At 65.8% G+C, this 114,386-nt stretch carries 103 protein-coding genes and 2 other RNA genes (2 of these 105 only partly in view); 67 read left to right on the top strand and 38 right to left on the bottom strand.

Features of this window, described 5'->3' with window-relative positions; all coding sequences use genetic code 11:
- Positions 1–51, top strand: the final stretch of a protein-coding gene (locus tag BBTA_RS29005; protein ID WP_041750958.1) for an extensin family protein. Its footprint begins 1,143 nt before the window's first position; only the last 51 of its 1,194 coding nucleotides appear in the window; the start codon falls outside the window, past its left edge; it ends in the stop codon at positions 49–51.
- A 302-nt stretch (positions 52–353) separates the two neighbouring features.
- The gene (locus BBTA_RS29000; RefSeq protein WP_012046066.1) at positions 354–620 is read left to right on the top strand and encodes a hypothetical protein; all 267 of its coding nucleotides are present in this window, start codon (positions 354–356) and stop codon (positions 618–620) included.
- On the opposite strand, the gene BBTA_RS28995 is transcribed toward BBTA_RS29000, so the two are convergent.
- Both BBTA_RS28995 and BBTA_RS28990 read right to left on the bottom strand, forming a co-directional pair.
- Positions 621–1,235 (bottom strand): trans-aconitate 2-methyltransferase, encoded by a 615-nt coding sequence (locus BBTA_RS28995; RefSeq protein WP_012046065.1) that lies wholly within the window; start codon positions 1,233–1,235, stop codon positions 621–623.
- Between the two features lie 133 nt (positions 1,236–1,368).
- On the bottom strand, positions 1,369–3,690 hold the full coding sequence (locus tag BBTA_RS28990; RefSeq protein WP_041750957.1) for a TonB-dependent receptor domain-containing protein: 2,322 nt from the start codon (positions 3,688–3,690) through the stop codon (positions 1,369–1,371).
- 189 nt (positions 3,691–3,879) lie between these two features.
- Between BBTA_RS28990 and nikR the strand changes: the two genes are divergently transcribed.
- Complete coding sequence (nikR, locus tag BBTA_RS28985; RefSeq protein WP_012046063.1) at positions 3,880–4,383, top strand: nickel-responsive transcriptional regulator NikR; 504 nt, start codon at positions 3,880–3,882, stop codon at positions 4,381–4,383.
- Positions 4,384–4,394: 11 nt separating this feature from the next.
- Complete coding sequence (locus BBTA_RS40940; protein WP_041750956.1) at positions 4,395–4,745, top strand: hypothetical protein; 351 nt, start codon at positions 4,395–4,397, stop codon at positions 4,743–4,745.
- 725 nt (positions 4,746–5,470) lie between these two features.
- Here BBTA_RS40940 and BBTA_RS28975 read toward each other — a convergent pair.
- Positions 5,471–6,103, bottom strand: coding sequence for a TetR/AcrR family transcriptional regulator (locus BBTA_RS28975; protein WP_012046062.1), 633 nt, complete (start codon positions 6,101–6,103; stop codon positions 5,471–5,473).
- A 187-nt stretch (positions 6,104–6,290) separates the two neighbouring features.
- Between BBTA_RS28975 and BBTA_RS28970 the strand changes: the two genes are divergently transcribed.
- The 3 genes from BBTA_RS28970 to BBTA_RS28960 all read left to right on the top strand — a co-directional run bounded on the left by BBTA_RS28970 (position 6,291) and on the right by BBTA_RS28960 (position 11,601).
- Complete coding sequence (locus tag BBTA_RS28970) at positions 6,291–7,661, top strand: HlyD family secretion protein (protein ID WP_012046061.1); 1,371 nt, start codon at positions 6,291–6,293, stop codon at positions 7,659–7,661.
- 204 nt (positions 7,662–7,865) lie between these two features.
- Positions 7,866–9,455: a DHA2 family efflux MFS transporter permease subunit gene (locus BBTA_RS28965; protein WP_012046060.1), complete on the top strand. Its 1,590-nt coding sequence runs from the start codon at positions 7,866–7,868 to the stop codon at positions 9,453–9,455.
- A gap of 328 nt (positions 9,456–9,783) precedes the next feature.
- Positions 9,784–11,601: an ABC transporter ATP-binding protein gene (locus tag BBTA_RS28960; RefSeq protein ID WP_012046059.1), complete on the top strand. Its 1,818-nt coding sequence runs from the start codon at positions 9,784–9,786 to the stop codon at positions 11,599–11,601.
- A 47-nt stretch (positions 11,602–11,648) separates the two neighbouring features.
- On the opposite strand, the gene rnpB is transcribed toward BBTA_RS28960, so the two are convergent.
- Positions 11,649–12,076, bottom strand: an RNA gene (rnpB, locus tag BBTA_RS38425) — RNase P RNA component class A.
- Between the two features lie 136 nt (positions 12,077–12,212).
- Between rnpB and BBTA_RS28955 the strand changes: the two genes are divergently transcribed.
- Both BBTA_RS28955 and BBTA_RS28950 read left to right on the top strand, forming a co-directional pair.
- A complete protein-coding gene (locus tag BBTA_RS28955) occupies positions 12,213–12,566 on the top strand; it encodes a YciI family protein (RefSeq protein ID WP_012046058.1) in 354 nt (117 codons plus the stop codon).
- Positions 12,567–12,597: 31 nt separating this feature from the next.
- On the top strand, positions 12,598–13,845 hold the full coding sequence (locus tag BBTA_RS28950) for an RNA polymerase sigma factor (RefSeq protein ID WP_041750955.1): 1,248 nt from the start codon (positions 12,598–12,600) through the stop codon (positions 13,843–13,845).
- A 4-nt stretch (positions 13,846–13,849) separates the two neighbouring features.
- Here BBTA_RS28950 and BBTA_RS28945 read toward each other — a convergent pair whose 3' ends face one another.
- Positions 13,850–14,701, bottom strand: a complete 852-nt coding sequence (locus BBTA_RS28945) for an N-acetylmuramoyl-L-alanine amidase (RefSeq protein WP_012046056.1) — start codon at positions 14,699–14,701, stop codon at positions 13,850–13,852.
- A 523-nt stretch (positions 14,702–15,224) separates the two neighbouring features.
- Between BBTA_RS28945 and rsmH the strand changes: the two genes are divergently transcribed.
- The 10 genes from rsmH (at position 15,225) to BBTA_RS28895 (ending at position 27,341) form a co-directional block, all read left to right on the top strand.
- Positions 15,225–16,220, top strand: a complete 996-nt coding sequence (gene rsmH, locus BBTA_RS28940; protein ID WP_012046055.1) for a 16S rRNA (cytosine(1402)-N(4))-methyltransferase RsmH — start codon at positions 15,225–15,227, stop codon at positions 16,218–16,220.
- A 3-nt stretch (positions 16,221–16,223) separates the two neighbouring features.
- Positions 16,224–16,616 carry a hypothetical protein gene (locus BBTA_RS28935; protein WP_012046054.1) on the top strand — a complete coding sequence of 131 codons (393 nt, stop codon included), beginning with the start codon at positions 16,224–16,226 and terminating at the stop codon, positions 16,614–16,616.
- Positions 16,613–18,361: a penicillin-binding protein 2 gene (locus BBTA_RS28930; protein ID WP_012046053.1), complete on the top strand. Its 1,749-nt coding sequence runs from the start codon at positions 16,613–16,615 to the stop codon at positions 18,359–18,361. Before BBTA_RS28935 ends, BBTA_RS28930 begins: the two co-directional genes overlap by 4 nt.
- A gap of 70 nt (positions 18,362–18,431) precedes the next feature.
- Positions 18,432–19,892, top strand: a complete 1,461-nt coding sequence (locus tag BBTA_RS28925) for a UDP-N-acetylmuramoyl-L-alanyl-D-glutamate--2,6-diaminopimelate ligase (protein ID WP_012046052.1) — start codon at positions 18,432–18,434, stop codon at positions 19,890–19,892.
- A complete protein-coding gene (murF, locus tag BBTA_RS28920) occupies positions 19,889–21,265 on the top strand; it encodes a UDP-N-acetylmuramoyl-tripeptide--D-alanyl-D-alanine ligase (RefSeq protein WP_012046051.1) in 1,377 nt (458 codons plus the stop codon). Before BBTA_RS28925 ends, murF begins: the two co-directional genes overlap by 4 nt.
- Before the next feature lie 199 nt (positions 21,266–21,464).
- Positions 21,465–22,571, top strand: a complete 1,107-nt coding sequence (gene mraY / locus BBTA_RS28915) for a phospho-N-acetylmuramoyl-pentapeptide-transferase (protein WP_012046050.1) — start codon at positions 21,465–21,467, stop codon at positions 22,569–22,571.
- A gap of 1 nt (position 22,572) precedes the next feature.
- On the top strand, positions 22,573–23,973 hold the full coding sequence (gene murD, locus BBTA_RS28910) for a UDP-N-acetylmuramoyl-L-alanine--D-glutamate ligase (protein WP_012046049.1): 1,401 nt from the start codon (positions 22,573–22,575) through the stop codon (positions 23,971–23,973).
- Positions 23,974–24,155: 182 nt separating this feature from the next.
- The gene (gene ftsW, locus BBTA_RS28905; protein WP_012046048.1) at positions 24,156–25,307 is read left to right on the top strand and encodes a putative lipid II flippase FtsW; all 1,152 of its coding nucleotides are present in this window, start codon (positions 24,156–24,158) and stop codon (positions 25,305–25,307) included.
- A gap of 46 nt (positions 25,308–25,353) precedes the next feature.
- Positions 25,354–26,457 carry an undecaprenyldiphospho-muramoylpentapeptide beta-N-acetylglucosaminyltransferase gene (gene murG / locus BBTA_RS28900; RefSeq protein ID WP_012046047.1) on the top strand — a complete coding sequence of 368 codons (1,104 nt, stop codon included), beginning with the start codon at positions 25,354–25,356 and terminating at the stop codon, positions 26,455–26,457.
- Between the two features lie 23 nt (positions 26,458–26,480).
- Positions 26,481–27,341: a helix-turn-helix domain-containing protein gene (locus tag BBTA_RS28895; RefSeq protein ID WP_244424183.1), complete on the top strand. Its 861-nt coding sequence runs from the start codon at positions 26,481–26,483 to the stop codon at positions 27,339–27,341.
- 4 nt (positions 27,342–27,345) lie between these two features.
- Here BBTA_RS28895 and BBTA_RS28890 read toward each other — a convergent pair whose 3' ends face one another.
- Positions 27,346–28,086: a carbonic anhydrase gene (locus tag BBTA_RS28890; protein ID WP_012046045.1), complete on the bottom strand. Its 741-nt coding sequence runs from the start codon at positions 28,084–28,086 to the stop codon at positions 27,346–27,348.
- A 345-nt stretch (positions 28,087–28,431) separates the two neighbouring features.
- Here BBTA_RS28890 and murC point away from each other — a divergent pair, with 345 nt between their 5' ends.
- The 10 genes from murC (at position 28,432) to ligA (ending at position 43,146) form a co-directional block, all read left to right on the top strand.
- Positions 28,432–29,835 carry a UDP-N-acetylmuramate--L-alanine ligase gene (gene murC, locus BBTA_RS28880; RefSeq protein WP_012046044.1) on the top strand — a complete coding sequence of 468 codons (1,404 nt, stop codon included), beginning with the start codon at positions 28,432–28,434 and terminating at the stop codon, positions 29,833–29,835.
- Positions 29,836–29,840: 5 nt separating this feature from the next.
- Positions 29,841–30,764: a UDP-N-acetylmuramate dehydrogenase gene (murB, locus tag BBTA_RS28875; RefSeq protein WP_012046043.1), complete on the top strand. Its 924-nt coding sequence runs from the start codon at positions 29,841–29,843 to the stop codon at positions 30,762–30,764.
- Between the two features lie 71 nt (positions 30,765–30,835).
- On the top strand, positions 30,836–31,825 hold the full coding sequence (locus tag BBTA_RS28870; protein ID WP_012046042.1) for a D-alanine--D-alanine ligase: 990 nt from the start codon (positions 30,836–30,838) through the stop codon (positions 31,823–31,825).
- 312 nt (positions 31,826–32,137) lie between these two features.
- Positions 32,138–33,187 carry a cell division protein FtsQ/DivIB gene (locus tag BBTA_RS28865; protein ID WP_012046041.1) on the top strand — a complete coding sequence of 350 codons (1,050 nt, stop codon included), beginning with the start codon at positions 32,138–32,140 and terminating at the stop codon, positions 33,185–33,187.
- Positions 33,184–34,503, top strand: coding sequence for a cell division protein FtsA (gene ftsA, locus BBTA_RS28860; RefSeq protein WP_012046040.1), 1,320 nt, complete (start codon positions 33,184–33,186; stop codon positions 34,501–34,503). The genes BBTA_RS28865 and ftsA overlap by 4 nt, the downstream gene beginning before the upstream one ends.
- Positions 34,504–34,593: 90 nt before the next feature.
- On the top strand, positions 34,594–36,426 hold the full coding sequence (gene ftsZ, locus BBTA_RS28855) for a cell division protein FtsZ (protein WP_012046039.1): 1,833 nt from the start codon (positions 34,594–34,596) through the stop codon (positions 36,424–36,426).
- Between the two features lie 345 nt (positions 36,427–36,771).
- On the top strand, positions 36,772–37,731 hold the full coding sequence (gene lpxC, locus BBTA_RS28850; protein WP_012046038.1) for a UDP-3-O-acyl-N-acetylglucosamine deacetylase: 960 nt from the start codon (positions 36,772–36,774) through the stop codon (positions 37,729–37,731).
- Positions 37,732–38,104: 373 nt separating this feature from the next.
- Positions 38,105–38,998, top strand: a complete 894-nt coding sequence (locus tag BBTA_RS28845) for an outer membrane protein assembly factor BamD (RefSeq protein ID WP_012046037.1) — start codon at positions 38,105–38,107, stop codon at positions 38,996–38,998.
- Positions 38,999–39,123: 125 nt separating this feature from the next.
- Positions 39,124–40,797 carry a DNA repair protein RecN gene (recN, locus tag BBTA_RS28840; protein ID WP_012046036.1) on the top strand — a complete coding sequence of 558 codons (1,674 nt, stop codon included), beginning with the start codon at positions 39,124–39,126 and terminating at the stop codon, positions 40,795–40,797.
- A 198-nt stretch (positions 40,798–40,995) separates the two neighbouring features.
- On the top strand, positions 40,996–43,146 hold the full coding sequence (gene ligA / locus BBTA_RS28835) for an NAD-dependent DNA ligase LigA (protein ID WP_012046035.1): 2,151 nt from the start codon (positions 40,996–40,998) through the stop codon (positions 43,144–43,146).
- A gap of 188 nt (positions 43,147–43,334) precedes the next feature.
- Here the strand turns inward: ligA and BBTA_RS28830 are convergent, their stop codons facing one another.
- Both BBTA_RS28830 and BBTA_RS28825 read right to left on the bottom strand, forming a co-directional pair.
- Positions 43,335–44,612, bottom strand: a complete 1,278-nt coding sequence (locus BBTA_RS28830) for a multidrug effflux MFS transporter (RefSeq protein WP_041750953.1) — start codon at positions 44,610–44,612, stop codon at positions 43,335–43,337.
- Between the two features lie 214 nt (positions 44,613–44,826).
- Positions 44,827–46,650 carry an aminopeptidase P family protein gene (locus BBTA_RS28825; RefSeq protein ID WP_012046033.1) on the bottom strand — a complete coding sequence of 608 codons (1,824 nt, stop codon included), beginning with the start codon at positions 46,648–46,650 and terminating at the stop codon, positions 44,827–44,829.
- 447 nt (positions 46,651–47,097) lie between these two features.
- On the opposite strand from BBTA_RS28825, the gene BBTA_RS41900 reads away from it, so the two are divergent.
- Positions 47,098–47,286 carry a pentapeptide repeat-containing protein gene (locus tag BBTA_RS41900; protein ID WP_148221646.1) on the top strand — a complete coding sequence of 63 codons (189 nt, stop codon included), beginning with the start codon at positions 47,098–47,100 and terminating at the stop codon, positions 47,284–47,286.
- Here BBTA_RS41900 and BBTA_RS28820 read toward each other — a convergent pair.
- Positions 47,205–48,101: a 50S ribosomal protein L11 methyltransferase gene (locus BBTA_RS28820; RefSeq protein WP_012046032.1), complete on the bottom strand. Its 897-nt coding sequence runs from the start codon at positions 48,099–48,101 to the stop codon at positions 47,205–47,207. The genes BBTA_RS41900 and BBTA_RS28820 overlap by 82 nt on opposite strands.
- 264 nt (positions 48,102–48,365) lie before the next feature.
- Between BBTA_RS28820 and BBTA_RS28815 the strand changes: the two genes are divergently transcribed.
- Positions 48,366–48,530 (top strand): Flp family type IVb pilin, encoded by a 165-nt coding sequence (locus BBTA_RS28815; RefSeq protein ID WP_041750952.1) that lies wholly within the window; start codon positions 48,366–48,368, stop codon positions 48,528–48,530.
- Here the strand turns inward: BBTA_RS28815 and BBTA_RS40935 are convergent.
- Entirely contained in the window at positions 48,511–48,684 is a 174-nt protein-coding gene (locus BBTA_RS40935) for a hypothetical protein (RefSeq protein WP_168167924.1), read from the bottom strand. The genes BBTA_RS28815 and BBTA_RS40935 overlap by 20 nt on opposite strands.
- Before the next feature lie 56 nt (positions 48,685–48,740).
- Positions 48,741–50,342, bottom strand: a complete 1,602-nt coding sequence (locus BBTA_RS28810; protein WP_012046031.1) for an NAD(P)/FAD-dependent oxidoreductase — start codon at positions 50,340–50,342, stop codon at positions 48,741–48,743.
- 205 nt (positions 50,343–50,547) lie between these two features.
- Between BBTA_RS28810 and BBTA_RS28805 the strand changes: the two genes are divergently transcribed.
- The 4 genes from BBTA_RS28805 (at position 50,548) to BBTA_RS28790 (ending at position 56,834) form a co-directional block, all read left to right on the top strand.
- Positions 50,548–52,827, top strand: a complete 2,280-nt coding sequence (locus BBTA_RS28805; RefSeq protein WP_012046030.1) for a spermidine synthase — start codon at positions 50,548–50,550, stop codon at positions 52,825–52,827.
- Positions 52,828–53,327: 500 nt separating this feature from the next.
- The gene (locus BBTA_RS28800) at positions 53,328–54,281 is read left to right on the top strand and encodes a sugar-binding protein (protein WP_012046029.1); all 954 of its coding nucleotides are present in this window, start codon (positions 53,328–53,330) and stop codon (positions 54,279–54,281) included.
- 13 nt (positions 54,282–54,294) lie between these two features.
- Positions 54,295–55,797: a sugar ABC transporter ATP-binding protein gene (locus BBTA_RS28795; protein WP_012046028.1), complete on the top strand. Its 1,503-nt coding sequence runs from the start codon at positions 54,295–54,297 to the stop codon at positions 55,795–55,797.
- 11 nt (positions 55,798–55,808) lie between these two features.
- The gene (locus BBTA_RS28790; protein WP_012046027.1) at positions 55,809–56,834 is read left to right on the top strand and encodes an ABC transporter permease; all 1,026 of its coding nucleotides are present in this window, start codon (positions 55,809–55,811) and stop codon (positions 56,832–56,834) included.
- Between the two features lie 62 nt (positions 56,835–56,896).
- Here BBTA_RS28790 and BBTA_RS28785 read toward each other — a convergent pair whose 3' ends face one another.
- Positions 56,897–57,691 carry a L,D-transpeptidase gene (locus BBTA_RS28785; RefSeq protein ID WP_012046026.1) on the bottom strand — a complete coding sequence of 265 codons (795 nt, stop codon included), beginning with the start codon at positions 57,689–57,691 and terminating at the stop codon, positions 56,897–56,899.
- A 309-nt stretch (positions 57,692–58,000) separates the two neighbouring features.
- On the opposite strand from BBTA_RS28785, the gene BBTA_RS28780 reads away from it, so the two are divergent.
- Complete coding sequence (locus tag BBTA_RS28780) at positions 58,001–58,351, top strand: hypothetical protein (RefSeq protein WP_012046025.1); 351 nt, start codon at positions 58,001–58,003, stop codon at positions 58,349–58,351.
- Positions 58,352–58,393: 42 nt separating this feature from the next.
- Here BBTA_RS28780 and BBTA_RS28775 read toward each other — a convergent pair whose 3' ends face one another.
- Positions 58,394–59,155: an ABC transporter permease gene (locus BBTA_RS28775; RefSeq protein WP_012046024.1), complete on the bottom strand. Its 762-nt coding sequence runs from the start codon at positions 59,153–59,155 to the stop codon at positions 58,394–58,396.
- Positions 59,152–60,072, bottom strand: coding sequence for an ABC transporter ATP-binding protein (locus BBTA_RS28770; RefSeq protein WP_012046023.1), 921 nt, complete (start codon positions 60,070–60,072; stop codon positions 59,152–59,154). The genes BBTA_RS28775 and BBTA_RS28770 overlap by 4 nt, the downstream gene beginning before the upstream one ends.
- Positions 60,073–60,346: 274 nt before the next feature.
- On the opposite strand from BBTA_RS28770, the gene BBTA_RS28765 reads away from it, so the two are divergent.
- Together BBTA_RS28765 and BBTA_RS28760 are read left to right on the top strand one after the other, a co-directional pair.
- Positions 60,347–61,093 (top strand): hypothetical protein, encoded by a 747-nt coding sequence (locus BBTA_RS28765; protein ID WP_012046022.1) that lies wholly within the window; start codon positions 60,347–60,349, stop codon positions 61,091–61,093.
- 116 nt (positions 61,094–61,209) lie between these two features.
- Entirely contained in the window at positions 61,210–62,244 is a 1,035-nt protein-coding gene (locus BBTA_RS28760; RefSeq protein WP_012046021.1) for a LysM domain-containing protein, read from the top strand.
- A gap of 31 nt (positions 62,245–62,275) precedes the next feature.
- On the opposite strand, the gene BBTA_RS28755 is transcribed toward BBTA_RS28760, so the two are convergent.
- From BBTA_RS28755 to BBTA_RS28745, 3 genes are read right to left on the bottom strand one after another with little or no spacing between them, the layout of a single operon-like run.
- Positions 62,276–62,899 (bottom strand): isoprenylcysteine carboxylmethyltransferase family protein, encoded by a 624-nt coding sequence (locus BBTA_RS28755; RefSeq protein ID WP_012046020.1) that lies wholly within the window; start codon positions 62,897–62,899, stop codon positions 62,276–62,278.
- Between the two features lie 41 nt (positions 62,900–62,940).
- Positions 62,941–63,966: an NAD-dependent epimerase/dehydratase family protein gene (locus tag BBTA_RS28750; RefSeq protein ID WP_012046019.1), complete on the bottom strand. Its 1,026-nt coding sequence runs from the start codon at positions 63,964–63,966 to the stop codon at positions 62,941–62,943.
- On the bottom strand, positions 63,966–64,517 hold the full coding sequence (locus BBTA_RS28745; protein ID WP_012046018.1) for a DUF962 domain-containing protein: 552 nt from the start codon (positions 64,515–64,517) through the stop codon (positions 63,966–63,968). Before BBTA_RS28745 ends, BBTA_RS28750 begins: the two co-directional genes overlap by 1 nt.
- Between BBTA_RS28745 and BBTA_RS40930 the strand changes: the two genes are divergently transcribed.
- Positions 64,507–64,659 carry a hypothetical protein gene (locus BBTA_RS40930; protein ID WP_168167923.1) on the top strand — a complete coding sequence of 51 codons (153 nt, stop codon included), beginning with the start codon at positions 64,507–64,509 and terminating at the stop codon, positions 64,657–64,659. The two genes, BBTA_RS28745 and BBTA_RS40930, sit on opposite strands and share 11 nt — an antisense overlap.
- A 110-nt stretch (positions 64,660–64,769) precedes the next feature.
- Here the strand turns inward: BBTA_RS40930 and BBTA_RS28740 are convergent, their stop codons facing one another.
- From BBTA_RS28740 to BBTA_RS28730, 3 genes are all read right to left on the bottom strand, one after another.
- Complete coding sequence (locus BBTA_RS28740) at positions 64,770–65,438, bottom strand: OmpA family protein (RefSeq protein ID WP_012046017.1); 669 nt, start codon at positions 65,436–65,438, stop codon at positions 64,770–64,772.
- Positions 65,438–65,854: a hypothetical protein gene (locus BBTA_RS28735; protein ID WP_012046016.1), complete on the bottom strand. Its 417-nt coding sequence runs from the start codon at positions 65,852–65,854 to the stop codon at positions 65,438–65,440. Before BBTA_RS28735 ends, BBTA_RS28740 begins: the two co-directional genes overlap by 1 nt.
- A 118-nt stretch (positions 65,855–65,972) precedes the next feature.
- Positions 65,973–68,540, bottom strand: a complete 2,568-nt coding sequence (locus BBTA_RS28730) for an ATP-dependent helicase (RefSeq protein ID WP_012046015.1) — start codon at positions 68,538–68,540, stop codon at positions 65,973–65,975.
- 272 nt (positions 68,541–68,812) lie between these two features.
- Here BBTA_RS28730 and BBTA_RS39195 point away from each other — a divergent pair, with 272 nt between their 5' ends.
- Positions 68,813–68,986, top strand: a complete 174-nt coding sequence (locus tag BBTA_RS39195; RefSeq protein WP_008964634.1) for a DUF1328 domain-containing protein — start codon at positions 68,813–68,815, stop codon at positions 68,984–68,986.
- A gap of 83 nt (positions 68,987–69,069) precedes the next feature.
- Here BBTA_RS39195 and BBTA_RS28720 read toward each other — a convergent pair whose 3' ends face one another.
- The 4 genes from BBTA_RS28720 to BBTA_RS28705 are packed head-to-tail and all read right to left on the bottom strand — an operon-like array spanning position 69,070 to position 72,174.
- A complete protein-coding gene (locus BBTA_RS28720) occupies positions 69,070–69,714 on the bottom strand; it encodes a hypothetical protein (protein ID WP_012046014.1) in 645 nt (214 codons plus the stop codon).
- A complete protein-coding gene (locus BBTA_RS28715; RefSeq protein ID WP_012046013.1) occupies positions 69,711–70,517 on the bottom strand; it encodes an OmpA family protein in 807 nt (268 codons plus the stop codon). Before BBTA_RS28715 ends, BBTA_RS28720 begins: the two co-directional genes overlap by 4 nt.
- Before the next feature lies 1 nt (position 70,518).
- Entirely contained in the window at positions 70,519–71,280 is a 762-nt protein-coding gene (locus BBTA_RS28710; protein WP_012046012.1) for an MBL fold metallo-hydrolase, read from the bottom strand.
- Between the two features lie 60 nt (positions 71,281–71,340).
- Positions 71,341–72,174 (bottom strand): roadblock/LC7 domain-containing protein, encoded by an 834-nt coding sequence (locus tag BBTA_RS28705; RefSeq protein ID WP_012046011.1) that lies wholly within the window; start codon positions 72,172–72,174, stop codon positions 71,341–71,343.
- Between the two features lie 263 nt (positions 72,175–72,437).
- Here BBTA_RS28705 and BBTA_RS28700 point away from each other — a divergent pair, with 263 nt between their 5' ends.
- Positions 72,438–73,937, top strand: coding sequence for an amidase (locus BBTA_RS28700; protein WP_012046010.1), 1,500 nt, complete (start codon positions 72,438–72,440; stop codon positions 73,935–73,937).
- A gap of 2 nt (positions 73,938–73,939) precedes the next feature.
- On the opposite strand, the gene BBTA_RS28695 is transcribed toward BBTA_RS28700, so the two are convergent.
- The gene (locus BBTA_RS28695; protein ID WP_012046009.1) at positions 73,940–74,446 is read right to left on the bottom strand and encodes a thioesterase family protein; all 507 of its coding nucleotides are present in this window, start codon (positions 74,444–74,446) and stop codon (positions 73,940–73,942) included.
- Between the two features lie 72 nt (positions 74,447–74,518).
- On the opposite strand from BBTA_RS28695, the gene BBTA_RS28690 reads away from it, so the two are divergent.
- Positions 74,519–75,940: an FAD-binding oxidoreductase gene (locus BBTA_RS28690; protein WP_012046008.1), complete on the top strand. Its 1,422-nt coding sequence runs from the start codon at positions 74,519–74,521 to the stop codon at positions 75,938–75,940.
- 175 nt (positions 75,941–76,115) lie between these two features.
- Here the strand turns inward: BBTA_RS28690 and BBTA_RS28685 are convergent, their stop codons facing one another.
- The 4 genes from BBTA_RS28685 to BBTA_RS28670 all read right to left on the bottom strand — a co-directional run bounded on the left by BBTA_RS28685 (position 76,116) and on the right by BBTA_RS28670 (position 79,650).
- The gene (locus BBTA_RS28685; RefSeq protein ID WP_012046007.1) at positions 76,116–76,379 is read right to left on the bottom strand and encodes a GCG_CRPN prefix-to-repeats domain-containing protein; all 264 of its coding nucleotides are present in this window, start codon (positions 76,377–76,379) and stop codon (positions 76,116–76,118) included.
- 271 nt (positions 76,380–76,650) lie between these two features.
- The gene (locus BBTA_RS28680; RefSeq protein ID WP_012046006.1) at positions 76,651–76,881 is read right to left on the bottom strand and encodes a hypothetical protein; all 231 of its coding nucleotides are present in this window, start codon (positions 76,879–76,881) and stop codon (positions 76,651–76,653) included.
- Positions 76,882–76,998: 117 nt separating this feature from the next.
- The gene (locus BBTA_RS28675) at positions 76,999–78,690 is read right to left on the bottom strand and encodes a SulP family inorganic anion transporter (protein ID WP_012046005.1); all 1,692 of its coding nucleotides are present in this window, start codon (positions 78,688–78,690) and stop codon (positions 76,999–77,001) included.
- A gap of 42 nt (positions 78,691–78,732) precedes the next feature.
- Positions 78,733–79,650, bottom strand: coding sequence for a LysR family transcriptional regulator (locus BBTA_RS28670; protein ID WP_012046004.1), 918 nt, complete (start codon positions 79,648–79,650; stop codon positions 78,733–78,735).
- Between the two features lie 103 nt (positions 79,651–79,753).
- Here BBTA_RS28670 and BBTA_RS28665 point away from each other — a divergent pair, with 103 nt between their 5' ends.
- Both BBTA_RS28665 and BBTA_RS28660 read left to right on the top strand, forming a co-directional pair.
- The gene (locus tag BBTA_RS28665) at positions 79,754–80,188 is read left to right on the top strand and encodes a DoxX family protein (protein ID WP_012046003.1); all 435 of its coding nucleotides are present in this window, start codon (positions 79,754–79,756) and stop codon (positions 80,186–80,188) included.
- Between the two features lie 252 nt (positions 80,189–80,440).
- A complete protein-coding gene (locus BBTA_RS28660) occupies positions 80,441–81,253 on the top strand; it encodes a class III extradiol ring-cleavage dioxygenase (protein WP_012046002.1) in 813 nt (270 codons plus the stop codon).
- A gap of 50 nt (positions 81,254–81,303) precedes the next feature.
- On the opposite strand, the gene BBTA_RS28655 is transcribed toward BBTA_RS28660, so the two are convergent.
- On the bottom strand, positions 81,304–81,921 hold the full coding sequence (locus tag BBTA_RS28655) for a hypothetical protein (RefSeq protein ID WP_244424181.1): 618 nt from the start codon (positions 81,919–81,921) through the stop codon (positions 81,304–81,306).
- Between the two features lie 893 nt (positions 81,922–82,814).
- Here BBTA_RS28655 and BBTA_RS28650 point away from each other — a divergent pair.
- The 11 genes from BBTA_RS28650 (at position 82,815) to BBTA_RS28600 (ending at position 97,869) form a co-directional block, all read left to right on the top strand.
- Entirely contained in the window at positions 82,815–84,119 is a 1,305-nt protein-coding gene (locus BBTA_RS28650; protein WP_012046000.1) for an MFS transporter, read from the top strand.
- A gap of 71 nt (positions 84,120–84,190) precedes the next feature.
- The gene (locus BBTA_RS28645; RefSeq protein ID WP_012045999.1) at positions 84,191–85,423 is read left to right on the top strand and encodes a cytochrome P450; all 1,233 of its coding nucleotides are present in this window, start codon (positions 84,191–84,193) and stop codon (positions 85,421–85,423) included.
- 170 nt (positions 85,424–85,593) lie between these two features.
- Positions 85,594–89,370: an AsmA family protein gene (locus BBTA_RS28640; RefSeq protein WP_012045998.1), complete on the top strand. Its 3,777-nt coding sequence runs from the start codon at positions 85,594–85,596 to the stop codon at positions 89,368–89,370.
- A 31-nt stretch (positions 89,371–89,401) separates the two neighbouring features.
- Entirely contained in the window at positions 89,402–90,343 is a 942-nt protein-coding gene (locus BBTA_RS28635; protein WP_012045997.1) for a LysR family transcriptional regulator, read from the top strand.
- Positions 90,344–90,466: 123 nt separating this feature from the next.
- Positions 90,467–91,348, top strand: coding sequence for a shikimate dehydrogenase (locus tag BBTA_RS28630; RefSeq protein WP_012045996.1), 882 nt, complete (start codon positions 90,467–90,469; stop codon positions 91,346–91,348).
- Positions 91,349–91,426: 78 nt separating this feature from the next.
- Positions 91,427–92,566, top strand: coding sequence for an ABC transporter substrate-binding protein (locus tag BBTA_RS28625; protein WP_012045995.1), 1,140 nt, complete (start codon positions 91,427–91,429; stop codon positions 92,564–92,566).
- A gap of 75 nt (positions 92,567–92,641) precedes the next feature.
- Positions 92,642–93,517, top strand: coding sequence for a branched-chain amino acid ABC transporter permease (locus BBTA_RS28620; RefSeq protein ID WP_012045994.1), 876 nt, complete (start codon positions 92,642–92,644; stop codon positions 93,515–93,517).
- Entirely contained in the window at positions 93,514–94,512 is a 999-nt protein-coding gene (locus BBTA_RS28615; RefSeq protein WP_012045993.1) for a branched-chain amino acid ABC transporter permease, read from the top strand. Before BBTA_RS28620 ends, BBTA_RS28615 begins: the two co-directional genes overlap by 4 nt.
- Positions 94,509–95,252, top strand: coding sequence for an ABC transporter ATP-binding protein (locus BBTA_RS28610; protein ID WP_012045992.1), 744 nt, complete (start codon positions 94,509–94,511; stop codon positions 95,250–95,252). Before BBTA_RS28615 ends, BBTA_RS28610 begins: the two co-directional genes overlap by 4 nt.
- 11 nt (positions 95,253–95,263) lie before the next feature.
- Positions 95,264–96,001, top strand: coding sequence for an ABC transporter ATP-binding protein (locus tag BBTA_RS28605; RefSeq protein ID WP_012045991.1), 738 nt, complete (start codon positions 95,264–95,266; stop codon positions 95,999–96,001).
- Complete coding sequence (locus tag BBTA_RS28600) at positions 95,998–97,869, top strand: bifunctional sugar phosphate isomerase/epimerase/4-hydroxyphenylpyruvate dioxygenase family protein (protein ID WP_012045990.1); 1,872 nt, start codon at positions 95,998–96,000, stop codon at positions 97,867–97,869. Before BBTA_RS28605 ends, BBTA_RS28600 begins: the two co-directional genes overlap by 4 nt.
- Position 97,870: 1 nt before the next feature.
- Here the strand turns inward: BBTA_RS28600 and BBTA_RS28595 are convergent, their stop codons facing one another.
- Positions 97,871–98,794: a LysR family transcriptional regulator gene (locus tag BBTA_RS28595; RefSeq protein ID WP_012045989.1), complete on the bottom strand. Its 924-nt coding sequence runs from the start codon at positions 98,792–98,794 to the stop codon at positions 97,871–97,873.
- 89 nt (positions 98,795–98,883) lie between these two features.
- Here BBTA_RS28595 and BBTA_RS28590 point away from each other — a divergent pair, with 89 nt between their 5' ends.
- A complete protein-coding gene (locus BBTA_RS28590; protein ID WP_012045988.1) occupies positions 98,884–99,672 on the top strand; it encodes an NAD(P)H-dependent oxidoreductase in 789 nt (262 codons plus the stop codon).
- Between the two features lie 22 nt (positions 99,673–99,694).
- On the opposite strand, the gene BBTA_RS28585 is transcribed toward BBTA_RS28590, so the two are convergent.
- The 7 genes from BBTA_RS28585 to ssrA form a co-directional block, all read right to left on the bottom strand.
- Entirely contained in the window at positions 99,695–101,572 is a 1,878-nt protein-coding gene (locus tag BBTA_RS28585; protein ID WP_012045987.1) for a ferrous iron transporter B, read from the bottom strand.
- Positions 101,573–101,596: 24 nt separating this feature from the next.
- The gene (locus tag BBTA_RS28580; protein WP_012045986.1) at positions 101,597–101,872 is read right to left on the bottom strand and encodes a FeoA domain-containing protein; all 276 of its coding nucleotides are present in this window, start codon (positions 101,870–101,872) and stop codon (positions 101,597–101,599) included.
- Positions 101,873–101,979: 107 nt separating this feature from the next.
- A complete protein-coding gene (locus BBTA_RS28575) occupies positions 101,980–102,267 on the bottom strand; it encodes a ribbon-helix-helix domain-containing protein (protein WP_012045985.1) in 288 nt (95 codons plus the stop codon).
- A complete protein-coding gene (locus tag BBTA_RS28570) occupies positions 102,267–102,452 on the bottom strand; it encodes a DUF4169 family protein (RefSeq protein WP_012045984.1) in 186 nt (61 codons plus the stop codon). The genes BBTA_RS28575 and BBTA_RS28570 overlap by 1 nt, the downstream gene beginning before the upstream one ends.
- Positions 102,453–102,687: 235 nt before the next feature.
- A complete protein-coding gene (fumC, locus tag BBTA_RS28565) occupies positions 102,688–104,112 on the bottom strand; it encodes a class II fumarate hydratase (protein WP_012045983.1) in 1,425 nt (474 codons plus the stop codon).
- A gap of 96 nt (positions 104,113–104,208) precedes the next feature.
- The gene (locus BBTA_RS28560; protein ID WP_012045982.1) at positions 104,209–104,736 is read right to left on the bottom strand and encodes an SspB family protein; all 528 of its coding nucleotides are present in this window, start codon (positions 104,734–104,736) and stop codon (positions 104,209–104,211) included.
- Positions 104,737–105,009: 273 nt separating this feature from the next.
- Positions 105,010–105,377, bottom strand: a transfer-messenger RNA (tmRNA) gene (ssrA, locus tag BBTA_RS38500).
- 94 nt (positions 105,378–105,471) lie between these two features.
- Here ssrA and BBTA_RS28555 point away from each other — a divergent pair.
- From BBTA_RS28555 to BBTA_RS28505, 11 genes are all read left to right on the top strand, one after another.
- On the top strand, positions 105,472–106,068 hold the full coding sequence (locus BBTA_RS28555) for a chromate transporter (RefSeq protein ID WP_012045981.1): 597 nt from the start codon (positions 105,472–105,474) through the stop codon (positions 106,066–106,068).
- Positions 106,065–106,598: a chromate transporter gene (locus tag BBTA_RS28550; RefSeq protein WP_012045980.1), complete on the top strand. Its 534-nt coding sequence runs from the start codon at positions 106,065–106,067 to the stop codon at positions 106,596–106,598. The genes BBTA_RS28555 and BBTA_RS28550 overlap by 4 nt, the downstream gene beginning before the upstream one ends.
- 96 nt (positions 106,599–106,694) lie before the next feature.
- A complete protein-coding gene (locus tag BBTA_RS28545) occupies positions 106,695–107,474 on the top strand; it encodes a tripartite tricarboxylate transporter TctB family protein (protein WP_012045979.1) in 780 nt (259 codons plus the stop codon).
- A 7-nt stretch (positions 107,475–107,481) separates the two neighbouring features.
- Positions 107,482–108,993: a tripartite tricarboxylate transporter permease gene (locus tag BBTA_RS28540; RefSeq protein WP_012045978.1), complete on the top strand. Its 1,512-nt coding sequence runs from the start codon at positions 107,482–107,484 to the stop codon at positions 108,991–108,993.
- Between the two features lie 147 nt (positions 108,994–109,140).
- Entirely contained in the window at positions 109,141–109,935 is a 795-nt protein-coding gene (locus tag BBTA_RS28535; RefSeq protein WP_012045977.1) for a thymidylate synthase, read from the top strand.
- Positions 109,936–109,938: 3 nt separating this feature from the next.
- Positions 109,939–110,424 carry a GNAT family N-acetyltransferase gene (locus tag BBTA_RS28530; RefSeq protein ID WP_012045976.1) on the top strand — a complete coding sequence of 162 codons (486 nt, stop codon included), beginning with the start codon at positions 109,939–109,941 and terminating at the stop codon, positions 110,422–110,424.
- The gene (locus BBTA_RS28525; protein ID WP_012045975.1) at positions 110,421–110,933 is read left to right on the top strand and encodes a dihydrofolate reductase; all 513 of its coding nucleotides are present in this window, start codon (positions 110,421–110,423) and stop codon (positions 110,931–110,933) included. The genes BBTA_RS28530 and BBTA_RS28525 overlap by 4 nt, the downstream gene beginning before the upstream one ends.
- A gap of 250 nt (positions 110,934–111,183) precedes the next feature.
- On the top strand, positions 111,184–112,323 hold the full coding sequence (gene hflK / locus BBTA_RS28520; RefSeq protein WP_012045974.1) for an FtsH protease activity modulator HflK: 1,140 nt from the start codon (positions 111,184–111,186) through the stop codon (positions 112,321–112,323).
- Positions 112,320–113,255, top strand: coding sequence for a protease modulator HflC (gene hflC, locus BBTA_RS28515; protein WP_012045973.1), 936 nt, complete (start codon positions 112,320–112,322; stop codon positions 113,253–113,255). The genes hflK and hflC overlap by 4 nt, the downstream gene beginning before the upstream one ends.
- A 107-nt stretch (positions 113,256–113,362) precedes the next feature.
- A complete protein-coding gene (locus tag BBTA_RS28510; RefSeq protein WP_008960820.1) occupies positions 113,363–113,569 on the top strand; it encodes a DUF2065 domain-containing protein in 207 nt (68 codons plus the stop codon).
- Positions 113,570–113,814: 245 nt separating this feature from the next.
- Positions 113,815–114,386, top strand: partial view of a Do family serine endopeptidase gene (locus BBTA_RS28505; protein WP_012045972.1) — the 5' end (the start) only. It continues 925 nt past the right edge of the window; 572 of the gene's 1,497 nt are visible here — the first part of the coding sequence; the start codon lies at positions 113,815–113,817; its stop codon lies beyond the right edge, outside the window.

Genomic DNA, 114,386 nt, shown 5'->3' with positions numbered 1-114,386 from the left:
CGCAGCATCGGCCAGCTGATCAACGAGGAAGACGAGCTCCGCGATTATTGAGGGGCGAGTGGCGAATAGGAAGTCGCGAGCAGGGCGCAACTCGCTGAGCAATTTTGCCACTCCCGATTCGCTCTTCGCCCCTCCCCATCCGCCGCTGTGCGTGCCTGTGGATTTCTCCAAGCGCTGGGCGCCCCTTCCGCCGGTTTGTGCCGGACCGGCACGCAAACGCGATCAGCGCGGATGGCGCGTTAAGACATCGTTGACCATCCCGGCCGTCCGCCAATGGCCGACACTAGACCTGCCACAGTCCCAAGGAACAAGGCGCGCGGGGTTTGGTTGCTGGCGGGTTGGGAGAGGCGAAGATGGCATCGTATCGCATCAGGGCGATTGGCTCAGGCTTCGAGGTCGGCACCGACGCGGAGGCCGTGCTGGTCTGCCGCTCACTGAAAGTTGCGCGCCGCGCCGTCGCTGATGCAAAGCGGCTGGAGCAGATGCCGCCGAAGCCGATTCCCTGGCGGACGCCGCCACATCAGGAGATGGGGGCCGCTGGAGCCGAGGACATCGCCTGCGAGGATGCCGCTGATCTCGACATCGTCGTGGTGGCGGACGGTCCGCCTCTGTGCTGCTGACTAACCGGCGCGGAAGCGGCAGAATCGGAACTGCTGCACCGAGCCCCACGGCGTGCGATGCGCTTCGCTGCAGCTGTCCTCCAGCGTGAAGCCGGAGCCCAGCGTCGCAGCAAGACTCTGCGCATCATAGCGAACCACCGGCAGCCCGCTGCATTTGTCCGGGCCATCGAGTGCAAAGGTCCCGATGATGACGGCGCCGCCCGGTACAACGCCCCTGCGCACGCGCTCGACATAGGCGGCACGGTCGCGCGCCTCGGTGAGGAAATGAAACACCGCGCGATCATGCCAGAGGTCATAGGTCGCGTCCGGCATCCAGGTGGTGACGTCTTCCCTGATCCAGGTCACATCGTCCGCCGCAGCGCCAAGCCGGTGGCGGGTGGTCGCGAGCGCCGCTTCGGAAATGTCGAGCACGGTGAGCGCCCGGTAGCCGGCGGCCAGCAGCGCATCGACCAGCCGCGAGGTGCCTCCGCCGATCTCGATGATCCGCGCAGCCGGCGCCGCGACCGCATCGCGGATCAGCCGCAGCGACGTCGCCGGATCGGCCTGGTACCAGCTGACCTCGGTTTCAGCCTTGGTGGTGTAGACGGTCTGCCAATGGGCGGCGCGATCGGACATTGCGGCGTCGTTCGGTAGGTTGAGGGCTCATCCTATCATGCGGCCGAACGATCGGCGCAAGCTTCGTTGCGCTGCCAGCAAAAGCGTCATGGTCTGAGACCGATCATCTCAGATCCGCATCGCGACGCACCCGCTAGAACGTCCCGGCCACCGTCACCCGGAACGTCAGCGGTTCGACTGGATGCAGCACGCGGTCCATCACGCCGGCCTGGCAGACCTGCGCCGGCACCCCCTTCGGCGTCCTGCCGTAGCAATCCTGGTAGAGCTGGTCTGTCGGCAGCAGCGAGCCGTAGCCGTAGGAGATCTGGTTGGCCTTGGTGTTGAGCAGGTTCAGCACGTCGAGCTGGATACGCCAGCCATTGGCGTCGCGGAAGCCGATGCGGCCGTTGAACATGCTGGTGGCGGTTGAACGGAAATAATTGTCCTCGGTCAGCGGCGTCGATCCCAGATAGCGCCAGCGCAGGCCGCCGAACCAGCCGGTCTTCTCGCCGAGCGTGATGCCGGCTGAGGCGATCATCGACGGCGCATTGGGGATGTAGTTGCCCGGCGCATTGCCGCGCAGCACCTCGGCGGGCGCGCCCAACCCGACCAGCTGGGCATAGGTTGCGGCCTGGTCGCTGTCGGTGCCGACGAAGCGCGCATGCGTCATCGCGAGGTCGGCATCGATGTCGATCCAGGACGCCGGCCGGTAGTGATTGGTCAGCTCGAAGCCATAGCGCCGGCTCGGCCGGCTGGCCGCGGTGTCGCCGGCGTCGCCCGAGAACAGGATTTCGGAGTCCTGATTGAGCATGAAGACGCTCAGCGACGAATCGAGCCCCGGAATGATGCGCGTGCGCATGCCGACTTCCGCGCCCTTGGTGCGCACCAGCAGCGGCGAGGAGGCGAGCTTGTTGGTCGGATCCGCCGGGTCCTCGGTGGTGGTCGCGCCGCGCGCGTCGTTGCTGTGCATGCCATAGCCGGCGCCGAGGAAGAATTCGGTCTTGTTGAACGGACCGATCACCATGCGGAACTTCGGGCTGCCGAGGCTGGCCGCGGCATCGCCGGTGTTGTTGCCGTTGTACAGCGAATAGACATGGGTCTGGTAGTAGTCGCCGCGATAGCCGACCGTGGTGCGCAGCCAGTCGGTCCAGCTCACGCTGTTTTCGACATAAAGGCCGACGCTGCCTTCGCCGACCTTGTCGTTGCGGACCGCGCGCAGGAAGCTGCGCTGGTTCGTATAGCTCAAGGCCAATGCGATGTCGTCATAGCGCGTCTGGAGGCCGATCGTCGTCTCCATCGGGCGTCCGGCAAAGCTGCCGTTGAAGGTCCGCGACGCATTGGCGCCGAGCATCAGCCGGTCGTCGTGCTGGTGAAACTGGTCGCCATTGACCGGATCACGCAGCGCATAAGTGAAGTTGTTGTAGAGATCGAGCTGGCTCTTCACCACATAGGCGTTGGCCTTCCAGGAGCCGGCATCATCCGTGCCGGCGACGCGGCCGGACAGCGCGAAACGGTTGGTCTTGCCGCCATCGGTCGGATCGAACGCATCGAAGCGGCCGAGATCGCCTGAGGTGATGGCGCGCTCCGGCACCTGGTCGGTCGAGGTCCAGCGGTTCGCATAGGCCATGCCGGTGATCGAGAAGCCGTCGGTGGCCGTGCCCTGCGAGTAGCGCATCAGGCCGTTCAGCTTCTTGGCGTCATCGGGCGTGGTCCACGGCCCGTCATAGCGGCCGGCCTCGCCTGCGATCAGGAGGTGGCCGTCGCCGACATGTACGGAATCCATGCCGAAGAAGCGGCGATAGCCGAAGCTGCCGGCGGTCATCTGCGCGATCGCCTTGGGCACGCTGTCGACCAGTCCAATATGCACGCTGCCGGCCGAGGCGAAATCGCCTTCGTCGGCAAAATAAGGACCCTTGCGCACGTCGACGCGGCCGATCGTCTCTGGCATCAACCAGTTGAGATCGGCATAGCCCTGGCCATGGGCGTGCGTGCGCATATTGACCGGCACGTCGTCGACAGAGAGCGCGAGGTCGGTGCCGTGGTCGAGATTATAGCCGCGCAGGAAATACTGGTTGGCTTTGCCTTCACCGGAGTGCTGGGTGACGATGAGGCCGGGTACGGCCTCGAGCACTTCGCCCGGGCGCGTGGCCGGACGGGCGTTGATCTCCTCGCCGGTGATCACGACCTCGCTCGCCATGCCCTGCGGGCGCGCCGGCCCGGAGCCGACAGCGGGAGCGCCGGACGGTGCCGCTGGAGCTGCGGCCGTGTCCGCTGGCGTCGCCGGAGCAGGCGAGCGCGGCGCGCCAGGCTTCGGCCGTTGCGCCTCGTGCCTGACCTGTGGCTTGGGCTTGGCTGTCCGTTTGGGGGCGTCGACATCGACGGTCGGCAACTCCGCCGGGGGACGCTCGGGATGCGCTTGCGCCTGCTGGACGAATGCTGCCATCAGCACCAAAGCACTTGCCCCACGCCACCACATTGCCGTCACGCCCTCGATCTCGCAACCGGGGCACGCGTCATCATCTGCCGCAAGCCGTCATTGGCCTGAGACACGCTCGCTTGGATCGCCCCACTGTCGAGTGTTAAAGAACGCTAAGATGACGCCAGTATGATGTCAACGCGCAAACATCATACTGGTGTCGACACTGTTGCCGCCGGGAGACGATCTATGCAGCGCCTGACGATCACGATCGACGACGATCTGCTCGCGGAGGTCGACGACTTCATGGCCCGACGCGGCTACGACAACCGCTCCGAGGCGTTCCGCGATCTGCTGCGCAGCGGCCTGGAGAGCGCCGACAATACGGGTACCGACAGCCGCCAGTGCATCGCGACCTTGAGCTATGTCTATGACCACGCCGCACGGGAACTGCCGAAGCGGCTGACCCAGGAGGCGCATGATCATTCCGGCCTCGCGCAAGCGACCCTGCACGTCCACATCGACCAGGAGAGCTGCCTCGAGGTCACCGTGCTCAAGGGGGAGCGGCGCGAGGTCAAGGCGTTCGCCGACCACGTCATCGCCGAACGTGGCGTCCGCCACGGCCACGTCGCGCTGATGCCGATCGATGCGGCGGCCGACCACGGGCACGCGCATACGCAGAGCCATTCGCATAGTCACAGCAGCAGCCACAGCCATTCGCATTCCCACGCGACGAAGAGCGGGAAGAAGTAGCCTGGTGGACGATGAGGGGCAGCCTGCCGGCCACACCCTCCGCCGTCGTGCAAGCACAGGCGGGCATCCAGTACACCGCAGGGCAATCGTACAAGAACATTCGGCCTCGTGTGCCCCTTTGCTTCCACATCGTCGTGGCCGGGCTTGTTCCGGCCATCCACGTCGTCCGGCGTCCCGGGTATGACGTGGATGCCCGGGACAAGCCCGGGCATGACGGAATAACTCATTGGCAGTGTTCTCGCCGCTCGTACGATCTCATCGATGTGATCGCCCTGCACAAGCCGCGGCCCAACGATGTCGTCACGACCGTCTCGGACGACTGGATCGCCCGGTCGAACCGGGCGATGACAATGGAGGCGTGACGCAGGGCTGCCCATTCTCCGTCATTGCGAGGAGCGGAGCGACGAAGCAATCCAGAGCTTTCGCTCCGCCCCTGGATCGCGTCGCTTCGCTCGCGATGACGGCTGGGGCCGTGCCTGCGCACCATAGAAACCCGCTGCGCGCAGAAACTGATTTCGCTTGTCCGACCAAGCTGATTTGCCCTGTCCAGTCCTTCGCGCCAAAATATTCGACTTCCAATTTTCAGAAATTGATGGTTGTCTAACGCCATCCCGCCTCGATCGAAGAGGGACGTTTCGCGGTCGTCACGAGCGTTGGGGGCGGGAAGCGGTGGCCTGTCGGCGCGCAGCGCGCTGCAATCGCGCGCGGACGAACGTGATCGGCAGGACGGTGAAGTCGCAGGGTCCTGACGTCCCGATGCTGGCGTCAAGTTCGCGGGCAGGTGCTCGGCATCTGCCGCGGGCGACGGTGGCTAAAAGCCCGGACACCGGGGAGACTGCGTATAAATCGTAAGCCCATCGCGCGGGGAGGCCGGGTGATCTCGGCCGGACCTGTGGTACCTGCCGCCTGCATTTTTTGTCCGCAGGCGGGCCACGGGCGCGGTCAGCGCCCGGCCTTCCCTGCACCCTCCGGATGATCAGAGGGTGATCCGATCGCAAAGCTCGGACGTCAACCGTCGCGAGAAGGAAAGTGCATGTCCGACGCGAGCGATGTCATTGCCCCATTCAGGTGTTCACGCGCCGCGCCGTCAGCCTTTGACGCCATAATTGGCGAGGAACATCCGAACCGCGCTCGCCACCACCTTGCTGATGCGTTCGGGCGAGGGGGCCGGCTCGGCCTGGAAGATGAAGGGCAGGAACAAGGTCGCCTGGCACATCAGGTGGAATTGCGATGCCGCGAGCTGGCAATCGTCGATGGCCAGTTGCCCTGCCTCGACCCGGCCGCGCAAATAGGTGGTCAGGCAATTGATGGTGCCTTCGAGCACGCGGTCATAGTAGCGGCGTCCGACATCCGGCATGCGCTCGGCGATCGCCATCACGGTGCGGATCGCGGATCCGCCGCCCGGCCGGCACACCAGCGCGATATAGGCTTCGCCGAAGCCGGTCAGATTGGTCGCTATATCGCGATCGGGATCGAATCTGAACAGCACAGCGGTGCGCGTCTCTTCTTCGACGATCGCTTCGAACAAGGCGGTCTTGTCGGTGAAGTAGACATACAGGGTGCCCTTGGAGACACCCGCCGCGCGGGCGATCTCACCCATGCTGGCGCCATCGAAGCCCAGCTCCATGAAGACCTCGCGCGCCCCATCCAGGATCTGCCGCCGTTTCGACGTGTCCTCGTCCTGTGGCGCATGGGTGGTATTCTGATCGACCTCAATCATTGGTTTAGGCTGTTCCCGAAGAATCCGAGTTCGGCAACCTCACAAAAGGGGCTGAGCGGATATGTTGCGGTCGCGAAGATATAAATTGACCGAACGGTTCGGTCAATGATAGATGTCGAATGACCGAACGGTTCGGTCGGAATTCTATGGGGCCGATTGGCTCCGCTGTGACGGGTGGGAGTCGCTGATGGCTGCTGCGAGAGAACAGGCGGTGCGGGCACGCCGTCCGGATGCTGAGGAAGCGCCGGACCAGGGACAGCCTGCCACAGCCCGTCCCCAGGCCAGCGAGCCGGCGCAGCACAAGGCTGCTGAAACGCGGACAAATGACGTCAAGGCTGGCGAGGCCGGTACCAAGGAGGCTGATATCAAGGCCGACTCCGTCGCCGAGGCGCCGCTCGAACGGCCGCCGGCCGCGCCGGCCGGGGCGCCCGCCGGGCAGAAGCCGCCGGCCAGCACCGCAGCGCCGAAATCCGGCAAGCGCAAGCGCGTGCTCACAGGCGTCGGCCTGCTGTTGGCGCTCGCCGCCGCCGGCTATGCCACGCATTATTTCATTGTCGGCCGCTTCATGGTCTCGACCGATGATTCCTATGTCCGCGCCAACAACACGATGCTTGGCGCCCGCGTGTCCGGTCATATCCAGGAGATCGTGCCGCGCGACAATTCGGTGGTCCGCAAGGGCGACGTGATCTTCCGCATCGATGACGGCGACTACAAGATCGCGGTCGACGCAGCGCGCAGCAAGATCGCGACCCAGGAGGCGACGATCGCGCGCATCGGCCGGCAGGTCGCCGCGCAGCAGAGCGCCGTCGAGCAGGCGCAGGCCAATCTGACCTCGTCCGAAGCCGCAATGAAGCGCGCCGGTCTCGACTATGAGCGCCAGCAGGCGCTGAGCAGCAAGGGTTTTGCCTCGCATGCGACGTTCGAACAGTCGGAAGCCGCGCGCGACCAGGGCATGGCCGCAGTCCGCGCCGCGCGCGCCGCGTTCGACGCCGCGCGCGACAATGTCGAGGTGACCAAGGCGCAGCAGGTCGAGGCCCAGGCGCAGCTTGCCGAGCTGAAGACGTCGCTGGCCAAGGCCGAGCGCGACCTCGAATTTGCCACCGTGCGTGCACCGGTCGACGGCACGTTTTCCAACCGCCTCGTCAACACCGGCGACTTCGTCGCGGTGGGCCAGCGGCTCGGCAACGTGGTGCCGCTCGACGACGTCTTCATCGATGCCAATTTCAAAGAAACCCAGCTCAAGCGGATCCGTCCGGGCCAGCCGGTGACGATCAAGGTCGACGCCTATGGCGCTCGCGGCTTCAAGGGCGTTGTCGACAGCATCTCGCCGGCCGCGGGCTCGGTGTTTACCCTGCTGCCGCCGGACAACGCGACCGGCAACTTCACCAAGATCGTGCAGCGGTTGCCGGTGCGCATCCGTGTGCCGAAGGAGGTGGCGCGGCAGAACCTGCTGCGCGCCGGCATGTCGGTCTACGTCACCGTCGACACGACCGACGGCGCCAAGGATGCCGACACCGACGCCGACCTCGACGCGCCGGCGACGGTGCAGGGGAAGTAGTTCGATCGATCTGACGATGAGATTGGTAATCCTGCCCCGAGCTGAGTTCACCTCTCCCCACCGGGGAGAGGTCGGATTGCATCGAAGATGCAATCCGGGTGAGGGGACTCTCTCCTATCTTGACACCGTACCCCCTCACCCCAGCCCTCTCCCCATGGGAGAGGGAGCAGACTGCCGCTGGGGTTAGCAGGATCGAACACAGCCATGGCCACCGCAACGACAGCCGATCCCACCATGAGCGCGCCGGCGGCTGCGTCGGACCGCATCGCGCCGCGGCGGCTGATTGCGTTCCTGATCATGGTGTTCGGCATGTTCATGTCGATCCTGGACATCCAGATCGTGTCGGCCTCGCTCAGCGAGATCCAGGCCGGATTGTCGGCGAGCTCGAGCGAAGTGTCCTGGGTCCAGACCGCTTATCTGATCGCCGAGGTGATCGCGATTCCGTTGTCGGGCTTCCTGTCGCGCGCGCTCGGCACGCGGCTGTTGTTTGCGATCTCGGCCGCCGGCTTCACCATCTCCAGCTTCCTGTGCGGCTTCGCCTCGTCGATCGAGCAGATGATCCTGTGGCGCGCGATCCAGGGCTTTCTCGGCGCCGGCATGATCCCGACCGTGTTCGCCTCGGCCTACACGGTGTTTCCGCGCTCCAAGTTCCACATCGTCGGTCCGATCATCGGCCTGGTCGCGACGCTCGCGCCGACCATCGGCCCGACCGTCGGCGGCTACATCACCGATGCGATGTCGTGGCACTGGCTGTTCTTCATCAATATCCCGCCGGGCGTCATGATCACGATCGGCGTGCTGGCACTGGTCGATTTCGACGAGCCGCATTTCGAGCTGCTCGAACGCTTCGACTGGTGGGGCCTGCTGTTCATGGCCGGCTTCCTCGGTTCACTGGAATATGTGCTGGAGGAGGGGCCGCAACATGAATGGCTGCAGGAGACCTCGGTGGCGGTCTTCGCCGTGGTCTGTGCGGTGTCGGCGGTGTGCTTCTTCTGGCGCGTGCTGACGGTGGATGAGCCGATCGTCGATCTCGGCGCGTTCACCGACCGCAATTTCGCGGTCGGCTGCCTGTTGCAGTTCTGCGTCGGCATCGGCCTCTACGGCCTGACCTACATCTATCCGCGCTATCTCGCCGAGGTGCGCGGCTACAGCGCGCTGATGATCGGCGAGACCATGTTCGTCTCCGGCGTCACCATGTTCCTGATGGCGCCAGTGGTCGGCCGTCTGATGGTGAAGATCGACATGCGGCTGATCATCGCGTTCGGCCTGATCATTTTCGCGATCGGCTCCTATCAGATGACCGGGATCACCCGTGACTATGATTTCTGGGAGCTGTTTCTGCCGCAGGTGCTGCGCGGCGTCGGCATGATGTGCGCGATGGTGCCGACCAACAACATTGCACTTGGTACGCTTGCGCCCGATCGCGTCAAAAACGCTTCCGGCCTGTTCAACCTGATGCGCAATCTCGGCGGCGCCGTCGGCCTCGCCGTGATCAACCAGGTGCTGAACGACCGTACCGATCTGCATATTTCCCGCCTGCATGAGCGGGTGAACTGGGGCAATGCGACCGCCGTCGAGACGCTGAACATGCTGCAGCAGAAGCTGCAGGGCATGGGCGACTCGGCGCTGATGGCCATGAAGCAGCTGTCGCAGATCGTGCATCGCCAGGCCGTGGTGATGGGCTATGGCGACGCCTTCTTCATGCTGACCTGCTTCTATATCGCGCTCAGCTTCATGGTGCTGCTGCTCAACAAGCCGAGCTCGCCGATGGCCGCAGGCGGCGACGCGCACTGACCTCGCGCTCGCGCGCTGCGCGCGGGTTGCCAAATCATACCGTCGGTGGTAAGAAATAAGAATTGTCGCTCGAACCGGGGAGATTTGCATGACAACATCGCATCTGCAGATCGCATGCACCCGGTCGATGCTCGCGCTTTCGACGCCTGTGCTCACAACGTCTGTGCTGACGATGCCAGCGCGTTCGATGCCCGTGCTGATGTTCCGCCGCTCGATTTGAGCGCCGCCGTCCTTCTCTCAACCTGATTCATCATTCGCAGACCGCGCGCGTTGCCGCGTCTGCTTCATTTGGAGCCGGCTGGCGCTGCGGGCGCGGCCGGATGAAGCCATGACCATCCAAGTCTCCGGCCTGAAGGCCGACAAGCGCCCCGCCGCGATCCGCGTCGTGATCCCGTTCGTGACCCGCCATTGGCTGCAGCAGCCGCGCATGACCTTGGGCATCGCCGTGGCGCTGCTCGGCGCCACCGCCGCCGACCTGTTCATGCCGCTGTTCTCGGGCCAGTTGGTCGATGCGCTGACCCTGGGTCCAGGCAATGCCGACGCGCGGCACAGTGCGCTGGTCTCGTTCGGCGCCATCGTCGCGCTCGGCTTCGCCTCGATCGTGCTGCGGCTGTCCGGGCTGCAGCTGATCGTGCCGTTCACATTGCGCATCATGTCGGACGTGGCGCGCGACGCCTTCGTGCGCGTGCAGCGCTTCTCGACCGACTGGCACGCCAACAGCTTCGCCGGCTCCACGGTGCGCAAGATCACCAGGGGCATGTGGGCGCTCGACCTCTACAACGACACCATCCTGCTGGCATTGCTGCCGTCCCTGTCGGTGCTGCTGGGCTCGATGGTGCTGCTCGGCCTGCATTGGGGGGCGCTGGGCGGGGTCATTGCGCTGGGCGCGGTGGTCTATGTGGCGATGACGGTCGCGTTCTCGACCCGCTACATCGCGCCGGCCGCGCGCATTTCCAATGCCTGGGACACCAAGGTCGGCGGCACCCTGGCGGACGCACTGAGCTGCAACGCCGTGGTCAAGTCGTTCGGCGCCGAGGCGCGGGAAGACGGCCGGCTGATGCGCGTCGTCAGCCGCTGGCGGCGGCGCGTCAACCGCACCTGGCTGCGCTACAACACGACGGCGGCCGTGCAGCTCGGCGTGCTGTTGTGCCTGCGCTCCGCGGTGATCGGCGGCGCCGTGCTGCTGTGGATGGCGGGCAAGGCGTCGCCCGGCGACGTCACCTATGTGCTGACGAGCTACTACGTCATCCATGCTTACTTGCGTGACGTCGGCATGCACATCAACAACCTGCAGCGCGCGGTCAACGACATGGACGAGCTGGTGGCCATCCATGGCGAGCCGATCGGCATCGTCGATGCCGCGGATGCCAAGCCGATCGCGGTGACCGGCGGGCACATCGTGTTCGACGCGGTGACGTTCCACTATGGCGGCCATCGTATCGCGCTTTACGACCGGCTGTCGGTGGACATCCGGCCGGGCGAGCGGATTGGCCTCGTCGGGCGCTCCGGCTCCGGCAAGACGACCTTCGTCAAGCTGGTGCAGCGGCTGTACGACGTCAGCGGCGGCCGGATCCTGATCGACGGGCAGGACATCGCCCATGCCAAGCAGGATTCGCTGCGCAGCCAGATTGCGATCGTGCAGCAGGAGCCGATCCTGTTCCACCGCTCGCTGGCCGAGAACATCGCTTATGGCCGGCCCGGCGCCAGCCTGGCCGAGATCGAACAGGCGGCGCGGCTTGCGAACGCGCATGAGTTCATCATGCGCCTGCCGAAGGGCTATGGCACGCTGGTCGGCGAGCGCGGTGTCAAGCTGTCGGGCGGCGAGCGGCAGCGGGTGGCGCTGGCGCGGGCGTTCCTGGCCGATGCGCGGGTGCTGATCCTGGACGAGGCGACCTCGAGCCTCGATTCGGAGTCCGAGGCGCTGATCCAGGAGGCGATGGAACGGCTGATGAAAGGCAGGACCGCGATCGTGATCGCGCATCGTCTGGCGACGGTGCGCAGCCTCGACCGCATCCTGGTGTTCGACCGCGGCCGCATCGTCGAGCAGGGCAATCATGCCACGCTCGTCGGCAAGCCTGGCGGACTCTATCGCAGCCTGTTCGAGCGCCAGGCCACCGAATTCGGCCAGCTCTCGGCTGCGGGTTAGCGGAAATGGTGAGGGGCCCGGCGCTGGTGCGCCGAGCCCCTCATGAACATATCAGCCGGCCTGTAAGCCGGGTTCTGTAGGGCACCGTGATGCTTGCGCATGACGATACGTGACGGCCATTCCTCTGGGATCGCGCTTGCGCGAGACCTCGGGCAACCTACCCGGACGGCGAGCCTGACATCGCTCCCGCGGACGTCATCGCCAAAGGCGATTGTCTCCGCGTGGCCGTCCCTATTCGGTTTTGCTCCCGGTGGGGTTTACCATGCCGGTTCCGTTGCCGGCCCCGCGGTGCGCTCTTACCGCACCTTTTCACCCTTACTCGCCTCCCTTTCGGGAGGAAGCGGTTCGTTCTCTGTGGCACTGTCCCTGGGGTCGCCCCCGCCGGACGTTATCCGGCACCGCATGTCGATGGAGCCCGGACTTTCCTCCCCGGCGGCCTTTCGGCACCTGCCGGAGCGGCCGTCCGGCCGACTGACGCGGCCTGAATGGAGCTTCCCGGCCAGTACGTCAAGCCATCGCCGCGCAGGAAAAATATTATCCTCGGGGTGTCGTTCCGTGTCCGAGCCGTTCGACTGGATGTCGGCAGTCCAGCCGAACAAGGGAGCAAGTCGATGCAATATCTGCTGATGATCTATTTGAACGAGGTCGAATACGCGAAGATGGAGAAGGAGGCCGAGGGCAAGATGCTGGCGGAATATCAGACCTTCACGCAGTCGATCATCGCGAGCGGCAACTACAAGGGCGGCGACCGGCTGCAGCCGACGACGACATCGACGACGGTGCGGGTGCGCGACGGCAAGATCCTGACGACGGATGGGCCGTTCGCCGAGACCCGCGAGCAACTCGGCGGTTACTACATGATCGAAGCCAATAATCTGGACGAGGCGATCGGGATCGCGGCCCGCATTCCGGGTGCCAGGCTGGGGTCGATCGAGGTCCGGCCGGTCTGGCAGTACAATCATTGATGCCAGCGTGCGGCCGGCGCGAGTGTCAGCGATGACGCCTGAGGCGATCGACCAGGTGTTCCGCGACGAGGCCGGCCGCGCGCTCGCGACCTTGATCAGGCTGGTCGGTGACTTCGAACTGGCCGAGGACGCGTTGCAGGATGCGTTCGCGGCGGCGCTGCTCAATTGGCGAGGGGCAGGGGCCCCTGCCAATCCGCGCGCGTGGCTGGTCAATGTGGCGCGCAACAAGGCGATCGATCGGATCCGGCGCCAGCGCAACTTTCGCGCCAAGGAAGCCGAGATCGTCCATGCAATCGAGCGCGACGCCGTCAGCGACGAGGCGGCCGCCACGCCAAACGATCTCGACGACGACATGCTGCGGCTGATCTTCACCTGTTGCCATCCGTCCTTCGCGCCGGAGGTGCAGGTGGCGCTCACGTTGCGCACGGTCTGCGGACTGACCACGGCCGAGGTCGCACGTGCCTTCCTCGCCAGCGAGGAAGCGATGGCGCAGCGCCTGCTGCGTGCCAAACAGAAGATCCGCCTCGCCGGCATTCCCTACGAGGTGCCCGGACGCCACGCCCTGGAAGAGCGTCTGCGCGGCGTGCTGACCGTGATCTATCTGGTGTTCACGGAAGGCTACCTGGCGACCTCCGGACCGGAACTGATCCGCCATGATCTTGCGCGCGAGGCGATCCGGCTTGGCCGGCTCGTTCTCGGCCTGATGCCGGAGGCGCCCGACATCAAAGGCCTGCTGGCCTTGATGCTGCTCCACGATGCGCGCCGTGCCGGACGGACCGATGCGTCCGGAGACATCGTCCTCCTGGAGGAGCAGGATCGGTCGCTGTGGAACAGCGAGCAGATCGCCGAAGGTCTTGACCTTGTCGAACAGGCGCTTGGTGTCAGGGGACGGCCGCAGCCTTATACGGTCCAGGCCGCGATCGCCGCGCTCCACGCCCAGGCGCAGAGCTATCACGACACGGATTGGCGCCAGATCGTCGGCCTCTATGAGGTCCTGCTGCGGATTGCGCCGTCGCCGGTGATCGAACTCAATCACGCGGCCGCAGTCTCGATGGTCGACGGCCCCGCGCGGGCACTCGCGCTGGTCGAGTCGCTCGCCGCTCGGGGCGGCTTGCGGCAGTACGACCTGTTGCCGGCCGTGCGCGCGGACCTGTTGCGGCGACTCGATCGGCGCGAGGAGGCCCGTTCAGCCTACCGCGCGGCGCGGGATTCGACGCAGCTGGAGCCGCTCAAGCGGCTTTATGCCCGCCGCCTTGTCGAACTGGATGCGGGCGCCTGATCACTCAGACGCGCGTTGCCGGTTCCTCTGCCGGCAAGCTCGTCAGCAGCGCATGCAGGGTCCACAGAGTCGAGCGGTCGGCGATGCCGTCGATCCGCTCGGGGCGGAAATGACGTTGGAACGCGGTGACGACGTCCATGGTGATGCCGTCAAACTTGCCGGTGATCGGCACGCCATAGCCATATTTGGCGAGCGCCTTCTGCAGGCCCCTGACGTCATCGCCGATGCTGCCGAGCTTCAGCGTCTCGCCCTTGGTGATCGCCGCCGGCTGCACCCAATGGCCGACCCCCGAATTGGCCAGCGAGTGCCAAGGGAATTTCTCGCCCGGATCTTTCTTGCGCGACGGCGCGACGTCGGAATGACCGAGAATGCGATGCGCCGGGACGTTGCGGCGGAGCATGATGCCCCGGCACAGCGCAATCACCGCCGCGATCTGCCGCGGCGGAAAGTCCGGGTAGCCCCAATCATGGCCGCGATTGACAATCTCGACGCCGATCGAGCAGGAGTTGATGTCCTCGTCTCCGCCCCAGGACGAGAGACCGGCATGCCAGGCGCGCATCGCCTCCGGGACGCACTGCACGATTCGCCCGTCCTCCAGCACGATGTAATGCGCGGAGACCTCGCTGCCGGCGGTGCACAGCTTGGTGATCGCGCCCTCCACGTCCGGCATCCCGGTATAATGGAGGATGACCATGTCCGGCTGTCGGCCACCTTTGCGCTCACCGAAATTTGCGGAGGGGATGACGTCGGATGCAATCGACGAGTCCGGGGTGAAGAGCGGCAGCTCAGCACAGCCCTTGGGGATCGGCAGCGCGCGTGGACGATTCGATTCGGGCTTGTCGGTTGAATTCGGCATGACGCACTCGAAGCGGCTGGCGACGGCAAATGGCTCAAATCGAATATGGGCACGCACTACTCTTTTGCATCTCCCAACCGCAATCGAAATCGCATCTACCCGATTGCTGCGAGCAACCTCATGCATTGCCGGAGGTCGCCCATGAGCTGGTCGCGTCCGAGGAGAAGTGCCTAATATCCGCCACAGACCATCAACGGTTTGTTAACGCTGAACGCCGTTACTGAGCGGTGAAGAGCCAAGCCGGCTTTCGGGACGGCCAGCCGCCACGATGCAAGGTCCTGCACGGCAGATCACGATGGAAAGCGGTTCCTGGCCCAGCCAGCGCCGCGTGATCGCCGCCGGGCCGAGGCCCCGGTCCCCGGCACAGCTGCGTTGTGTCGGCGATACCGAGCCGTCGCGGTGGATGGCTGACCAACCCGAGAGATGGCTTGGCGAGTTGAAGGGGCGCGAGGATCGAAGGCGCGATGGGCTCGCAGCCGACCAAAGCCAATCTGACCCAGCGGCACCCTCGCGGAGCGTCCGCGTGAGCACGGCTGACCCGCGACACGTCCCGGTGCTTGGTCCGGAGGCGGTGGCCATGCTCGCTCCGCGCGAGGGCGGAACCTATATCGATGCGACCTTCGGCGCGGGCGGATACACCCGGTTGATTCTGCAGTCCCCGGGAACGCGGGTGATCGGGATTGACCGCGACAGCACGGCGATCGCCGGCGGCGCCGCGCTCGTCGCGGAGGCCGGCGCTCGCCTCACGCTGGTCGAGAACCGCTTCTCGGCGATCGCCGACATCTGTGCATCGCTCGGGTTGTCCCAAGTTGACGGCATTGTGATGGATGTCGGCGTCTCGTCGATGCAGCTCGATTCCGCCGCGCGGGGCTTCTCCTTCCGCTTCGATGGCCCGCTCGACATGCGGATGGGGGAGACCGGACCGACCGCTGCTGACGTCGTGGCGCAGGCCGCCGAACGCGATCTGGCGGACATCATCTATATCTTCGGCGAAGAGCGCCACTCGCGTGCTGTGGCTCGCGCCATCGTCGCTGCGCGCAAGGAGCAGCCGATCACGACCACGCGGCAACTGGCCGATATCGTCGCGCGCGTGGTGAGATCGAAGCCGGGCGATATTCATCCGGCGACACGGACGTTCCAGGGCCTGCGCATTCTCGTCAATGAAGAGCTCGACGAACTGGAGCAGGCCTTGTCGGCGGCCGAGCAGGTGTTGGCTCCGGGCGGCCGGCTGGCTGTCGTCTCGTTCCATTCGCTCGAAGATCGGATCGTCAAGACCTTCCTGGCTGAACGGAGCAAGACCGGTGGCGGCTCGCGCCATCTGCCCGAGATCGCCCAGGAGACGCCGACCTTTCAACTGCTCAACCGCAAGCCGGTCGTGGCCGATCAGAGCGAAATCGAGGCCAATCCGCGTGCACGCTCGGCCAAGCTGCGCGGCGCCGAGCGCACCGCAGCGCCGGCCCGCCTCCCGCCTGCTTCGTCATCTTGGCCGCGCTTGGCCGACGTCCTGCGAGGAGGGTAACGCATGCGCCTCCTCCATCTGGTCGTGATCTGCTCGCTGATCTTCGCCGCCGCCTATGTCTATCGCATCAAGATGGAATCGACTGCGCGTGTCGAGCGCGTGCTGCAACTGCGGGCCGAGATCCGCGAGCAGCGCGAGGCCATCGCGATCCTGCGCTCGGAATGGGCCAAGCTCGACGCTCCCCTGCGGCTGCAAGGATTGGTCGAGCGCCACCTGCCGTTGAAGCCGCTCAACGCCACGCAATATGACAGCCTCAAGAACCTGCCGGAGCGGCCGCCCCGGTTCGCCCGTTCCGACAATCCCGATCCGATCGGATCCATGATCGATACGATCGACGCGATCAACGATGAGCCCCCTGTGACCGGGTCGGTGCGTCCTCCGGAGGATCAGCAATGACCGATCAGCTTCGGCCTCACGTCAAGCCGCAGGAGCCCTGGCGGCAGCGATTGATCCGCACGCTGCTGTATGGGCGCGATGTCGATCGCACCGCCAAGGCGCGTGCGCGAATTGGTCTCGCGATCATCGCCTTTGCCGCCGTCTATGCGATCATCGGCGGACGGCTGGTGATGTTCGCGGTTGGTGCCGATGGTCCGACCGCGCGGCGGGCCGCGCAGCAGGACGCCATCGCCACCGCACGGCCCGATATCGTCGATCGCAACGGCGCCGTGCTCGCCACCGACGTGAAGACGCCGAGCCTGTTCGCCGAGCCGCGCCGCCTCATCGACAAGGACGAGGCGATCGAGCTTCTGACCGCGACATTGCCGGACCTCGATACAAGCGAGGTGCGCGAGCGCTTGATGTCACGCAAGGGCTTCGTCTGGCTGAAGCGCGAGATGTCGCCGAAGCAGCAGCAGGACATTCACCGCCTTGGCCTGCCGGGCGTCGGTTTCCTGCGCGAGAACAAGCGCGTTTATCCAACCGGCAACGAGGTTGCGCATCTGATCGGCCTGGTGAACATCGACAACCAGGGCATCGCCGGTATGGAGAAGTGGCTCGACAATCAGGGCCTCGCCGACCTGCACCGCGCTGGCTTTGCTACCGATCGGCTGCAACGCCCGATCGAGCTGTCGGTCGATCTGCGCGTCGAGCATGCGCTGCGCGACGAACTGCTCAAAGCCAAGGAGAAGTTTAAGACCAAGGCGGCTTCCGGCCTCGTCGTCAATGTCAGGACCGGCGAGATCGTTGCCATGGTGTCGCTGCCGGATTTTGATCCGAACAGCCCGAAGGAAGCGCATGATCCAGATCGGATCAACCGCCTGACCACTGGCGTGTATGAGATGGGATCGACCTTCAAGGCCTTCACTCTGGCGATGGCGCTCGACACCGGCAAATATGATCTCAACTCGCTCTGGGATGCACGCGGGCCGCTGCATTACGGCAAGTTCGCGATCCATGACGATGAGCCCAAGGGCCGCTTTCTCAGCATGAAGGAAGTGTTCTACTTCTCGTCCAATGTCGGCGCTGCCAGGATCGCGTTGACGCAGGGCGTGGAGGCGCACAAGGCGTTCCTGCGCAAGATGGGTCAGTTCGACCGGCTGCGCACCGAACTGCCGGAGAGCGCCTCGCCGATCCTGCCGAAGCGCTGGGCTGAGTTGAACACGGTCACGATCGCGTTCGGTCACGGCATGGCGGTGGCGCCGTTGCAGGGCGTGATGGGCGTCAGCGCGCTGGTCAATGGTGGCCTCTTGATCCCGCCGACCTTCATGAAGCGCACGGAAGAGGAGGCGATGGCGCTGGCCAAGCGCGTCATCAAGCCGGAAACCTCCGAGAAGATGCGCTATCTGATGCGCCTCAATGCCGAGGTCGGCACCGCGCGAAAGGCCGACGTCAAGGGCTATTATATCGGCGGCAAGACCGGCACGGCCGAGAAGGTGATCAATGGTCGCTACGCCAAAAAGAAGGTGCTGACCCTGTTCACCGCGGTGATCCCGGCGGACAAGCCGCGGTACCAGCTTCTGATCATGCTGGACGAGCCCCAGCCGCTGAAGGAAACCTACGGCTTCATCACCTCCGGCTGGAACGCGGTGCCGACCGCCGGCAACGTGATCGCCCGGATCGGGCCGCTGCTCGGTATCGAGCCCCGCTTCGACCTGCCGCCGTCCGACCGCCAAATTCTTGCGGCATCGCGCCTGACACAGTAAGCCGTCGTCGAATTGCTGGCTTTGACGCCGCCGCCCGCAGGGGGCGGGGCGGAACTGGTGCGGGACCAGGATGAAACTCCACGATCTTCTCGGCGATGCGGCTGGGCGCGACCCGGAGATCGCCGCCGTCGACGTCTCCGGCTTGGCCGTTGACAGCCGCGCGGTCCGGCCCGGCGATCTGTTCTTCGCGCTGTCCGGAGCGAAGACCGATGGCGCCCGCTTCATCGCTGCGGCCATTGCGGCCGGCGCGATCGCCGTGGCCGGCGGGTCTCCGCCTGGCACGGCGCTGTCCGTACCTTATGTTGAGCTGCCTAACCCGCGGCTGGCGCTGGCGATGGCCGCAGCGCGGTTCTATCCGCGCCAGCCGGCGACGATCGCCGCCGTGACTGGGACCAGCGGCAAGACCTCGGTCGCGGCCTTCACGCGGCAGATCTGGCAGAAGCTCGGTCACAGCTCGGCCAGCATCGGTACGGTCGGCCTGGTGTCGGACAAGCGCACGGTCTACGGCTCGCTGACCACGCCCGATCCGATCGCGCTGCACCGGCAGATCGATGAGATCACGCAGGACGGCGTCACCCATCTGGCCTTCGAGGCGTCGTCGCACGGGCTCGACCAATATCGCCTCGACGGTGTTCGGGTCTCGGCCGGCGGGTTCACCAATCTCTCGCGCGATCACATGGATTATCACCCCGACCTCGCGCATTATCTCAACGCCAAGCTGAGGCTGTTTCGCGATCTCGTGCCCCCCGGCGGTGCTGCGGTGATCTCGGCCGATCATGAATGCTCGGCGGATGTCATGGCCGCGGCACAAGCGCGCGATCTTCGCCTGATGACCGTTGGCACGCATGGCGATGGCGCGGGGGCGGGCATCCGGCTCGTCGCCGCAGCCATCGATGGCTTCGCCCAGCAGCTCCAGCTCCAGCATTGCGGTCGCATGTACACGATCCGCCTGCCGCTGGTCGGCGCGTTCCAGGTCGAAAATGCGCTGGTCGCGGCGGGACTCGCGATCGGCACCGGCAGCGATCCGCAGGCCGTGTTCGAGGCGCTGGAGACGCTTGAAGGCGCCAAGGGCCGGCTCGAACTGGTCGGCGAGCACAATGGCGCGCCCATCTTCATCGACTACGCGCACAAGCCGGATGCGCTGGCCAAGGCGTTGCAGGCGCTGCGGCCCTATGCCGCGCGACAGCTCGTTGTCGTGTTTGGCGCCGGCGGCGACCGTGATACCGGCAAGCGGCCTTTGATGGGCGCTATCGCTGCCGCCGAGGCCGATCGCGTGATCGTCACCGACGACAATCCGCGCAGCGAGGATCCGGCAGCGATCCGGGCCGCGATCTTGGCTGCCGCGCCCGGTGCGCGCGAGATCGGCGACCGCGCCGAGGCGATCAAGGTCGCGATCGGCGAATTGCAGCCTGGCGACGCCCTCGTAATTGCCGGCAAGGGGCATGAGGTCGGGCAGATCATCGGCGGCACCACCCTGCATTTCAGCGATCATGAAGCGGTCGCGGACGCATTGGCAGCGAGGGCATCATGACGAAGGCGCTGTGGACGGTGGCCGAGGTGGCGCGCGCGCTCGGCCTTGCCGGCGATTATCCGGAGACGCCGATCGATCTCGTGACGCAGGACAGCCGCGCGGTGAAGCCCGGCAGCCTGTTCGTTGCGCTGAGCGGCACGCCGAGCGGGGGGTTCGTCTCGAGCTTCGCCTCCAGCCGCGACGGCTGGGAATTTGCGGCCAATGCCGAGCAGGCCGGTGCGGTCGCGATGATCGTTCCGCACCGAATCGACGGCATCAGCGTTCCGCAATTGGTGGTGCCGGACACGTTGATCGACGGGCTATGGGCGCTCGCCCGCGCGGCGCGGGCCCGCTTCCACGGCCCGGTCATCGGTCTTACTGGCAGCGCCGGCAAGACCTCGACCAAGGAGTTCATCGCCGCCTATCCCGGAGCGTCCGCGAGCCCGTCGAGTTTCAACAATTTCTGGGGGGTGCCGCTGACGCTGTGCAACGCCGATCCGAGCGCCTCGGTGTGGGTGGTCGAGATGGGCATGAACCAGCAAGGAGAAATTGCGCGGTTGACTGAGCTGTCGCAGCCGACGGTGGCGCTGGTCGTCAATGTGCAGCCGGTGCACCTGGAGAAGCTCGGCAGCCTTGAGGCGATCCGCAAGGAGAAGGTCTCGATCGCGCGTGGGTTGCCGTCGGACGGCATCCTGGTGCTGCCGGTTGATCTTGCCGCGCCCGAATGGCCCGGCAGGGTGCTGCGATTCGGCGCTGGCGCCGACGTTCATGCCATGTCGCAGGTTCCTGCCGGCGAGAGCTGGGACGTCACGGCTGACATTGCCGGCCGTCATCTGGCGTTCTCGCTGACCCCGGGGGCACCGCATCGCCTGCATAACGCCTTGGCGGCACTCGCCTCCGTCGCCGCGGCCGGGCTTGATCCGGTGCTGCTGGCGCGCGAACTGGGCGAGGTCGGCATTATGACCGGGCGGGGCGTCGAGCAGCGCATTGGCGAGATCGTTCTGATCGATGACAGCTTCAACGGCAATCCCGCGAGCATGGCGGCGGCGCTCGACAGTCTGCAGGCGCGGCCGGTGCGCGGGCGGCGGATCGCGGTGATCGGCGACATGCTGGAGCTGGGGGACGAGGCGCCGGCCTATCATGCCGACATGGTCGGGCATGTCACAGGGATCGACGGGGTGTACTGCGTCGGTCCGCTGATGCGTCATCTGTTCGAGAAGCTGCCGCCGGAGAAGCGACTCGGCTGGCACGAGGACCCGGCGACACTGGACGCCAGCCAGGTGGCCGCGCTGCTTGCACCGGACGACGTCGTCGTCATCAAGGGCAGCAAGAAGATCTTCTGGGTGAACAAGTTCGTGCAGAAGCTCGCCGCTGCGCTGCAGGCCTCGAATTGAAATCGGGCGATATCGCGGCGCGGTGGAACAAAATCTGGCTATCGGCAGCGGGGCAGCCATGCCGGAGGGATCATGCCCTCGCAGGCAACGATTCGCACCCGGCTCCGATCGTGGTTAAAAGAGGCTGGATCGGATTCGCGCCCGCGAATCCATTGAGATCACGTGGCTCGGTCTCGGCGAAGCGGCATAGGCGGGTTGGATGTTTTACTGGTTGATCGAGCTGACGAATACGTTTCCGAGCCTGGCGATGTTTCGCGGCCTGCTCAACGTGTTCCGCTACATCACGTTCCGCACCGGCGGCGCCGTGGTGACCGGCGCATTGTTCGTATTCCTGTTCGGTCCCTGGATCATCGATCATCTGCGCCTGCGCCAGGGCAAGGGACAGCCGATCCGCGCCGACGGCCCGCAATCGCATATCATCAGCAAGAAGGGCACGCCGACGATGGGCGGCCTGATGATCCTGTCGGGCCTCGTCGTCTCGACCGTGCTGTGGGCCAATCCGCTCAATCCTTACGTCTGGATCGTGCTGGCGGTGACGCTCGGCTTCGGCTTCGTCGGCTTCTATGACGATTACCTGAAGGTCACCAAGCAGTCGCATTCGGGCTTTGCCGGGCGTGCGCGGATCCTGATCGAGGCCGGCATCGCACTGGTCGCCTGCTATGCGCTGGTCCGGCTCGGACGCGACCCGTCCTCGACCGGCCTTGCGATTCCCTTCTTCAAGGATCTCGTGATCAAGTTCGGTTGGATGTACGTCATCTTCGGCGCCTTCGTCATCGTCGGCGCCGGAAACGCGGTGAATCTCACCGATGGTCTCGACGGCCTCGCGATCGTTCCGGTGATGATCGCCTCGGCGAGCTTCGGCCTGATCGCCTACCTCGCCGGCAACGCCGTGTTCTCGGATTATCTCCAGATCCACTATGTGGCGGGCACCGGCGAGCTCGCCGTGCTGTGCGGCGCGGTGCTCGGGGCCGGGCTCGGCTTTCTCTGGTTCAACGCCCCGCCGGCCTCGATCTTCATGGGCGACACCGGCTCGCTGGCGCTCGGCGGCATGCTCGGCTCGATCGCCGTGGCGGTGAAGCACGAGATCGTGCTGGCGGTGATCGGCGGCCTGTTCGTGCTCGAAGCCGTGTCTGTGATCGTGCAGGTGGCCTCGTTCAAGCTGACCGGCAAGCGCATCTTCAAGATGGCGCCGATCCATCACCATTTCGAACAACTCGGCTGGACCGAGCCGCAGATCGTGATCCGCTTCTGGATCATCTCCGTGATGCTGGCGCTGGTCGGCCTGTCGACCCTGAAGCTGCGCTGACATGATCCCCGTTACCTCATTCGCCGGAAAGACCGTCGCCGTGTTCGGCCTTGGCGGGTCCGGGCTCGCCAGTTGCCACGCCCTTCGCGCGGGCGGTGCGGACGTCGTGGCCGGCGACGATGGCGCCGAGCGGCTGGCCGAGGCTGCCAAAGCCGGCTTCGTCACCGCGGATCTGCGCACCGTGTCGTGGTCGGATTTCGCGGCGCTGGTGCTGGCGCCCGGCGTGCCGCTGACTCATCCGGTGCCGCATTGGAGCGTGCTCAAGGCGCGCGAGGCCGGCATCGAGGTGATCGGCGACATCGAGCTGTTCTGCCGCGAGCGCAGGCGGCACGCACCGGATGCGCCGTTCGTCGCCATCACCGGCACCAACGGAAAATCGACGACGACGGCGCTGATCGCGCATCTGATGCAGACCGCCGGCTACGACACCCAGCTGGGCGGCAATATCGGCACCGCGATCCTGTCGCTGGAGCCGCCGCGGATGGGCCGGGTTCACGTCATCGAGATGTCGTCCTATCAGATCGACCTGACGCCGTCGCTCGATCCGACCGTGGGCATCCTGCTCAATGTCAGCGAGGATCACATCGACCGCCACGGCACGATCGAAAACTACGCCGCGGTCAAGGAGCGCCTGGTTGCCGGCGTCAAGCCGGAGGGGACCGCGATCATCGGCGTGGACGATGGCTTTTCGCGCGCGATCGCCGATCGGCTCGACCAGGCCGGCAAGCGCGTGGTGCGCGTTTCGGTGAAGAACCCGCTGGCTGACGGTCTCTATGTCGAGCACGAGACCATCCTGCGCAGCGCAAGTGGCGCGCGCAGCGAGGTCGCGCGGCTCGGCGGCATCGGCTCGCTGCGCGGCCAGCACAATGCGCAGAACGCCGCCTGCGCCGCCGCCGCTACCCTCGCGATCGGCGTGAAGCAGGATGTGCTGCAGCAGGGGCTGCGCAGCTTCCCGGGGCTGGTGCATCGCATGGAGCAGGTCGGCCGCCGCGGCCATGTCCTGTTTGTCAACGACTCCAAGGGCACCAACGCGGATGCGACGGCGCATGCGCTGTCGTCTTTCGCCGACATCTTCTGGATCGCCGGCGGCAAACCCAAGGCCGGTGGCATCACCAGCCTCGAAGGTTTCTTTCCGCGCATCCGCAAGGCCTATCTGATCGGCGAGGCCGCGGCGGAGTTCGCCGGAACGCTCGGCAACAAGGTTCCGCACGCGATGTCCGGCACGCTCGAGGTCGCGGTGGCGCAGGCCGCTGCCGATGCCGAAGCTTCCGGGCTGACGGACGCCGTGGTCCTGCTGTCGCCGGCCTGCGCCTCGTTCGACCAATTCCGCAATTTCGAGATCCGCGGCGCCCGCTTCCGCGATCTGGTGCAGGCGCTGCCGGGTGTGGAGCGGGTGGTTTAGCTCACCATCGTCGACCACACGCTTGTTTCACCCGCGAAGGCGGGTGGCCAAGGATGCCGAGGTCCACGTCGTTCATCGTGACGCGACGGCACACAGCGCTGTCGCAGCGGACAGGTCTTAAGCCTTCGATAACCATCCTGGGCGCCAATGGGCTGCTTCCCTAAGGCTCAGGTGAACGTCCGATGCTCTCCCGTGAAGAACGCAATCCGCTGTCCGATTGGTGGTGGACGGTCGACAAGCCGCTGCTCGGCGCGATCCTGGCGCTGATGCTTTGCGGGGTGATCCTGTCGCTGGCGGCGAGCCCGCCGGTCGCGACGCGCATCGGGCTCGACGCGTTCCACTTCTTCAACCGCCACGTCCTGTTCCTGCTGCCGTCCTTCATCGTGCTGATCGGCGTGTCCTTCCTGTCGCCGCGGCAGATCCGGCGCAGCGCGCTGGTGGTGTTCGCGATCGCCATCGTGCTGATCGTGCTGACGCTCGCCGTCGGCCCGGAGGTGAAGGGCTCGCGGCGCTGGATCACGCTGGTCGGCGTCAACATCCAGGCCTCGGAAGCGGCCAAGCCGGCCTTCGTCGTCGTCGCCGCCTGGCTGTTCTCGGAATCTGCGCGGCGGCCGGACATGCCGGCGACCACGATGGCGCTGGTGCTGCTGTTGATGCTGGTGTCGCTCCTGGTGATGGAGCCGGATTTCGGTCAGACCATGCTGATCCTGATGGTCTGGGGCTCGCTGTTCTTCATCGCCGGCATGCGCATGATCTGGGTCGCCGGCCTCGCCGGGGCCGCGGCCGCCGGTCTGTTCGGCGCCTATCTGCTGGTCCCGCACGTCGCCGGCCGCATCAAGCGCTTCATGAACCCGGCGTCCGGTGACACCTTCCAGGTCGACACGGCCATGGAGGCGTTCTCCAATGGCGGCTGGTTCGGCCTCGGGCCGGGCGAGGGCATCGCCAAGCGCAGTCTGCCGGACAGCCACACCGATTTCGTGTTCGCGGTCGCGGCAGAGGAGTTCGGCATCATCCTGTGCCTGGCGCTGGTTGCATTGTTCGGCTTCATCGTGATCCGCACCTTGTCGCGCGCCTATGCCAGCGAGGACGGCTTCTCGCGCTTTGCGGCGTCGGGCCTCGCGATCCTGTTCGGCATCCAGGCGGCGATCAACATCTCGGTCAACCTGCAGCTGATCCCGGCCAAGGGCATGACCTTGCCCTTCATCTCCTATGGCGGCTCCTCGATCGTGTCGCTCGCCTATGGTGTCGGCATGATGCTGGCCTTGACGCGGCAGCGGCCACGGATCGAAGCCGAGGCCACCGACGCTGCGGGGACGCTGCGCAATTATGCGTAAGCCGCCTCGCTCGCAATGACGACATATTGGCTGTAAACAAGCGCGCATGACCTCTTCTGCGCCCCTCATTCTGCTGGCCGCCGGCGGCACCGGCGGTCATCTGTTTCCGGCCGAAGCGCTCGGTGTCGAGCTGATCAAGCGCGGCTACCGGGTCCGTCTCGTCACCGATGCGCGCGCGCTGCGCTACAGCGGCCTGTTCACCAAGGACATGATCGATGTGGTGCCGAGCGAGACGGTACGCAGCCGTTCGCCGGTGGCGCTCGCCCGCACGGCGCTGCTGCTCGGCACCGGCACGCTGGCCGCCTTCAACCTGATGCGGCGGCTCAAGCCGGCCGCCGTGATCGGCTTTGGCGGCTATCCGACGGTGCCACCGCTGCTGGCGGCGCGGCTCGCCGGCGTGCCCAGCCTGATCCACGATGCCAATGCCGTGCTCGGCCGTGCCAACCGTTTCCTGTCGGCCCATGTGAAGGCGATCGCCACCTCGTTGCCGGGCGTGCTCGACCGCGATCCGGCGCTCTCTGGAAAGACTACCACCGTCGGCACGCCGATGCGTCCCGCCATTCTCGAAGCGGCCGCGGTGCCCTATGCCGCGCCTGAGACCGCAGGCCCGCTGCGGCTGCTGGTGGTCGGCGGCAGCCAGGGCGCCCGCGTCATGAGCGACGTCGTGCCCGGCGCGATCGAGCGGCTCGAGCCCGCTCTATGGAGCCGGCTGGTGCTGACCCAGCAGGTCCGCCAGGAGGACATGGCGCGGGTCCGCGCCGTGTATGACCGGCTCAAGATCAATGCCGAGCTGCAGCCGTTCTTCACCGATTTGCCGGCCCGTCTCGCCGCCAACCATCTCGTGATCTCGCGCTCGGGCGCGGGCACTGTCGCGGAGCTCGCCGCGATCGGCCGGCCCTCGATCCTGGTGCCGCTGCCGGGGGCCATCGATCAGGATCAGTACGCCAATGCCGGCGTGCTGTCGGACGCGAATGCCGCGATCCGGATCGTGCAGAGCGACTTCACGTCCGATCGGCTGGCTTCGGAGATCTCGGCGCTCGCCGCCGAGCCGGTGCGCCTGGCGGCCATGGCACAGGCCGCCCGCGCCGCCGGCCGGCTTGATGCCGCGGAGCGTCTGGCCGATCTCGTGATCAAGACCGCAGGGCTCTGATTGGTCGGGCGCGCGGTGATCCGATGACGAACCGGAGCGCTGACGCGCGCGCCATCGCGGGGGACGATCATCCGATGCGTTTGCGCGACCATCCATCCTTCGCGCCCGTGTTCGTTGGATTCTGCGACCAGCTGATTGCGCCGCTGCGTGGCCAGCGCCTGATGATCAAGCTGTTCGGTCAGCGCGCCCCGACGGAAATCGTGGCGCACATCGTGATGATGCATATGTCAGCGCGCCAGCCGGTCGAGCGCCCGACCCTGACCCGTCTGCAGATGCGGCTGCCGGGGCCGCGGCAGACCGCGGCCTTTGTCGCGGTGCTGCGGGGTCTGTCGCTGGTCACCATCGAGCGCGATCCCGGGGACGGCCGGATCCGTTATCTCGTGCCAGGATCCGTCATCCTCGAAGGTCTGCGAGGTTGGCTTGCCCTGCATCTGGATTGTCATGCGCGACTGACTGAGGCCGGCGGATTGAGCGTTCGACTGCGGGACGACCAGAGCTTCTACGCGGAGACGATCCGGCAATGCGCGACCTGGCTCTGCCGCGACAGCCGGCCCCTGACCGGATTTCCGGATCTGGCCTGGACCGACGAGCACGATAGCGGCATCCACCTGGCGCTGACGCTCGTCGCGCGGTCCGCCGCTGGGCGCCACGTCGTCGACGTGTCCACGGCGGAGCTTGCAACGATGCTGGGCGTCTCGCGCTCCCATATCCGCAATCTGCTGGCTGCGATGGAAGAGCGCCGGCTGCTGCGTTTCGACGACGGACGCCGGCGCCTGACGCTGATGCCGGGTTTCGTGGCGTCCGTGGAGGCCTGGTTCTGTCACCAGGTGACCTGGCTCGCGGCCGCAGCCGCGCGTGCCGATCGCGCGCTGCAGTCGGCGTGACGCGTCAGATCATCGTGACCCGGCCGGAGCCGATGTCATAGATGCCGCCGACGATCTTCACCTTGCCCTCGGCGACCATGCGGCCGACGATCGGCTTGGCGGTCGACAGGCGCCGGACATTGCTGCGCACGTTCTCCGCCGTGGCCTCGGCCAGCAGGTCCTGCGGCTTCTTCGCGATCGCAGCCTCCACGCCGGGCTTCAGCGCATCGATCAGGGTCGGAAGGTGGCCCGGCAGCCTGGTGCCGTCCTTGAGGACCTTGATGGTGGCATCGATGGCGCCGCAGCCGCTGTGGCCGAGCACCAGCACGAGCGGCGTACCCAGGAACTTGACGCCATATTCCAGGCTGGCGAGACCGTCGTCATTGACGAAATTGCCGGCGACCCGGACCACGAACAGCTCGCCCGGCGCCTGGTCGAACACCAGCTCCGGCGCCACCCGGGCATCGGCGCAGCTCACGATCGCCGCGATCGGATACTGGGCCGCGGCGCGCGCCGCACGGCCGGCCGAGAAATCCTTGTTGTCGAGATTGCCGGCGACGTAGCGGGCGTTGCCGTCGACGATGCGCTTCATCGCGTCGTCCGGAGAGATCGCATTCGGAGGGGGCACGACGCTGTTGCTTGCTCCCTTGGCGTCCTTCGCAAAGGCCGGCAGCGCGCCGACCGCCGCCGCGGCCAGGACGGCGCCGCCGCCGAGCAGTCGCCGGCGGGATAGGGCGGGAGATCGGGGTTCACACAGCGAGCACATCGGCAGGATTCTCCATTGAATATTGACGGTGCGCCCGGACCGCCCGTGCGCCGCACCAGCCATGCCACGCGCATTGCCGCGGAGGACGCGCAAAAATTGCAGGTATCCGGCTCGGGGCGGCTCGTCTGCGATCGCGCTTAACGAATCCTGAAAGCTGCCGGGCGGCTCAAATCACTGCCGTCGGGCGGCTCAAAACCGGCCAAAATCGGGCGAACGGCTTGCGAAATCGCAATATTGAGGGCCCGAGCGGACTTGTCCCGGTGGGTCATGTCTTGCAAGAAGGGCTGATGATTCGCGGCTGCGCCCTTCCCGAGGTGCGCCCGGAACCCTTGAGACGAGACGCCCATGAGACTGCCGCGCGAGATCGGACCCATCCACTTCGTCGGGATCGGCGGTATTGGCATGAGTGGCATCGCCGAGGTGCTGTGCAATCTCGGCTACACGGTGCAGGGCTCCGACGCTTCCGACAACGCCAACGTCGCGCGCCTGCGCGAGAAGGGCATCACGGTCAGCGTCGGGCACAAGGCCGAGAACGTCGCGGGCGCCGATGTCGTCGTCGTGTCGACCGCGATCAAGCGTGACAATCCGGAGCTGATGACGGCGCGCGCGCAGCGCATTCCCGTCGTCCGGCGGGCCGAGATGCTGGCCGAGCTGATGCGGCTGAAGAGCTGCGTCGCGATCGCCGGCACCCACGGCAAGACCACGACAACGTCGATGGTGGCGGCGCTGCTCGATGCCGGCGGAATCGATCCGACCGTGATCAATGGCGGCATCATCAATGCCTATGGCACCAATGCGCGGCTCGGCGCCGGCGACTGGATGGTCGTCGAGGCCGATGAGAGCGACGGCACCTTCCTGAAGCTGCCGGCGGATGTCGCCATCGTCACCAATGTCGATCCCGAGCATCTCGATCATTTCAAGACCTTCGACGCCGTGCAGGATGCGTTCCGCGCCTTCGTCGAGAACGTACCGTTCTACGGCTTTGCCGTGATGTGCATCGATCATCCGGTGGTGCAGGCGCTGGTCGGCAAGATCGAGGACCGTCGCATCATCACCTACGGCGTCAACCCGCAGGCCGACGTGCGGCTGGTCGATCTCTCGCCCGCCAATGGCAGCTCGCGCTTCAAGGTCGTGTTCCGCGATCGCAAGAGCGGCGCGACGCACGAGATCTCGGACATCACGCTGCCGATGCCGGGCCGGCACAATGCCTCGAACGCAACCGCGGCGATCGCGGTCGCGCATGAGCTCGGCATTTCGGACGAGGCGATCCGCAAGGCGATCGCCGGCTTCGGCGGCGTCAAGCGCCGCTTCACCCGCACCGGCGAGTGGAACGGCGTCACCATCATCGACGATTATGGTCATCACCCGGTGGAGATCGCGGCCGTGCTGAAAGCGGCGCGTGAATCCACCAGCGGCAAGGTCATCGCCGTGGTGCAGCCGCATCGCTACACCCGCCTGCAGTCGCTGTTCGAAGAGTTCTGCACCTGCTTCAACGATGCGGACGCCGTCATCGTCGCCGACGTCTACCCGGCCGGCGAGGCGCCGATCGAAGGCATCGACCGTGATCATTTCGTGCTCGGCCTGCGCGCCCATGGTCATCGCGACGTGCTACCGCTGCCGCAGGCCGCCGATCTCGCCGGCATCGTCAAGCGCCTCGCCAAATCCGGCGACCTCGTCGTCTGCCTCGGCGCCGGCAACATCACCCAATGGGCCTATGCCTTGCCCAACGAGCTCAAGGCGCTGGGGTAGGGGTGGTGAGCTTCGCCGATATCACGCCCGACCTCAAAGCTGCGATGCCCGAATTGCGCGGGCGGCTGCTGGCCAATGAAGGTCTGGCGCCGCTCACCTGGTTTCGCGTCGGCGGACCGGCGCAGGTGCTGTTCACGCCGGCGGATGCTGACGACCTCGCTTACTTTCTGAAGCATCTTCCGGCCGAGCTGCCGGTCTATGTGATCGGGGTCGGCTCCAATTTGATCGTGCGCGACGGCGGGGTGCCGGGCGTCGTAATCCGGCTGGCGCCGCGGGCGTTCGGCGAGGTCAAGGTCGACGGCGACATCGTGGCGGCCGGCACCGCGGCGCTGGACAAGCGGGTGGCCGAGGTCGCGGCATCAGCCAATCTCACCGGTCTCGAATTCCTGTTCGGCATTCCCGGCACCATCGGCGGCGCGCTGCGCATGAATGCGGGCGCCAATGGCGGCGAGACCAAGGACATCCTGGTGGAGGCGACCGCGATCGACCGCCAGGGCGTGACGCACCACTTCACCAATGCCGACATGAACTTCACCTATCGCGCGAGCGGCGCCGATCCGTCGCTGATCTTCACGGCGGCGCGCTTCCGCGGCAAGCCTTCGGATGCCGAAGCGATCCGGGGGCGCATGGCCGAGGTGCAGGCGCATCGCGAGACGGCGCAGCCGATCCGCGAGAAGACCGGTGGCTCCACCTTCAAGAACCCGCCGGGACATTCCGCCTGGAGGCTCGTCGATGCCGCGGGCTGCCGCGGGCTCAAGGTCGGCGGCGCGCAGGTTTCCGAGATGCATTGCAACTTCCTGATCAACACCGGCAACGCCACCGCCGATGACATCGAGACGCTCGGCGAGACCGTGCGTGAACGGGTCGAAGCGACATCGGGCATCGCGCTGCAGTGGGAGATCAAGCGGATCGGACTCAAGGCGAGGTAGGTTCGCCCGCCTCCTCAAACCCTTCCAGCGCAACTGCCGGCGCAGTTGCAGACCAGCCCGAGAAGACATTGATGCGCACTACGATTTTGTTCGGCGGCTCCAACAAGGAACGGCTTGTCTCGGTCGCCAGTGCGCAGGCTTTGCATGCGACGCTGCCCGATTCCGACCTCTGGTTCTGGGAGGCCGACGACGCGGTGCATCGGGTGAGCGGCAAGGCGCTGGTCGCGCATGCCAGGCCGTTCGAGGAGCCGTTCACGGCCGACGGCCCGCGGATCGGGACTCTCGCTGATGCGCTCGACCGTGCCAAGGCGGAGGATCGCGTGCTTGTGCTCGCTTTGCATGGCGGCCGGGCGGAGAATGGCGAGCTTCAAGTGATGTGTGAGATGCGCGGCGTGCCGTTTACGGGCTCGAGCTCGGCTGCCTCGCATCTCGCCTTCGACAAGGTCGCCGCCAAGCGCTTTGCCGTGCTCGGCGGCGTCACGGTGGCAGAAGGCGTCTCGCTCGCCGATGCCGAGGCCGCACTGGCGCAGCATGGCCGGTTGATCGCCAAACCCGTCAAGGACGGCTCCAGCTTCGGCCTGATCTTTGTCAACGCGAAGCAGGATCTCGTCGCGGTCCGGGCTGCCGCAGCGACGGAGGAGTATCTGATCGAGCCTTTCGTCACCGGCACGGAGGCGACCTGCGGCGTGCTCGAGCAGCCGGATGGATCGTTGATCGCATTGCCGCCGATCGAGATCCTGCCGGCCGATGGCGCCTTCAACTATTTCGCCAAATATCTCGCGACCGCCACCAAGGAAATCTGCCCCGGCCGCTTCACGCCGGAGATCACGGCCGCGCTGCAGACCGAAGCCATCAAGGCACATCGCGCGCTGTCATGCGGCGGCTATTCGCGCAGCGATTTCATCGTCTCGGCCAATGGCCCGGTCTATCTGGAGACCAATACGCTGCCGGGGCTGACCGCGGCCTCGCTGTACCCGAAGGCGCTGGCCGCGCAGAACATCTCGTTCCGCGACTTCCTGCAGCAGCAGATCGACCTGGCGAAGCGCCGTGCGGCCCGGTAGCGCGTCCCCGGCAGGACCCCCGAAGGAACCCGGCTTGGCCGCCCTGCAGCGGTTCCTGTAGCCGGTAAAATGCTTAAGAATTCGAGACAAGGTCCTCAAAGATCGAAGAAAAAAATCGCCTGACCGGACCGATTTTACTTTTTGTTTACCAGGACGTCCGATGGTTAACGCTGGCGCCTCAGTGGTGCTCGGCTGCCTTGAGCTGTCGTGACGAAACGCATCGCCGTGGTCACCAGCGTCCGGGCGGGTCGAGGTCGAGCGGCGCGGGTCCGCGACGTATTTGCGGACGCAACAGTTTGATGAGCTCGTGCAATGGATGGTGCAGGACGCCTCGCTCGATCGCAGAGGCCTCAAGCGAACCTGAAAGCCGCTGCCCTTGGCGCGGCGATCCTGCTGCGCGAGTATATTTCTGCCCGCCTTCCGCGCTTCCGCTTCCCCGGAGTCGGCAAACATGGCCGGGCATCTGGGGAGGGCGGCGCCAAGACGGCGCCGGCCGCGCTCGTGCCGGTGATTGATCGCGAGGCGCCGCCGCGCATCGTCGAACTGGTCGAACGTTATCTGCCGCATCGTCTCGGCACCGTGGCGACGGTCGGGCTGTTGTTCGGCAGCGTCTGGCTCGGCATCGTCAAGGGCGGCCACGCCCAGGACGTCAGCGCGGCCCTGTCCGATACCCGCAATGCGCTGGCCAACGCCGCGGGCTTCCGCATCACCGCGGTCGCGATCAATGGGCGCAAGCAGCTGACGCAGGACGAGGTGCTCGCCATCGGCGGGGTCACCGGCCGCTCCTCGCTGCTGTTCCTCGACGCCGCCGCAGTTCGCGACAAGCTCAAGGCCAATCCGTGGATCGCCGACGCGACGGTGCAGAAGTTCTTCCCCAACCAGCTGCAGATCGACATCGTCGAGCGCAAGGCGTTCGCGCTGTGGCAGCAGGACGGTCGGCTCTCGGTGATCGCCGATGACGGCGCCGTGCTCGAACCCTATGTGTCGCGCCGTTTCCTGACCCTCCCGCTCGTCGTCGGCAAGGGCGCCGAAAGCCGCGCGCGCGATTTCCTGGCGCTGCTCGCCCGCTACCCGCAGGTGCGCGCCGTCACCAAGGCGGCGATTTTCGTCGGCGAGCGGCGCTGGAACCTGCGCACGAAGGACGGGCTCGACATCCGCCTGCCCGAGAACGACGTGGGCAACGCGCTGGCGTCACTGAGCCGGCTCGATCAGGAGGACAAGCTGTTCTCGCGCGACATCGTCGCGATCGACATGCGCCTGCCGGATCGTCTGACTGTGCAATTGTCCGACGACGCCGCCAAAGCGCGCGAGGATCTGTTCAAGGACAAAGCCAAGTCCAAGAAGAAAGCCGGTGACGCATGACCGGCTTTGATCGCCAGACGCCGAAAACGCGCCCCATGGCGCAGAAGCGCACCGCGCTGGTCGCCTCGCTCGACGTCGGCACCAGCAAGATCGCATGCATGATCGCGCGGCTCAGGCCGGCGCCGCCGAGCGACGCGTTGCGCGGCCGCACCCATGCGGTCGAGCTGATCGGCTACAGCCAGATCCAGTCACGCGGCGTCAAGGCCGGGGCCGTGGTCGATCCGGTCGCCTGCGAGCAGGCGGTGCGACAGGCCGTCGCGCTGGCCGAGCGGATGGCCAAGGTGCGGGTCGAGTCCGTGCTGCTGCCGGTCGCCGGCGGACGCGTCATGGGGCATCTGATCGAGGCGACGTCGGACATTCGCGGCGGCGCTGTCACCCAGGCCGATGTCAGCCGGGTGACCTCCACCGGCATGCACCACGCCACCGGCGAGGGACGGGCGGTGCTGCATGCGCTTCCCGTCGGCTACACGCTCGACGGAGTGAAAGGCATTCGCGATCCCCGCGGCATGCTGGCGCGGCAGTTCGGCGTCGACATGAACGTCGTCACCGCCGATGCGACCGTGGCCAAGAATCTGATGCTCGTGGTCGAGCGCTGCCATCTCAATGTCGAGGCCATGGCGGCGAGCCCGTATGTTGCCGGGCTCTCGGTCCTCACCGACGACGAAGCCGATCTCGGCGCGGCGGTGGTGGAGATGGGGGCGGGCACCACGACGATCGCGACCTATTCGGGCGGGCGGTTCGTGCATGCGTCCGGATTTGCGCTCGGCGGGCATCACGTGACCATGGATCTTGCGCGAGGCCTGTCAGCGTGCATTGCAGATGCCGAGCGAATCAAGACGTTATATGGCACGGTGCTGACCGGCGGGTCCGACGCGCGTGAGTTGATGTCTGTTCCGACGGCCGGGGACAATGAGCGGGATGTTCCGCAAATCGTGTCCCGCGCCACCATCGCGAACATTGTCAGGCACCGCGCCGAGGAGATTTTTGAAATGGTCCGCGACCGGCTGAAGGATTCGCCCTTTGCGGCAGAACCCAAAGCGCGCGTCGTCCTCAGCGGAGGCGCCTCCCAGCTGACGGGTCTGGTCGAGCTTGCGACCCGGATTCTCGACCGCCCGGTGCGGGTCGGCCGTCCGCTCGGCTTCGGCCGCCTTCCCAACGAAGCCAAGAACGCCGCCTTCGCGGTGCCCACCGGGCTGCTCGTCTATCCGCAATACGCGCATCTCGAACATGTCGAACCGCGGCATACGCGGCAGGTCGGGACAGGAACCGACGGCTACTTCGGAAAGGTCGGACGATGGCTACGCGAGGGCTTCTGATGACCATTTTCAGCTCCATGCGATTTTCACCAACACCACCCGCGGCCGGCGGCCGGGGCGAACCCACGCGCGCGTGATCGAGAGGCAACCATGGCACTCACTATTACCCCTCCTGATATCCACGAGCTGAAGCCCCGGATCACCGTGTTCGGCGTTGGTGGCGCGGGCGGCAATGCCGTGAACAACATGATCACGGCCGGGTTGCAGGGCGTGGACTTCGTCGTCGCCAATACCGACGCGCAGGCGCTGACGATGTCGAAGGCGCAACGCATCATCCAGATGGGCACGCAGGTGACTCAGGGGCTCGGTGCCGGTTCGCAGCCGGATGTCGGCGCCGCCGCCGCGCAGGAGGTGATCGACGAGATCCGCGATCATCTTTCGGGGGCGAACATGGTGTTCGTCACCGCCGGCATGGGCGGCGGCACCGGCACGGGTGCGGCCCCCGTCATCGCCAAGACCGCGCGCGAGATGAATATCCTCACGGTGGGCGTCGTCACCAAGCCGTTCCATTTCGAGGGCCAGCGCCGTATGCGCACGGCCGAGTCCGGCATCGCCGAGCTGCACAAGGTCGTCGACACGCTGCTGATCATTCCGAACCAGAACCTGTTCCGGGTGGCCAACGAGAAGACCACCTTCGCCGACGCCTTTGCGATGGCCGACCAGGTGCTCTATTCGGGCGTGGCCTGCATCACCGACCTGATGGTCAAGGAAGGCCTGATCAACCTGGACTTCGCCGACGTCCGCGCCGTCATGCGCGAGATGGGCAAGGCCATGATGGGCACCGGCGAGGCGTCGGGCGAGAAGCGCGCGCTGACCGCCGCGGAAGCCGCGATCGCCAACCCGCTGATCGACGATTCCTCGATGAAGGGCGCTCGTGGCCTGCTGATCTCGATCACCGGCGGCAAGGACCTGACGCTGTTCGAGGTCGACGAAGCCGCAACCCGCATCCGCGAGGAGGTCGACCAGGACGCCAACATCATCGTCGGCGCCACTTTCGACGAATCGCTCGACGGCCTGATCCGCGTCTCCGTGGTTGCCACCGGCATCGAGCAGGCGCAGTTCAACCGGAACGTCACGACTGCACAGCCGGCGGCGGCTGTCGCTCCGATTGCCGCCGCCCCGACCGCTCATGCGGGTCTTCCGGAAAGCCGTCTTGCCGACCTGACCGCGCGCCTGCGTGCCGACAATCAGCGTCTCGCCGAGCGCGCCGCCAAGCTGGAACAGCAGGCCTCGCAGACCCCGGCCGTCGCCGGGCCCGCGCCGGTCGCTCCGGCGCCGCGTCCGGTGCCGAATGTCGAACGCGATACGCTGGCGGCGGTTGCCGCTGCCATGGCCAGCGAGCCTGCGCCCGCTGCTGCTCCGGTGCAGCCGGCGTCCTATGGCGACGTGACGGTGCGGCCGATCGCCCAGAAGCCGTCCTTGTTCCCGGAACCGGAGACGCAGCGTGCCGCTCCGGTCGAACCGGCTGCCCCGCCGGAGACCTTCATCCCGCAGGCTGCCGAGCGCGTCCCGACCCGCGCGCCCCGGATGCCGAAGTTCGAGGATCTGCCGATGCCGGCCCAGGCCGAGATCCGGCAGGCCAGGGGCGACGAGGGTGAGGAGCATCCGCAGAAGACCCGGATGTCGCTGCTGCAGCGTCTCGCCAATGTCGGCCTCGGTCGTCGTGACGAGGAGAACGAGCCGCCGATCGCGTCCCGCACCGCAGGTCCGGCGATGCCGCAGATGCCACCGCTGCCGGAACGAAAGCCGCAGCGGAACGTTGCCCAACAGATCGCGAGTCACGAATCGCCGGTCTCGGAATATGCGCGCCGTCCCGCTCCGCAGGGATTGGACCCCCATGGCCGTCCTGCGCCTGTGGCGCCGGCGCCACAGGGCGACGATCATTTGGACATCCCGGCCTTCCTGCGCCGGCAGGCGACGTGAGAATTGTTACAGCGCCGACGGTGCCAAACAGGCCCGGCTCGTGAGAGCCGGGCTTTTTGCTGCGCTCTCGGATGCCATTTGCAGCTGTTCAACTAACTGATTTTAAATGATTAATTATCTTTTGGGTGTTTGGATGGGGGAACGGAGGGTTAAGGCGGCGTTCCAGTTTGGTTAAGGCTTGGCGCGAATACGGCAGAGATGGGGTAACAATCCGTAAAGAAGCGTGAGTTGGCGCTCTTTGGGGCCCTCGATAAGGTCTGCCGTGACTTGGGGATACCTGAAAGTGAGTCGGTTTCGCGAGGGGCGGCCGGCGGGACATTCAGGTGGGGTCTTGGGCGATAGTCGATGAAATTCAGCCGGCAAACCACGCTTCGTTCGCAAGCCACCGTCACTGGTATCGGCGTACATTCCGGCACTCCCGTCAGCCTGACCCTTGGCCCCGCGCCGATCGACACCGGGATCGTGTTCGTCCGTACCGGCCTCGACGGATGCGACCGCGAGGTCAAGGCCGCCTTCAATTCCGTCACCGCCACCGAGCTTGCCACCGTTCTCGGTGACCGCAACGGTCCGCTCGTCTCGACCGCCGAGCATGTTCTGGCCGCACTGTGCGGCATGGGCATCGACAACGCCTTGATCGAGATCGACGGCCCCGAAGTTCCGATCATGGACGGCAGCGCAGCGCCGTTCGTGGCGGCGATCGACCAGGCCGGCATCCTCACCCAATCGGCTGCGCGCCGCTACATCCAGGTGCTCAAGCCGGTTCAGGTCGCAATCGGCCGCTCGGTCGGCGAGTTGCGTCCGAACAGCAGCGGTTTCCAGGTCGAGGTCGAGGTCGACTTCGCCAACGCCGTGATCGGCCGGCAAGCCTATCATTTCGAGCTCAGCCCGGAGCGCTTCCGTCGCGAGATCGCGCGGGCCCGGACGTTCGGCTTCATGAGCGACGTTGCCCGGCTCTGGAGCGCTGGTTACGCCCTCGGTTCCTCGTTCGAGAATTCGCTGGTGTTCGACGAAGAGCGCCTGCTCAATCCGGAAGGCCTCCGCTACGCCGACGAATGCGTCCGTCACAAGGTGCTCGACGCGATCGGTGATCTGGCGCTGGCCGGTCTGCCGATGCTCGGAACCTATCGCTCGGTTCGCGGCGGGCATAAGCTTAACCACGCGGTTCTGACCGCGCTGATGGCCGATCGCACCGCGTGGCGGGTGGTCGAAGGCGAGACGGTGCGTCGTCCGCGCGTTGCCGCAGAAGCGGTCGGCGGCATGGTTGGCGGCATGATCGCCCCCGCCTTCGGTCCGGATGTGTCCTGAGGTCTGACCGCACGTTCTCGACGACGGGATTCGGTGCAGCGAAGCTGCTGCGCCCACCCGCAGATCGCGTCACTCCAACTATTTTGTGACCGGCTGTGTCCGGGATGCGTCGGCTCGTCGCATTCGGTTCGTCATCCAACTGTTTTCCAAAGGCTTTTTCCGCGCTAACCATGTTCGAATGCCGCCGTCCAGGTGTCGCCTTAATCCGGGCGAATTGCCTGCCTATGCGGTTGGTTGACGAAGGTTTTTCGATTAGAGAGGCCGGGGCGGCGTGATGCGCCCCAGGCAGGGATCATCCTTCCTTCGCGGTCATGAGACGGTGTTCATGGTACGCGGCGTAGATCAGATCACAGGCATCAGGTTCCAAAGAAGCATGTCGATACAGCGTCTCACGCGCGAAGTCCGTCATCCCGCAATGTCCGCCGGCCACAGCCTGCGTCTGGCGGCCTCGCTGGTCCTGCTCGCGCTGCCGCTGGCCGGGTGCGGCACCGGCGGGCTGTGGGACAAGTTCCTGGCCAAGGACGATACGTTCGTCGATGAGCCCGCGGACAAGCTCTACAATGAGGGCTTGTACCTCATGAACGAGAAGAAGGATGTCAAAGGCGCGACCAAGAAGTTCGAAGAGGTCGACCGGCAACATCCTTATTCCGACTGGGCGCGTAAATCGCTGCTGATGTCCGCCTACGCGTCCTATCAGGCAGGCGACTATGACGGCTGTATCGGCGCGGCCACCCGTTATGTCACGCTGCATCCGGGCAGCCCGGACGCCGCCTATGCGCAATACCTGATCGCCGCGTCGCATTACGACCAGATCCCGGATATCAGCCGCGACCAGGGCCGGACCGAGAAGGCGATCGCCGCACTCGAAGAGGTGGTGCGCAAATATCCGAACTCCGAATACGCCACCAACGCCAAGGCGAAGATGGAGGGCGCCCGCGACCAGCTCGCCGGCAAGGAGATGGACGTCGGCCGCTACTACATGCAGAAGCGCGACTACACGGCGGCCATCAACCGCTTCAAGGCCGTCGTGACGCAGTATCAGACGACCCGCCACGTCGAAGAGGCGCTGTACCGGCTGACCGAGGCCTACATGACCATCGGGATCGTCGGCGAGGCCCAGACCGCCGCAGCCGTGCTTGGCCACAACTTCCCTGACAGTAAGTGGTACAAGGACGCCTATAACCTCGTGAAGTCCGGCGGCGTGGAACCCGAGGAGAACAAGGGCTCCTACATCTCCCGGGCCTTCAAGAAACTGGGTCTCGGCTGAGACGGCCCGGACCGCGCGTCGCGGTCCTGGTTTGTTCTATTTTCTTGTTTTGTTCTCGTTTTACTGCTAGCGTCGAGTCGTTCGCTCAGGGGCTTCCCGCCCCGTTACGAAGGACTTGAGCCTCCATGCTGGCGCGACTGTCGATCCGTGACATCGTCCTGATCGAACGACTCGATCTCGAGTTTTCCAATGGGCTTGCGGTGCTGACCGGCGAGACCGGCGCCGGCAAGTCGATCCTGCTTGATGCTTTTGCGTTGGCCCTTGGCGGTCGCGGCGATGCCAGTCTGGTTCGCCACGGCGCCGAGCAGGGCCAGGTGACGGCCGTGTTCGAGATCGGCAAGGAGCATCCGGCCGCAAGGATCCTCGCCGCCAACGGCCTGGATGCCAATGGTGAGATGATCCTGCGCCGCGTCCAATATGGCGACGGCCGCACCCGTGCCTTCATCAACGATCAGTCGGTGAGCGTGCAGACGCTCAAGGCGATCGGCGCCACGCTGGTCGAGATCCACGGCCAGCATGATGAGCGTGCGCTGGTCGATGCCGCCACCCACCGCCGGCTCTTGGATGCCTTTGCGGGCCTGGAGAAGGACGTCGCCGCGGTCGAGGCGCTGTGGGTCGCGCGCCGGACCGCCGTCACGGCACTGGACCAGCATCGCGCGGGCATGGAACGGGCGGCCCGTGAGGCCGACTATCTGCGGCATGCCGCCGACGAGCTGAAGAAGCTGGCGCCGAAGGAGGGGGAGGAGACGCAGCTCGCCGCCCGCCGCACCGCGATGATGCAGGGCGAAAAGATCGCGGGCGATCTGCGTGATGCGCAGGATGCCGTGAGCGGCAACCAGTCGCCGATTGCAGCGCTCGCCGCCGCCGTGCGGCGGCTGGAACGGCGCGCGGTCAGTTCGCCCGCGCTGGTCGACCCGGCGGTGAAGGCGATGGATGCCGCGATCAACGCGCTGGAGGAAGCCGACCAGCATCTGACCGCCGCGCTCGCGGCGACCGATTTCGATCCGCTGGAGCTCGAGCGCATCGAGGAGCGGCTGTTTGCGCTGCGGGCGGCCGCGCGCAAATATTCGACGCCGGTCGACGGGCTGGCGGCGCTGGCGGCCAAATATGCCGCCGATGTCGTCCTGATCGATGCCGGCGCCGAGCAGCTGAAGAAGCTGGAAGCCGCGGCCGCCGCGGCGGATGGGCGTTATGCTGCGGCGGCAGCCAAGCTGTCGGCGGCCCGCAGCAAGGCGGCGGAGAAGCTGAACCGCGCCGTCCATGCCGAGCTCGCGCCGCTCAAGCTGGAGCGGGCCAAGTTCATGACTCAGGTCGACAGCGACGCCGACGCGCCGGGGCCGGAGGGCATCGACCGGGTCGAGTTCTGGGTGCAGACCAACCCCGGCACGCGGCCGGGCCCGATGATGAAGGTCGCCTCCGGTGGTGAGTTGTCGCGGTTCCTGCTGGCGCTCAAGGTGGTGCTGTCGGACCGCGGCTCGGCCCCGACGCTGGTGTTCGACGAGATCGATACCGGCGTGGGCGGCGCGGTGGCGGATGCCATCGGCGCCCGGCTGGCGCGGCTTGCCCATGGGGTCCAGGTCATGGCCGTCACCCATGCCCCGCAGGTGGCCGCGCGGGCCGATCAGCATCTCCTGATCTCCAAGGATGCGCTGGATCGCGGCAAGCGCGTCGTCACCCGCGTCAACACGCTCGCCACCCTGCACCGCCGCGAGGAGATCGCCCGCATGCTGGCGGGCGCTGAGGTCACCGCGGAGGCCCGCGCCGCCGCGGACCGGCTGCTGGAGGCGGCGGCGGCCTAGGTTGGAACGTCCCGAGACGGGGCGTCCTTTGATTGGGGCGTCCTGAGACTGGAGCGTCCTGGGCTGGAGCGTCCTGGGCTGGAGCAGCCGGGCCGAACGGCTTTGGCACCACAGCGCGCATTGTGTACACCGTCATGCCCGGGCGCGCCTCACGGCCAGGCTTGGCCCCGCCCGCAATGACCCAGCATAGTGCGCAGCATGCCGAAGACAGCAAAACCGAAGAAGCCCGTGGACGTTGCGGAACTCACCAAGGCGCAGGCCAAGGTGGAATGGAAACGGCTCGCCTTGGAGCTCGAGGTCCATGATCGGCTCTACTACCAGGACGACGCGCCCAAGATCTCGGACGCCGAATATGACGAGCTGCGCCGTCGCTTCAACGCCATCGAGACACGCTTCCCGGAGCTCGTGAGCAGCGAATCTCCGTCGCAGAAGGTTGGCGCCTCGCCCTCGGGCCGCTTCAAGAAGGTCCGGCATGCGGTGCCGATGCTGTCGCTCGACAACGCCTTCGCCGAGGAGGATGTGCGCGACTTCGTCGGCCGGATCGCGCGGTTCCTGAAGCTTGCCGATGATCGCATCGATTTCTCGGCCGAGCCGAAGATCGACGGCCTGTCGATGTCGCTGCGCTATGAGGGCGGTGAACTCGTCACCGCGGCGACTCGTGGCGATGGCGCGGAGGGGGAGGACGTCACCGCCAACATCCGCACCCTGAAGGATGTTCCGCAGAAACTGCATGGTCGCAACTGGCCTGATGTCTGCGAGGTCCGCGGCGAGGTCTACATGACCAAGCAGGCCTTCCTCGCGCTCAATGAGCGCCAGAAGGAGGCCGGCGACACCATCTTCGCCAATCCGCGCAACTCCGCCGCCGGCTCGCTGCGCCAGAAGGACCCGGCCATCACGGCCTCGCGGCCGCTCGGCTTCTTCGCCTATGCCTGGGGCGAGATCAGCGGCACACCGCCGGCAGAGACGCAGACCGGCATGATCAAATGGTTCGAGCAGTGCGGCTTCACCACCAATCCGCTCACCAGGCTGTGCCACTCGGTCGAGGAACTGATCGCGTTTCACCGCTCGATCGAGGAGCAGCGCGCCGAGCTCGACTACGACATCGACGGCGTCGTCTACAAGGTCGACCGTATCGACTGGCAGGAGCGGCTCGGATTCGTGTCGCGCACGCCGCGCTGGGCCATCGCGCATAAATTTCCCGCCGAGCGCGCCATGACGGTGCTCAAGGACATCGAGATCCAGGTCGGCCGCACCGGCTCGCTGACGCCGGTCGGCAAGCTGGAGCCGGTGGGGGTCGGCGGCGTCATCGTGCAGAACGTCACCTTGCACAACGAGGACTACATCAAAGGCATCGGCAACAAGGGTGAGGTGCTGCGCGAGGGACGCGACATCCGGATTGGCGACACCGTCGTGATCCAGCGCGCCGGCGACGTCATCCCGCAGGTGGTGGACGTCGTCATCGACAAGCGTCCCGCCCAGGCCAGGCCATTTCACCTCCCCAAGACGTGCCCTTGTCCCCTGCACACCGACGTCGTCCGCGAGGAGACGGCCACCGGTGAGGAGGGCTCGCGTGCACGCTGCACCGGCGAGTTCGCCTGTCCGTACCAGAAGATCGAGCACCTGAAGCTGTTCGCCTCGCGCCGCGCCTTCGACATCGATGGCCTCGGCGAGAAGCAGATCGCGTTCTTCTTCGAGCAGGGCTGGGTCAAGGAGCCCGCCGACATCTTCACCCTGCAGAAGCGCAACGCCGGACTGAAGCTGGAGGAGATCGAGGGTTATGGCGAGACCTCGGTGCGCAACCTCTTCAACGCCATTGACGCACGGCGCGAGATCGCGCTGGAGCGGTTCATCTATGCGCTCGGCATGCGCCATGTTGGCGAGACCACGGCGCTGGCGCTGGCGCGCGGCTATGGTTCATGGGATGCCTTTCACGAGGCCTGCCTGAAGGTGGCCGCGGGCGATGAGGAGGCGATCGCCGAGATGGACGCGCTCGATCAGATCGGCGACACCGTGATCAAGAGCGTCGCGGCTTACTTCGCCGAGGATCATAATCGCGGCATCGTCGAGCGGCTGACGCAGGAGGTGAAGATCCTCGATGCGGAGAAGCCGAAGCGCCATTCGCCGATCGCGACCAAGACGGTGGTGTTCACGGGCACGCTGGAAAAGATGACGCGCGACGAGGCCAAGGCCACCGCCGAGCGACTCGGCGCCAAAGTGTCGGGCTCGGTCTCGAAGAAGACCGACTACGTCGTCGCCGGTCCCGGCGCTGGCTCCAAGCTGAAGGAGGCCCAGAAGCACGGCGTCCAGGTGCTCACCGAGGACGAGTGGCTGCAGCTGATCGCGGAGTAGCAACGCCGCGATGCGGTGCTGCAGACACCGGTTGCCACACCCGCCATTGTCATCATCGGCGACAGCGGATGATCCAGTATTCCAGAGGCAGTCCTCATCGAGACGACACGCCTCGGCGTCCTGGATACCCGCCTTCGCGGGTATGACACCGAGCGTGACGCCCGGTTGTGCAGTCCCGCACATCGGGGTCACATCACCCCGGCTTCATCCTCCTCGGCTCGTTCGATCAGCTCCTTCGTCACCGTGACCGCCGTGCGCGGCACCAGGAAGATCATGCTGCAGGCGCAGGCCAGGGAGAGCGCCAGGATCGCCGATGTCAGCGGCAGCGTGGTGGCGTAATGACCGCCGAGATAGGCGCCGAGCTGCGACGTCAGCGCGCCCACGCCCATCTGCAGGAAGCCCATCGCGCCCGAGGCGGTGCCGGCGGCGCCAGGGCGCACGCTGATGGCGCCGGCGGCCGAGTTCGCCATGACCGCGGCATTGGCGAACATCAGCAGCATCTGCGTCCCGAACAGCACCGACGGCACCTGATTGAATCCGAACAGGCTCCACGTGAAGTTCAGCGCGGCGCCGGTGAGCTGCAGCCCCAGTCCGAACCAGATCAGCCGGTCGAGCGAATGGCGCGGCGCGTAGCGCACGCAGAACAGGTTGCCGACGAAATACGCAAAGCCCGTGGTCGCAAACCACGCGCCATATTCCGCCGAGGAGCGGCCCATCTGCACCTCGACGATATAGGGACCGCCGCCGGCGAAGGCGAAGATGATCTGCGACGCCAGCACCTGGCACAGCATGTAGCCGAGGAAGGCGCGGCTCTTGACGAGGGCCGTGACATCGCGCCGGAAGCTCGCCCCTTCGACGCGGGTCGGACGTGTTTCCGGCAGTGCCATCGTCACGGCGATGGCGACGGCAACCGAGACGGCGGCGACGACGTAGAAGATCGCATGCCAGCCGAACGCGATCTCGATCAGGCCGCCGGTGAGCGGCGATAGCATCTGCGCGATCATCATGACCGCAACGACGAGGCTGATCATCGCCCCGATCCGCTCACGCGGATAGAGATCGCGGATGATGGCGCGGCTGATCACCATGCCGCTGGCGCCGCCGAGCGCCTGGAAAAAGCGGGCCGCGATCAGTTGGGGCAGGGTGGCAGCGAAGATGCAGCCGAAGCTCGCAACGATCGACAATGCCAGCCCCGCCAGCATCACCGGCCGCCGGCCGAACCGGTCCGACAGCGGACCGAGCAGCAATTGCGAGATCGCGATGCCGATCATGTAGAACGACACCGTCATCTGGACCACGGAGGCATCGCGCCCGAACGTGGTGGCCAGCAGCGGCAGTGCCGGGACCAGCAGATAAAGCGAGATCGGCGCCAGCCCAGTCATCACGACCAGCAGGATCAGCACCGTGCGCGAGGGAGCCGCCTGGATGGTCGCGGTCCGGGGCGGTCTGCTGATCATTCCATGCATCGAACGCGTCGCTCAGGTCATGTCGAACGCGTCCGAATGTAGCGAGCTTCCGTGCCGCGGAAATGCCTGTTTCCGCATGCGGCCATGTCCGCAGCGGCGGCCGTTCCGCAGCGCCGCCGCCCGATGGGGCAGGCGCTGCCCCGGGCGACGGCACGCCGTCTGCCGGATGTGCAGCGTCCTGCTGCGCCGTCCTGGCATGATCCGTAAACGCCTCTTAGAGTGGGGCGGTCGCTTGATCGAGCCAGTGCTGGTCGGCTTCGTCGAGCGCCGGACGGACGGTCTCCCTGACCCTTGCATGATAGGCATCGAGCCATGCGCGCTCCTCGGCGCTCAGCATGGCCACGTCGATCAGGCGGCGGTCGATCGGCGCCAGCGTGAGCGCCTCGAAGCCGTTCATCGTCTTCTCGGCGCCTGCGATCTCCTTTTCCACCACGAGCTCGAGATTCTCGATGCGGATGCCGAACGCGTCGGTCTTGTAGTAGCCGGGTTCGTTCGACAGGATCATGCCACGCTTCAGCGGCGTGGTGCCGAGCTTGGAGATCCGCGCCGGCCCCTCATGCACCGAGAGATAGCTGCCGACGCCGTGGCCGGTGCCGTGCTCGAAATCGATGCCGGCCTGCCACAGGAACTGCCGCGCCAGCGTGTCGAGCTGGGCGCCTGTGGTGCCGTCGGGAAAGATCGCGCGCGCGATGGCGAGATGCCCGCGCAGCACGCGGGTGAAGCGGTCGCGCATCTCCCCGGTCGGCGTGCCCACGGCGATCGTCCGCGTGACATCGGTGGTGCCGTCTTGATATTGCGCGCCGGAATCGATCAGCAGCAGATCGCCCGGCACAATGCGCCGGTTGCTCTTCCGGGTCACACGGTAATGGACGATCGCACCATTGGGGCCGGTGCCCGAAATGGTCGGGAACGACACGTCCTTGAGCGCAGCGGTGTCGCGGCGGAAGCTCTCCAGGGCCTCCACCGCATCGATCTCGGTCAGCGTGCCCTTCGGGGCTTCGCGGTCGATGAAGGCGAGGAAGCGCGCCAGGGCGACCGCGTCGCGTCGATGGGCGCGGCGTGTGCCTTCGATCTCGACCTGGTTCTTGGCCGCCTTGAGCAGGCTGACGGGATCGGCGCCGCGCACCGGCTTGCCGCCGGCGTCCAGGATCAAGCGTGTCAGGGCGTCGGCCGCGGTGGCGCTATCGAGCGCGATGGCCGCGCCCGACTGGGCCAAGCGGCCCAGGCTGGCCGTCAGCGCATCCGGCTCGGCCACGTCGGCGTTCCGCTCGAGGTGATCGCGCGTGACATTCGAGAGCTTGCGGTGATCGATGAAGATGGTCGGCCGCCCGCTCTTCGGCACCACCGCATAGGACAGCGGCAATGGCGTGTGCGAGACGTCGCTGCCGCGAATGTTGAAGGTCCAGGCGACGTTGTGGGAGTCGGACAGCACCAGCGCCTCGACGCCGAGACGGCCGATCTCCTCGCGGATCCGACCAAGCTTGTCCGCCTCGCTTTCGCCCGCTAATTCCGTGACGTGGATGGACACGGGACCGAGCGGCGGCAGCGGGCGCTCGGTCCAGACGCTGTCGATCGGATTGCCTTCGACGGCGACCAGCTCGGCCCCGACCTTGGCGCAGGCCGCGGCGAAGCGCTCGGCCGCCGCGGTCGTATGCAGCCAGGGATCGAAGCCCACGCGGTCACCGCTCTGCAGATGACGGGTCAGCCAGCTCTCCGGCGGCGGCTCGATGAGTGATTCCACCGTCCAGGCCTTGCCGTCGACCTGCTTGCCGGCCTGCAGCGTGTAGCGGCCATCGACGAACAAGCCGGCCGCCTGCGGCAGCACGATTGCGAGGCCCGCCGAGCCGGTGAAGCCGGTGAGCCAAGCCAGCCGCTCCTCGGAGGGCGGCACATATTCGTTCTGCTGCTGGTCGGCGCGCGGCACGATGAAGCCGGTGAGCTTGCGCCGGGCAAGTTCCTCGCGCAGCGCCGCGAGGCGGGCCGTCAAGGCGACGCCGGCTTCGGGATCTTCGAATGTCTGGAAGTGAGCTTCGAACATCGTTCTCATACTTTAGGAGAGGGTCTTGTCAGCCGCAGACTATCCTCCGCGCAACAGTGCAGTGCACGAAGAATCTCCTTGCATTCGCCTGTGCAAAAAGATTTGCTGTCGCATGTCGGTCATCCGAAAGAGATGCGACGAGGAAACGTTTGGATGGCGGCCACGATCGTCAAGATCACCCACGGTCGCACAATCCGGGGAGTGCCTCAACTCAACGACGAGGGGACGCACAATGCCTGCATTTACCTTCGAAAAACTGTCAGCTCCGGCCTCGCATGGTCCGGCGCCTGCGGTCGCCGAGAAACCGCGCAGCAGACTTGCTGGCTTGGTCAATCGTCTTGTCGAACCCCGTATCCGCCGTCCATCGGGCGGCCAGCCCGAAGCCGGCGATTCACGCGCGAAGCCGCAGAAATGACGCCGGGGCTGATCCGTTGATGGACCTCACCGATCCCTCTAGGCATCGGTCAGTCTGGCCCGGTTCAGTCTGACTCCGTTCAATCTGAGTTCGTTCAGTCGGACTTCGCTCAGTCTGACCTAGATCAGTCCGACCTAGATCAGTCCGACTTGCGCAACAGCAGGCTGCTCCAGCCCTCGATGCGCAGATGCCGGACCGGAACCAAGCCGCGGGCGCGATAGGCTGCGATGACGCTGCGGGCCTGGGTGGTCAGCAATCCAGACAGAATCACATCGGCCGAACGCGCCAAATGGCGTTGCATCGGACTTGCCAGCTGCCGCAGCGGATTGGCCAGGATATTGGCCAGCACGAGGTCGAAGGGGCCGGCCTTGGCGAAGTCTTCCGCGGCAAAGCCGGTCGCCCTGATCACGCGAACCAGCGGCCCGACGCCGTTGAGCCAGGCATTCTCCCGCGCCACCGCCACCGAAGGCGGATCGATGTCGCTGGCGAGAACGGAGCGATGTTGCGCCTTGGCGGCGGCAATCGCCAGCACGCCGGTTCCCGTGCCCAGATCGAGCACCCGCCGCGGCACGCGGGATTTCAAGATATGGTCCAGCAGCAGCAGGCAGCCACGCGTGGTGCCGTGATGACCGGTGCCGAACGCGAGCGCCGCCTCGATCTCGATCCCCAATTTGTTGGCCGGGACGCGGCTCCGGTCGTGGCTGCCGTGGACCACGAAGCGTCCAGCGGGCACGGGCACGAGGTCGTCCAGGCTCGCTTTGACCCAGTCCTTGGCCTCGACGACAGCGAAATTGAGGGTCTGGACCACCTGGGGACCGGCGGCCCCGCCGATCAGCTCACGGATCAGATCCTGATCAGGCGGATCGGCAAAATGAACGGTCACATCCCACAGCAGGTCGGGCCGCTCGAAAGCAGCAACCGCCGCATCGCCCTCGAAGAACACTTCCGTCAGGACATCCACAGCCTGGCGGGCGGTGGCTTCGTCTGCAACGGTGAAACTGGCCTTATGGGTTGCCGGCGTGGCTGTCGAGGTCATCACGGATCCTGGGAACATTCGACGGCGTGGTTAAGCGATTTCCCTGTCAACGCAAGCGAGACGATCCAACGGAGGCCAAAAATCCTGCAACTGTCGATTGCGCGCGGGTGCTGAAGCGCTTCCCATAAAAGTCTCGCAGCAATTGCTTCAAAACCGCCCGGAACTTGAACCAGGCGTGTTAGACCAGCCTTAGCTTCTGCACCGTAATGTTCCCGTCATGGGAACCACGCGATCCTCGGTTCCCGGGCTGGAAACGAGGTACAGATGACAAATTTCCTTTTGAAGTTCCTGCGCGACGAATCCGGTGCCACGGCCATCGAGTATGGCTTGATTGCAGCCGGCATTTCCCTGGCGATCATTGCGGCCGTGAACGGCCTGGGCACGTCGCTGAGCAGCAAGTTCGAGTCGATCAACAGCTCTCTGAAGTGATCTGCTCTGCGGTGATCTGCTCCTTGACGGCGTTCTCGAGAACCGGGCCCTGGGCCCGGTTTTTCATTTGGTGGGAGCGATTTCCACCATTGATCCACGGGGTGTGGACCGGGTTGTTCACCGGCTTGCCCAGCGCTTGTGCCGGCACCGTCAACAGCTCGGTCCACCGTTGACCCACAGACCTTTCCACTCCTGTTCCACGACTTGTCCTCAGCCGAACAGCGCTCGATGGTCGGCCAGAATGGCCTGCGCCGCATTGCGGCCAGGGGCGCCGGTGACGCCGCCGCCAGGATGGCTGCCGGCCCCGCAATGATAGAGACCCTTGAGCGGTGAGCGGTAGTCGGCGTGACCCAGCATCGGCCGGGCCGAGAACAACTGGTTGAGGGTCAGCGCGCCATGGAAGATGTCGCCGCCCAGCAGCCCGAACTGTCGTTCGAGGTCGAGCGGGGACAGCACCTGGCGTCCGATCACACTGGCGGCGAAACCGGGGGCGTAGCGGTCGACGGTCGCGATCATGAGATCGGCCACCTCGTCGCGGTGGTCGTCCCAGGAGCGGCCATCCGGCAGTTCCGGCGCGACATGCTGGCAGAACAGGCTGGCGACGTGCTGACCGGGCGGGGCAAGCGTCGCATCGAGCGTCGACGGGATCAGCAACTCGACGACCGGATCGCGGCTCCAGCCGGCCATTTTCGCATCGAGATAGGCCTGCTCCATATAGCCCAGGCTCGGCGCCAGGATGATGCCGGCCGACAGATGGTCACCTTCGCCAGGCAGCGCGCTGAAAGAGGGCAGGCGGCTGAGCGCCACATTCATGCGGAACGTCCCGGAGCCGTTGCGCCAGTTCCGGATCCGGCCCAGGAACGGCTCAGGCAGGGCGTCCGCCGGGACCAGCCGGGTGTAGAGCAGCTTCGGATTGACGTTGGCGGCGACATAGCGGGCGCGGATCGTGCGGCCATCCTCCAGCGTGACGCCGCTGGCCCGGCCCCGCTCGACGATCACCTCGCGCACGGGCGCGTTGACCTCGATCAGCGTACCCAGCTCCTTCAGGGCACGGGACATGGCCTGCGTGATCGCGCCCATGCCGCCGATGGCGTGACCCCACACGCCCTTCTTGCCGTTCACCTCGCCGAACGCGTGATGCAGCATCACATAGGCTGAACCGGCCGCGTAGGGGCTGGCATAATTGCCAACGATGGCGTCGAAGCCGAACAAGGCCTTCACGAGATCTGTCTCGAAAATGTCGTCGAGCATCTCGCCGGCGGAGCGCGTGAACAGATCGAGCAGGTCGCGCTGCTGCTCGAGCGACAGCGCGCGCAACGTGTTGGCCGTGCCGAGGGCGTTGACGGCCTCGCGGATGGCGGCGAGCCCGAACTGCGGCACGAGATTCGGCGGCGCCCGCAGCACCAGGCTGCGCAGGACGTCGGCGATCGCTTCCAGCCGCGCCGAGAATGGACCGATCGCGTCGGCGTCGCGCCGGCTGAGCCGCGCGACGGACGCCTGGGTGCGGCCTTCTCCGGTCAGCAGGAAGCGTCCATCGGGCGCAGGCAGGAAGTTCTGCGCGCGACGCTCGACGATCTGCAACCCGTGCTCGTGCAGTCTGAGTTCGGAGATCACGCGCGGATTGAGCAGGCTCACGGTGTAGGAGGCGACGGAGTTGCGGAAGCCGGGATGAAACTCCTCCGTCACCGCCGCGCCGCCGACCACCTTGCGGCGTTCGACCACATGCACGCGCAAGCCCGCCATTGCGAGATAGGCGGCACAGGTCAGGCCATTATGGCCGGCGCCGATGATGATCACGTCGGTTTCGTTCATGTTCGCTTCAAAAAGCCCTGATTAATGACCAACACGGATCGGCTGCGGGGAACTCTTCCTCCGGATCGTGCTGTCGCCCCGGATCGGCGCGCCGTCAAGGGAAAGTGCCGCTCCTCGCCATACCGCCCTGCGATCCGCTATGTGTCGTCTGCACGTGGCGGTGCATCCCCCATCCAAGGCCGGCCGAGCCGCTGCTGGAGTTGCCATGACCTCAATCGCTTCGCCCGCCGTCGCCGAACCGTCTGCTGCGCGCAACCGGCTGGTTCTCGTCATCTATACCGCCGCGATCTTCGTCAGCGCGCTGCTGTTGTTCTCGGTGCAGCCGTTGTTCACCAAGATGGTGCTGCCGCGGCTCGGTGGCTCGCCGGCGGTGTGGTCGGTGGCGATGGTGTTCTTCCAGGCCCTGCTGTTGGCCGGCTACGCCTACGCGCATTTTCTCACGCAGCTGCGCAGCCGGGTGCTGCCGATCGCCCTTCATCTGCTGCTGCTCGGCTTTGCGCTGCTGACCCTGCCGCTGTCGATCTCCAGCCATTGGGGCGATCCGCCAACCTCCGGCTATGCGCTCTGGCTGCTCGGATTGTTCACGGTGTCGATCGGCCTGCCGTTCTTCGCGCTCGCCGCCAACAATCCCCTGCTGCAGGCCTGGTTCGTGCGGACCGGACACCCCGCGGGTCCCGATCCCTATTTTCTCTATGCGTCGTCGAATATCGGCAGCTTCCTGGCGTTATTGTCCTATCCGTTGCTGATCGAGCCGATCTTCAGCCTGCGCATGCAGAACATGATCTGGACCGGCGGCTATGCCGTGCTGATCGCGCTGATCGCCGGCTGCGGCGTGTTGCTGCTGCGCGCGCCGGTCGCGGTGATGGCCCTGCTGCCACGTGTGGACGGCGACGCGCCCGCGCCGAGCTGGCTGTTGCGCGCGCGCTGGATCTTCCTGGCCGCGGTGCCCTCGGGCCTGCTGATCGCGGTCACCGCGCATATCTCGACGGATGTGGCCGCCGCGCCATTGCTCTGGGTGCTGCCGCTCTCGCTCTATCTGCTCACCTGGGTGCTGGTGTTCCAATCGCGGCCGCTGTTGCCGCACAAATGGATGCTGGCGCTGCAGCCGCTCGCGATCGCCGGCGTCGTCATGCTGCTTGCCTTCGGCGGCGAGCAGAACCTGGCGCTCACGCTCGGTGGGCATCAGCTGTGCTTCTTCGTGATCGCGATGGCCTGCCATGGCGAACTGGCCCGCACGCGTCCGGCCGCGAAATACCTCACCGGCTTCTATGTCGCGCTGTCGTTCGGCGGCATGGTCGGCGGCCTTTTCGCCGGATTGATCGCGCCCTACAGTTTCTCCTGGGTCGCCGAATATCCGATCCTGTTGGCGCTCGCCGCGCTGTGCCGGCCCGGTGAGAAAGCCGAACGGCTGCCGCGGATCACGCGCTGGTACTGGATCGCGCTGGCGATCATCGCCGTCGCGCTGCTGATGCCGGCGGGGCTGACCGGCAAGGTCACGACCTATCTCGCAGATCACCGCGTCTATGTCGCGGGTGCGGTGGGGGCGCTCGCAGCGCTGATCGCGCTGCTGCTCGATGCCGGCCGCTGGAAGGTGTTCGCGACGGCTGCGCTCGCGCTGGTCCTGATCCGCGCCTATCCGGCCGATGACGGCCGCGTCGAAACCGTGCGCAGCTTCTTCGGCGTGCACAAGATCGTGGTGACCTCGGACGGGCATTATCACGTGCTGATGCACGGCACGACCATCCACGGCGCGCAGAAATATCTCAACGCCGACGGCTCCAAGGTGACCGGTCGCCCCGAGCCGATCACCTATTATCACAAGGATGGCGGCATCGGCCGCGCCATCACCGCGATCCGCGAGCGCAAGGGCGCGCCGCTCAAGGTGGCCGTGATCGGCGTCGGCAGCGGCACGCTGACCTGCGCCGCCGAGCCCGGCGAGAACTGGAAGTACTTCGAGATCGACCAGACCATGGTCGATACCGCCAGCGATCCGAAATATTTCAGCTACATCAAGAGCTGCGCGCCCGACTTCAAGCCCGTTATCGGCGATGCGAGGCTCACCTTCGCCAAGGAGCCGGATGGCGTCTACGACCTCATCATCGTCGATGCCTATTCGTCGGACGCGATCCCGATCCACCTTGCCACAGAAGAGGCGATGGCCATCTACAAGGCCAAGCTGGCGCCGCAGGGGGCCGTGGTGATGCACGTCTCCAACCGCCATCTGGAGCTCGAGAGTGTCGTGGTCGGCATCGCCGACGCCAACGACATGAAAAGCTGGGTCTACAACGAGGACTCCGGCCGCGACGACGAGTACATCTTCTCGACGGACGTCGTGGTCAGCGCGCGCGAGGAGGCCGATGTCGGCAAGCTCGCCTCATCTGACAAATGGACCGAAACCGAGCCGACCGATGGTGAGCGCGTCTGGACCGACGACTATTCGAACATTCTCGGCGCGGTGTATCGACGATTGCGCGACGGCGAATAGCGGCGCGAGGAATCCCGGTCGCTTCGCATGGGCCGGCGCCGCGGCGCATGCGCCTGAGTCCGGCCTTGCCGTAAAATCAGAGGTGCGTGCCTCGCCGTGACCGCCTGCTCGGTCTCAGCGCCGTGAGCGGCGGGTGCATGGCTGCGCCGGCTGAGGCGTGCCGCACCGCAAAATGCAGGTTAGATGTTTCGTCACGGCGATTAGTTGCGAGCCCGCGAAGACCATGCTACCTTGAGGTGCGTGCCTCAATCGGATCCCGTGTTTGAGGTCTTCTGTCGGGCGCCAGCGCGGCACGCGGGCATTGAAGCTCGGTTGATATCTCCATGACGACGGCCGGCCTGACGACGCTTTGCAGAGCGGACCGATGACGCCCCTTGTTCAGATCGGATCGACCGGGACGTGCCGTGAGTCCAGGCGGAGCCTCCGCCCGGACGGAGGACGTCGTGAGTGCAAAAATGCCGGCCGCATCAAGCAGGCCGGCTTCACATGGGAGGGGTTCGATGAAGCGTCTTTGGATGGCCGGCGCGTCTGCGGTGTTGGCGATGGTGCTCGGCGTGGGCTCGGCAGGAGCCGCCGACAAGAAGGTGCTGGCCTTCGTCGTCAACGGCGCGTCCGATTTCTGGAAGATTGCCGAGGCCGGCGTGAAGAAGGCGCAAGGCGAGCTGCCCGATTACAGCTTGCAGCTCAAATATCCGGAGCAGGCGGCCGCCGCCGTGCAACAGCGGATGCTGGATGACCTCGTCGCGGCCGGCGCGGCCGGCATCATGGTGAGCGCCGTCGATCCGAAGAACCAGACCGAGCATCTCAACAAGGTTGCCGCACAGACGGTGCTGTTCACCACCGACAGTGATGCTCCGCAATCGAAGCGCATCGCCTATATCGGCTCCTCCAACACCGAGCTCGGCAAGGATGCCGGCAAGCTGATGCTCAAGGCGCTGCCGAACGGCGGCAAATGCGTCGGCTTCGTCGGCCTGCTCGGCGCCGACAACGCCCGCGAGCGCATCGAGGGCGTCAAGGAGACCATCAAGGGCTCGAAGGTGGAGCTGGTCGACGTGCGTGGCGACGAGATCGATCAGACCCGCGCCAAGCGTAACGTCGAGGACATTCTCGCAGCCATGCCCGACGTCAGCTGCCTGGTCGGCTTCTATTCCTACAACACGCCGCGCATCTATGAGGTGCTGAAGGAGGCGGGCAAGCTCGGCAAGATCAAGATCATTGGCTTCGACGAGGATCCGATCACGCTCGGCGGCGTGAAGGACGGCGCGATCGAGGGCACGGTCGTGCAGCAGCCGTTCGAGTGGGGCTATCAGGGCATGAAGCTAATGGCGAAGGTCGTTCAAGGGGACAAATCAGGCGTTCCCGCCAACGGCATCATCATCGTTCCCGGCAAGGTCATCGAGAAGTCCAACGTCGACGACTTCATGGCGCAGATGAAGCAGATGTTGAAAAAGTAGTGCGACGGCCGGCGTGGGCGAGCCCTTCCTCGAGCTGATCGACATCGGCAAGACCTATCCTGGCGTGGTCGCGCTCGACCACGTCAGCCTGTCGGTCGCGCCCGGCGAGGTGGTCGCGCTGCTCGGCGAGAACGGCGCCGGCAAGTCGACGCTGATGCGTGTGCTCGGCGGTGTTGTCGCGCCGAGCAGTGGGACGATCCGGATCGATGGCGTCGCACGTACGAGCTACAGCGTGGCGGATGCGATCGCGGCCGGCATCGCGTTCGTTCATCAGGAGCTGAACCTGTTCGACAATCTCGACGTCGCCGGCAACGTCTTCATCGGTCGCGAACCGGTCCATGGCGGATTGCTGAAGCTGATCGATCGCAAGACCCTGCTTGCCAAAGTGCGTCCGCTGATCGATCGCCTCGGTGCGGATTTCGCGCCTGACACGCCGCTCGCCGAATTGTCTCTGGCGCAGCGCCAACTGGTGGAGATCATCAAGGCGCTGTCGCTCGACGCGCGCTGCGTCATCATGGACGAGCCGACCTCGAGCCTCACTCTGTCGGAGACGGAGCGGCTGATGCAGGTCATCGCCGGCCTGAAGGCCGACGGCGTCAGCGTCATCTTCATCACCCATCGTTTGAACGAGGTGATGCAATGTGCTGACCATGCGATCGTGCTGCGGGATGGCCGCATGGTCGGCGCGCTCACGCGTGAGGAGCTCAATCCAGCGGCCATGATCCGGTTGATGATCGGCCGGGACCTGAGATCTCTCTACGTGCCGCCGGCGGCGCCGCCGGGTGAGACCATCCTCGACGTTGCCGATGCCGTCACCTCGACCTATCCCCACCAGGCCGTCAGCCTGCAACTCCGCCGCGGCGAGATATTGGGGCTCGCCGGGCTCGTCGGCGCGGGACGCACCGAGCTTGCGCGCGCCATTTTCGGCGTCGATCCCTTGCTGGCGGGTGGTATCAGCGTCGACGGCGAGCCGATCCGCATCGCGTCGCCGCGCGAGGCGATCGATCGCGGTATCTACCTCATTCCAGAAGACCGCAAGGCTTGCGGCCTGCTGCTCGAATTGTCGATGGCGCAGAACGTCTCGCTGCCGGATCTCGCATCCTATTCGAGCTTCGGTCTGGTCGACACGGTTCGCGAGACCGCCAATGCCGACCATCAGCGCGAGCGCCTCAAGATCCGCGCGGCCGATGTCAAAGCGCCGGTTGGCACATTGTCCGGCGGCAACCAGCAGAAGGTCGTGCTCGCCAAATGGCTGTCGATGCGGCCGAAGGTCCTGATCTTCGACGAGCCGACGCGCGGCATCGACGTCGGCGCCAAGCAGGAGATCTACGACATGCTGCGGCGGCTCTCCGATGCGGGAGTGGCGATCCTGATGATTTCCAGCGACATGGAAGAGGTGATCGGGGTCAGCGACCGGATCGCCGTGATGCATGAAGGCCGCATCTCCGGCTTCCTGGCGCGCAGCGAGTTCAGCGAGCACAATGTGCTGCAGCTCGCCGTCGGCCATACCGTCTGAACGAGGCGCCCGTGCACAAGAAAGATCTCAGCCTGCTCATCCTGATCCTGGTGGTCGGCACGGTCGTGGCGGTCATCAATCCGCGCTTTCTCCTGGTCGGCAACCTTTCCAACACCGCCAACCAGGTCGGGATGTTCGGCATCTTCTCGATCGCGGAGGCTTTCGTGATCATCGTCGGCGGCATCGAGCTGGCCGTGGGGTCGGTGATCGCGCTGCTCGGCGTGCTGTTCATCGACCTGATCGTGAACCGCGATGTGAACTGGATGGTGGCCTTCGCCCTGATCATCGCGGGCGGCATCGCGATCGGGATCATGCACGGCACCCTCACCACCAAGATGCGCATTCAGCCCTTCGTGGTGACGCTGTGCGGGCTGCTGATCTATCGCGGCGCCGCGCGCTATTACACCGAGGATTCGACCGCCGGCTTCGGCTATGGTGCAAGCTTCCCGACATTGGAATGGCTCACCGCCGGACGGACCAATGTGCTCGGCTTTCCGTTGCCGCACAGCGTCGTCGCGCTGGCGATCGTGGCCGGCATCGCCTGGCTGGTGCTGCACCGCTCGGTCTATGGCCGCTATTTCTACGCGGTCGGCAAGAACGAGGAGGCCGCGCGCTATTCCGGCATCCGGTCCGACCGGGTCGTGATCTCGGCCTATGTGATCTGCGGCGGTCTGACCGCGCTGGCCGCCGTCCTGATCGCAATGTACACCCGCTCGATCTCGCCGGCCGTGCACGGCTCGTTCTACGAGCTCTACGCCATCGCGGCCGCCGTGCTCGGCGGCTGCTCGCTGCGCGGCGGCGAGGGCTCGATCATCGGCGTGGTGCTCGGGACGATCCTGCTGCAGGTGCTGCAGAACCTGGTCAACCTTCTGGGGATTCCGAGCTCGCTGAACTTCGCCGTGATGGGGACGGTGATCCTGATCGGCGTGCTGGCCGACCAGTATTTCGTTCAGCGCCGGCAACGCAGCGCGACGGCCCGGGGGCAGGTCGGCGCCAAGCGGAGCCCGGCGCCGCTGGAGCGCGTTGGCGCGGAATGAAGGACGGTCAATCGCATGTTCCGGCGAGCTCAGCTGCGCCGGACAACGCGGATCATCAGGCGTCAGTCCTGATAGGTGTAGTAGCTGCGCGGCTGATAATAGGATCGCGGCTGGTAATAGCGCGGCTGCGCGTAGCTCGGATTGCTGTTGTCGTAATAATACGACGGGTCCTGCTGCGACGGATAGGCCTGCGCGTCGTAGACGCGACGGCTGGTGCCGCGCGGGGCCGGATAGCGAACGCCATTGTCGCTGCCGTCGGCCGGATAGATGTAGCCGTCGTCCGGGCGCTGCTGTGGAGCGATCGGCCGTCCCGGCAGCAGTTGCGGCTGCGGCGTCAGCACCACGGGCTCGCCATTGTCGTCATATTGCTGCGGCGCCTCGCGGCGGGCCACGGCGGTGCCGCGACGCGGATTGCGCGCCAGCGCCACCTCGGCCGATCCGGTCAGTGTCACCGTGGTGTTGAGCACGCCGTCCTTCTGCACGAGATCATACAGCGTGGTGGCGTTCGCCTTGGACAGGCGCACACAACCATGGGACGCGGGCGTGCCGAGCCGGCCTTCGGAATCGGTGCCGTGAATGGCATGACCGACCTTCGTGAAGAAGATCGAATGCGGCATCGGCGCGTCGTCGAACTCCTTGGAAAAATGGTCCGCTTCCATGCGGAAGGCCCGGAATGTGCCGTTCGGCGTCTCACGCGAGGGAATGCCGGTCGAGACCGGCCAGCGATAGCGCTCCACGCCGTCAACCGCGACCGTCATGATCTGGTTGTTCTTGTCGACGGTAATATCGATCTTGGCCAGTGCCGGCGTGGCCGACAGAAAAGCGAAGCCGGCAATCGCAAAAAGAGTGGTACGCATCGAACCTCTGGCCTCCAGGCCGTAGACTGTCATTCGCGCCGCAGCTCCCCAGCCGGCAGCCTGCACTATGTCGCAAGACACGCATTTGTTCCAGCCGGTGCCCGGTTCAACCTTAATTGCGGAGGCCGCGCAGGCAAGTCGATCGGCCGGGCGCGATGGTGACAATTGCGCGATTGTCCGAGGGCCTTTTAGCCTGACGGCACGTCGTTGTTTAGGAAAGCTCTAAATCGGCCGAATTCGTGCGGGCGCCGCAACCTTTTGGCCGCATCTGCGTTCCAGATATCCCTGATGCAGATACCGGGACTGAAAATGCTCACGATGAAGGCCAGGACCGCGGTCCTCGACGACCGCGCGCCGCAGCGGCTGACTTATCTGCTGGCCGCGCTCGCCTTGATCGTGCTGGCGCTGGCCTGGTTCGCGCTGCCGCAATCTGCCCATGCTCAGGGCATCGTCCGCGGCGCCCGGGAGGGCGCCCATGAGGGCAATCGGATCGGCGGCCCGGTTGGCGGGGTCGTGGGCGGCGCAGTCGGCGCCGGTGTCGGCGGGGCGGTCGGCGCGGTCGAGGGCGCGCTGGGCATCCCGCATCGCTCCTATTACCACCGGCATTACCATTGCCGCGGCTATCGCGACGGCTACGGCCGCTTCCACTGCTATCGCTGACCTGATCTGCCGCTGAGCTGATCTGCCGAGAGCGGCTCCGGCTCAATGCTTGAGCCGGTAACCGGTCTTGAAGATCCACCAGATGATCGACATGCAGATCACGAGGAAGCCCAGCGTCATGGCGACGCTGATCTCCACCCTGACGTCGGCGATCTCGTAGAAGCTCCAGCGAAAACCGGAGATCAGGTAGACCACCGGATTGAGCAGCGCGATCGTGTGCCAGGTCGGCGGCAGCATGTTGACCGAATAGAAGCTGCCGCCCAGGAAGGTTAGCGGCGTCACCACCAGCATCGGGATCATCTGCAGCTTCTCGAAACCATCGGCCCAGATGCCGATGATGAAGCCGAACAGGCTGAAGGTGATGGCGGTCAGCACCAGGAAGGTCAGCATCCAGACCGGATGCTGGATGTGCAGCGGCACGAACAACCCGGCCGTGGCCAGGATGATCAGCCCGAGAACGATCGATTTGGTGGCGGCTGCGCCGACATAGCCGAGCACGATCTCGAAATGCGAGATCGGCGCCGACAGGATCTCGTAGATCGTGCCGATGAATTTCGGGAAGTAGATCCCGAACGAGGCGTTTGCGATGCTCTGGGTCAGCACCGACAGCATCACCAGGCCCGGAACGATGAAGGTGCCATAGCTGACGCCTTGGACCTCGCTGATCCGCGAGCCGATCGCGGCGCCGAACACCACGAAATACAGCGAGGTGGATACGACCGGCGACACGATGCTCTGCAGGATCGTGCGCCAGGTGCGCGCCATCTCGAATTTGTAGATTGCGCCGACTGCCCGCAGGTTCATTGCCGCACCAGGCTCACGAAGATGTCCTCCAGGGACGATTGCTTGGTTTCGAGGTCGACGAAGCGGATGCCGGCGGCCCTGAGATCGCCGAGCAGGCTGGTGATGCCGGTGCGGTCGCCCTTGGTGTCGTAGTCATAAGCGAGCCGCCAGCCGTCCTCCGACAGGGTCAGATGATAGGGTGCGAGCGCCTCCGGAATGGCATCGATGCGCTGCTGCAGATGCAGGCTCAGCCGCTTGCGGCCGAGCTTCTGCATCAGCTTGGCCTTGTCCTCGACCAGCACGATCTCGCCCTTGTTGATGACGCCGACCCGGTCGGCCATCTCCTCGGCTTCCTCGATGTAATGCGTGGTCAGGATGATCGTGACGCCGGCGGCCTTCAGCTCACGCACGACGTCCCACATGCCTTTGCGCAGCTCGACGTCGACGCCTGCGGTCGGCTCGTCCAGGAACAGCACCTGCGGCTCGTGCGACAGCGCCTTCGCGATCATCACGCGCCGCTTCATCCCGCCGGACAGCGTGATGATCTTGGCATCCTTCTTGTCCCACAGCGAAAGATCCTTGAGAATCTTCTCGATCAAGGCCGGGTTCTTCGGCTTGCCGAACAGGCCGCGGCTGAAGCTCACCGTCGCCCAGACGCTTTCGAACGAATCGGTGTGCAGCTCCTGCGGCACCAGCCCGATCAAGGCCCGCGCGGCGCGATAGTCGGCGTTGATGTCGTGACCGCCGACGGCGACCTGGCCGGACGACGCATTGACGATGCCGCAGATGATGCTGATCAGGGTGGTCTTGCCGGCGCCATTCGGGCCGAGCAGCGCGAAGATCTCGCCGCGCGCGATCTCAAGATGGATATTGTTCAGCGAGGTGAAGCCCGACGCATAGGTCTTCGACAGGCCGGAAACGGATATGACGGGAGCCATTCGACGGATTTCGATGTGATTCGGAAATTGCGCGGTCGGGTATCCGCGACGGCGGGCGAAGCGTTCAGATAGGAACGGCGACGTGGTCGCGCAATCGCGGCCGTCGTCGCGATCGTGTCGCTTGCGGGGCTTTTCTGTGACCGTGAAAGGCAAGTGTTGCCGTGCGGCCACGTCGGGGCGACGAACGCCGGCGGCGATGTGGGACGATGTTGCGTCTGCGAGCGTGTCGGGTACGGTCGCGCCGTCTCGATGTTTCCGCCTTGGAGAAGGACCGATGACGCCACGTTCCAGCACCATTCGATCGACCTCGCCGCGCAGCATCCCGTCGCGCAGCCTCCCAGGGCGCTGGTTCGGCATGGTCGCATTGGCGGTCGCGTTGGCGCTGCCGCTCGGCGCCGGTTCCGTGCATGCGGCCCCGAGCCCGGTCGCCGCGCCGGCCGCGAGCACGACGCATGTCTATCTGCTGCGCGGCGTGCTGAACATCTTCTCGCTCGGTCTCGACGATATCGCAGCCAAGCTTGACGCGCAGGGCATTCCGAACACGGTCGCCAATTTCGTGTCGTGGTCCTCGCTGGCCGATGAGGCGGCGGCGGCCTATCGGGCCGGCCGCATCAAGACCATCATCCTGGTCGGCCATTCCTCCGGCGCGACGGCGCTGCCGGACATGATCAACAAGCTCGGCCAGCTCGGCGTGCCTGTGAAGCTCGCGATCGGCCTGGACTCGGTGTTCAAGACCAAGCTCGTTGGCGGCAATGCCGAGCGCTACATCAATTTCTACATTGCGAGCGGTGCCGGCGAGCCGGTCCGCCGCGACGACGGTTTCCACGGCAAGCTCGAGAATGTGGACGTGCAGTCGGTTCCCGGCGTCGGTCACATCACGATCGAGAAGAACCGGATCATGCAGCAGAAGGTGCTGGGCGCGATCGATTCCGTGGTGTTCGGCGGCAAGGGCCGTCCGGCCCCGCCGCCGAATCGGATGGCTGGCCCGCAGCGCGCCGCCAGCGCCAACGGCTACCGTTGATCCTCGGCGGGGCGCCGTCATGCGCCCCAAAATGCTCCCATTCGGCGACGACAAGCGGTATGGCAGGGGGGCATGACCCTGCTTGATCTCAGCTTTGAGCTTTCCCGGGAGCGCGAATGACCGGCGTGGCGCGAATCACGAGGGGCTGGCTCGACGCCGCCGAAACTGCAGCCGGGCGATGTTGGCCCGCGCTGCTGGTTTTGTTTTTCGCGGTTGCCGCGCTGCCGCAGGCCGCGATCGCCGGTGCCGCTTCGGCCACCGCGCCCAGCAAGACCGCCAAGGCGACGACGTCGCCGACCCAAGCCGCCATCCGCCCCGGGGCTGAGCTGCCGCCCCAGCCGGTCCAGCAGCTGCCGCCGCCGCGGGTCTACCTGTTCCGCGGCGCGCTCGGCCCGCTGTTCTCGACCGGCATGGACCGCCTCGCCGAAAAGATCGAGAAGGCCGGATTCTGGGCCAGCGTCTACGAGTTCACCTTGTGCGACCTGATCGCGCTGCAGGTGGCGAAGAATTACCGTGAGGATCAGGCGCCGATCGTCCTGATCGGCCATTCGATGGGCGGGCTGTGCAGCGTCCGCATCGCGATCACGCTGCAGGAGCAGAACATCCCGGTCAGCCTGGTCGTCACCGTCGATCCGGCGCATGCCACCAAGAGCGTGCCGCTCAACGTGCAGCGCTTCATCAACCTGTTCCTGTCGGACAACATCCTGGGCGGCGGCGACGTCAAGCCGGAGCCCGGCTTCCGCGGCCATTACGCCAGCTTCGACATGAAGGACCATGACGAGGTCACGCATATCAACATCGACAAGATGGAGGATGTGCATGCCCAACTGGTCACGATGATCAGCCAGCTGTCGCAGACCTCGGCGACCGCCGACTCCGATCCGGTGCCGCTGCGCTATTTGGTGCCGCCGAAGACATCGGTGGAATTGTGGGACAGTGGCGTCGCGCTGCCGATCCGTCCGGGCGAGACCGTCGATCAGATCGCCGCCAATTACCGGGTTCCGTTATGGGCGCTGCAGCAGTCTAATCGCGGGATCGCCACCACGCCTCTGATCCCCGGCCAGCGCATCATCCTGCCAAGGCACCTGCTCCCGCAAGCGGCGAACCAGCCGGCGGCGGCAGTATCCCCGGAAGCGCCAGTCCGGCGCTGAGCCGCGAGAAGTCCGGCGTTGGGCCGCCAGATCAACCCGGCGGCAAGAAGGGGATGATCATCGGCACGCGCTGGCGGTAGGCGACGTAATCCGGTCCGAGCTCCTGGGCGAGGAAGACCTCTTCCATCTTGGCCTTCCAGGCCATGCCGAGCGAGATCAGGATGGCGCCGAGCACGGCGCTGACAGTGCCCACGGCGATGCCGGTCGCGATCATCCCGAGGATCAGGCCCGTATAGATCGGGTGGCGGACCAGGCCATAGGGGCCGGTGTCGATCACCTTGTGACCTTCCTTGTGGGTGATCGCGTTCGACCAGAACCGGCCGAGATGGATGCGGGCCCACCAGGTGAAGGCGATGCCGGCGAGCGTCACCACGGTCAGCACATAGACCCCGGTCTCGCCAGGGTTCCAGAACGGCGTCTCGCCGAGGATCCGTGACGTCCAGGGCGTGAACAGGATGCCGCCGAGCACGATCAGCGCATGATAGCGGCTGGTCTTGATCACCGTGACATGTTTGCGGGTCTGCCCGGACCAGAACGAGGCGCCGACCCAGCTGGCGAGCCAGATCAGCCAGATGATGGCCAGAAGCGAGGTGGGCCAGGTGGTGGTCCAGCCGCTGAAGGCAAACGACGAAATGGGGCTGGCATCGCCGGGCATGTTTGGAAACCGCTATGTGACGTGGGACCGGCCGCTCTTAGCTATTCGGCCGCCGTGCGAAAAGGGTGTTGTTTCTCGTCGAGCCGCTTGCCCGGCTCGGAATCGAGCAAAAAGGCGATCGTCTCGCGCAAAGTGGGCTCGATCGGGCGGGGCGCGTAGCCGAGCTCGCGCTTGGCCCGGTCGATCGACAGGTCGGAGGCCGACCGCGCGATCCGCACGCCTTCGGCGGTGCCGGAGGGAGTCTGCTTGGTGAGGTGATCGGAGACGAATTCGAGCAGGCCGGCGGACAGCTCGGCCAGCCGGCCCGGGACCGAGATGGCGACGTGCTTGCGGCCGCTGATCGCAGCCATCAGTTCGAGAATCCGGCTGAGCCGCAGGCTCTCGCCACCGAACACATAGCGGCCGCCAACCTTGCCGCGCTCCATGGCGAGGATCAGGCCAGCGGCAACGTCCCGCACATCGACCAGGTTGACGATGAAATCGAGGTAGAGCTGAACCCGGCTGTCCAGGAAATGGCGCAGCATCGCCGAGGGGGGCGTCAGGTTGCTGTCGTGCGGTCCGATCGGCATCGTCGGCGTGCCCACCACCACCGGGAAGCCCTCGGCGGCGGCGGCCATGGCCCGCGCCTCGGCAAGCGCCTTGGAGCGGGTATAGGCCCCTGGCATGGCCTCGGCCGGCGGTGCCGTCTCAGCCGCCGCAGCCCCCATCGAACCCGGATAGTCGAAAAGAATCGATTCGGTCGAGCAGTGCAGGAACCGGCGGATACGGCTGGCGCGCGCTGCTGCCAGAACGTTTTCTGTGCCGACGCAGTTGACGCGGTAGAAATCCTCGCGGTCCGGCATCCACATGCCCGGCAGCCCGGCCAGATGGTAGACTTGGTCGACGCCCGCGACGGCGTTGCGCACCAGGCCGGCATCGAGCACCGAGCCCTCAATATACTCCACCTCGTCGATCATGTGGGTCGGGCAACGGATGTCGAGCACGCGGACCTCGGTGCCCCGCGCTGCCAGCGCAGAGACAAGGTGGTGTCCGATAAAACCGCTGCCGCCGGTGACGAGGACTTTCATTACGGACGCGAGTGCTGATCGCCTTGAAGAGGGTCCGAGCCGAGCCGATCCGACGACCAGCTGGGCGCGACGAGGTCGGCCACCGAAGGCCGGAATCCCAGCGCCATGTACAGTTTCGCCATCACGAACATCGGTCCGAGAAAGAGATGCGCCGGGTGATCCAGCAACGATGGATTGTTGCGCTCGAACAGCCGGTGGCCCACGGCTTGCGACACGAGGCCAAGGATCACCAGCGCGGCAAACAGGGCCCACAGGGCCGGTCCATGGACGTGATCGGCAATCATCATGGCCACAGAAAGGAACAAGACGGCAAAAGCGAGAATGCCGGCGCCGAGTGCGGCATCGAGAAGCAGCCAATACAGCAGAACGGGCAGGGCCAGCACCGCTCCCAGGCTGATGCGGATTCCGAACGCGTCGAAATGCCACAAGCTCAGGGGCAGCACCGCGCCCAGGAACAGCAGGACAATCCCCAAGACATGCATCAACCCGTTACGCGGATCGCGATGGTATTCGACATAGTCGACCATCTGACGTCGGAACATGGCGTTCATGGCTCACTCGCTCGTCAATGAGACCGACCACCGCTCAATCGACGGCCGCAAAGACCGGGCTATACCATCAAGCGGCACCATCGACAAACCGGCAATCAACATCCTGGCGCACCCGCGCCGCGGCTCGAACGCAGGCATCTGAGAACGGGTTCCATTCGCGCCCGGGACGCGGATGATTTGACGCGGTACCCTGAGAGGAAGTCGTGGCAGGAGCGCGCGGGGTTCATCGTCGCCGCGCAGGTCTCGGCTGCATCAATTGCGATGCTTGCGCGGCGCCTGCTTGCTGGATGCGGCCGGGGCCGCGGCTGGAGACGGAGCGGCCGCCTCTTCGGCGACCTTGGCCACCGTGATGATCTGGATCTGCTGGTTGACCGAGGCCGTTGGCTTGGACGGATCGAGCAGTTGCTCCTCGCCGAGCCCGATCGATTGCAGCCGCTTGACGGAGATCTTGAACGTATTCGCCAGGATGTCGCGGATCGCATCGGCGCGGCGCTGGCTCAGGATGACATTGGGCTCACGCCTGCCATTGGCCTCGACATGCCCGACGATCAGGAAAGTGTAGGGCAGCAGCTCGGAATGCACCATCGCGTCGGCGATTCGTCCGACGGTCTGATAGGAGTCCGGGCGCACGATCGGCGTGTCCTGGTCGAACTGGATGTCGACATTGAGGGCCGGCAGGTTCATCAGCTCGGGCGCGATCGGCGGGCGCTTCTGCGGCGGCGGCTCGTTGCGGCCGCGCAGCTTGGATCGTTCCTGGGTCTGCTGCTTGAGCGCGGGCAGATCGAGCGTGGGCGCCGCCTCGAAGCGGGCGAGCTGGCGCACGATGTCGTCGCGCGTCACCTCCTGCGACCGCGCCGGTGCGATCGCCGTGATCACGACGGCGGCCAGCAACCCGCCGATCAACGATCTCGCTCCGCGCATCAGCGATACCCCGCGTCGCTGATCGCCTGCTGACAGCGCGTACTGACGCCGCTGGCGGTGATCAGGCAGGGGATCGACTTGCTGGTCTCCTTGGTGGAGCCGCTGCACAGCTTGACGATCTCGCGCTGACAAGCATTGGCCACGGTGACCCGCGCGGCAATGCGCTTCTGGATCGCCTCGAATGCCTTGAAATAGGTGGCCTTGCATTGCGCTGACACCACGTCCTGGTTGCGCGACAGGCACTCCTTGAGCCGGTTTGAATCGAGATTGACGCCGCGGCAATTCGCGGTGATGTCGGCGCCGCAGCTCGATGCGATCAGGCCGGCCGACTCGCCAAAGCTGACCGTCTGCGCCGTCGCAAATGACGGCGAGCCCAACGCAACCGCAATGATGAACAGGACGTATCCCCGGACCATGGCTGCATCTCATACGACGCGCGCTGCCATGGTCAAGGCCTAACCAAGGCGAAGTGTGAGGTTCGGTTGCTGTTGTCCGATGCTGCGGACCGATGCCCGGTCGACCGTGGCGATCGGGTCACGCCCGCTCGACGAAGCTGTCGACGACCTTCTTCTCGCCGGCCTTGTCGAAGGCGATGGTCAGCTTGTTGCCATCGACCCTGACCACTTTGCCATAGCCGAACTTCTGGTGAAACACGCGGTCGCCGAGCGCGAATTCGGAGGTTGTTCCGGTGGACTTCGCGACCAGCTCGCCCTCGATCGTCAGCGGCCCGCGTTTGTTGCGGCCGAATGGACCGCCGAAGCTGCCGCCGAACGGATCGCGCCCCGCGAACGGCGATGGCTCCTCCTGGAAGCCGCCCTCCGAAGCGCCTCGTGACGCAGGGCGCCGCGCCTGCGCGCGCTGCCAGCCCGGCGTGGAATAGCTCGACCCGAACGATTCGACATTGTCGAACCGCGACGGACCGTAGCCGCCGGCGCCGCCCCAGCCGGAACCGCCCTTGGATTCCGTGATCTCGACGCTGTCGGCCGGCAGTTCATCCAGGAAGCGCGACGGGATGGTCGTGGTCCAGGTGCCGTGAATGCGGCGGTTGGTGGCAAAATAGATCTTGGCGCGTCGCCGCGCGCGCGTCAGGCCGACATGGGCGAGGCGACGCTCCTCTTCGAGCCCGGCGCGGCCCTGTTCGTCGAGCGTGCGTTGGCTCGGGAACAGGCCTTCCTCCCAGCCCGGCAGGAACACGTTGTCGAACTCCAATCCCTTGGCCGAGTGCAAGGTCATCAACGAGACCGCGTCCTCGTCGGCCGCGCCCTCGCGGTCCATCACCAGCGAGATGTGCTCGAGGAAGCCATGCAGGTTCTCGAACTCCTCCATCGAACGGATGAGCTCTTTCAAATTGTCGAGCCGCCCAGCGGCGTCGGCCGAGCGGTCCTTCTGCCACATCTCGGTATAGCCGCTCTCGTCGAGCACGATCTCTGCGAGCTCGGTGTGCGGTGTCACCTCGCGCTGGGTGCGCCAGCGCTCGAACTGCAGGATCAGCCCGCGCAGCGACCCGCGCGCCTTCGGCTTCAGCTCGTCGGTCTCGACCACCGCGCGCGCCGCTTCGAACAGCGGGATGCGGCGCTTGCGGGCGTGGTCGTGCAGCATCTGCACGGTGGCATCGCCGAGCCCGCGCTTCGGCACGTTGATGATGCGCTCGAAGGCGAGATCGTCGGCCGGCGAATTGATGACGCGCAGATAGGCCAACGCGTCGCGGATCTCGGCGCGCTCATAGAAGCGCGGGCCGCCGATGACGCGATAGGGCAGGCCGAGCGTGACGAAGCGGTCCTCGAACTCGCGCATCTGATACGAGGCGCGCACCAGGATCGCGATGTCGTTGAGCGGTTCGCCCTTGCGCTGCAGCTCCTCGATCTCCTCGCCGATGCCGCGCGCTTCTTCCTCCGAATCCCAGGCGCCGGTGACCGTGACCTTCTCGCCCTCGACATCCTCGGTGCGCAGGGTCTTGCCGAGGCGTCCTTCATTGTGCGTGATCAGATGCGAGGCCGCGGCGAGAATATGCGCCGTCGAGCGATAATTGCGCTCCAGCCGGATCACCTTGGCGCCGGGAAAGTCGTGCTCGAAGCGCAGGATGTTGTCGACCTCGGCGCCGCGCCAGCCATAGATCGACTGGTCGTCGTCGCCGACGCAGCAGATGTTCTTGGGGGCGGGGCCAGCGACCGCAACGCTCTTGTCGTCATCGCCGGGCCGACGCGCAGCGTCGAGAGCCGGTGATCCATCCTCTGAAGAAGCAATGGATGGTCGGGGCGAGCCCGGCAATGACGAACCGGAGGACGGCGCCTGCGACAGGAGCCGCAGCCAGAGGTACTGCGCAACATTGGTGTCCTGATACTCATCGACCAGGATGAACTTGAAGCGGCTCTGATACTGCCTGAGCACATCGGGGTGCTCGCGGAACAGCCGGATGTTTTCGAGCAGCAGGTCGCCGAAATCGGCGGCGTTGAGGATCTTCAGCCGCTCCTGATAGCTCGCATAGAGCTTGCCGCCTTTGCCGTTGCCGAACACGGCGGCTTCGCCGGGCGGCACCTGCGACGGCATCAGGCCGCGGTTTTTCCAGCCATCGATCAGGCCGGCCAGCATGCGCGCCGGCCACCTTTTGTCGTCGATGTTTTCGGCCTGCAGCAGCTGCTTGAGGAGGCGGATCTGGTCATCGACGTCGAGCACGGTGAAGTTGGATTTCAGCTGCACCAGCTCGGCATGGCTGCGCAGGATGCGCCCGGCGATCGAGTGGAAGGTGCCGAGCCAAGGCATGCCTTCGACCGCCTGTCCGAGCATCTCGGCGAGACGTGTCTTCATCTCACGCGCCGCCTTGTTGGTGAAGGTCACCGACAGGATCTCGCCGGGGCGCGCCCGGCCCTGGCTCAGAATATGCGCGATGCGGGTGGTGAGCACGCGGGTCTTGCCGGTGCCTGCCCCGGCCAGCACCAGGACAGGGCCATCCAGCGTCTCGACCGCGTCGCGCTGCTCCGGATTGAGGCCCGCGAGATAGCGTGCGCCCACCGACGCGGCGGCACGCGCACGCGCGGCGATACCGCCGGCGACGGGCTGGTGGTCAGGCGCAGGAAAGGGGCTCACGCGGTTGGGCTCGGTCATCGGCGAATCAGTCTCATCCCGTTGCCGGCATCATACGACGGCATCAACGGGTCTGCAGGAGGAGCCCTCATAGCAGGGATTGACGGCTATATGGGGCCGATCGCCGCGTTTTACAGCCCTAATTCGGGGCAGCGGGAGGGCCGATTGTTCCGCCGATTCGCGAATTTTTAGCCGTGCAGCGCCCTGGAACCAATGTTCCCGGTCTCGATTGTCCCGGCAACGGCGCAGGCTCGCGTCGCTTTGAACCGCAATCGAGAGACAGAGGTCGTGTCATGTTAGGCTGGGTCGTTACCTTCCTGGTTATCGCATTGATCGCCGGCATCCTCGGCTTCGGCGGCGTCGCCGGTGCCTCCATCGAGATCGCCAAGATCATCTTCTTCATCGCTATCGTGCTGTTTCTGGTGTCGGCCGTCGTGGGCCTCGCCCGCGGCCGCACCCGCGTGTAGTCGGCCTCATCCCTGACAATGAGGTCGGCGAAGGGCGTAGCGCCTCGCAAGAGGTGCTGCGCCCTTTGCGCTTTGCTGCTCCGTCACGCCGGCGCAGTGAGCGCGACCTGGACCTTGGCGAGAGCCGGATCGAGCGCCACGGAGGCGAGCCTCGGATCGTTGGACAGCGCGGTCAGGGTCAGCGTCTGGTCCTGGACGCGGAAGATCCGGCACAGCGTCGTGGCCTCCGTTGCATCGCGCAGCATCACCGAGAGCGGCGCGACGGCGTGCTCACCGCTGACCTTCTCGGCGACCAGCGAGAGCCGTGTTGCGGCCGCGGCCAGCCGCTCGGTATGACGGGCGGTGGTGTTGGCCGCGAGCGGCAGGCCTTCTTCATTGGTCAGCAGCACGGTCTGGAAACGGCCGACCTCGGCGATCCGGTCGAGCAGCGGCACCAGCTCGCGACGGCGGCCGGGGCGGGTTGCGAGCTGCGCCAGATCCAGCGAGATGCGCTCGCGCTCGACCAGCGGCGCCAGCACGTCCTGGATGGCGCTGCGCAGGCTGGTCTCCCGCTCGGCCGCCTCCTGATTGCTCCGCTCCTGCAGCTGGTCGAGACTGGCCGCCTGCAATTGCACCTGCCGGCGCAGCAGATCGCGCGCCTGCGCGCCCTGGCGCGCGCCGAACAGATAACCGCCGGTGAGCAGAAGAATGGCGGCGCCGAGGCCGCTGAGAATGGCATAGATCGTCATGGTCGCTTCGCTGCCGTGAGTTGATCGCAATCGTCGACGCCGGCGAGCCGCAGGACCGCCTTGCGGTCGCCGGCCACCGCCTCGGCCGTGCCGCGCGCCTCGCCGGCCCCCGCGGCGCGCACCGTGATGCGATGCGCCGCGATGCCATCGCGCTTCAATAGCTCCGCGACGGCCTTGGCGCGCGAATAGCTCAGGAGCACGTTGAGATCCTCGCTGCCGCTGGCGTCGGTATGCCCCTCGACCAGGACCGCCGCGTCGCCATGGCGCGCCAACGCGCTTTGCAGGATCGGCAGCGACCGTTTCACGTCGGCCGGATTGGGCCGCGTGCTGCCGCGCTCGAAGGCGATCGACAGCGGCGCGAAACATTCGGTGGCGGCCTTGCGGGCGGCGGTCGCCGGTTCGGGCAGGGCGGCGACGGGTGTCGGACTGGGCACGCTGATGACAGGCTCCGGCGCCGCGGCTGGGGCTGCGATCGTCACAGGGGTCTGCAACGGCTCCGGCGACGGCGTCTCCGGCGGCTTCAGCATCGGCTCGGGCGTCCGCTCCGCCGGCGCTGGCATTGGCGCCTGCGTCACCGCCGGCGGGGCTGAGGCGGCGACCTCGGGCGTGCGTGCCAGGCTCTGCTGCCACAGCGCGGCCGACATGATGGCGATGAGCACGCCGGCGACGGCAAACGCGGCTGCGAGCCAGACCGGAGCCTCCTCGCCGGCGACGGTACAGGGCTCGAAACGCGCTGCAGCCGAGGACGATGGCATGCCGTGCGGCAGCGGTGACGAACCGAAATTGGGAGACGGAGCCAGCATGTCAGGCCGCGGGCACCTTGAACTTCGGCGTGATCAGGTCGATGCCGCATTCGAGCCCGGCGCACCACTCGATGAACTGGCGCGACATCCCCGCATCCGGAAACAGCGCGCCGTGCTGCGGGGCGATGATCTCGATGTCGAGCGGCCGCACCATCTGCGCCCACGCCTTCATCACCCGGTTCGACACCATGTAGCGGCGGTGAAAACCCTCCATGAAGCGGATATGCGCCTTGAAGTCGCGGGTGACCGTATAGTCGACGCCGATCGAGGCGCCGAGATCGCCGCTGTAGAGGATCTTCGAAATCGGATCGTAGAGCTGGAAATTGCCTTCGCTGTGCAGGAAATGCGCGGGCAGGGCGTAGAGCTTGCTGCCGGCGAGATCGAACACCATGCCCTCGTCGGGGATCGGCTTCAGCCGGTGGGCGACGATGTGATCGAAGCCGAAATGCGGCACGAAGCGGGTCCACAGCTCGGAGATGTAGGCATCGGCATCGGTGGTCATCAGCCAGCCATTGATCGCCGCCACGATGTCGGGGTCCTGATGCGACAGGAACAGATATTTCAGCCGCCCGCCCGAGAGCTCGCTGAAGGTCTCGCCCAGCACCTTGGAATAGACCTTGTGCCCGCCGGGGTCGAGCAGCATGCCGACGCGGTCATGGATGATCAGATGCTGGTTCGCCTGCACGGCGAGGTCGCCGGCGTTGAAATCCTCCAGCAGGATGTTCTTGTGAACGCCGTCATCATAGAGGACGGTATTGGCCATGAAACTACTCCCTCCGGCGCCGCGCCATTGCCCGCGCCGGCTGTTTTGACGACGATTGCGCTAAAGGACTTTCTGCAGCGAGCGGACCGCCTCGCGCATGTCGAAGAAGGTCAGCCCGAGCTTGCTGTTCTCGTTGGTCAGCGCGAGCAGCAGCGCGCCGCGGCCGGCGCTGACCAGCACCGCGTAGCCGGACTCGCCGCGGATGATGACCTCCTGCAGATGGCTGCGGCCGAGCTCCATCGCCGCGCGGCCACCGAGCGACAGCAGCGTCGCGGTCATGCCGGCGACCCGCGTCTCCTCCATGTCGGCGGCGAGCACGCTTGCGATCATCAGCCCGTCCTCCGAGATCAGAGCGCAGGCCTCGACCCCGAAGGAGTCGCTCTGCAGCTTGCGCAGCACCCGGTTGATTTCATCGAGACGTGACATCGGCTTCTCCTCGACGGCGCGTGCCGAAAACTTGGAATGAAATTGACTCTGAGCCATGGCGGGGTCCTGGTCGTCATCGTGAGTTGTTGAAGCGGAAACGGTGGGAACGTCGGAATTTGCGGCAAAGAAACGAGGGAAGTGGCCGGGAGCCAGCGTCACCGGCGGCTCCGGATCGTCGAGCGGAGCGCTCAGCGCGCGCGTCTCAATCGTCTCGACCGCGTCGTCGAGCGCGCGCTGCTCGGCCTTGATGCGTGATCGCGAAACGGGCGGATTCATCGCCTCGAGCTGAGTGAGCAAAGCGTGGCGGGCCGACTGATAGACTTCGGCGCGGCGCTCGGCATTTGAATCGGGAAGGTTCTCCATCGCGCGCGACAGCAGGATGAAGTAGTCGGCTGTGGTGACGCGGCCAATCGGCGAGGTCGCGTCCGAGGCTTGTGATGTCTTCAGCAGGCTTGCCAAGCGTCCCATTGCAGTCTCGTCAACTCAACGCCACACAACGATGCGTCAGCGTAAGTCGTCATCGGGAGCGCCACGAATGATCTGAATCAAATTAACTAACGTGTGATGCTATTACTTAATATCGCCGTCGCGCAGGCTGATTGCGGGCGCGACTCTGCCGCAATGGTCGTCGTTCGGCCGTATTGTCGCCGTTTTTTCTCGCCGCTGCGCCGCCATTCCGGCCGGAATCTGCTACGATGACGGTCGGCTGATTGCCATGCGGGGAGGGCAATGTGAGCGTCCATGATTATGTGCAGCGCGACGCAACGGCGCTGGCTGACGCGGTCAGGACAGGTGAGACCACGGCGGCCGAGCTGCTGCAGCTCGCCCTGCAGCAGAGCGAGCGGGCGCAGCCGAAGACCAACGCGATCTGCAAGCTGATGGAGCGCGAGGCGCGCACGCAGCTGACCAGGCTCGCAGCCGGCCCCTTTGCCGGCGTGCCGTTTCTGATCAAGGACTGCGCGCAGGACTATGCCGGCCTGCCGACGGCCTGTGGCAGCAAGGCGCTGTCCGGTGTCGTCGCCGCTGAGCATGCGCATGTCGTGCGGCGCTATATCGAGGCCGGCCTTGTGATCTTCGGCAAGACCAATCTTCCGGAGCTGGCGCTGAAGGGCGTGTCCGACTCGCGCGCCTTCGGCCGCGTCAACAATCCCTGGAATGCGGCGCATGTGTCCGGCGGTTCGAGCGGCGGCGCGGCAGCGGCCGTCGCCTCCGGCGTGGTGCCGATGGCCGCCGGCAATGACGGCGGCGGCTCCATTCGCATTCCCGCCGCCTGCTGTGGCCTGTTTGGACTGAAGCCGTCGCGCGGCCGGGTGTCCTCCGGGCCGGGCTTCGGCGAATATTGGTACGGCGCCTCCAGCGAAGGCGTGATCTCGCGCAGTGTGCGCGACACGGCGCTGGCGCTCGACGTCATCACCGGGCCCGAGCCTGGCGATCCGTTTCTCGTGGCCGAGCCTGGCGTGGTGTTCGCGAACGCCGTGACGCGTGATCCGCCGCGCCTGCGCATCGGTGTCACGACGGCCTCACCGATCGGCATGGCAGTTCATGCCGAGGCGAAGCTTGCGACCGAGAATGCCGTCAAACTGCTGCAGGGCCTCGGCCATGAGGTCGAGGAGGCGACGCCCGCCATCGATGGCGGCGCGCTCGCGACCTCGTTCCTGCACATCTATTTCGGCCAGGTGGCGGCGCTGGTGGCGGAGGCGCGCGCCAAAGGCGCCGGGCGCGCGGAGTTCGAGCTGCTGACACGGGTGCTGGCGACGCTCGGCGGGGCGGTCTCCGCCGGCGCGTTGACGACGCAGCTATTGAAATGGAACGGCTTCGCCCGCGCGCTGGCGCGTTTCCATGCGCGCTACGACATGCTGCTGACGCCGACTTTGGCGCATCCGCCGGTGCGCCACGGCCAGGGCGATCCGACGGCGGCCGAGCAGATATTGCTCGACATGCTCGATCGCGTCGGCCTGCTCGGATTGCTGACGCGCTTAGGCTGGCTCGACGGCATGATCGACAAGATCGCCCGCGACAGCCTGCAATATGTGCCGTTCACCCAGCTCGCTAATCTGACCGGCACGCCGGCGATGAGCGTGCCGCTGCATTGGACCGCCGAGGGCCTGCCGCTCGGCGTCCAGTTCACGGGTCGGCTGGGCGATGAAGTCCGGCTGCTGCAGCTCGCTCGTCAGCTCGAGCAGGCGCAGCCTTGGTTCGACCGCCTGCCGGACTGGGTGCGTTCGGGCTGAGCTTATTTCTTCGGCATGCCGATGGCGCGGCCAAGGCCCTCGGGCCGCGGCAGCGCAGCATGCGCCTGCAGCACGCGTTCGATATTGTCCTGGATATCGGCCGGGAAGGGCGCGACCTTGCGCCTGGTCATGTCGATATGCACCGACATGTTCTCGGAGGTCGCGGAGATCCAGCCTTCGTCGGCGTGGCGCAGCTCTTCGAACGTGTGCAGCCGCTTTTCGTCGGCGGCGATCAGCCAGACGGCGATCCGGACGGGATCGCCGAGATGGATCTCGCGCAGATACCGCACATGGCATTCGGCGGTGAAGGTCGAGCCTTGGCGGTCCTTCATGTAGGCCGGCCCGATGCCGAGCTCGGCCCACATCTGATCGATCGCGCGGTCGAACATCACGTTGTAATAGGCCATGTTGAGGTGGCCGTTGTAGTCGATCCATTGCGGCTCGATCTGCATGATCTGCGACAGGAACGGGCCGCCGCCGGCCGGTGTGGGCATTGCATTATCGCTCATCGGCTCTTCCGTTTGCTCCCTTGACCCCTGTTGCGTCCTTTGCCACGGTCCGCCCAACTCGCGGAGGACATTGTGGCGACGACTCTTCCCCATCACGACCTGAAGCGGCCGGCGCCGGAGGCGCTGAAAAGCGCGCTCGACGCGCTCGCGGCGCGCTTCGGCAACAGGCTGATCACCTCGCAGGCCGTGCGCGAGCAGCATGGCCATACCACGACCTGGCTGCCGACGCAGCCGCCGGATGGCGTGGTGCTGGCGCAGGAGACCGCCGACATCCAGGACGTCGTCCGCATCTGCGCTGCCCGTGGCGTGCCGATCATTCCGTTCGGCACCGGCACCTCGCTCGAGGGCCAGGTCAACGCGCCGGCCGGCGGCATCTGCATCGACCTGCGCGACGTGAACAAGGTGCTCGAGGTGCATGCCGAGGATCTCGACTGCGTGATCCAGCCCGGCATCACCCGCAAGACGCTCAACGAATATCTCCGCGACCAGGGCCTGTTCTTTCCGATCGATCCCGGCGCCGACGCTTCGCTCGGCGGCATGGCCTCGACCCGGGCCTCCGGCACCAACGCCGTGCGCTACGGCACCATCCGCGAGAACGTGCTGGCGCTGAAGGTCGTGCGGGCTGACGGCGAAATCATCAAGACCGGCACCCGCGCCAAGAAATCGGCGGCCGGCTACGATCTGACGCATCTGTTCATCGGCGCCGAGGGCACGCTCGGCATCATCTGCGAGATGACGATCCGGCTGCGCGGCATTCCCGAGACCATCGCTGCGGCCGCATGCTCGTTTGAAACGGTGCGCGGGGCTTGTCAGGCGACCATCCTGGCGATCCAGACCGGCATCCCGGTGGCGCGCATCGAACTGCTCAATGCCGCGCAGGTCAAGGCCTGCAACGCCTATTCGAAGCTGACCCTGCCGGAGACGCCGCTGCTGCTCTTGGAGTTCCATGGCAGCGAGGCCGAGGTCGCCGAACAGTCGAAGAATTTTGCGGAGATCGCCGCCGAATGCGGTGGCGGTGAGTTCAGCTGGACCACGAAGCCCGAGGATCGCACCAAGCTGTGGCAGGCGCGCCACGACGCCTATTGGTCCGTGAAGGCCATCCGGCCGGGCGCCGGCGTGGTTGCGACCGATGTCTGCGTGCCGATCTCGCGGCTGGCCGATTGTGTCGGCGAGACCGAGGAGGATCTCGCGCGTCTCAATCTGACCTCGCCGATCGTCGGCCATGTCGGCGATGGCAATTTCCACTGCTCGCTGATGTGCGATGTCGACGACGCCGGCGAGATGGCGCGTGGCGAGGAGTTCATGCATCGGCTGGTCGAGCGCGCCCAGGCGATGGGCGGCACCTGCACCGGCGAGCATGGCATCGGCCAGGGCAAGCAGAAATACCTCAAATCCGAACTCGGCGAGGAAGCCCTCGATGCGATGCGGGCGGTGAAGAAGGCGCTCGATCCGCAGAACATCTTCAATCCCGGCAAGATCATTCCGGCGAACTGACCTCGTTGGCGGTTCTGGACCTCTTCCCGTTGAACGACGGGGAGAGGGAGCGCATCGCCGATGCGGCGACAGCTCTGAGCCAGCCGCTTCGTGGGGGGACCACCAAACGAAGTAAGATTGCCAAACAACAGCGCCGCCGCGTTCGACACGCGGCGGCGCTGTTGTCATGACGGGATCAACGGCAGACGCGGCGCGGTCCCCACGGTGTCGGACGCACCCAGCAGGTGCGCGGGCCGTAGCCATAGCCGTAGTAGGCGCGCGGCGCGGGACGGCAGCGGCCCCAGCGATCGGGGAACCAACCCGGACCGCAGCCGCCGGCGACGCGCTCGACATTGCTGTCCGGCGCGGCCGGCTGAGCCGGCAGCGTGAAGGCGTGCGCGGCCGATGCGCCGAGCATCACGGTCGCGGCGAACAGGGCGGAGGTGAACAGATTGCGCATTGCAGTGCGGTCCTCTCGTTGGTTTCGACTTGCTTGCAGTCCTTAGACGTTGCGGGACGCAATTTGGTTTCGCAATTCTTTCGACGTCGCGAAACCTCGTCCGATTACCACAGCACATGAGCGACATGGTGATCATGCCGCGCAGCTCTGCTGATCATCTGCCGCATCGCTGTCGTTCTATCAGTGAGTCTACAATATGTTTGCTGCAGGGAACATGAACGCGGCTTGCGTCCATGCACGGCGATCGGCGCAGCGTCCTCAATTGCCGGCATCAATTGCCGGCTTGGCGCGCCTTGGCATCCTTCAGCGCCGTCCTGCAGCCATCGGACAGTCTGTCGAACGTCTCGATCATGCAGTGCTTGATGCGGCCGCCTCCCGGCGTGACTCCGGAGCAGAGCGTGCGCAGATCGTCAGCGCAGGCATGGCGCAGCGCGCCCCTGTCCTGCGCCCGTGCGTTCGTGATGGAAACGGCTATCAATAGCAGCGGAACCAGTTTGCGCATGAACGATGATCCTTCCTCATGGCGTCATGAAGCCGGATGTCTCGCCGAAGATGTTTTCTCGGATATGTCGTTCGTTGCTGCGTTTGTAACGATTTGTATCGCCCGCCTCACGCGGTGTCAGCCGGTCGTCCCCCGCAGCTTTCGCAGCGCGAGGTCGACGCTGCGGAACACGCGGTCGCGCGGCAGCACGTCGTACAGGCCGAAGCGCTCGAACGCCTCCTGGGCGCGCAGCGATTCCAGCCGGGCCACCGCAAAGACGATGCCGTCCTTGTTGCACTGCTCGATCACCTCGTGCAGCGCTTGGGCAGCGGTGTAGTCGATCTCGACCATCGCGCTCGCTTCCAGCACGAGAAGGCGCGGACTGCGGCGCTGCAGCAGATGCTGCAGGTCGGCGCGAAATGTCGCGGCGTTCAGGAAGCTGAGCGGCGCCTGGAAGCCGATCACGGCGATGTCGGACAGCTGTTCGCCCCTGATGTGTGGATGCGCCGGCCACCAGATCGTCGTATCGGGCACGCGCTCGAAGGTGATGAGATGCGCGCGGGTCGTGCTCCAGATGCCGTGCAGCAGCGATAGCGTGATGCCGAGCGCGACACCCTGCTCGATCGGCAGCACCACGATCGCGGCCGCGGTCGCCATGATCAGCAGGAACTCGCCCTTCGACGCGCGATACACCCTGGCAATCTGCGCCACGCGAATGATGCGCTGCGCGACGAACAGCAGCACGCCGCCCAGGGCCGCTTCCGGCACATGCGCCAGCAGCCGCGCCCCGAACAGCACGAGCAGCAGCACGATGATGGCGGCCAGCAGTCCGGCGACCTGGGAGCGTCCGCCGGTCTCGACCACGATGCCGGTGCGCGGCGGGCTCGCATTGACCGGAAACGCCCCGAACAAGCCGGCGAGCAGGCTGCCGGCGCCCGCGCCGAGGAAGTCGCGGTCGACATCGGCCGGATGGTCGGGAGCGGAAGGGAACGACCGGGTCGTTGCCGATGTCTGCACCATGACGACCACGGCGATCAGGAAGGCGAGCGGCACCAGCTTGGCCCATTGCTCGGCCCCGATCAGCGGCATCGAGGGCATCGGAATCGTCCCGGAAATCTCGCCGATCACATGCACGCCCTTCGCCTCGAGCCCCGCCGAGGCCACGTACAGCGTCGAGGCGACGAGCGCGATGAGCGCGCCGGGAATGCGCGCGCTGATCCGCTCGCACACCATCACCGTCGCCAGCACGCCGAAGCCGATGATGAGCGTGTGGATGTTGGTTTTGCCGAGCTCGCCCGCGAGGCCGGCGATCCGCGCCAATGTCGGTCCGCCCGGCGACGGCAGTCCCAGCACGCTCGGCAATTGCGAGACGATGATGTGCACGGCGATGCCGGCCAGAAAGCCGACCGTCACCGGCACCGACAACAGATTCGCGATGCCGCCGAGCCGGAAGCCTCCGGCGAGCACCAGCAGAACCCCGACCAGCAGGGCCAGCGCCGCGGCCAGGCTGCCATACTCCGGCGTGCCGGTGGCGGCGAGCAAAGCCAAGCCGGCGGCGAAGATCGGGGTGATCGTGGAATCGGCGCCGCAGGACAGGAAGCGGTTGGCGCCGAACAGGGCGAAACCCAGCGAGCCGGCCATGAAAGCGAAAAAGCCGGTTTCCGGTGTGAAGCCGCCGAGTTTGGCGGTCGCCATCTGCTCGGGGATCGCGATCGCGGCGAGCGTCAGCCCGGCAGCGAGGTCGGCGGGAAGGGAGCTGATCCGCCATCCCGCGAGCGAGCGCAGCAAGGGCCAGTGCTGGCCATCTTCGTTGCGCGTTGACAGGGTCATATCGATATCTCCCAAAGCACGATCCAAGAGCCGCTGGTTGGTTCACGCAAGGTCGCGATCCCATGGTGGCTCCGGAGCGAAGGCCGCCGCGAGGTAATCGATGAAGGCGCGCACCTTGGCCGACGGCGTGCGGTCCGGCAGGTAGACGGCGTGAACCGCCAAAAGCTCCGACGGCGGAACATCCAGCCTCAACGGCACCAATCGTCCGGCGCGCACCTCGTCGCCGACGATGAAGGTCGGCTGGTAGATCAGGCCTTGGCCAGCCAGCGCGGCGGCGAGCAGCGCATCGCCATTGTTGGCGCGCAGATTGCCGCTCACGGTCACATCGATCGCCGTCTTGCCGCCCATGCGCCAGCGCGAAGGGCCCGCCGCTGCCAGGGTGTAACCGAGACAATTATGGTCGGCGAGATCGGCCGTCCGGCGCGGCGTGCCATGCGCCTCGAGATAGGACGGCGCGGCGCAGATCATCATCCGGCACGGCGCGAGCCGCCGCGCCACCAGGCTGGAGTCCTTCAGCGTGCCGATCCGGATCGCGAGGTCCCAGCCTTCCTCGATCAGGTCAACCAGCCGGTCGTTCAGCCCGAGCTCGACGCTGACACCGGGATACAGCGCGGCAAAGCGGGCGAGCAGCGGCGCGATTTGACGCGTGCCGAACGCCAGCGGGACGTTCAGCCGCAACAGTCCGCGCGGCTCGACGCGGTCGGCCGCGATCGCGCTCTCGGCCGCCTCGAAATCGCCGAGCACGCGTTCGGCGAGGTCGAGATAGCGCCGCCCCGCCTCGGTGATGGTCAGCCGCCGCGTGGTGCGGTGAAACAGCTTGGCGCCGAGCCGCGCTTCGAGCGCTGCGAGGTGCTTGGTGACCATGGTCGGAGACATGCCGAGCAGCCGTGCCGCTCCGGACAGGCTGCCGGATCCGGCCACCTTCGAGAGGACTTCCAGCCCTGTCAGCCGGTCAAGCAATCCGCCATCTCACTCTGGTGGTGTGAACTGAATTTCCATCGTACCGGATTATCTCCTAACGGGAAATGATCCATATCCCCGGATGTTCCCACCGGAGGTTTTGATGATCGATTCCCGTACTGCGCCTTATGCTGCGCTCCTGCTCCGCCTTACGCTCGGCGGCCTGTTTCTGGCCCATGCCAGCCTCAAACTGTTCGTGTTCAGCCCGGCCGGCACCGCCAAGTTCTTCGGCAGCATCGGTCTGCCGCCAGAACTCGCCTATGCCGTGATCACGGCCGAGATCCTGGCGGGCATTGCCCTGATCCTCGGCGTCTATACCCGCTGGGTCGCGCTTGCTGCCGTGCCGATCCTGCTCGGCGCCATTTTCACTGTGCATGGCTCCGCCGGGTTCTTCTTCAACAATCCGAAGGGCGGCTGGGAGTACCCGGCATTCTGGGCCGTCACGCTCGTGATCCAGGCCCTGCTCGGCGACGGCGCCTTCGCCCTCGGCGGCCTGCGCACCAGCCTCGCCGGTGGCCAGCTGCGCAGCGCGCATTGACGCTGACGTGAAGCCCGCTGGCCGTCACCACATCCCCACTGTCATCCCCGCGAAAGCGGGGATCCATAACCACAGGGCCCCATTTGGGGCAGGCGAGACGGCCCGTCTGTTCCAACCGCGACATCACGCGGTATGGGTCCCGGGGCGGCGCCCGACCATCGCGGTGCGACGCTCAGGCTTGCCTGGGACAACAATTGTGGTTGGCGCGCGACCTAAGATACCAAAGATACCAATCGAACGAGGAGCGATGACATGACCCTGCCCAGCATCTTCCTGTCGCACGGCTCGCCGATGCTGCCGCTGACGGCATCGGCGGCGCGGGACTTTCTCGCCGGCCTCGGCAACAGCCTGCCGCGGCCGAAGGCCATCCTCGTGATCTCGGCGCATTGGGAGACCGACATCCCGGCCGTCAATGCCGTTGCCGCCAATGAGACGATCTACGATTTCTACGGCTTTCCGCGTGAGCTCTACGAGTTGCGCTATCCCGCGCCGGGTGCGCCCGATCTTGCGCTGGCCGTGGCCGCGCGCCTCCAGGCCGCCGGCCTTCCCGTCGGCGTCGACCGCGCCCGCGGGCTCGACCACGGCGCCTGGGTGCCGCTGCTCCTGATGTACCCGCAAGCCGACATTCCCGTGATGCAGCTGTCGATCCAGACGGAGCAGGGGCCTGCGCATCATCTCGCGCTCGGCCGCGCGCTGGCGCCCTTGCGCGATGAAGGCGTGCTGATCATCGGCAGCGGCAGCTTCACCCATAATCTCGGCGAGTTCCGCAAGCGCCGGCCCGAGATCGACGATCCCGCGCCGTCCTGGGTGGTCGACTTCGCCGACTGGGTGCACAGCGCCGCGATCGAAGGCCGTATCGACGACCTGGTCAACTATCGCCGTCTGGCGCCGCATGCTCGCGACAATCACCCGACCGACGAGCACTTCCTGCCGCTGTTCGCCGCGCTCGGTGCCGCCGGCGAGAATGCCCGCGTCGAGCGGCTGCACAACAGCGCGAACTACGGCGTGCTGCGCATGGACGTCTACGCCTTTCATGCGGAGCGGCGCGCTGATGTCGCTGCATAATTTGGAAGCGCTGCAAATAGGGCGGTTGTAGCGCTAGCTCCGCGTGCCGGCTAATCGTAAGTGGGTGGGGGCCGCCACACGAATTTTTGTCGCTTGCGATCCCATTTCAGCATTGTGAAATCGTCGCAGTCCATGCACGACCATACGGTGATCGTCTGGTCGTCGTCGAGCGAAAGCGCGCTATATTGGTGCGGCGTCTTGAACGCACCGAGCAGACGGATTCTCGGTTTGCCGACGGTGGGCAGGTCGAGGATCATGACGAAGCGTCCCCGCGGTCCCTTGCATTCCTCGTAGACGCCGACAAGCGCGACTTGCCGGGTCTTGGATCCGTCGAACTGGCCCTCGATCGCGAATGACCGTTGGCTTGCTTCCATTGCGTCTTCGCCGCCTGCGAACAGAAACTCTCGTGGGATAAGCTCCTTTCGAAACTCAGTTGCCTTGCACCAGCCCTTCCGGATCTGTCCGACGGGAATCCCGCGGACCTCGGTTGTGAAGGGATGAAACTCGGCGAGCACCCACCAGGCAGTGCTGCTTGTATCTCCTTCGACCGTCATGAAAGGCTGCTCGGCGCGAGCAACGACCGCGCTGGAGATCAAGATGAAACTCAAGGTTGCAATCAGTTGCCGCAAGTTACGGGGCAACTTACCAAGGGCGTGCCGCTCATGCATCGTGACTGCTGTTCAGTATCTGTTGCCGGCCAAAGCCGCGCCAGCCTATTCGGCAACTGTGTAAAGCGTCAAGGCGATTTGATCCTCCAGCACGTCATCTTCGTCGAAATCGCTTCGCGGCACGCGAAGTGGAAGGACGCCAGACCATGACGGCAGAGTGCCGTCTGCCCGTCGGGTTATTATGTCGCAGGCGATTTCGCTTGTGTCGTCGAGCAAATCACCGCGATCTTTTCGCGCATCCCGCCTCACTTTGGAGGGCGTTGCGCGCGATCGTCACGACACGCGAGGCGGGGAGCGGTGGCCGTGAGGTGTTTGCAGCAGGCTCGAAGAGCATGCCGACGAACGAATGTCTTGCGGACGTGAAATCGCAGCGGCCTGACACCCCGATGCTGGTGTCCAGCGCAATGCGCGAGAAGCGCATTGTCGCGATATGGTGGCCAACAAGCCCGGCGCACCAGGGCGACTGCGTATAATCGTGAAGACCATCGCGCAGGGAGGGCCGGGCGATCTCGGCTGAACCTGTGGTACCTGCCGCCTGCATTTTTTTCCGCAGGCGGGCCGCAGGCCTCAGCCGAGGCCTGGCCTTCCCTGCACCCTCTTTCTCGATGAGGGTGACGTTTCAGAAAAACTCGGACGCTGTTGGCGCCGCGGGAGCGACGACGCTCATCGTGCTGTTTGCGATTATTGATGAGGACGAAGACGCCAGCGCGCCATGTCACGCGCGAAGGAGCGACGGGACAATGCCATTGGCCTCAGAACGGAACGTCCGGGTGCAGTGCACCGCACACATGACCTCGCAGGTAAATGACCGGGACGGCCGTTGCGCAGAAAGTCCTTGACCCATTCGCATGCAAATGTTGCGAAGGATCCACCAGGGAGTGAAAACAACAACAATGCGCCTGCCGTTTTATTATGGCTGGGTCATCGTGGCCGTGACCTTCGTGACCATGGCGATCGGCGTCAATGCGCGCACCGCCTTCTCGCTGTTCTATCCGCCGATCATCGCCGAGTTCGGCTGGGAGCGGGGCGTCACGGCGGGCGCGTTCTCGTTCGGCTTCGTCGTCTCCGGCATCGTCAGTCCGCTGATCGGACGGCTGATGGATCGCACCGGCCCGCGGGCGGTGATGGAACTCGGCGTCGCGCTGATGGCCGGCGGCCTGTTGCTGGCGCCACTGACCTCGCAGCCCTGGCACCTCTACGTCACGATCGGCGTGATGGTCGGCGCCGGCAGCGTGTGTCTCGGCTATTCCGGCCAATCGCTGTTCCTGCCCAATTGGTTCATCCGCCGCCGCGGGCTCGCGATCGGCGTCGCATTCGCCGGCGTCGGCATCGGCTCGATGACCTTGCTGCCCTGGGTGCAGCACATGATCGCCCAGACCGATTGGCGCGCCGCCTGCACGGCGATGGGCCTCGTCGTGCTGGTCGTGCTCGCGCCGATCAATCTGCTGCTGCGCAAGAAGCCGGAGGAAATCGGCCTGCGTCCGGACGGCGATGCGGCGCCGCTCGCCAACGCAGCCAAGCCTGTCTCCAACGTCGTCGACGCCGCCTGGGCCGGCGTCGATTGGACCTTGGCGCGTGCGCTGCGCACGACGCGGTTCTGGTGGCTCGCGCTCGGCTATTTCTTCGGGCTCTACGTCTGGTACGCGGTGCAGGTGCATCAGACCAAATATCTGCTCGAGATCGGCTTCAGCTCGAGCGTTGCTGTGTGGGCGCTCGGCGCCGTCAGCCTGCTCGGGATTCCCGGCCAGATCGCGCTCGGTCATCTGTCGGACCGGCTCGGCCGCGAGGCGGTGTGGGGGCTCGGCTGTCTCGGTTTCGCGATCTGCTTCGCCGCGCTGATCGCGCTCAAGGCCGCGCCGTCGCTGCTGCTCATCTATGTGATGGTGGCGACGCAGGGCGCACTTGGCTATGGCCTCACCTCGGTGATGGGCGCGGTCGCGCTCGAAATCTTTCAGGGCGCGCATTTCGGCAGCATCTTCGGAACCCTGATGCTGATCGGCCTGTGCGGCGGTGCCGCAGGTCCCTGGGTGACCGGGGTGCTGTATGATCACACCCTGAGCTACACGCCTGGCTTTGTGATCGCTTTCGTCGGCGCCTTCGTCTCTGCGGCTGCGGTCTGGATCGCCGCGCCGCGCCGGGTCCGCCTCGTCGCGGGCCAATTGCACAGGTTAAAGACGGTGGCCGGGACTGCCGCATGATGTGTGATCTGGTCGACTTGTCATAACGGCGCGGCCGTGAACTAATCGGTCTAATCTGGGAGAGGGACCACATGAACGAGCTCGTTCAGGCCGCGAAGGCCGCACCGCTGTTCAACCCGCTGTCGCCGGAATTCATCCGCGATCCCTATCCCTTCTATCAGCAGCTGCGCGACAACGACCCGATGCATGTGACGCCGTTCGGCTCGGTTCTCGCCAGCCGCCATGCGGAAGCGAGCCTCGTGCTGCGCGACAAGCGCTTCGGCAAGGACTTCGTCGATCGCTCGATCCGGCGCTATGGTCCTGAGATCATGCAGGAGCCGGTCTTCCGCAGCATGAGCCATTGGATGCTGCAGCAGGATCCGCCGGATCATACCCGGCTGCGCGGCCTTGTGGTGAAGGCGTTCACGGCGCGGCGGGTCGAGGACATGCGGCCGCGGATCCAGCAGATCGTCGATCGCACGCTGGACGAGGTGATCCCGCACGGCCGCATGGACCTGATCGAGGACTTCGCCTTCAAGCTGCCGGTCACGGTGATCTGCGACATGCTGGGAATCCCCGAGGAGCATCGCGAGGCCTTCTACAGAAGCTCGCGCGAAGGCGGCCGCCTGCTCGATCCGGTGCCGCTGTCGAAAGCCGAAATCGCCGAGGGCAATGCCGGCAATGCTGTGTCAACCGCCTATTTCCAGCATCTGTTCGAGCTGCGCCGGAAACATCCCGGCGACGACCTCACGACGCAGCTGCTGCAGGCGGAGGAGGACGGCGCCAAGCTCAGCCATGAGGAGCTCACCGCCAACATCATCCTGCTGTTCGGGGCGGGCCACGAGACCACGGTCAATCTGATCGGCAACGGCCTTCTGGCACTGCATCGCAATCCCGACCAGCTGGCGCTCTTGAAGGCGCGGCCGGAGCTGATCACCAACGCCATCGAGGAGTTCCTGCGTTATGATTCCTCGGTGCAACTGACCGGGCGGGTGGCGCTCGAGGATATCGAGGATCTCGGCGGCCGGCGAATCCCGAAGGGGGAGGCCGTGCTGTGCCTGCTCGGCTCGGCCAACCGCGATCCGGCTGTTTATCCGGACGCTCCGGAGCAGCTCGATATCACCCGGGCGAATGTCAAGCCGCTCTCGTTCGGCGGCGGCATCCACCATTGCCTGGGGGCGCAGCTCGCCCGCATCGAGGCCGAGGTCGCGATCGGAACCCTGCTGCGGCGTCTGCCGGAGCTGAAGCTGGACGATCCGGACAACCCGGAATGGCGGCCGACCTTCGTGCTGCGCGGTCTCAAGCGGCTGCCGGCGCACTGGTAACCATCTTCGTGAACGGACTTGTGCAACGCCCCCGGAAATACCGACAGCGCTGTGACTTCGCCATACTTAATCCTATATGATGCAGCGCTCCGGTATCGAAGCCAGTGGGCCCGCTGCCGCATTGGTTTGAAGGTTGGGACGCCGGAGCGTTGTCCTTTGAGGGAGACCCCGTGCAGACGACCCTGCTCGGCTTGGCGATTGCCTTCATCCTTGCGCTCCTTGCTGCGCTGATCGGCCCGTTCTTCGTCGACTGGAACCAGTTCCGGCCGCAGTTCGAGGCCGAGGCGAGCAAGATCATTGGTGTGCCCGTGCGGGTCGCCGGTGCGCTGGACGCACGGCTGCTGCCAACTCCCACGTTGCGGCTCCGACAGGTCACGTTCGGCGGCGCCAATCATCTGGGCAAGCTGCGCGCCGACAAGCTGGACGTCGAGTTCAGCCTCGGCGATCTGATGCGCGGGGAGTGGAAGGCGAATGAACTCACCATCGGCGGAATGGCCGCCGATCTCGGGCTCGACGCCAAGGGCCAGGTCGACCTGCCGGCCGCCTCGGGCCGGTTCAACCTGGCCGCGCTGGCGATCGATCGCTTCAATCTCACCGGTCGGGTCGCTCTGCACGACGCCGCCAGCCGCTCGACCCTCGAGCTGACCGATATCGTCTTCTCCGGCGACGTGCGTTCGCTGGCTGGTTCGCTGCGCGGCGACGGTGCGGTCTCGATCCGCGGCGCCCGTTTCCCGTTCCGGGTGTCGTCGAGCCAGGACAAGGAGTCCGGCGGCCTGCGCGTCCACCTCAATATCGACCCGGGCGAGCGTGCCGTCATCGCCGATGTCGAAGGTCTGATCAGCTTTCCCAACCGCTCGCCGCGGTTCGAGGGCGCGCTCACGCTGTCTTCGCCGCCCAAGGAGCAGGGCGACGGCAAGGACAAGCTCGCCGCGGGCGACCCGGCCAAGCCGCAATCGGCCAATCCGCCGTCCGCCAAGAGCAGCCCGGCCGTGGCAGCGGGCGCGACGCCGTGGCGGATCGCCGCCAAGGTCGGAGGCGACCAGGCCGCGGCCAAGCTCGACCAGATCGAGGTGACCTTCGGCGAGGAGGATCGCTCACTCAAGTTCACCGGCAGCGGCGACGTGCGGTTTGGCGCCGCACCGATGCTGCGCGCGACGCTGTCTGCGCGCCAGCTCGATGCCGACAAGCTGCTCTCCGGTGGCGGCGATGTGAGGGACAGGCGCGCGATGGCGCCGGCCCGCGTCTTGCCGGCTTTGCGCAACTGGATTGCGCAGCTGCCGACCCTGCCGCTCCCCGCCAATGTGCAATTCTCCACCGAGCAGATCATGCTGTCGGGCCGCCCGGTGCAGAACTTCACCGCCGACCTGCACAACGAGACGACGGCATGGAGCCTGGAAAAGGTCGATCTGCGCGCGCCCGGCGCGACGCATCTGACGTTCCGCACGATCGGCATCTCGACCGCGGTCACGTCCGGCTTCTCCGGCGCGCTCGACCTTTCATCATCGGAGCCTGACGCCCTGGTGGCCTGGATGCAGGGCCGCAGCGATACCACCTACCGCACCCAGCGTCCGCTGCGGCTGCGCGGCGATATCAGCGTGGCGCCGGATCGGGTGGCCATCGATAGTCTGAAGGCGGACATTGACGGCGGGTCCGTCGATGGACGCATCGCGCTGATCACCAAGGCTGCCGGAGCGGGCTCCCGGCTGGAAACGGCGCTCAAGGGTGACAGGCTCGACCTCGATGCTGCGCTGGCGGTGGCGCGTTCGCTCGCAGGAGCCTCGGGCGAGTGGCCAACCGAGGCCAGCGTGGCGCTCGACATCGGCCGCGCCAAGATCAGCGGCCAGGAGCTCAGTCCGCTCGCGACGCGCTTTTCCTACGATCCCAAGACGATCGCTCTCGATCAGCTCAAATTCGGCCAAAGCGGCGGCGTCAGCAGCGAGGGCTCCGGCCGGTTCGATCGCGCCGACGCGACCGGACGGCTGGTCCTGACCTCGATGGCCGGCTCGTTGAAGGAGATCACGTCGCTGGTGCAGCCGATCGCGCCGAGGATCGCCGCTCGTTTCGATGCCTTGAGCATCCCCTCGGGCGCGGCGCGGCTGAAGCTCACGCTCGATCTCGCCAAGGATCCGACGAACCTCGAGCGCAGCCAGGCGAAAGCCGTGCTCGATCTGGATGCGCCGCAGTTGAAGGGCTCGGCGACCCTGACGGCAAAGCCGTCGGCGGCAGCACTCCGCAGCTTCGAAGTCGATGCGATCGACCGTACCGAGCTCGGCATCGAGAGCCGGCTGTCATCTGAGCAGGGCCATCTGGTGCTCGCGCTGCTCGGCCTCGACCGCTTTGCAGCGGTGGGCAACGGCCCGGCGCAGTTCGAAGCGAGCGTGAGCGGCAGCTGGCGCGCGCCGTTGCGCGTCAATGCCAAGCTGTCCGGCGCGGGTCTCGACGGCGACGCACAGGGGACGATCGAGCCATGGGGAGAGTTCACCAAGGCGACGGCGAATCTGCGCCTGCGCAGCGCCAACCTGGCGCCGCTGGTTGGGCTGAAGCCCCAGGAAAGCGCAGCCCAGAACGTCCGGCTGTTCGGCCGGCTCGGTCTCTCCGGCACCCGCGTGACCCTCGACGATATCGACAGCACGGTCGGCGGCTCGCGGCTCCGCGGTCGTCTCGCGATGAACCTGGACGATGAAAAGCAGATCGACGGCGAACTCGGCCTCGATGCGCTCGATGTCCCGCAGCTGTTTTCGGTGCTGGTCGGCGCGGCCGGCCAAGACGCGGCCGCGCCGCTTGGCCCGGGCCTCTTGAAAGGCTGGCGCGGGCGGGTGTCGTTCCAGGCTCTGAGCGGCGCTGTCTTGAACGGCACCGAGCTGCGGCCCCTCGGTGGCGCCGTCGCGAGCGACGGGCAGTCGCTGACGATCGAAAATCTCAAGGGCAAGCTCGGCGGCGGCGATGTGACCGCGACCGTCGAGGCGCGTTCCAACGCCAATGGGCTGGTTCTGAACGGGCGCGTCGAGCTCGCGGGCATCGACGGCAACGCACTGCGCTATCGCAGTCTGAAGATGCCGGCCGGCAAGGTGTCGGCCCAGATGGCGCTCGCCGCCGAGGGGCGCAGCGTGCAGGGACTCGTGAGCGCGCTGTCGGGCAATGGCACTGTCACACTCGACAATGCGGCGATTCCAAATCTCGATCCGCGGGCGTTCGATGCGGCCTTGCGCGCCGCCGATGCGGGACAGCTCGGCGATGACGGCAAGCTCCGGCAGATCGTCGAGCCGGCGCTGAGCTCGGGCACGTTGTCCATTGCTTCGGCTCAGATCCCGTTCATCATCCGCGACGGCCGGCTGCGCGTCGGCGCCACCCCGCTGGAAGCCCAGGGGGCGCGCGCGATCGTCTCCGGCGGCTTCGATATCCCGGCCGATCAGGCCGACATTCGCGCCAGCCTCAGCTCTAACACGGTCGGCAGCTCCAACAGCCGGCCGGAGGTTCAGCTGTTTGCGGTCGGCACGCCCGATACGCTGACGCGCGCGGTCGACGTCACCTCGCTGTCCTCCTGGCTTGCCGTGCGTGCGATCGACCGCGAGACGCGCCGTCTGGACGCGATCGCGCGCGGCGAGGCGCCGCCGGCCTATTCGTCGTCGACGGCGTCGCTGCCGGGTGGTCCGGATGTCGCGCCGGTCCCGCCCAATGCCGCCGACGTGCCGGTGCCCGGACGTGATCCGCGGCGCGATCCGCGCGCCAGGCTGGGCGGTCCGCGCGCGGCGGTGCCGCCGCTGACCGCGCCGCTCTCGGCTCCCGCAACGGCCCCTGCGCCGGCCGCCCCTGTGGCATCGAGCCAGCCGCAGGTTGCTCCGCTGCCGCCGCCGGTCGAGATCAAGCCTGCGCCCGGCGCGCTGCCGCCGCGGCCCCGGCCCTTGCCGCGTCCGCCGGTCGTGTTGACGCCGCCGGGCAGCCCGTGACGACCACGCGCGTCGGGGAGGGGCAGCGCCGATGATGACGTTGCGCCAGGTCGAGGTCATCCGCGCGGTCATGGTGACGGGCACCATCAATGGCGCGGCGCGGCTGTTGAAGGTGTCGGCGCCGGGCGTCAGCCGGTTGGTGAAATACACCGAGCGCTCGCTCGGCATCCGCTTTTTCCAGCGCCAGAACGGTCGCTACTTCCCGACCCCCGAGGCGCAGAACATCTTCGCGCAGATCAACAGCGTCTACGAGAAGGTCGACGATCTCAGCTACATCATCTCCAATATCGGTCGCGGCGCGCTGTCTGAGCTGCGCATCGGCTCGGTCCCCAGCATTTCCCAGGTCATGGTGCCGCGCGCGATCGAGCGCGTCCGCCGCCGCTATCCCGACCTCGGCATCGACATCAACATCCTCAAGATCGAGGAGGCGATCGACTATCTGATGCTGGGCAAAGGCGAGTGCGTGGCGATGAGCTACCGCCTCGACCATTCCGCGCTTGAATTCCTGCCGTTGGCGTCGGGTGAATTGTTCTGCATCGTCCCGCCCGGCCATGAGCTCGCCGGCCGCAAGCAGGTCTCCGCCGCCGAGATGACGCGCTATCCGCTGATCGGCATCGATCCCAACGATCCCTACGGCCGGATCATGGCGGAGATCTTCGCGCGCAACAGGCTGAGCTACAACATCTCGATCAAGGCGCGCTTCGGCACCACGGTCTGTGCGCTCGTGAAGGCCGGGCTCGGCATCGCGGTCATCGACCAGTTCACGGTGGCGCATGGCGGCTATCCTGGCATCGAGCTCATCAAGATCGCCGAGCCGACCCGTTTCGACACCTACATCGCCGTCAAGCGTGGAACGCCATTGTCGCTCTATGCCGAGCACTTCATCGATTGCCTGCGCGCCGAGATGCGCGCGGTGGAGCCGGGCCGGCGCGCGGCGGCGAAGCCCGCCAAGGCGCCTGCCGGCAAAAGATAACATGATGTTAGGTTCGGCGGATAATTGGGTAATTGTGTTAGCGGATGGACGCGCTATCGTCCGCCGCATCATTCATCGCTCGTGCGGCGATCGCGCGAGGCGGCAGCAGAGACTGAAGCGAACGTGCCTGATTTTACCGCGCTCAAAGCCCGCAAATTCCTGACCGGCTTGATCGGTGCACCGATCGCGCATTCGGCGTCTCCCGCGATGCACGAACACGCTGCGGCGGCGCTCGGCGTCCGCTGCCACTATCAGCTGATCGAGGTCGCCGGTGCCGACCGGGCGGGCCTTGCGACGCTGCTCGAAGGCGTGCGCCGGCTGGGCTTCGCCGGTGTCAATGTGACCTACCCCTACAAGGAAGCCGTGGTCGAACTGCTCGACGAACTCGCACCGAAGGCGGCGGCGATGGGCGCCGTCAATACCGTCGTTGTGCGCGACGGCCGGCTGATCGGGCACAATACGGACACCACGGGCTTTGAGCGCGCGGTCGCGCCGTTGTTGAGCCAGACCGGTCGCGGTGCCGTGGCGCTCATCGGCGCTGGTGGCGTCGGCAAGGCGATCGCTTTCGCACTTGCGAACCTCAACGTCGCCGGGCTGCGCATCTATGACACCGAACGCGCCCGAGCCGAGCGGCTTGCGCGTCTGCTTCCTGCGAGCACCGGAGCCGTGGTTGTCGATAGCGTCGAGCGGGCGCTGCAGGGCGCGGCCGGTGTCGTCAATGGGACGCCGATCGGAATGCTGCCAAACCGCGGCACGCCAGTCCCCGATCATCTGTTGCGCACCGATCTCTGGGTGGCCGACGCCGTCTACTCACCGCTGTGGACGCCGCTGCTGAAGGCCGCCAAGGCGAGGGGAGCGCAGGTCCTGCTCGGCCGCGAACTCGCCATCTACCAGGCCGCCGACGCCTTCGAGCTGTTCACCGGGCTCGCCCCCTCGACCGAGGCAATGGGGGCGGCGTTCGACAACCACATGGCAGAGAGATATCCGGCGGTTGACGCCGCCTGAGCCGGCGGTCAATACGCGCCGGACCATTCGTTCAAGCAAGAAACGCAAACAAGCGTTTAAAGCAGAGGAGGAAACAACGTGAGATCGATCATCCTGGCTGGCCTGTGCTCGGCCGCGCTGCTCACCGGAGCTGCCTACGCGCAATCCGGCGCGCCCATCAAGATCGCTGATGTCGCCGAGCTCTCGGGCGGCGGCGCCACCGTCGGCAACAATTGGAAAAACGGCATCGACCTCGCCGTCGAGGAGATCAACGCCAAAGGCGGTATCCTCGGCCGCAAGATCGAGGTCAGCCACGCTGACTCGCAATCCAACCCCGGCGTCGCGCGGGCCCAGGTGCAGAAGGCGCTCGACGGCGAGCCCTATGTGCTGCTCGGGCCCGGCTATTCGGGCTCGGTGAAGGTCACGGCACCTTTGGCCGCTGAAGCCGGCATCACCCAGATCATGGGCGGCGAGGCAGCGGAGCTCACGCAGGCCGGTAACAAGTTCCTGTTCCGCACTTCATTCGGCCAGCAATCGTCGATGCCGAAGGTCGCGAAATACATCAACGACGAGCTGAAGGCGAAGTCGGTCGCGGTGGTCTGGGTCAACAACGATTTCGGCCGCGGTGGACGCGACGTCATCACCAAGGAGTTCAACCGCCTCGGCATCAAGGTCGCGGCCGATCTGTCGACCGAAGCCGGCCAGGCCGACTTTGCGGCCGACGTCAGCAAGATCAAGGCCGCGGCGCCCGACGCCGTCTTCATCTACGTCAATGAGGAAGAGAGCGCGCGCATCCTGAAGGAGATCAAGCGCCAGGGCGTGACGGCGCCGCTGATCGGCGAGACCACGCTGGTCGGCCAGAAGGTGATCGAGCTCGCCGGCGACGCCGCCAACGGCGCGCGCGGCCATGTCGGCCTCACCACCGATGCGCCGGTCGAGGCCGTCAAGGCGTTCCGCGACCGCTTCGTGAAGAAGTACAACTACGTGCCCGACCATAATGGTCTCAAGGGCTACCTTGCGATCTACATGGTCAAGGCGACGACCGAGAAGATGGGCAAGGTCGACTCCAAGGCGTTCGCCGATACCCTGCACGGCCTGACCATCAAGACGTCGGCCGAGCCGAACATCCTGATGGATGTCACCTTCGACCAGAACGGCGACATCGATCGCCAGGGCTTCCTGGTCGAGGTGGTCGAGGGCAAGCAGGTGGTGAAGCAGGTGCTGCCGAAACTCAACTGAGGACACCGGTGGATCGGCGGCGCTTGGAGGGGTGATGTCCGGCGCCGCCGTCACCCAAGGGCTCACGGGGAAACCATGTCCAATCTGCTCGACCTGATCGTGGCGGGGCTCGCCACCGGCGCCATCTACGCGCTCGTCGCCGTCGGCTTCACCTTGCTGTGGCAGACCTCCCAGACCATCAACTTCGCCCAGGGCGAGTTCGTGATGCTGCCGGCCTTCCTGATGCTCGCGGTGATGCATCTCGGCGCGCCGTTCTGGCTCGCGGTGCTCGTCGGCATCGCCCTGTCGGCGCTGCTGCTCGGTCTCGCCTTCAAGATGCTGCTGGTCGATCCGATGCTGCGGCATGGCGTGCTGCCGCTGGCGATCGCCACCATGGCGCTCGCGATCGGGATCAAGGAGGTGGTGAAGCAGTTCTTCAGCGCCGAGGCCTCACCATTCCCCTCGATCGTGCCGGTTGGCGATGTGTCCATCCTCGGCCGCGCGATCTCGCTGCAGAGCCTCGGCGTGCTCGCTGTTGCGATCCTGGCCGTCGTCGGCCTGACCACGTTGCTGAATCGTACCTCGCTGGGTCACCAGATGCAGGCGGCGGCGCAGAACCCGACGGTGGCGCGGATCATCGGCGTGCCCGTCGAGCGCATGATCCTGTTGACCTTCCTGATCAACGCCGTGCTGGTGGCGCTGGCCTCGGTGCTGATCACGCCGATCTATCTGGCGAAATTCTCCAGCGGCGAGGTGTTGGGGCAGGCGGCCTTCATCGCCGCGATCGTCGGCGGCTTCAACCAGGTGCGTGGCGCCATCGCCGGCGGTTTGCTGATCGGCGTCGTCGACAATCTGGCCGCCGCCTATGTCTCCACCCAGTATCGCGCCGCCGTGCCGATGCTGCTGCTGATCCTGATGATCCTGTTCCGGCCGCAGGGCCTGCTCGGACGAGCCGAGGAGCGCACGGTATGAGCAAGCACAGCAGACTGCTCCTCGTCGCGCTGGCGATTATCGTCATTGCCGGCCTGATCATCATCCCGATGAACTTCAACCGCTATGGCCTGTACATCCTGAGCCAGTGGGCGGTCATGACGATCGCGGCGATGGGCCTCAACCTCACGCTCGGCTATGCCGGGCAGGTGTCGCTGGCGCAGGGCGCCTTCGTCGGCATCGGCGCCTATGGCGCGGCGATCCTGACCACGCATGGCTGGCCGCTGATATCCGCGCTCGGGCTCGTCATCGTGATCTGCTTCATCGTCGGCTGGCTGCTCGGCTATCCGGCGCTGCGCGTGCAGCATCATTATCTCGCTTTCGTCACGCTCGCCTTCTCGACCCTGATGTTCCTGGTGTTCCGCAACGAGAGCTGGCTCACCAACGGCATCTACGGCATCAGCAACATTCCCCGCCCGGAGATCTTCGGCTTCCCGACCCGCAAGCCGTTGCCGTTCTATTATCTCTGCCTGGGCTCGCTCGGCCTGGTCACGCTCGCAATGTGGTGGCTGATCCGCTCGCCCTGGGGCCGCGCCTTCATGGCGCTGCGGGAGAATCCCATCCGGGCGCAGTCGCTCGGCATCGACACCCGTCGCTACACGTTGATGGCGTTCGCGATCGGCTCCGCGCTCGGCGGCATCGCCGGCGTGCTCTATGCGCCGCTGACGCAATATGTCGATCCCGTTCCGTTCAACCTGCAGCTCTCGCTCGATCTCCTGATGATGGTGATCGTCGGCGGCTCCGGCTTCATGCTCGGGCCGTTCCTCGGCGCCATGATCGCGGTGCTGCTGCCGGAGTGGCTGCGCTTTGCCGAAGGCTATTATCTGATGCTGTACGCGGCGGCCGTGATCGCTCTGCTGATCTATTCGCCCAGCGGCATCCTCGGCATCCTCGACCGCTATCTCAGCTCGCGGCGGACCCAGGCGGCGTCGGCCTTGCGCGCCGCCGCCCAATCCAAGCTGGAGGCCGCTCGATGACCGCAGTCCTCGATGTTCGCGACGTCAAGAAGAGCTTTGGCGGCATCACCGCCGTCAACGGCGTCAGCTTCGACGTGCAGGAAGGCGAGATCCTCGGCCTGATCGGTCCCAATGGCTGCGGCAAGTCGACGCTGTTCAACTGCATCCTCGGCCAGCTCGTGCCGAGCGCCGGCGAGGTGAGGGTCGACGGCAAGCTCGTCACCGGACAGCGGCCGGCTGATCTAAACCGTCTCGGCGTCAGCCGCACCTTCCAGCTGCTGCAGGTGTTCCCAAAGCTGTCGGTGCGCGACAATCTGATCCTTGCCGGGCAGGAGCATCGCGGCAGCATGCTGTCGCGCTTGTTCGGGCCATCGGATGCGGGCCTCACCACGACCGCCGATCAGATGATCGGCTTCTTCAAGCTGGAGCATCTCGCCAACGAGCCGGCCGGTGGCCTGTCCTACGGCCAGCAGAAGCTGCTCGATGCGGCAATGGCCTTCATGGGCGGACCGCGGCTGGTGCTGCTCGACGAGCCCGCCGGCGGCGTCAATCCGACCATGCTCGGCGACCTCAAGGAGCGGCTGATCGCGATCAACCGCGAGCGCCGCGCCACCTTCGTCGTGATCGAGCACAACATGGAGTTTGTGATGTCGCTGTGCTCGCGCGTCATGGTGATGGCGGAGGGCAAGGTGCTGGCGATCGGCAAGCCCGACGAGATCAGGGCCAATCCGGCCGTGATCGAAGCCTATCTCGGACATTGAGGGACCAGGCGATGAGCGATCCCATTCTCGACGTCCAGAACCTCGTCGGTGGCTACGGCAAGATGACGATCCTCAACGGCACCACGTTCTCGGTGCCGAAGGGATCGATCACCACCGTCATCGGACCGAATGGTGCCGGCAAGTCGACCGTGTTCAAGGCGATCTTCGGCCTGCTGAAGCTGCGCGAAGGCAAGGTGGTGTTCAAGGGCCGCGACGTTACGGGCTTGAGCCAGCGCGCGCTGCTCGGCGCCGGAATCTGCTACATCCCGCAGGGCCGCAACATCTTCGGCGAGCTGTCGGTGCGGCACAATATCGAGCTCGGCGGTGTCGCTGCCCCGGCCAGCATCGATCTTCCCGCCCGAATCGAGGCGGCGCTCGACGTCTTTCCGGTGCTGCGCAAGAAGGCGGACCGGCAGGCCTCGACTCTGTCAGGCGGCGAGCAGAAGCAGCTCGAGATCGCGCGCGGGCTATTGCTCGAACCGCAGCTGGTGCTGATCGATGAGCCCTCGATCGGCCTGTCGCCGCTGATGGTGCAGCAGACCTTCGACATGCTGAAGCAGCTGCGCGATCGTGGCGTCTCCGTGCTCCTGATCGAGCAGAATGCGCGCTCGGCGCTGGAGATCTCCGATTACGGGATCGTGCTCGAACTCGGCCGCACCCGGATCGTCGACAAGGCTGATCGCGTGCTGGCCGATCCGCGCATCGGGCAATTGTTCTTGGGCGGAGCAATGGAGGAGACGGCGGCATGAACACGCGCTCGATCGCGACGGTCTCCATCTCAGGCGCGCTCGATGAGAAGCTCAAGGCGATTGCCGCGGCAGGCTTTGAAGCGGTCGAGATCTTCGAGAATGACCTGATTGCGTTCGGGTTGCGCCCGCGCGAGATCCGGCAGATGTGCCGCGACCTGGGGCTGTCGATCTGCGCCTATCAGCCGTTCCGCGATTTCGAGGGCATGCCGGAGCCGCAGCGCGCGCGCGACTTCAACCGCGCCGAACGCAAATTCGACCTGATGCAGGAGCTCGGCACGGATCTGCTGCTGATCTGCAGCAGCGTGTCGCCGGCCTCGCTCGGCGGCATCGACCGTGCTGCCGCCGATTTCCACGAGCTCGGCGAGCGCGCCGCCAAGCGCGGCCTGCGCGTCGGCTACGAGGCGCTGGCCTGGGGCCGCCACGTCCATGACTATCGTGACGCCTGGGAGATCGTGCGCCGCGCCGATCACAAGGCGATCGGCGTCATTCTCGACAGCTTCCACGCGCTGGCACCGGCGCTGCCGACCGACGCGATCCGCGCCATCCCCGCCGACAAGATCTTTCTCGTGCAACTCGCTGACGCGCCGAAGCTCGAGCTCGACGTGCTATCCTGGAGCCGGCATTTCCGCAGCTTCCCCGGGCAGGGCGACCTCCCGGTTAGCGCGTTCATGGAGGCGGTGGCGGCGACCGGCTATTCCGGGCCGCTGTCGCTCGAGATCTTCAACGACCAGTTCCGCGCAGGTTCTGCGCCGCGTACCGCGCTCGACGGCATGCGTTCGCTGCTGCTGCTGCAGGATGATCTGGCCGGGACGATGCCGGCTGCGTCCGAGCCGCGCTTCGAGCCCCGCGTCAAGAGCCACGGCATCGGCTTCGTCGAGTTCGCCGTCAGCGAGGACAAGGCGGCGTCGCTGGCGACGTTGTTCCGCCAGCTCGGCTTCCGCAACACCGGACGCCATCGTAGCAAGGCAGTGCAGCGCTGGACGCAGGGCGCGGTCGAGCTGGTGATCAATTGCGAGCCGGCGAGCTTTGCGCATTCGCATTACGTCACGCACGGACCCGGCGTCTGCGCGCTGGCACTCGACGTCGACAGCGCCGACCGCGCCATGGCGCGCGCGCAGTCCTTGAAGACCCGCACCTTCGTGCAGCCGGTCGGTCCGGGAGAGCTGGAGATCCCGGCGATCCACGGCGTCGGCGGCAGTCTCTTGTATTTCCTCGACACGCACGGCCGGCATTGGGACGTCGATTTCGAGGCTGTTACCAGCGACGCGGGGGCCGACCGGCTCGTTGCGGTCGATCACATTGCGCAGTCCATGCCGCACGAGGAGATGCTGTCCTGGCTGCTGTTCTACTCGGGGCTCATCGACTTCTCCCGCCTGCCGCAGATGGAGATCGCCGATCCCAGGGGCCTCGTGCAGAGCCAGGCGATCGTCAACGGCGATCGCAGCCTGCGCTTCATCCTTAACGGCTCGACCGCGACGCGGACGCTGTCGTCGCGCTTCATCTCCGAATTCTTCGGCTCCGGCGTCCAGCACATCGCTTTCTCCTGCGACGACATCTTCGCGGCCGTGGCCGAGATGCGCGCCCGCGGCGCCGGCTTCCTCGACATTCCCGACAATTACTACGACGATCTCGAAGCCAAATATGATCTCGCGCCCGAGACCATCGCGGCGCTCCGCGCCAACGAGATCCTCTACGACCGGGACGGCGACGCGGAGTTCTTCCAGGTCTACACCCATATCTTCGAGGAGCGCTTCTTCTTCGAGATCGTGCAGCGGCGCAACTATCAGGGGTTTGGCGCAGCCAATGCCGCGATCCGTCTTGCGGCCCAGGCCCGCGAGGTGCGGCCCGACACGATGCCGCGACTGTAGCTCAGGGCTCTGGCTGGATCCCCGGCAGGCGGACGACCTCCGCGGCGAGATAGTCGATCATGAGCCGCACGCGCGCGATGCCGGCGCGCTCGGGGACGATCAGCATGTTGAGCGGAGCCGATGGCAGACGGTGGTCGGGCAGGATCACCGTCAGCCTGCCCGCCGCAATGAGGTCATCGACCAGCCAGGCATGGCTGCCGCCGATTCCGCGTCCCGACAGCACAGCCTCTCGAACCCCGAGCCCGTGATCGGTGCGGAAGCTGCCTCTGAACGGCACCTCATGTCGTTCTCCGTCGGGTCCCAGGACGACAAGCGTCTCGCTGCCCGCGACGTTGGTCATGCGGATGCCGTCATGGCCGATCAGGTCCTGCGGCGTACGCGGCGTGCCGCGCCTCGCCAAATAGTCGGGAGACGCGACCAGCAGCCGGTGTGAGTGGCCGAGCGACCGCAGCTTCAAGGAGCTGTCGGAGAGCGGTGCGAGACGCAGCGCGATATCGACACCGTCGCGGACGAGGTCGATGCGTTCGTCGGTCAGGTTGAGGTCAACAGCAATGTCGGGGTAGCGGTCCTGGAACGCGAAGATGAGCCGCGTGATGTGCAGGATGCCGAACGCTGCCGTGCAGGAAATGCGGATGATGCCGCTGGGCGCGCCGCGCGTGCCGCGCGCTTCATCGCCGGCCTGCTCGATCAGCCGCAGGATCTGAACGCAGTTGGTGTAGTAGCGGCTGCCTTCGTCGGTCAGCGTCACCCGCCGCGTGGTGCGGCTGAGCAGCGGCACGCCGACGGTCTCCTCCAACTCGTGCAGATGGCGGGTGATGGTGGACTGCCCGACGCCGAGCTCGCGCGCCACTGCCGACAGGCTGCCGCGCTCGGCGACCCGGACGAAGCTGCGCATATGCGCGATGCTGACGTCTGATTTATCCATAATTCGGCATAATGTTATCGATATGCGCTATATAGTGGATAGATGAGGGCACGTCTATGTCTTGGCTGTTCCAACAAAGGATCCAAGCCATGAACGTGCTTCTCGTCTTCGCCCATCCCGAACCCCGCTCGCTGAACGGCGCCTTGCGCGACGCGGCCGTTGCCGAGCTCGCGGCCCAGGGGCACGAGGTCAGGGTCTCAGACCTCTACGCCATGGGCTGGAAGTCGGCCGCCGACCGTGCCGACTTTCCGCAGCTTCCACCAGACGCGCGCCTCAACGTCGCGACCGCGTCCGGCGAAGCTTTCAAGGCGCAGATCCTCACCGCGGACGTCAGGGCCGAGCAGGACAAGCTGCTCTGGGCTGACGCGGTCATCCTGCAGTTTCCGCTGTGGTGGTTCACGATGCCCGCGATCCTGAAGGGGTGGGTCGACCGCGTCTATTCCCAAGGCTTCACTTATGGCGTCGGCGAGCACAGCGACAAGCGCTGGGGCAACCGCTATGGCGAGGGCGTCTTCGCCGGCAAGCGGGCGATGCTGGTGGTGACCACAGGCGGCTGGGAGGAGCACTATTCGGAGCGCGGCATCAACGGGCCGATCGACGACCTGCTGTTTCCGATCAACCACGGCATCCTGTTCTATCCCGGCTTCGATGTGCTTCCGGCCTTCGTCGCGCACAAGGTGGGCCGGCTCGATGAAGCGGGCTTTTCAGATGTCGCGGAGCGACTGCGCGCGCGGATGCGGACGCTGTTTACGGATCAGCCGATTCCCTATCGTCGCCAGAACCACGGCGACTATCTGATTCCGTCGATGCAGCTCCGGCCGGAGCTTGGCGAGGAGGGCACGCGCGGCTTCGCGCTGCATGTGGCCGCCGCGCGATGACGGCGGCGGGCGCGGGACAAGGTCAGCCCGCGCCCATTGCGACCGCGATGTGGTAGGTTGCGAAGGCCGCCGCATAGGCGAGCGCGAACATGTAGAAGAAGGTCACGGCCATCCACCGCCAGCTGCCGGTCTCGCGGCGGATGACGGCGAGCGTCGAGGCGCATTGCGGAGCGAAGATGTACCAGGCGAGCAGGGCCAGCGCGGTGGCGAGGCTCCATTTGCTCGCCAGCACCTGTCCGATCTGCTCGGCCGCCTCCTTGCCGCCTTCGATCGCATAGACCGTACCGAGCGCCGCCACAGCGACCTCGCGGGCGGCCATGCCGGGCACCAGCGCGACCGCAATCTGCCAGTTGAAGCCGACCGGGGTGAGCAGGGGCGCGATGGCCTGGCCGATCATGGCCGCCAGGCTGTAATTGATCGCCGGCTCGGTGGCGCCCTCCGGGGGCTGGGGGAACGAGGCCAGGAACCAGATCAGCACCATCATCGCAAAGATCGTGGTACCGGCCCGCTGCAGGAACATCTTGGCGCGGGTGTAGATGCCGATCGCGATGCCGCGCAGCCGCGGCATCTTGTAGTCCGGCAGCTCCAGCATGAACGGCGCCGGCTGATAGTCGCGCATCATGAAGAACTTGATCAGGAACGACACCGCGAGCGCGCTCACGATCCCCGCGGCGTAGAGCCCGAACATCACGAGGCCCTGCAGGTTGATCAAGCCCCACACTTTGGTCGGCGGGATGAAGGCCGAGATGATCAGCGTATAGACCGGGATGCGCGCCGAGCAGGTCATCAGCGGCGCGATCAGAATCGTGGTGAGCCGGTCGCGCCTGTTGTCGATCACGCGCGTCGCCATGATGCCGGGAATGGCGCAGGCGAAGCTTGAGAGCAGGGGGATGAAGGCGCGGCCATGCAGCCCGGCGCCGCCCATGATGCGGTCCATCAGGAACGCGGCGCGGGCCATGTAGCCGAAATCTTCCAGCAGCAGGATGAACAGGAAGATGATGATGATCTGCGGCAGGAAGACGATGACGCTGCCGACGCCGGAAATCACGCCGTTCTGCAGGAAGCTCTGCAGCAGGCCTTCGGGCAGTTGGTCGTGAACGAGCTGGCCGAGCGCGTCGAACGAGGCCGACAGCACTTGCATCAACGGTTGCGCCCAGGCGAACACCGCCTGGAACATGACGAAGAGAATGACCAGCAGAACGAGCAGACCGCCGACCGGATGCAGTGCCACCGAATCGATCCGAGCCGTCCAGGTGTCGGGACGCTCGGGCAGGCTGACGGTGGCCGCGATGATCCGATCGGCCTCGCGCTGGGTGGCACGCAGCTCCGGCACGGTGAGAGGGCGCCAGGTATTGGCGCGATCGCCGGCGGCGTCGGCCGCCTGGGCCAGCAATTGGTCGGTCAGCCGCAGGAGGTCGTCGGTCCCGCCCTTGCGGACCGCGATCGAGGTGACGACTGGAACGCCCAGCGCCTGCGACAGACCGGCAACGTCGACCGTCACGCCGCGCCGCTTGGCGATGTCGAACATGTTCAGCACGAGCGCCAGCGGGCGCCCGGTGCTCTTGAGCTCGAGCAGGAGCCGGATCGTCAATCGGAGATTGGTGGAATCGGCCACGCACAGCACGAGGTCGGGCAGGACTTCGCCGGTGGCGCGTCCAAGCACGAAATCGCGCGTGATCTCCTCGTCCGGGCTGCGGCCGCGCAGGGAATAGGTGCCCGGCAGGTCAACCAGCGAGATCTGACGGCCCTGCGGGGTGACAAAGGCGCCCTCTTTGCGCTCGACCGTGACCCCGGGATAATTCGCGACCTTCTGACGGCTTCCCGTCAGGGCGTTGAACAGCGAGGTCTTGCCACTGTTGGGCGTACCCACCAGGGCCAAATGCAGCAAGGGGCTTTCCATGGGCAACGCCTTCCGCGCGGCTTGTTACGCCACGATGACGGCCATGGCTTCGCGCCGGCGGACCGCGACAGTGATGTTATCCACGCGCACGGCGATCGGGTCGCGCCCGACGATCCCCTCATGCAGGATTTCGACGCGGGCGCCCTCGACAAAGCCGAGCTCGATGAGACGGCTCTCGAGCTCGATGTCCGAGAGAGACGAACTCGCGCCGCCAGCGGCGAGGTGCTGGATCGTTCCAGTATAGCCCCGCCGGGCCAAGCCGAGCGGCTGAGGCGGCCGTGTATCGCAGATTTCGCTCATAGCCTGTATTTTCAATCGCGTGCCAAGAGGTCAAGCGCGGCATGCGAAATGCCGCTGCATCTTAGAGCGATTTTAAACAGGCCGGGCGAACCGCCCTCTGATCTGCCTCAAGGAGCCGCGGCAGAGGCCGTATGCCGGCTGTCCACCGTTGCCTTCGGCTCGCCCGCCGGGGTGCCGGCTGCGCGGTTCTTGAAGTGATCGAGCACGAACAGCCGGATTGCCGACGACAGGTTGCCCTGCTGGCGATTGCTGTCGATCTCTCCGACCAGTTCGGACAGGGTCATGTTACGGAGACCCGAAATCTCCTTCATTCCGTTCCAGAACGCCTCTTCGAGGCTGACGCTGGTCTTGTGACCAGCAACCACGATTGAACGTTTTACGACGGGCGACTTCATCACGCGTCCTCGCCATTGATACGATGTTGATCGAGTAATTCATTCGCGCGCTTGTCGCGTTGAGCGTCAGTTGCGCGTTCGGACTTCGTCCTGCCATAGCGTGCGCGGTTGGTGTCAGCTGCTTGCGCCGCCTGATCGCGCTCGACGCGCTTCTTGAAACGCTTCAGATTGATGACGTCCCCCATTTTCACTCCGATCAGTAAGCTGTCGAACCTTGCGGCGGGACGAGCCCCGTCGCGCAGATGAGCCAAGGCGTTATTCGGACGATCACGTCATCGCTCCCTGATAGTTCGTCGCCAATCGCTTCGTTGCGAGCGGGGCAAGTATTTCACCAAACGCAGCAGAACTTGTAGTCGAGAGTATCCTTTAGGGGTTAACGGCGAGAATTGCATCACCCCCCGTAGTACTACGGTACTACCGTCATGATCTCCCGGGCCTGGTCATCTTCTCAGGCTGGACCAGAGCATCAAATTCATCTTCGGATACGAAGCCGAGCCGCGTCGCTTCTTCTTTCAAGGTGGTGCCGTTCTGATGCGCTGTCTTCGCCACCTTGGCGGCGTTGTCGTAGCCGATCTTCGGCGCCAGCGCGGTCACCAGCATCAACGAACGTTCCATTAGCTCGCGAATCCGCTTCTCATCGGCGCGAATTCCAGCCACGCAGTGTTCGCTGAATGAACGAGCGGAATCACCTAGTAATTGTATGGATTGCATCGTGCAATGTGTGAGTAATGGTTTGTAGACGTTCAGTTCGAAATGACCTTGGCTGCCGGCGATCGTAATAGCGGTGTGATTACCGAACACTTGGCAGCATACCATCGTTAGTGCTTCGCACTGAGTCGGATTTATCTTGCCTGGCATGATGGAGGAGCCGGGCTCGTTCTCGGGCAGAATCAGTTCGCCCAGCCCCGAACGCGGGCCGGACCCCAGCAGGCGAATATCGTTGGCGATCTTGAACAGGCCGGCGGCGGCGGCATTGATTGCGCCGTGCACATAGACATAGGCGTCGTTCGACGCCAAAGCTTCGAACTTGTTCACGGCACTGGTGAAGGGCAGTCCGACGATGTCCGCGACGTGTCGGGCGAACAGCGTGGCGAACTCGGGAGCGGCGTTCAGCCCGGTGCCCACCGCCGTGCCGCCCTGGGCCAGCGGCAGCAGATCGCGGGCGGCGGTCTCGATCCGGGCGATGGCGCTCTCGACTTGAGCCGCATAGCCGGAAAACTCCTGTCCGAGCGTCAGCGGCGTCGCATCCTGGGTATGGGTCCGGCCGATCTTGACGATGCCGGAGAACGCCTCCTGCCGGGCGCGCAAAGCCGCCAGCAGCTCCGAGAGGGCCGGCAGCAGGTGGCCGGCAATGGCCTGCGCCGCCGCAATATGCATCGCAGTCGGAAACGCATCGTTCGACGACTGGCTCATGTTGACGTGATCGTTCGGGTGCACGGGCTTTTTGGTCCCGAGCTGGCCGCCCAGCAGCTCACTGGCGCGGTTTGCGATCACCTCATTGAGGTTCATATTGGTCTGAGTGCCGGAGCCGGTCTGCCAGACGACCAGCGGGAAATGGTCGTCGAGCTTGCCGTCGATGACCTCCTGGGCTGCGCTGATGATCGCCTCCGCCGTCCGTGGCTCCAGAAGTCCGAGCTCGCGGTTCGTCTGTGCCGCAGCGCGCTTCACCAGCGCCAGGGCACGCACGAGGCCCATCGGCATCCGGTCGTTTCCGATCCGAAAATTCTGCCGACTGCGTTCGGTCTGAGCGCCCCAGTAGCGGTCGGCTGCGACCTCGATCGGGCCAAGGCTGTCGGTCTCGGTGCGCGTCGGCCGATCTGATAATGAATTAGCTGAATTCGTCATGAAGCATGCCCATGATTGGTCGCGAACCGGACTGTTCCGGTTCAAGCATGCTTCAATCTATGGCGTGATCCGCCGTTCCGTGCGCGACGAATGCGCCTACTTCTTACGGAAGCGGTCGAGGCGAACGACCTCCGCGCCTTCTCCGGAGGGAGCGGGCGGCTCCGGCTGGTCATCCGCCGCGCTGGCTGCGGCGACCGGAGCCGGTGCCAGCGCGGCAGGGGCAGGCGCGGCCGGAAGCTTCGGGCTGGCGGGCGTCTCGGCAATGGCCTCGGACGGCTCGAATTGCAGCCCGAACTGCACCGAAGGATCGAAGAAGCTCTTGATGGCGTGGAACGGCACGACCAGCCGTTCCGGAATGCCGCCGAACGACAGTCCGACCTCGAAGCGATCCTCGGTCACCACCAGATCCCAGAACTGGTGCTGCAAGATGATCGTCATCTCCTCCGGATACTGCGCCAGCAGCCGCGGCGAGAGCTTCACGCCTTCGGCCTTGGACACGAAGGTGATGAAGAAATGGTGCTCGCCGGGAAGCCCATGGGCGGCGGCATCGCTCAAAACCCGGCGCAGCACCCCGCGCAGCGCGTCGCGCGCCAACACATCGTATCGAATATGATCCGTCGCCATGTTCGGTCCTGTATCGTCGCGGGGCGCGCCCGCCCGCTTGTGCCGGGCTGCCGCGCCCACTCGAAAAGCAGCGTTCCCGACTCGTCGTCAACCATCGTACCGCGCCTCTGCGCCGGGGTCAGCAACCAAGCCGGTTCCATCTGACATAGGGCGGTGCCCCAAACGGCGAAAGCCCGGACGGAAAGGAATGAACAGGAAAGGCAGCTCAATACAAGGCAGTGAACCGCGACAAAGTGAAACTCAATGGGATTCAAGGTAGTGAGATCAAGGTAAAGTGGAGGCTTCTGTTGCCAGGTGCCTCCGAACCCCGCCTAACGGAGCTTAACCCGTTAGGACTTTAAGGTGGTCTTTCAAACTGCGTTACGCAGCCTGAGCAACCGGAGCAAAGTTGTCGTTGGCAACTATTGCAGTAGCCCGATAACGGCGGAACAATACCGGGAAAAAGCTCGCCCTTTACGCCCTCGTCGATCCTATTTCGCCCCCGCCGAAGCCCGACATCCGAGATGTCTCCAAGGCGGACTTTGGTGGAGGCGCCGGGTACCGCCCCCGGGTCCGAATGGTTTATTTCGACGGCGATTTATTTCCATAGCCGGCAAGCCGGCACCCCCTATATAGGCCGCTCGGCGGTGGATGCACAGACCCTGCGGGCGGCGTCGTGCGACAAAAATGTGGGCTGTTGCAGGGAACCCCTGGTTCGATCTTGGCAGGCCCGTTTTCATCCTCTTACAGTGCGGCATGGCTAACCGAATTGCGTCGGCGGCCTCGCCTGGCGCCGACATCGCCAAAGATCCGCCCAGTCTTCGTACGCTCTTCTTCGCTTTTGCGAAAATGTCGCTGTCGGGGTTCGGCGGCGTGCTGGTGTTCGCGCGCCGCGCGATTGTCGACGAGCACCGCTGGATGACGGCCGAGGAGTTCAACGAGACGTTCGCGCTGTGCCATTTCCTGCCCGGGCCCAACATCGTCAACCTCGCGATGGTCTTCGGTGCGCGTCTGCGCGGCGTGGCCGGAGGCCTTGCGGCCTTCGCCGGCCTGCTCGGCCCGCCGCTGTTCTTGGTCACCGCCTTGGCGGCGCTCTACGGCCATTTCGGGCAGATCGACGCGCTGCGACAGGCACTGGCCGGGGTGTCCTGCGTGGCTGTGGGCCTGCTGGCTTCGGTGGTGTTTCGGATGATGTCGCCGCTCTTGAAGAAGAGCGACGTGCTCGGCCTCGCCGTCATGCTCGCGGTGTTCATCGCCATCGGGCTCGCCCGGCTGCCGTTGGCGGAGGTGCTGCTGGTCGCCGTGCCGCTCAGCCTTGCCGTGGCCTATGCCAAGATGCGATGGGCGCGATGAGCGGCGACGACAATCCGATCTTCCAGCTGTTCTGGACGTTTGCGCTGATCTCGCTGTTTGCAATTGGCGGCGCTGTTGCCGCGATTCCCGAATTGCATCGTGTTGCGGTCGATGTCCGGCACTGGATGACCGACAAGCAGTTCGCCGACGCCTTCGCGCTGTCGCAATTGTCGCCCGGACCCAACGTTCTGATCGTCGCCCTGATCGGCTATTCGGTCGCAGGCGTCGCTGGCGCTGCGGTCGCGACCATCGCGATGTGCGGCCCTACGGCCGTTCTTTCCTATTTCGTCAGCCGCTGGCTGGCGAATGCGCGAGAGGCGCGCTGGTCCGGCGTGCTGCAGGCCGCATTGGTGCCGCTGTCGATCGGTCTGATGGCCGCGAGCGCATGGATCCTCGGCCTGGCCTCCGACCGGACGTGGCCAGGCTTCGTACTGACCGTCATCGCCGCCCTCGTCGCATCGATGACACGGCTCAATCCGCTCTGGCTGTTGGCCGCGGGAGGCTGCCTTGGTTTCGCTGGCCTTCTCTAGGGAAAGCCGCTAGGCAAACAAAGCGGGTCCGGATCGCTTCGGATCCGCAAACGAGAACAATGTCGGCCGGCAAGGTCGATCGGGGGAGGGCGAGGCATGGCCGACACCACGGGCCAGTTGTCGGATAATGCGGCGAATACGCCGGCCGCACGCAACGCAATCGGCGCATTGATCATCCTGCTCCTCGCCTTTGCGCCGCAACTCGTCGAGCTTGCGATGGCGCTCGCGGGCCAGATTGCCGCACTCGCGGTGCGGTCTCCGCTGCAGGTCATGTCGGCGCATGGCGCAGCCCTTGTCGAATCGCTGCCGGCACTCGTTCGCCAATGGGCGGAGGGCGGCAAGATCACGCTGCGATCCGATGCGCTGCTCGTGCTGATCTACACCTATCCGTTGATGGCGATCGCGCTGTTCACCTGGCTGGTCCGGCCGCGCGCGCCGCAGGACTATTTCGGCGGCGTCGTACTGATGGCGATCGCCTTGTTCGCTCTGTGGGCTGCAAGCGACCTGTCGGGCATGCGGGGCTTCACCTTCGGTCCGGGTACCGCGCCGCGCATGCTCGGCGTGCTGCTGCTGGGCATGGGGGCTGCCGTCGCCGTGATCGGCCTGGTGACCGAGGGGCCGTCGCTCCAGATCTATCACTGGCGTGGGCCGTTATTCGTGTCGCTCGCGATCCTGAGCTTTGCCGTGGCGATCCGCCCCCTGGGGCTGATCGTCGCGGCGCTCGCGAGCTTCCTGATCGCCGCGCTCGGTACATCCGAAACGCGCTGGGGCGAGACGCTCATCGTGGGCGTCGTCCTGACCCTGGGCTGCGCGCTGTTGTTTCCTTACGTGCTCGGGCTGCCGATGCCGTTGTTTCCACGTCTTCTGGTGCAGTGAGGCCGGCATGCTCGATCTGTTCCAAAACCTCGCACATGGCTTTGCCGTCGCCTTGAGCCCGATCAATTTGCTGCTCTGCCTGGTCGGCGCGCTGGTCGGCACGTTGGTCGGGGTGCTTCCGGGCATCGGCACCATCGCGACCGTCGCGATGCTGCTGCCGATCACCTTCGGCCTGCCGCCGGTCGGCGCCCTGATCATGCTCGCCGGCATCTATTATGGCGCCCAATATGGCGGTTCGACCACATCGATCCTGGTCAACATCCCGGGCGAGGCGACATCGGTCGTCACCACACTGGACGGTTTCCAGATGGCCAAGCAGGGGCGGGCAGGGCCGGCTTTGTCGATCGCGGCCATCGGCTCGTTCGTCGCCGGCTGCGCGGCCACCGTGCTGATCGCCGTGCTCGGCGCGCCCCTGACCAGGCTGGCGCTGCTGTTCGGGCCGGCCGAATATTTTTCGCTGATGGTGCTGGGCCTGATTTTTGCGGTGGTGCTCGCCAAGGGCAGCGTGCTCAAGGCGGTGGCGATGATCGCGCTCGGCCTGTTGCTGTCGATGGTCGGCGCCGACCTCGAGACCGGCGCCTCACGCATGTCGTTCAATATCCCTGAGCTCGCCGATGGCCTGGGCTTCGCCACGGTCGCCATGGGCGTGTTTGGCTTTGCCGAGATCATCCGCAACCTCGACAGCGGCGCCGAATCCGATCGGGAGCTGGTGCAGCAGAAAATCACGGGATTGATGCCGACCCGCAAGGACCTCGCCGAATCGGCGCCGGCGATCTTCCGCGGCACGATACTCGGTTCGATCCTCGGCATCCTGCCGGGAGGCGGCGCCGTGATCGCCTCCTTCGCCGCCTATACGTTCGAGAAGAAGATCGCGCGCGATCCGTCCCGCTTCGGCCGCGGCGCTATCGCGGGTGTGGCCGCGCCGGAAAGCGCCAATAATGCGGCGGCGCAGACCTCGTTCATTCCGCTGCTGACGCTCGGCATCCCGCCGAATGCGGTGATGGCGCTGATGGTCGGGGCCATGACCATCCACGGCATTCAGCCCGGACCACAGGTGATGCAGAAGCAGCCCGACCTGGTCTGGGGCATGATCGCATCAATGTGGATCGGCAATCTGATGCTGATCATCATCAACCTGCCGCTGGTGGGCATCTGGGTGCGGCTGCTGCGTGTGCCCTACCGGCTGATGTTTCCTTCGATCGTGGTGTTCTGTGCCATCGGCATTTATTCGATCAACAATGCCCCGGTCGACGTGATCCTGGCCGGCGCCTTCGGCCTGTTCGGTTACTGGCTGATCAAGCATGATTTCGAGCCCGCGCCGCTGCTGCTCGGCATGGTGCTGGGGACGCTGATGGAGGAGAATCTGCGCCGGACGCTGCAGATCTCGCGCGGCGACTGGTCGGTCTTCATCACGCGCCCGCTGTCGGCCGCGCTGCTGGCGATCGCGGCCGCGCTCCTCGTCCTGGCCGTGCTTCCGGCGCTGCGGCGCAAGCGCGACGAGGTCTTCGTGGAGGGGTAGCGGGAATCCGGGAGGCGGGCGGGAACCTGGGTTCCCGCGCCTGCGCGGCTTCGACAGCGGCCAGCTTCCTGGGTATAATCGCCTGAATCTTGTGTCCGGAGGAAATCTCCTCCGCTACAGCTTGCGTTTTAACGGCAAGCATCGGCCATGCACCAATATCACGACCTGCTCGAGCGCATCCTGTCCGACGGCGCGGAGAAGCACGACCGCACCGGCACCGGCACGCTGTCGGTGTTCGGCCATCAGATGCGGTTCAATCTGGGCGCCGGCTTTCCCCTCGTCACCACCAAGCGGCTGCCGCTCAAGGCGATCGTGCACGAGCTGCTGTGGTTCCTGAGGGGCGACACCAACATCAAATATCTGCACGACCACGGGGTCACGATCTGGGACGAGTGGGCGGATGCCAATGGCGATCTTGGCCCGGTCTACGGCTATCAATGGCGCTCCTGGCCGACGCCCGACGGCGGCCATATCGACCAGATCGCCAATGTGATCGACATGATCAAGCGCAATCCGGATTCGCGCCGGCTCATCGTCACGGCGTGGAATCCGGCCGATGTCGAGAAGATGGCGTTGCCGCCGTGCCACTGTTTGTTCCAGTTCTACGTCGTCAATGGCAAGCTGTCGTGCCAGCTCTATCAGCGCTCGGCTGATGTCTTCCTCGGCGTCCCCTTCAACATCGCCTCCTATGCGCTGCTGACGATGATGGTGGCGCAGGTGACCGGCCTGAAGCCAGGCGAGTTCGTACACTCCTTCGGCGACGTCCATCTCTACTCCAACCACGTCGAACAGGCGCGACTGCAATTGACCCGTGCGCCGCGGTCGCTGCCCACGATGACGCTCAATCCCGACGTCAAGGACATCTTCGCCTTCCGCTACGAGGATTTCGCGCTCGCCGGCTACGACCCGCATCCGCACATCAAGGCCGAGGTGGCGGTGTAGCTGATGTCGCTGGTCATTCGCGGCGCCGGGCCGGCTGACATCGGCGTGGTCTTTGCCCTGATCCGGGAACTCGCCGACTACGAGAAGCTGTCGCACGAGGTCGTGGCGACCGAAGCGGACATTGCCGCCGCACTGTTCTGTGAGAATCCCACGCTGTTCTGCGACATCGCGGAGTGGAACGGCGAGGTCGCCGGCTTCGCGGTCTGGTTTGTCAACTTCTCCACCTTCGCAGGCCGTCCCGGCATCTATCTCGAAGATTTGTTCGTGCGGCCCGCCTTCCGCCGCAACGGCATCGGCCAGGCGCTGCTCGGCCATCTGGCGCGCCGCTGTATCGCGCGCAATTGGGCGCGGCTGCAATGGTCGGTGCTCGACTGGAACGCGCCCTCGATCACGTTCTACAAGTCGCTCGGCGCCGAGCTGCTGGATGACTGGACCCTGTGCAAGGTGACGGGCACGGCGCTGGTGCAGCTTGCGGAGCGGGCGCCATGATCGAGATCGTGCTCATCGTCGCAATGGCCGAGAATGGCGTGATCGGTGCCGCGGGTGCGATTCCGTGGCGGCAGAAGAGCGACATGCAGCGCTTCAAGGCGATGACGATGGGACGGCCCATTGTCATGGGCCGCAAGACGTTCATCTCGTTTCCGCGCCGGCCGCTGCCGGGCCGCACCAACATCATCGTCACCCGCGATGCCGCGTTCCACGCGCCCGGCGCCATCGTGACCCACTCGGTCGGTGAGGCGCTCACGATCGCCCGCGGTGACGCGCTGCGGCGTTCGGCCGCGGAAATCGCCATCATCGGCGGGGCGGAGATCTATGCCGCGACGATGCCGCTGGCCGACCGTCTGGAGATCACCGAGGTGCATATGAGCCCGCCGGGCGATACGCTGTTTCCGGCCGTCGATCCGGCTCGGTGGGAGCAGGTGGCGCGCGAGCGCCATGCGTCGGGACCGGACGATCAGGCCGACTTCTCCTATGTGACCTATCGCCGGAAGCGGTGAGCGCTGACGGCCGCCTGACGCCGTCCCGTCATCTCAAGACCATCCGTTAATGATGAAGTTCGCGTCGTTGGGCCGCTCCAGGCCGCCCTGACCGCGGCAAACCAGCGCTTCGGCCGCTGTTTACATTGACAAAACCCGGTTCGGGCTTAGCTGGAGCGCTACATTGTAAGGGACCGGGCCGTCCCTTATAAACCGGCCACCGTCGGGGCCGGCGTTTGTGCACCATGAGCCTCTCGGAGGAGATCGATCGATGGCGTGGAAGAATCAGGGCGGAGGCCCTTGGGGTCCGGGTCCGAAGGGGCCCTGGGGCTCGGGACCGCAACCGGTCGGTCCAAGGCCACCGGACCTCGAAGATCTTCTGCGGCGCGGTCAGGACCGGCTTCAGCAGTTCATTCCGGGGGGCGGCTTCGGCGCCGTCGGCGTGCTCCTGGTCGTGGTCGGCGCGATCGCGATCTGGCTCCTGTCCGGCTTCTACAGGGTGCAGTCCGAAGAGCTCGGCGTCGTGCTGCGCTTCGGCAAATATGTCCGTGATGAGCAACCCGGCCTGCGCTACCATTTGCCCTATCCGATCGAGACCGTGCTGCTGCCGAAGGCGCTGCGCGTCAATTCGATCTCCATCGGCATCACCGCCAATGACGATCCGGGCCGGCGTGGCCGTGGCGGCCGCGATGTTCCCGAGGAAAGCCTGATGCTGACCGGCGACGAGAACATCGTCGATGTCGACGTCACGGTGCTGTGGCGCATCAAGCCGAAGGGCGCTGCCGACTTCCTGTTCAACATCCAGAACCCTGAGGGCACGGTGAAGGCCGTGGCCGAAAGCGCGATGCGCGAGGTGATCGGCCGTTCCAACATTCAGCCGATCCTCACCGGCGCCCGCACCGTGATCGAGCAGAACGTGCAGGAGCTGATGCAGAAGACGCTCGATAATTATGGCTCGGGCATCCAGATCACCCAGGTGCAGATGCAGAAGGTCGACCCACCGGCGCAGGTGATCGAGGCGTTCCGCGACGTTCAGGCGGCCCGTGCCGACCTCGAGCGGCTGCAGAACGAGGCGCAGACCTACGCCAACAAGGTGGTGCCGGATGCGCGCGGCCGCGCCGCGCAGATCCTGCAGGTCGCCGAAGGCTACAAGGAGCAGGCGATCGCCGAGGCCAAGGGTCAGAGCGCGCGTTTCATCAAGGTCTATGACGAGTACAAGAAGGCCCCGAACGTGACCCGCGAACGCATTTATCTCGAGACGATGGAGCGCGTGCTCTCCGGCTCCGAGAAGCTCGTGCTCGACGGCGGCCCGTCCGGCGGCCCCGTGCCGTTGCTGCCGCTCGGCGATCTCGCGCCGCGCCGCCAAGGCCAAAGTCAGGGCCCCGCGACCCAGCAGGGAGGCGTCCGATGAGGTCCCCCGTCGCAGGCATCGTCGCGCTGGTCGTGGCGCTGGCCCTCGTCGTCATCGGCTACAGTTCGCTGTTCACCGTGCAGCAGACCGAGCAGGCGCTCGTCGTGCGCTTCGGCAAGCCGGTCGATGTCGTCACTGAGCCCGGCTTGAACTTCAAGGCGCCATTCATCGACAACGTGATCTCGATCGACAAGCGCATTCTCGACCTGGAGAATCCGTCGCAGGAGGTGATCGCCTTCGACCAGAAGCGGCTCGTGGTCGATGCCTTCGCGCGCTACCGGATCAAGAACGCGCTGCAGTTCTACCAGAGCGTCGGCTCGATCCAGACCGCCAATGTTCAGCTTGGCACCTTGCTCAACGCCTCGCTCCGCCGCGTGCTCGGCGAGGTCACCTTCACCCAGGTGGTGCGCGACGAACGCGAAGGGCTGATGCGCAAGATCCGCGATCAGCTCGACAAGGAGGCCGATGCCTATGGCATTCAGGTCGTCGATGTCCGCATCCGTCGTGCCGATCTGCCGGAGGCCAACAGCCAGGCGGTCTACAATCGGATGAAGACTGAACGGCAGCGCGAGGCCGAGGAGTTCCGGGCCCTCGGCGGCCAGAAGGCGCAGGAGATCAGGTCCAAGGCCGACCGTGAGGCGACGGTGATCGTGGCCGAGGCCAATTCGCAGGCGGAGCAGACCCGCGGCGCCGGCGATGCCGAGCGCAACCGGCTGTTCGCTGAGGCCTATGGCAAGGATCCCGACTTCTTCGCCTTCTACCGCTCGATGTCGGCCTATGAGAACGGGCTGAAGTCCGGCGAGACCCGCTTCCTGCTGCGGCCCGATTCGGAGTTCTTCCGCTATTTCGCCAATCCCTCGGGCAAGGCGGGATCGGACACGCCGTCTCCGGCCGGCGCGACGGCGGCCGCGGCGCAGGCGCCCAAACCCTGATGTCATCGGGCGGTCGATCCCGGTGAATAAGAGTTGACAGAGACGGGGCGAAGCCGTTGCTTCGCCCCGTCTGATATCAAGAAGGTCGAATGGGAGGTCCGGGTCCGATGAGGTCCATTGCGTTTTCCGATTTCCTCATCGGATTAGGTATCCTGTTCGTGCTCGAGGGTCTGATGTTCGCGGCAAGTCCGGAGTGGATGCGGCGGGCCATGAAGACGGCGATGACCACGCCCGACAACGTGCTGCGCGCGGTTGGAATCGGGTCCGCGGTGGCCGGGCTGGTGCTGATCTGGGTCATCCGGCGCCCGATCTGAACCCGGCGGCGCCCGCGCCGCCGTATGATCGACCCGGCAGGAACCCCGGACGATTGCGGCCATTACGATGGCGCCCGTTGCCTTCCGCCCGGCCAACGCCATTGTGAGGCGATGGCTGCGCCATTTTGCCGTATTAGGTCGCCTTCAATGATGAATTCGGCGCTCCGAGCCGGCGTGCTTGCGTCCTCGGCCGGTTCCGGCGCACTGTACCGACTGAATTTTCTGTCCTTTTGGAGATCCGCCCGATGACCGCAACCCTTGCTCTCAGCCGCTTGCGCCCGATCGTGACCGCGGCGGTTTTCGCCGTCGGCTGGGCGCTCGCGCCGGCGCCGGCTTCGGCACGGGGGCCCGAGGGGATTGCCGACGTCGCCGAAAAGGTGATCGACGCGGTGGTCAACATCTCGACCTCGCAGACCGTCGAGGCCAAGGGCGGCGGAGAGGGGCGCGGCGCCAATCCGCAGGTGCCGCCGGGCTCGCCGTTCGAGGAGTTCTTCGACGACTTCTTCAAGAACCGCCGCGGCGGCCCAGGCGGCCGGGGCGGGGCCGACAACTCGCCACGCCGCACCAATTCGCTGGGCTCGGGCTTCATCGTCGACGATTCCGGCGTGGTCGTCACCAACAACCACGTCATCGCCGATGCTGACGAGATCAACGTGATCATGAACGACGGCACCAAGATCAAGGCCGAGCTGGTCGGCGTCGACAAGAAGACGGACCTCGCGGTGCTCAAGTTCAAGCCGCCGCGGCCGCTGACCGTGGTGAAGTTCGGCGATTCCGACAAGCTTCGGCTGGGCGACTGGGTGGTCGCGATCGGCAA

The organism is Bradyrhizobium sp. BTAi1 (genome assembly GCF_000015165.1).
In the GTDB taxonomy this organism is placed as follows: Bacteria; Pseudomonadota; Alphaproteobacteria; order Rhizobiales; family Xanthobacteraceae; genus Bradyrhizobium; species Bradyrhizobium denitrificans.
This window is presented reverse-complemented; position numbering and strand designations above follow the sequence as displayed.

Bases quoted from the DNA above. Each gene is read 5' to 3' on its own strand.
- BBTA_RS28800 (WP_012046029.1), top strand. From the start codon at position 53,328: ATGAAGCGTCTTTGGATGGCCGGCGCGTCTGCGGTGTTGGCGATGGTG.
- BBTA_RS28535 (WP_012045977.1), top strand. From the start codon at position 109,141: ATGCACCAATATCACGACCTGCTCGAGCGCATCCTGTCCGACGGCGCG.
- BBTA_RS39195 (WP_008964634.1), top strand. From the start codon at position 68,813: ATGTTAGGCTGGGTCGTTACCTTCCTGGTTATCGCATTGATCGCCGGC.
- BBTA_RS28765 (WP_012046022.1), top strand. From the start codon at position 60,347: ATGACGCCACGTTCCAGCACCATTCGATCGACCTCGCCGCGCAGCATC.
- BBTA_RS28555 (WP_012045981.1), top strand. From the start codon at position 105,472: ATGGCTAACCGAATTGCGTCGGCGGCCTCGCCTGGCGCCGACATCGCC.
- BBTA_RS28720 (WP_012046014.1), bottom strand. From the start codon at position 69,714: ATGACGATCTATGCCATTCTCAGCGGCCTCGGCGCCGCCATTCTTCTG.
- BBTA_RS28540 (WP_012045978.1), top strand. From the start codon at position 107,482: ATGCTCGATCTGTTCCAAAACCTCGCACATGGCTTTGCCGTCGCCTTG.
- BBTA_RS28590 (WP_012045988.1), top strand. From the start codon at position 98,884: ATGAACGTGCTTCTCGTCTTCGCCCATCCCGAACCCCGCTCGCTGAAC.
- BBTA_RS28570 (WP_012045984.1), bottom strand. From the start codon at position 102,452: ATGGGGGACGTCATCAATCTGAAGCGTTTCAAGAAGCGCGTCGAGCGC.
- BBTA_RS28600 (WP_012045990.1), top strand. From the start codon at position 95,998: ATGAACACGCGCTCGATCGCGACGGTCTCCATCTCAGGCGCGCTCGAT.
- BBTA_RS28675 (WP_012046005.1), bottom strand. From the start codon at position 78,690: ATGACCCTGTCAACGCGCAACGAAGATGGCCAGCACTGGCCCTTGCTG.
- recN (WP_012046036.1), top strand. From the start codon at position 39,124: ATGCTGGCGCGACTGTCGATCCGTGACATCGTCCTGATCGAACGACTC.
- BBTA_RS28935 (WP_012046054.1), top strand. From the start codon at position 16,224: ATGCGCCTCCTCCATCTGGTCGTGATCTGCTCGCTGATCTTCGCCGCC.
- lpxC (WP_012046038.1), top strand. From the start codon at position 36,772: ATGAAATTCAGCCGGCAAACCACGCTTCGTTCGCAAGCCACCGTCACT.
- BBTA_RS28830 (WP_041750953.1), bottom strand. From the start codon at position 44,612: ATGCATGGAATGATCAGCAGACCGCCCCGGACCGCGACCATCCAGGCG.
- BBTA_RS28770 (WP_012046023.1), bottom strand. From the start codon at position 60,072: ATGGCTCCCGTCATATCCGTTTCCGGCCTGTCGAAGACCTATGCGTCG.
- BBTA_RS28580 (WP_012045986.1), bottom strand. From the start codon at position 101,872: ATGAGCGAAATCTGCGATACACGGCCGCCTCAGCCGCTCGGCTTGGCC.
- BBTA_RS40930 (WP_168167923.1), top strand. From the start codon at position 64,507: ATGGCGTTCATGGCTCACTCGCTCGTCAATGAGACCGACCACCGCTCA.
- murG (WP_012046047.1), top strand. From the start codon at position 25,354: ATGACCTCTTCTGCGCCCCTCATTCTGCTGGCCGCCGGCGGCACCGGC.
- BBTA_RS28810 (WP_012046031.1), bottom strand. From the start codon at position 50,342: ATGAACGAAACCGACGTGATCATCATCGGCGCCGGCCATAATGGCCTG.
- BBTA_RS28730 (WP_012046015.1), bottom strand. From the start codon at position 68,540: ATGACCGAGCCCAACCGCGTGAGCCCCTTTCCTGCGCCTGACCACCAG.
- BBTA_RS28610 (WP_012045992.1), top strand. From the start codon at position 94,509: ATGACCGCAGTCCTCGATGTTCGCGACGTCAAGAAGAGCTTTGGCGGC.
- BBTA_RS28845 (WP_012046037.1), top strand. From the start codon at position 38,105: ATGTCGATACAGCGTCTCACGCGCGAAGTCCGTCATCCCGCAATGTCC.
- BBTA_RS28895 (WP_244424183.1), top strand. From the start codon at position 26,481: ATGACGAACCGGAGCGCTGACGCGCGCGCCATCGCGGGGGACGATCAT.
- murF (WP_012046051.1), top strand. From the start codon at position 19,889: ATGACGAAGGCGCTGTGGACGGTGGCCGAGGTGGCGCGCGCGCTCGGC.
- BBTA_RS28805 (WP_012046030.1), top strand. From the start codon at position 50,548: ATGACCTCAATCGCTTCGCCCGCCGTCGCCGAACCGTCTGCTGCGCGC.
- BBTA_RS28635 (WP_012045997.1), top strand. From the start codon at position 89,402: ATGATGACGTTGCGCCAGGTCGAGGTCATCCGCGCGGTCATGGTGACG.
- BBTA_RS28775 (WP_012046024.1), bottom strand. From the start codon at position 59,155: ATGAACCTGCGGGCAGTCGGCGCAATCTACAAATTCGAGATGGCGCGC.
- ftsA (WP_012046040.1), top strand. From the start codon at position 33,184: ATGACCGGCTTTGATCGCCAGACGCCGAAAACGCGCCCCATGGCGCAG.
- BBTA_RS28990 (WP_041750957.1), bottom strand. From the start codon at position 3,690: ATGTGGTGGCGTGGGGCAAGTGCTTTGGTGCTGATGGCAGCATTCGTC.
- BBTA_RS28815 (WP_041750952.1), top strand. From the start codon at position 48,366: ATGACAAATTTCCTTTTGAAGTTCCTGCGCGACGAATCCGGTGCCACG.
- BBTA_RS28960 (WP_012046059.1), top strand. From the start codon at position 9,784: ATGACCATCCAAGTCTCCGGCCTGAAGGCCGACAAGCGCCCCGCCGCG.
- BBTA_RS28705 (WP_012046011.1), bottom strand. From the start codon at position 72,174: ATGGGACGCTTGGCAAGCCTGCTGAAGACATCACAAGCCTCGGACGCG.
- fumC (WP_012045983.1), bottom strand. From the start codon at position 104,112: ATGACGAATTCAGCTAATTCATTATCAGATCGGCCGACGCGCACCGAG.
- BBTA_RS28995 (WP_012046065.1), bottom strand. From the start codon at position 1,235: ATGTCCGATCGCGCCGCCCATTGGCAGACCGTCTACACCACCAAGGCT.
- BBTA_RS28865 (WP_012046041.1), top strand. From the start codon at position 32,138: ATGGATGGTGCAGGACGCCTCGCTCGATCGCAGAGGCCTCAAGCGAAC.
- mraY (WP_012046050.1), top strand. From the start codon at position 21,465: ATGTTTTACTGGTTGATCGAGCTGACGAATACGTTTCCGAGCCTGGCG.
- BBTA_RS28650 (WP_012046000.1), top strand. From the start codon at position 82,815: ATGCGCCTGCCGTTTTATTATGGCTGGGTCATCGTGGCCGTGACCTTC.
- murC (WP_012046044.1), top strand. From the start codon at position 28,432: ATGAGACTGCCGCGCGAGATCGGACCCATCCACTTCGTCGGGATCGGC.
- BBTA_RS28655 (WP_244424181.1), bottom strand. From the start codon at position 81,921: ATGCATGAGCGGCACGCCCTTGGTAAGTTGCCCCGTAACTTGCGGCAA.
- BBTA_RS28715 (WP_012046013.1), bottom strand. From the start codon at position 70,517: ATGCTGGCTCCGTCTCCCAATTTCGGTTCGTCACCGCTGCCGCACGGC.
- BBTA_RS28680 (WP_012046006.1), bottom strand. From the start codon at position 76,881: ATGCGCAAACTGGTTCCGCTGCTATTGATAGCCGTTTCCATCACGAAC.
- BBTA_RS28945 (WP_012046056.1), bottom strand. From the start codon at position 14,701: ATGCCGAATTCAACCGACAAGCCCGAATCGAATCGTCCACGCGCGCTG.
- murD (WP_012046049.1), top strand. From the start codon at position 22,573: ATGATCCCCGTTACCTCATTCGCCGGAAAGACCGTCGCCGTGTTCGGC.
- BBTA_RS28525 (WP_012045975.1), top strand. From the start codon at position 110,421: ATGATCGAGATCGTGCTCATCGTCGCAATGGCCGAGAATGGCGTGATC.
- BBTA_RS28780 (WP_012046025.1), top strand. From the start codon at position 58,001: ATGCTCACGATGAAGGCCAGGACCGCGGTCCTCGACGACCGCGCGCCG.
- BBTA_RS28755 (WP_012046020.1), bottom strand. From the start codon at position 62,899: ATGCCCGGCGATGCCAGCCCCATTTCGTCGTTTGCCTTCAGCGGCTGG.
- BBTA_RS28605 (WP_012045991.1), top strand. From the start codon at position 95,264: ATGAGCGATCCCATTCTCGACGTCCAGAACCTCGTCGGTGGCTACGGC.
- BBTA_RS40940 (WP_041750956.1), top strand. From the start codon at position 4,395: ATGAGGGGCAGCCTGCCGGCCACACCCTCCGCCGTCGTGCAAGCACAG.
- BBTA_RS28685 (WP_012046007.1), bottom strand. From the start codon at position 76,379: ATGCGCAATCTGTTCACCTCCGCCCTGTTCGCCGCGACCGTGATGCTC.
- ftsZ (WP_012046039.1), top strand. From the start codon at position 34,594: ATGGCACTCACTATTACCCCTCCTGATATCCACGAGCTGAAGCCCCGG.
- ligA (WP_012046035.1), top strand. From the start codon at position 40,996: ATGCCGAAGACAGCAAAACCGAAGAAGCCCGTGGACGTTGCGGAACTC.
- BBTA_RS28970 (WP_012046061.1), top strand. From the start codon at position 6,291: ATGGCTGCTGCGAGAGAACAGGCGGTGCGGGCACGCCGTCCGGATGCT.
- BBTA_RS28585 (WP_012045987.1), bottom strand. From the start codon at position 101,572: ATGGAAAGCCCCTTGCTGCATTTGGCCCTGGTGGGTACGCCCAACAGT.
- nikR (WP_012046063.1), top strand. From the start codon at position 3,880: ATGCAGCGCCTGACGATCACGATCGACGACGATCTGCTCGCGGAGGTC.
- BBTA_RS28890 (WP_012046045.1), bottom strand. From the start codon at position 28,086: ATGTGCTCGCTGTGTGAACCCCGATCTCCCGCCCTATCCCGCCGGCGA.
- BBTA_RS28695 (WP_012046009.1), bottom strand. From the start codon at position 74,446: ATGAGCGATAATGCAATGCCCACACCGGCCGGCGGCGGCCCGTTCCTG.
- BBTA_RS28955 (WP_012046058.1), top strand. From the start codon at position 12,213: ATGCAATATCTGCTGATGATCTATTTGAACGAGGTCGAATACGCGAAG.
- BBTA_RS28735 (WP_012046016.1), bottom strand. From the start codon at position 65,854: ATGGTCCGGGGATACGTCCTGTTCATCATTGCGGTTGCGTTGGGCTCG.
- BBTA_RS28975 (WP_012046062.1), bottom strand. From the start codon at position 6,103: ATGATTGAGGTCGATCAGAATACCACCCATGCGCCACAGGACGAGGAC.
- BBTA_RS28825 (WP_012046033.1), bottom strand. From the start codon at position 46,650: ATGTTCGAAGCTCACTTCCAGACATTCGAAGATCCCGAAGCCGGCGTC.
- BBTA_RS28615 (WP_012045993.1), top strand. From the start codon at position 93,514: ATGAGCAAGCACAGCAGACTGCTCCTCGTCGCGCTGGCGATTATCGTC.
- BBTA_RS28575 (WP_012045985.1), bottom strand. From the start codon at position 102,267: ATGAAGTCGCCCGTCGTAAAACGTTCAATCGTGGTTGCTGGTCACAAG.
- BBTA_RS28950 (WP_041750955.1), top strand. From the start codon at position 12,598: ATGACGCCTGAGGCGATCGACCAGGTGTTCCGCGACGAGGCCGGCCGC.
- BBTA_RS28710 (WP_012046012.1), bottom strand. From the start codon at position 71,280: ATGGCCAATACCGTCCTCTATGATGACGGCGTTCACAAGAACATCCTG.
- BBTA_RS28760 (WP_012046021.1), top strand. From the start codon at position 61,210: ATGACCGGCGTGGCGCGAATCACGAGGGGCTGGCTCGACGCCGCCGAA.
- BBTA_RS28925 (WP_012046052.1), top strand. From the start codon at position 18,432: ATGAAACTCCACGATCTTCTCGGCGATGCGGCTGGGCGCGACCCGGAG.
- BBTA_RS28740 (WP_012046017.1), bottom strand. From the start codon at position 65,438: ATGCGCGGAGCGAGATCGTTGATCGGCGGGTTGCTGGCCGCCGTCGTG.
- hflC (WP_012045973.1), top strand. From the start codon at position 112,320: ATGAGGTCCCCCGTCGCAGGCATCGTCGCGCTGGTCGTGGCGCTGGCC.
- BBTA_RS28660 (WP_012046002.1), top strand. From the start codon at position 80,441: ATGACCCTGCCCAGCATCTTCCTGTCGCACGGCTCGCCGATGCTGCCG.
- BBTA_RS28870 (WP_012046042.1), top strand. From the start codon at position 30,836: ATGCGCACTACGATTTTGTTCGGCGGCTCCAACAAGGAACGGCTTGTC.
- BBTA_RS28820 (WP_012046032.1), bottom strand. From the start codon at position 48,101: ATGACCTCGACAGCCACGCCGGCAACCCATAAGGCCAGTTTCACCGTT.
- BBTA_RS28560 (WP_012045982.1), bottom strand. From the start codon at position 104,736: ATGGCGACGGATCATATTCGATACGATGTGTTGGCGCGCGACGCGCTG.
- BBTA_RS28665 (WP_012046003.1), top strand. From the start codon at position 79,754: ATGATCGATTCCCGTACTGCGCCTTATGCTGCGCTCCTGCTCCGCCTT.
- BBTA_RS28530 (WP_012045976.1), top strand. From the start codon at position 109,939: ATGTCGCTGGTCATTCGCGGCGCCGGGCCGGCTGACATCGGCGTGGTC.
- BBTA_RS28620 (WP_012045994.1), top strand. From the start codon at position 92,642: ATGTCCAATCTGCTCGACCTGATCGTGGCGGGGCTCGCCACCGGCGCC.
- BBTA_RS28645 (WP_012045999.1), top strand. From the start codon at position 84,191: ATGAACGAGCTCGTTCAGGCCGCGAAGGCCGCACCGCTGTTCAACCCG.
- hflK (WP_012045974.1), top strand. From the start codon at position 111,184: ATGGCGTGGAAGAATCAGGGCGGAGGCCCTTGGGGTCCGGGTCCGAAG.
- BBTA_RS28750 (WP_012046019.1), bottom strand. From the start codon at position 63,966: ATGAAAGTCCTCGTCACCGGCGGCAGCGGTTTTATCGGACACCACCTT.
- BBTA_RS28965 (WP_012046060.1), top strand. From the start codon at position 7,866: ATGGCCACCGCAACGACAGCCGATCCCACCATGAGCGCGCCGGCGGCT.
- BBTA_RS28595 (WP_012045989.1), bottom strand. From the start codon at position 98,794: ATGGATAAATCAGACGTCAGCATCGCGCATATGCGCAGCTTCGTCCGG.
- BBTA_RS28545 (WP_012045979.1), top strand. From the start codon at position 106,695: ATGGCCGACACCACGGGCCAGTTGTCGGATAATGCGGCGAATACGCCG.
- BBTA_RS28785 (WP_012046026.1), bottom strand. From the start codon at position 57,691: ATGCGTACCACTCTTTTTGCGATTGCCGGCTTCGCTTTTCTGTCGGCC.
- BBTA_RS29000 (WP_012046066.1), top strand. From the start codon at position 354: ATGGCATCGTATCGCATCAGGGCGATTGGCTCAGGCTTCGAGGTCGGC.
- BBTA_RS28745 (WP_012046018.1), bottom strand. From the start codon at position 64,517: ATGAACGCCATGTTCCGACGTCAGATGGTCGACTATGTCGAATACCAT.
- ftsW (WP_012046048.1), top strand. From the start codon at position 24,156: ATGCTCTCCCGTGAAGAACGCAATCCGCTGTCCGATTGGTGGTGGACG.
- BBTA_RS28510 (WP_008960820.1), top strand. From the start codon at position 113,363: ATGAGGTCCATTGCGTTTTCCGATTTCCTCATCGGATTAGGTATCCTG.
- BBTA_RS28550 (WP_012045980.1), top strand. From the start codon at position 106,065: ATGAGCGGCGACGACAATCCGATCTTCCAGCTGTTCTGGACGTTTGCG.
- BBTA_RS28930 (WP_012046053.1), top strand. From the start codon at position 16,613: ATGACCGATCAGCTTCGGCCTCACGTCAAGCCGCAGGAGCCCTGGCGG.